Annotated in this window: 78 protein-coding genes and 1 CRISPR repeat array; of the genes, 49 read left to right on the top strand and 29 right to left on the bottom strand. The window is 58.2% G+C overall.

The annotated features are described in order from the left end of the window. The 6 genes from J122_RS24790 to J122_RS10875 all read left to right on the top strand — a co-directional run. A partial coding sequence (locus J122_RS24790; RefSeq protein ID WP_227510175.1) for an ATP-binding protein occupies positions 1-127 on the top strand: 127 nt, incomplete at its 5' end. A gap of 61 nt (positions 128-188) precedes the next feature. Next, positions 189-516: direct repeats of the CRISPR family, unit length 28 nt; unit sequence CTTCACTGCCGTACAGGCAGCTCAGAAA. 286 nt (positions 517-802) lie between these two features. Then, positions 803-2,554: a type VI secretion system PAAR protein gene (locus J122_RS21150; RefSeq protein WP_156471749.1), complete on the top strand. Its 1,752-nt coding sequence runs from the start codon at positions 803-805 to the stop codon at positions 2,552-2,554. Further along, positions 2,544-3,158 (top strand): DUF2931 family protein, encoded by a 615-nt coding sequence (locus J122_RS10890; RefSeq protein WP_197463842.1) that lies wholly within the window; start codon positions 2,544-2,546, stop codon positions 3,156-3,158. The genes J122_RS21150 and J122_RS10890 overlap by 11 nt, the downstream gene beginning before the upstream one ends. A gap of 2 nt (positions 3,159-3,160) precedes the next feature. Continuing rightward, positions 3,161-3,811: a DUF2931 family protein gene (locus J122_RS10885; RefSeq protein ID WP_082780561.1), complete on the top strand. Its 651-nt coding sequence runs from the start codon at positions 3,161-3,163 to the stop codon at positions 3,809-3,811. 311 nt (positions 3,812-4,122) lie between these two features. Continuing rightward, the gene (locus tag J122_RS10880; protein WP_061332327.1) at positions 4,123-4,461 is read left to right on the top strand and encodes a hypothetical protein; all 339 of its coding nucleotides are present in this window, start codon (positions 4,123-4,125) and stop codon (positions 4,459-4,461) included. Next, a complete protein-coding gene (locus J122_RS10875; protein ID WP_061332326.1) occupies positions 4,462-4,950 on the top strand; it encodes a hypothetical protein in 489 nt (162 codons plus the stop codon). It abuts the gene before it with no gap. A 51-nt stretch (positions 4,951-5,001) separates the two neighbouring features. Here J122_RS10875 and J122_RS10870 read toward each other — a convergent pair whose 3' ends face one another. From J122_RS10870 to J122_RS10860, 3 genes are read right to left on the bottom strand one after another with little or no spacing between them, the layout of a single operon-like run. After that, positions 5,002-6,660 carry an acetolactate synthase large subunit gene (locus J122_RS10870; protein WP_061332325.1) on the bottom strand — a complete coding sequence of 553 codons (1,659 nt, stop codon included), beginning with the start codon at positions 6,658-6,660 and terminating at the stop codon, positions 5,002-5,004. Continuing rightward, positions 6,657-7,844 (bottom strand): L-lactate dehydrogenase, encoded by a 1,188-nt coding sequence (locus J122_RS10865; RefSeq protein WP_061332324.1) that lies wholly within the window; start codon positions 7,842-7,844, stop codon positions 6,657-6,659. The genes J122_RS10870 and J122_RS10865 overlap by 4 nt, the downstream gene beginning before the upstream one ends. Before the next feature lie 4 nt (positions 7,845-7,848). After that, a complete protein-coding gene (locus J122_RS10860; protein WP_061332323.1) occupies positions 7,849-9,462 on the bottom strand; it encodes an FAD-binding dehydrogenase in 1,614 nt (537 codons plus the stop codon). 114 nt (positions 9,463-9,576) lie between these two features. Here J122_RS10860 and J122_RS10855 point away from each other — a divergent pair, with 114 nt between their 5' ends. Next, the gene (locus J122_RS10855) at positions 9,577-10,560 is read left to right on the top strand and encodes an AraC family transcriptional regulator (protein ID WP_227510172.1); all 984 of its coding nucleotides are present in this window, start codon (positions 9,577-9,579) and stop codon (positions 10,558-10,560) included. 2 nt (positions 10,561-10,562) lie between these two features. Here the strand turns inward: J122_RS10855 and J122_RS10850 are convergent, their stop codons facing one another. From J122_RS10850 to J122_RS10840, 3 genes are all read right to left on the bottom strand, one after another. Continuing rightward, the gene (locus J122_RS10850) at positions 10,563-11,948 is read right to left on the bottom strand and encodes a PhoH family protein (RefSeq protein WP_061332321.1); all 1,386 of its coding nucleotides are present in this window, start codon (positions 11,946-11,948) and stop codon (positions 10,563-10,565) included. A gap of 24 nt (positions 11,949-11,972) precedes the next feature. After that, positions 11,973-12,464 (bottom strand): HPP family protein, encoded by a 492-nt coding sequence (locus J122_RS10845; protein ID WP_058091756.1) that lies wholly within the window; start codon positions 12,462-12,464, stop codon positions 11,973-11,975. Positions 12,465-12,558: 94 nt separating this feature from the next. Further along, entirely contained in the window at positions 12,559-13,293 is a 735-nt protein-coding gene (locus tag J122_RS10840) for an START domain-containing protein (RefSeq protein WP_061332320.1), read from the bottom strand. A 137-nt stretch (positions 13,294-13,430) separates the two neighbouring features. Between J122_RS10840 and J122_RS10835 the strand changes: the two genes are divergently transcribed. Continuing rightward, positions 13,431-14,438, top strand: coding sequence for a DUF2804 domain-containing protein (locus J122_RS10835; protein ID WP_061332337.1), 1,008 nt, complete (start codon positions 13,431-13,433; stop codon positions 14,436-14,438). A 14-nt stretch (positions 14,439-14,452) separates the two neighbouring features. Here J122_RS10835 and minE read toward each other — a convergent pair whose 3' ends face one another. The 5 genes from minE to J122_RS10810 all read right to left on the bottom strand — a co-directional run bounded on the left by minE (position 14,453) and on the right by J122_RS10810 (position 17,013). Next, on the bottom strand, positions 14,453-14,704 hold the full coding sequence (minE, locus tag J122_RS10830) for a cell division topological specificity factor MinE (RefSeq protein ID WP_061332319.1): 252 nt from the start codon (positions 14,702-14,704) through the stop codon (positions 14,453-14,455). A 3-nt stretch (positions 14,705-14,707) separates the two neighbouring features. Continuing rightward, positions 14,708-15,520 (bottom strand): septum site-determining protein MinD, encoded by an 813-nt coding sequence (gene minD, locus J122_RS10825; RefSeq protein ID WP_061332318.1) that lies wholly within the window; start codon positions 15,518-15,520, stop codon positions 14,708-14,710. 64 nt (positions 15,521-15,584) lie between these two features. Further along, on the bottom strand, positions 15,585-16,349 hold the full coding sequence (gene minC / locus J122_RS10820) for a septum site-determining protein MinC (protein ID WP_061332317.1): 765 nt from the start codon (positions 16,347-16,349) through the stop codon (positions 15,585-15,587). A 23-nt stretch (positions 16,350-16,372) separates the two neighbouring features. Continuing rightward, the gene (locus tag J122_RS10815) at positions 16,373-16,735 is read right to left on the bottom strand and encodes a HopJ type III effector protein (RefSeq protein ID WP_061332316.1); all 363 of its coding nucleotides are present in this window, start codon (positions 16,733-16,735) and stop codon (positions 16,373-16,375) included. Then, the gene (locus J122_RS10810; RefSeq protein ID WP_058091762.1) at positions 16,735-17,013 is read right to left on the bottom strand and encodes a DUF1244 domain-containing protein; all 279 of its coding nucleotides are present in this window, start codon (positions 17,011-17,013) and stop codon (positions 16,735-16,737) included. Before J122_RS10810 ends, J122_RS10815 begins: the two co-directional genes overlap by 1 nt. 115 nt (positions 17,014-17,128) lie before the next feature. Between J122_RS10810 and dinB the strand changes: the two genes are divergently transcribed. Next, entirely contained in the window at positions 17,129-18,193 is a 1,065-nt protein-coding gene (dinB, locus tag J122_RS10805; protein ID WP_061332315.1) for a DNA polymerase IV, read from the top strand. 164 nt (positions 18,194-18,357) lie between these two features. Further along, complete coding sequence (locus J122_RS10800) at positions 18,358-19,770, top strand: pectin acetylesterase-family hydrolase (RefSeq protein ID WP_061332314.1); 1,413 nt, start codon at positions 18,358-18,360, stop codon at positions 19,768-19,770. Here J122_RS10800 and J122_RS10795 read toward each other — a convergent pair. Genes J122_RS10795 through J122_RS10785 form a run of 3 tightly spaced genes read right to left on the bottom strand, consistent with a single transcriptional unit; the run spans position 19,743 to position 22,252 of the window. After that, entirely contained in the window at positions 19,743-20,420 is a 678-nt protein-coding gene (locus J122_RS10795) for a hypothetical protein (RefSeq protein ID WP_061332313.1), read from the bottom strand. The two genes, J122_RS10800 and J122_RS10795, sit on opposite strands and share 28 nt — an antisense overlap. Positions 20,421-20,475: 55 nt before the next feature. Then, the gene (locus J122_RS10790) at positions 20,476-21,039 is read right to left on the bottom strand and encodes a phosphatase PAP2 family protein (RefSeq protein ID WP_061332312.1); all 564 of its coding nucleotides are present in this window, start codon (positions 21,037-21,039) and stop codon (positions 20,476-20,478) included. Then, positions 21,005-22,252, bottom strand: a complete 1,248-nt coding sequence (locus J122_RS10785) for a glycosyltransferase family 4 protein (protein ID WP_061332311.1) — start codon at positions 22,250-22,252, stop codon at positions 21,005-21,007. Before J122_RS10785 ends, J122_RS10790 begins: the two co-directional genes overlap by 35 nt. 86 nt (positions 22,253-22,338) lie before the next feature. Here J122_RS10785 and J122_RS10780 point away from each other — a divergent pair, with 86 nt between their 5' ends. The 4 genes from J122_RS10780 (at position 22,339) to J122_RS10765 (ending at position 26,769) form a co-directional block, all read left to right on the top strand. After that, positions 22,339-23,376, top strand: a complete 1,038-nt coding sequence (locus tag J122_RS10780) for an NADP(H)-dependent aldo-keto reductase (RefSeq protein WP_061332310.1) — start codon at positions 22,339-22,341, stop codon at positions 23,374-23,376. Between the two features lie 223 nt (positions 23,377-23,599). Next, positions 23,600-23,935, top strand: coding sequence for a hypothetical protein (locus J122_RS10775; RefSeq protein ID WP_061332309.1), 336 nt, complete (start codon positions 23,600-23,602; stop codon positions 23,933-23,935). 145 nt (positions 23,936-24,080) lie between these two features. Then, positions 24,081-26,306: an acetyl-CoA hydrolase/transferase C-terminal domain-containing protein gene (locus J122_RS10770; protein WP_061332308.1), complete on the top strand. Its 2,226-nt coding sequence runs from the start codon at positions 24,081-24,083 to the stop codon at positions 26,304-26,306. Continuing rightward, positions 26,293-26,769: an FKBP-type peptidyl-prolyl cis-trans isomerase gene (locus J122_RS10765; RefSeq protein ID WP_058091769.1), complete on the top strand. Its 477-nt coding sequence runs from the start codon at positions 26,293-26,295 to the stop codon at positions 26,767-26,769. The genes J122_RS10770 and J122_RS10765 overlap by 14 nt, the downstream gene beginning before the upstream one ends. On the opposite strand, the gene J122_RS10760 is transcribed toward J122_RS10765, so the two are convergent. Together J122_RS10760 and J122_RS10755 are read right to left on the bottom strand one after the other, a co-directional pair. Continuing rightward, complete coding sequence (locus tag J122_RS10760; RefSeq protein WP_061332307.1) at positions 26,729-27,544, bottom strand: lysophospholipid acyltransferase family protein; 816 nt, start codon at positions 27,542-27,544, stop codon at positions 26,729-26,731. The genes J122_RS10765 and J122_RS10760 overlap by 41 nt on opposite strands. Before the next feature lie 17 nt (positions 27,545-27,561). After that, a complete protein-coding gene (locus J122_RS10755; RefSeq protein WP_061332336.1) occupies positions 27,562-28,323 on the bottom strand; it encodes a GNAT family N-acetyltransferase in 762 nt (253 codons plus the stop codon). Between the two features lie 241 nt (positions 28,324-28,564). Here J122_RS10755 and J122_RS10750 point away from each other — a divergent pair, with 241 nt between their 5' ends. The 3 genes from J122_RS10750 (at position 28,565) to glpK (ending at position 32,672) form a co-directional block, all read left to right on the top strand. Continuing rightward, positions 28,565-29,299 (top strand): response regulator, encoded by a 735-nt coding sequence (locus J122_RS10750; protein WP_058091771.1) that lies wholly within the window; start codon positions 28,565-28,567, stop codon positions 29,297-29,299. Positions 29,300-29,357: 58 nt separating this feature from the next. Continuing rightward, a complete protein-coding gene (locus J122_RS10745; RefSeq protein WP_061332306.1) occupies positions 29,358-30,932 on the top strand; it encodes an ATP-binding protein in 1,575 nt (524 codons plus the stop codon). Between the two features lie 258 nt (positions 30,933-31,190). Further along, positions 31,191-32,672: a glycerol kinase GlpK gene (glpK, locus tag J122_RS10740; protein ID WP_061332305.1), complete on the top strand. Its 1,482-nt coding sequence runs from the start codon at positions 31,191-31,193 to the stop codon at positions 32,670-32,672. A gap of 9 nt (positions 32,673-32,681) precedes the next feature. On the opposite strand, the gene J122_RS10735 is transcribed toward glpK, so the two are convergent. Then, a complete protein-coding gene (locus tag J122_RS10735; RefSeq protein WP_061332304.1) occupies positions 32,682-33,755 on the bottom strand; it encodes an ABC transporter ATP-binding protein in 1,074 nt (357 codons plus the stop codon). 3 nt (positions 33,756-33,758) lie between these two features. Beyond that, positions 33,759-34,673 (bottom strand): ornithine carbamoyltransferase, encoded by a 915-nt coding sequence (gene argF / locus J122_RS10730; protein ID WP_061332303.1) that lies wholly within the window; start codon positions 34,671-34,673, stop codon positions 33,759-33,761. A gap of 210 nt (positions 34,674-34,883) precedes the next feature. On the opposite strand from argF, the gene grxD reads away from it, so the two are divergent. After that, entirely contained in the window at positions 34,884-35,210 is a 327-nt protein-coding gene (grxD, locus tag J122_RS10725) for a Grx4 family monothiol glutaredoxin (RefSeq protein ID WP_061332302.1), read from the top strand. A 6-nt stretch (positions 35,211-35,216) separates the two neighbouring features. Here the strand turns inward: grxD and J122_RS10720 are convergent, their stop codons facing one another. The 4 genes from J122_RS10720 to J122_RS10705 all read right to left on the bottom strand — a co-directional run bounded on the left by J122_RS10720 (position 35,217) and on the right by J122_RS10705 (position 40,539). Further along, positions 35,217-35,909 carry a TonB family protein gene (locus tag J122_RS10720; protein WP_197463840.1) on the bottom strand — a complete coding sequence of 231 codons (693 nt, stop codon included), beginning with the start codon at positions 35,907-35,909 and terminating at the stop codon, positions 35,217-35,219. A 71-nt stretch (positions 35,910-35,980) separates the two neighbouring features. Next, positions 35,981-38,194: a DUF1631 domain-containing protein gene (locus J122_RS10715; protein WP_061332300.1), complete on the bottom strand. Its 2,214-nt coding sequence runs from the start codon at positions 38,192-38,194 to the stop codon at positions 35,981-35,983. Positions 38,195-38,355: 161 nt separating this feature from the next. Continuing rightward, complete coding sequence (locus J122_RS10710; protein WP_061332299.1) at positions 38,356-39,657, bottom strand: HlyC/CorC family transporter; 1,302 nt, start codon at positions 39,655-39,657, stop codon at positions 38,356-38,358. Between the two features lie 75 nt (positions 39,658-39,732). Further along, complete coding sequence (locus J122_RS10705) at positions 39,733-40,539, bottom strand: inner membrane protein YpjD (RefSeq protein ID WP_061332298.1); 807 nt, start codon at positions 40,537-40,539, stop codon at positions 39,733-39,735. Positions 40,540-40,698: 159 nt separating this feature from the next. Between J122_RS10705 and ffh the strand changes: the two genes are divergently transcribed. The 13 genes from ffh (at position 40,699) to ung (ending at position 54,386) form a co-directional block, all read left to right on the top strand. Further along, positions 40,699-42,087 carry a signal recognition particle protein gene (gene ffh, locus J122_RS10700; RefSeq protein ID WP_061332297.1) on the top strand — a complete coding sequence of 463 codons (1,389 nt, stop codon included), beginning with the start codon at positions 40,699-40,701 and terminating at the stop codon, positions 42,085-42,087. A 165-nt stretch (positions 42,088-42,252) separates the two neighbouring features. Continuing rightward, on the top strand, positions 42,253-42,492 hold the full coding sequence (rpsP, locus tag J122_RS10695; protein ID WP_058091782.1) for a 30S ribosomal protein S16: 240 nt from the start codon (positions 42,253-42,255) through the stop codon (positions 42,490-42,492). Between the two features lie 29 nt (positions 42,493-42,521). After that, positions 42,522-43,049, top strand: a complete 528-nt coding sequence (rimM, locus tag J122_RS10690; protein ID WP_061332296.1) for a ribosome maturation factor RimM — start codon at positions 42,522-42,524, stop codon at positions 43,047-43,049. A 3-nt stretch (positions 43,050-43,052) separates the two neighbouring features. Beyond that, positions 43,053-43,811 carry a tRNA (guanosine(37)-N1)-methyltransferase TrmD gene (gene trmD, locus J122_RS10685; protein ID WP_061332295.1) on the top strand — a complete coding sequence of 253 codons (759 nt, stop codon included), beginning with the start codon at positions 43,053-43,055 and terminating at the stop codon, positions 43,809-43,811. Between the two features lie 25 nt (positions 43,812-43,836). Further along, the gene (gene rplS, locus J122_RS10680; protein WP_022988899.1) at positions 43,837-44,193 is read left to right on the top strand and encodes a 50S ribosomal protein L19; all 357 of its coding nucleotides are present in this window, start codon (positions 43,837-43,839) and stop codon (positions 44,191-44,193) included. Between the two features lie 98 nt (positions 44,194-44,291). After that, entirely contained in the window at positions 44,292-45,197 is a 906-nt protein-coding gene (xerD, locus tag J122_RS10675; RefSeq protein ID WP_061332294.1) for a site-specific tyrosine recombinase XerD, read from the top strand. Between the two features lie 90 nt (positions 45,198-45,287). Next, positions 45,288-46,022, top strand: coding sequence for a thioredoxin fold domain-containing protein (locus tag J122_RS10670; protein WP_061332293.1), 735 nt, complete (start codon positions 45,288-45,290; stop codon positions 46,020-46,022). Positions 46,023-46,165: 143 nt separating this feature from the next. Next, entirely contained in the window at positions 46,166-47,467 is a 1,302-nt protein-coding gene (locus J122_RS10665) for a homoserine dehydrogenase (protein WP_061332292.1), read from the top strand. An 11-nt stretch (positions 47,468-47,478) separates the two neighbouring features. Then, entirely contained in the window at positions 47,479-48,879 is a 1,401-nt protein-coding gene (gene thrC, locus J122_RS10660) for a threonine synthase (protein ID WP_061332291.1), read from the top strand. Between the two features lie 6 nt (positions 48,880-48,885). After that, positions 48,886-50,619, top strand: coding sequence for a single-stranded-DNA-specific exonuclease RecJ (gene recJ / locus J122_RS10655; protein WP_061332290.1), 1,734 nt, complete (start codon positions 48,886-48,888; stop codon positions 50,617-50,619). A 345-nt stretch (positions 50,620-50,964) separates the two neighbouring features. Next, a protein-coding gene (gene prfB / locus J122_RS10650) for a peptide chain release factor 2 (RefSeq protein WP_156471748.1) occupies positions 50,965-52,060 on the top strand; the annotation gives its coding sequence in 2 pieces (ribosomal slippage) (positions 50,965-51,036 and positions 51,038-52,060; 1,095 coding nt in all). A gap of 51 nt (positions 52,061-52,111) precedes the next feature. Continuing rightward, positions 52,112-53,647, top strand: a complete 1,536-nt coding sequence (gene lysS / locus J122_RS10645) for a lysine--tRNA ligase (protein WP_061332288.1) — start codon at positions 52,112-52,114, stop codon at positions 53,645-53,647. A 4-nt stretch (positions 53,648-53,651) separates the two neighbouring features. After that, on the top strand, positions 53,652-54,386 hold the full coding sequence (gene ung / locus J122_RS10640) for a uracil-DNA glycosylase (protein WP_061332287.1): 735 nt from the start codon (positions 53,652-53,654) through the stop codon (positions 54,384-54,386). Positions 54,387-54,554: 168 nt separating this feature from the next. Here the strand turns inward: ung and J122_RS10635 are convergent, their stop codons facing one another. The 5 genes from J122_RS10635 to nadB form a co-directional block, all read right to left on the bottom strand. Then, positions 54,555-55,388, bottom strand: coding sequence for an HDOD domain-containing protein (locus tag J122_RS10635; protein ID WP_058091731.1), 834 nt, complete (start codon positions 55,386-55,388; stop codon positions 54,555-54,557). Positions 55,389-55,490: 102 nt separating this feature from the next. Beyond that, complete coding sequence (locus J122_RS10630; protein WP_082780557.1) at positions 55,491-56,474, bottom strand: YgfZ/GcvT domain-containing protein; 984 nt, start codon at positions 56,472-56,474, stop codon at positions 55,491-55,493. Positions 56,475-56,502: 28 nt separating this feature from the next. Continuing rightward, a complete protein-coding gene (locus tag J122_RS10625; RefSeq protein WP_061332285.1) occupies positions 56,503-56,964 on the bottom strand; it encodes a hypothetical protein in 462 nt (153 codons plus the stop codon). Next, positions 56,948-57,220, bottom strand: a complete 273-nt coding sequence (locus J122_RS10620) for a succinate dehydrogenase assembly factor 2 (protein ID WP_061332284.1) — start codon at positions 57,218-57,220, stop codon at positions 56,948-56,950. Before J122_RS10620 ends, J122_RS10625 begins: the two co-directional genes overlap by 17 nt. Before the next feature lie 43 nt (positions 57,221-57,263). Beyond that, positions 57,264-58,871, bottom strand: a complete 1,608-nt coding sequence (gene nadB, locus J122_RS10615) for an L-aspartate oxidase (protein ID WP_178338774.1) — start codon at positions 58,869-58,871, stop codon at positions 57,264-57,266. 139 nt (positions 58,872-59,010) lie between these two features. Between nadB and rpoE the strand changes: the two genes are divergently transcribed. The 13 genes from rpoE to pdxJ all read left to right on the top strand — a co-directional run bounded on the left by rpoE (position 59,011) and on the right by pdxJ (position 72,401). Next, positions 59,011-59,700, top strand: a complete 690-nt coding sequence (gene rpoE, locus J122_RS10610; protein ID WP_061332282.1) for an RNA polymerase sigma factor RpoE — start codon at positions 59,011-59,013, stop codon at positions 59,698-59,700. A 15-nt stretch (positions 59,701-59,715) separates the two neighbouring features. After that, positions 59,716-60,279 (top strand): sigma-E factor negative regulatory protein, encoded by a 564-nt coding sequence (locus J122_RS10605; protein ID WP_061332281.1) that lies wholly within the window; start codon positions 59,716-59,718, stop codon positions 60,277-60,279. Positions 60,280-60,295: 16 nt separating this feature from the next. Next, positions 60,296-61,348: a MucB/RseB C-terminal domain-containing protein gene (locus J122_RS10600; RefSeq protein WP_156471747.1), complete on the top strand. Its 1,053-nt coding sequence runs from the start codon at positions 60,296-60,298 to the stop codon at positions 61,346-61,348. Then, the gene (locus J122_RS10595; protein WP_061332280.1) at positions 61,345-61,794 is read left to right on the top strand and encodes a SoxR reducing system RseC family protein; all 450 of its coding nucleotides are present in this window, start codon (positions 61,345-61,347) and stop codon (positions 61,792-61,794) included. Before J122_RS10600 ends, J122_RS10595 begins: the two co-directional genes overlap by 4 nt. 81 nt (positions 61,795-61,875) lie before the next feature. After that, complete coding sequence (locus J122_RS10590) at positions 61,876-63,354, top strand: DegQ family serine endoprotease (protein ID WP_061332279.1); 1,479 nt, start codon at positions 61,876-61,878, stop codon at positions 63,352-63,354. 116 nt (positions 63,355-63,470) lie between these two features. Next, positions 63,471-66,197 (top strand): EAL domain-containing protein, encoded by a 2,727-nt coding sequence (locus tag J122_RS10585; protein WP_061332278.1) that lies wholly within the window; start codon positions 63,471-63,473, stop codon positions 66,195-66,197. A gap of 103 nt (positions 66,198-66,300) precedes the next feature. Next, positions 66,301-68,103, top strand: coding sequence for a translation elongation factor 4 (lepA, locus tag J122_RS10580; RefSeq protein ID WP_061332334.1), 1,803 nt, complete (start codon positions 66,301-66,303; stop codon positions 68,101-68,103). A 15-nt stretch (positions 68,104-68,118) separates the two neighbouring features. Next, the gene (lepB, locus tag J122_RS10575; protein ID WP_061332277.1) at positions 68,119-68,907 is read left to right on the top strand and encodes a signal peptidase I; all 789 of its coding nucleotides are present in this window, start codon (positions 68,119-68,121) and stop codon (positions 68,905-68,907) included. A gap of 25 nt (positions 68,908-68,932) precedes the next feature. Beyond that, positions 68,933-69,319, top strand: a complete 387-nt coding sequence (locus tag J122_RS10570) for a DUF4845 domain-containing protein (RefSeq protein WP_061332333.1) — start codon at positions 68,933-68,935, stop codon at positions 69,317-69,319. Further along, positions 69,316-70,005, top strand: coding sequence for a ribonuclease III (rnc, locus tag J122_RS10565; protein WP_061332276.1), 690 nt, complete (start codon positions 69,316-69,318; stop codon positions 70,003-70,005). The genes J122_RS10570 and rnc overlap by 4 nt, the downstream gene beginning before the upstream one ends. Continuing rightward, positions 70,005-70,922 (top strand): GTPase Era, encoded by a 918-nt coding sequence (gene era, locus J122_RS10560; protein ID WP_061332275.1) that lies wholly within the window; start codon positions 70,005-70,007, stop codon positions 70,920-70,922. The genes rnc and era overlap by 1 nt, the downstream gene beginning before the upstream one ends. Before the next feature lie 7 nt (positions 70,923-70,929). Continuing rightward, entirely contained in the window at positions 70,930-71,670 is a 741-nt protein-coding gene (recO, locus tag J122_RS10555; protein WP_061332274.1) for a DNA repair protein RecO, read from the top strand. Further along, positions 71,667-72,401 (top strand): pyridoxine 5'-phosphate synthase, encoded by a 735-nt coding sequence (gene pdxJ, locus J122_RS10550; RefSeq protein WP_061332273.1) that lies wholly within the window; start codon positions 71,667-71,669, stop codon positions 72,399-72,401. The genes recO and pdxJ overlap by 4 nt, the downstream gene beginning before the upstream one ends. Before the next feature lie 7 nt (positions 72,402-72,408). Here pdxJ and J122_RS10545 read toward each other — a convergent pair whose 3' ends face one another. After that, positions 72,409-75,279 carry an ATP-binding protein gene (locus tag J122_RS10545; protein WP_061332272.1) on the bottom strand — a complete coding sequence of 957 codons (2,871 nt, stop codon included), beginning with the start codon at positions 75,277-75,279 and terminating at the stop codon, positions 72,409-72,411. A 226-nt stretch (positions 75,280-75,505) separates the two neighbouring features. Between J122_RS10545 and cysM the strand changes: the two genes are divergently transcribed. From cysM to J122_RS10520, 5 genes are all read left to right on the top strand, one after another. Then, positions 75,506-76,399 carry a cysteine synthase CysM gene (gene cysM / locus J122_RS10540; RefSeq protein WP_058091714.1) on the top strand — a complete coding sequence of 298 codons (894 nt, stop codon included), beginning with the start codon at positions 75,506-75,508 and terminating at the stop codon, positions 76,397-76,399. A gap of 41 nt (positions 76,400-76,440) precedes the next feature. Further along, complete coding sequence (rlmD, locus tag J122_RS10535) at positions 76,441-77,784, top strand: 23S rRNA (uracil(1939)-C(5))-methyltransferase RlmD (RefSeq protein ID WP_061332271.1); 1,344 nt, start codon at positions 76,441-76,443, stop codon at positions 77,782-77,784. A gap of 85 nt (positions 77,785-77,869) precedes the next feature. Continuing rightward, positions 77,870-80,107, top strand: coding sequence for a GTP diphosphokinase (relA, locus tag J122_RS10530; protein WP_061332332.1), 2,238 nt, complete (start codon positions 77,870-77,872; stop codon positions 80,105-80,107). Next, positions 80,104-80,943, top strand: coding sequence for a nucleoside triphosphate pyrophosphohydrolase (mazG, locus tag J122_RS10525; RefSeq protein ID WP_061332270.1), 840 nt, complete (start codon positions 80,104-80,106; stop codon positions 80,941-80,943). The genes relA and mazG overlap by 4 nt, the downstream gene beginning before the upstream one ends. A 148-nt stretch (positions 80,944-81,091) precedes the next feature. Then, positions 81,092-81,436: a hypothetical protein gene (locus tag J122_RS10520; RefSeq protein WP_061332269.1), complete on the top strand. Its 345-nt coding sequence runs from the start codon at positions 81,092-81,094 to the stop codon at positions 81,434-81,436. Between the two features lie 80 nt (positions 81,437-81,516). Here the strand turns inward: J122_RS10520 and J122_RS10515 are convergent, their stop codons facing one another. After that, positions 81,517-81,750: a hypothetical protein gene (locus J122_RS10515; RefSeq protein WP_061332268.1), complete on the bottom strand. Its 234-nt coding sequence runs from the start codon at positions 81,748-81,750 to the stop codon at positions 81,517-81,519. Positions 81,751-81,785 lie beyond the last annotated feature (35 nt).

Below are 81,785 nucleotides of genomic sequence, written 5' to 3'. Positions count from 1 at the left end.
CCCGGATAACATGATGACCGTAGCCGCCGTAGACCGCCTGATACACCACGCGACAATTATCGAATTAGAGGGGGAAAGCTACCGACGACAGCAACAGCTTAAGCAGGCTGGAAAGAGTAAAAAGTAAGACCACTCAACCGGCCATCATAGTTGTCGCGGACCGGACAAGATAGTTGACGCCAGACAATCTTCACTGCCGTACAGGCAGCTCAGAAATGCTGGGGGATACCGGAACCGGGAAAAGTCAGCTTCACTGCCGTACAGGCAGCTCAGAAAAGGCGCGTGCGGCGGTCGGGCGTGGCGCCGTCCTTCACTGCCGTACAGGCAGCTCAGAAATGAACGCGGCCCAGTCTTTCCGGCTCATACCTCTTCACTGCCGTACAGGCAGCTCAGAAAATCGGCCGCACGGCTATTCGCGGCATCTACGCCTTCACTGCCGTACAGGCAGCTCAGAAAAGGAATAGGGGAGTACCACGGGGACCCCGCAACTTCACTGCCGTACAGGCAGCTCAGAAACCCAGCGCCCCGCTGAAACCGGAAAGCCTGCACTTCACTGCCGTACTAAGCTCATCGTTCGTTGCTCGGGAAAGGCTTGAGCGCTGTGGTGCATGAGGAGTTGCCGCCATTGTGCTCAGTTTCCGATTGCGTAGATGCTTCCTTCAGGCCGAGCGGTGCTGATACACTCTAGTTTGCATATATACGGAACACATGCGATCTGAATAAAGCTGGCATAAGGGCAGGATTGCCCGTCAAGGAGCCCCGGGATTATTGGGGTATCAAGGAAGAGGCAAGGAGCAAAGCCATGAGCGGCAAGAAAGTTGTGCTGTTGGGGGATCTAGGTACCGACCATGAGGGTTTCCCGCCCACCCCGGTAATCAACGGTTCCCCGGATGTATTCATCGACGGCAAGCCCGTCGCTCGGGTAGGTGACCAACTTGCCCCGCACTCCAAACCCAAGCATTCCCCTCATCCGCGTACTATCGCTTCCGGTTCAAGCACGGTTTTCATTAACGGGTTACCCGTTGCCACAACCGGTGGTGCGATTTCCTGTGGTGGAGTCACCATTGGCAGTAGTAGCGTGGTGGTTGGCGATACCCATGCGCCATTGCCATTCTCTGGTGTTTCGGGGGCAAATTCTCACTCTGCGCCTTTGAGCTCAGACTCCAGTACAGCAAAAAACCATACAAACGGCATGCGGGCCTCTTCCGGCGCGCAGCTGCGCAGTAGCACGTCCAGCCACGATGGTGGAGGGGCTGGCTCAGCCGCAACCCCTTCTCAGGCCACCAAGGCTATTGACGAGTCTGGCAAAACCCTTCGCCTGGGGGTGTTTTTTGATGGCACTGGCAACCATCGGGGCAATGACCAGATCCTGGCGAACCGCGATGTGACGAATGTGGCGAAGTTGTATGACCTGTATCGTGACGATGGCCTTGGCAGCAACTATCGAAGAATCTACGTGAATGGACCAGGCACCATTGACGGCCAGCACACTCCGAATGGCTTTGAGGCCTCGGAGGACCTCATGGGCTTGGGTTTGGGCATTGGGCCCGAAGGTGGGCATGACAGAATTAGCTTTGCACTCGAACGGATGCGAAGAGATATCTTTGCCGGGGACTATGAAGAAGTAGTCTTTGATGTCTTCGGCTTCAGCCGGGGCGCGGCCTTGGCCCGGCATTTTGTCAATCTGATCAATGGACAACCGGAAACGGTCCTGCTGCCCCAGTTTAAGGGTGCCTCTTTGTTCTCCCCAATGGTTGGCGTTACACCCGTACCCGCTTTCCCGTCTGGTGTGAAGGTGCGGGTCAATTTTGTTGGCCTGTTTGACACTGTGGGTAGTTTTTACCTGCCCGGAGACAACGCCAACCTGGACTTTAACTTGAACCTTTCGCCCAGCAGTGCCGAACGGGTGGTGCACCTTACGGCCCATCATGAGATCCGCAAGAATTTCCCATTGAGCAGTATTATGAATGCCAGCGGTAATGGGCCATCACACTTTACGGAAATAGCCGTACCGGGTGCCCATTCCGATGTGGGCGGCGGTTATGAAAATCCGGACAAGGGTTTCGAGAATATTGAGAAGATCGTTCTGGGCATCCACTCGGGTCTTGCGGACGGCGGCCATACCCAGCGCACAGCGATTCCGCAGCTTGAGGCGAAGTACGCGCGCCCAGGCCGGACGGTGGTAGCAGTGCCCCAGCCAAACGGCGATATCCACGTGCAGGAGCGTAGGCATACTCGTAAGGAACTAGCTATCTATAACCTGCATAGGATGCATGATTTTGCCGTGATCGGCGGTGTTCCCGTTGATGACCTAAACCGGTCTAATCCTGATCACGCCTTGCCGGCCACTCTGCAATCGGCTATCGAATCCTGGCAGTCATCGGGAGGGTCACTGGAAGCTTCTCGGAAATATCTGGGTGGATTTATCCATACCTCCCATAGCATCTACAAATTTGGGCTAGACCCAGAGCCTACTGGTCAACGGTCGATCTTTCAGAACCGGCCAACCCAAGCCATAGTTCCGTCCAATAGAGGAGTAGCGAGTGCACAGTAAGACCATTGCAAGAGCCGCTTTTTCAATCCTGCTACTGATCATGGTAACAGCATGCTCATCGGAGGCCCGCAAGTACGACTTCGCCGTGTCCGTGGCGGGAGGCCCGAAAGGCTGGCCGGTTTGGGTTGAAGACATCACATTCGATGGAACGTGGAGCGCTCGTGGCGGGTCACTGCGTGGTGGTTATGACCATATCCCCCCGGGAGGGGGCGTCGTGGGGATAAGTCCTAAACCTGCCCCCAGAACCGTGCAGGCCCGCTGGTTTTCTTTCCGAACCCAAACGTTCTATGAGGTCACTTTCTCGCTACCCGATGACCTCGATGGCAATTTACGCCAGTGGTATCGGGACTACCCGCTTGATGACTACAACCATACTCTGATTGTTGGGTTTTCGGGTAAGGGAGAAGCACTCGCCTGGTGGGAGGCGTTCTGTAACACCTGTAATTACGACCGCAGCCACGACTTTCACATACCTCTGGCAGAAAACGTTGTCGCCGAAGTTGTTGAGGGTAATCCTGCGTGGTACGAGGACATAACCTATCAGCATGTCAGAGAAGGTACGATTCCATTACCGACTGGTATGGCTGATTCATCGCCCAAGTAGCAATGTTGAAAATTAAGATACTTCATGGCCGAGCGAACCAGTCAGTTAACGTGTGCCGGCGCGCTCATTCTGACGCTCTTCGAAGATCCGCATTAGTTATTCTATTATCGCTCTGGATGGCAGCCTGCTCATCGGAACCCCGAAAGTACGACTTTGCCGTGTCCGTGGCGGGAGGGCCTGAAGGATGGCCCGTGTGGGTTGAAGAAGTAATCGTTGATCAATCCTGGAGAGTGCCGGCTGGTGGAATTGAACACGGCTTTGATCAACATCCTCCAATGGGCGGTGTGGCCGTATTGGGTCCCAAGCCTGCACCCAGCAGCGTGCATGCCCGCTGGTTCTCCTACCGGACCCAGACATTCTATGACGTTACCGTATCGCTGCCAGAGGATCTTGATGACAAACTACGCAAATGGTATCGGGACTATCCGCTTGATGACTATAGCCATACTCTGATTGTTGGGTTTTCAGGTAAGGGAGAAGCGCTTGCCTGGTGGAAGGCTTTTTGCTCCACCTGCAATTACGATCGCAGCCACGATTTCCACACGCCGCTGATCGAGAACGTCCAGGCTGACGTGGTTGAAGGGGATCCGAGCGGCTACCGATTGCAAACTCAGGAGTTGGTTGATGAGGGAAGTATGCCGTCTCCGTGGTAGCCGTTCCATGGATAAGGAGACAGGAGTGGCGCATGCGTAAGGGCCCGGCTATTGGAGCGATCTTCTTCATCCTGCTACCAATCTTTGCTTCGATCTGTTCCTTGGAACCCCGCAAGTACGACTTCGCCGTGTCCATGGCGGGAGGCCCGAAAGGCTGGCCGGTTTGGGGCATGGCGTCGCGCCTCATACGTGCGTAGAAGCTGTACGTTATGCCCTCGCTACCTGTCGCAAATACACGGATGTACATGGAGCTGGATCGGGGATAGTCTCTTGAATGCAACAAATGGACGGTGTTACTCAAGGAGGAAAAAATGGAATGTCCTGATATTACTGGACTAAAGCTTGATTATGATGATTGGGAAACCATCGAGGATATTCGCAGAAGACAAAGGGCAGGGAATATGCTCGAAATTATAATGCCCGCAGGGGCGTTGGCAACGATATTTCTTGGAAATAATTCGGCACAAGCGACCTTCAATATCAGTGGCTTTGACTTCGTTCTTTTCACGAAAGCAATGTCTCAGGCAGGAGATATTGTAAGAAAATCAATAGAAAAGGAAGCTAGAATGCAATACTTGTCTCCTGGTAAGAGCTATGAGCAGCGTCAGTTCTGGAAGGCTATCTATAGCGGCTGCACAGGAGGTATATAAATGAAACGTGTAATGATTATCTGTCTTCTTTTCCCAGGGCTTATTTTGGCTGAAGGCCCTGATTTCGCCAGGAGAACTATTGACCTGAAATTACAGAAGTACGAGGAAAAATTGGTTGCATGCGAAAGGGTCGAGAGTAATAGATATTCACCGGGAGACGATGCATTAGATGTACTGAGAAGGTATGACGACGATGATGTGAGGCGCTTTCTCGTGTCTAAAAGCTCTATATCCCTCCATAACTGCACGATGCCTGAAATAGGTGATGCATCGTTCATCGTCGGAGCCATACTCGAGTCCCGTGATGTGAGTGAGGCTACTAAAACGTATGCCGCTGACAAGCAATTTCTACTTCACGTGTCATCTTGGGGCTTCTACGAACATTTAAACAACCTTCCTCCAGATATGTTGGCTGAACTGGCGAATTATCATTATTTTGACGAGCCTTTCGATGCACTAAAAATTTTGGATGAGTTGGGTGTTTTCTGATCCAAAGGGCGCAGCCATTCTCCAGTGGCTGCGCCCTTTCTAATTAGCCCCTCAGGGCGCAATTTTCTTCTTAAGCGCCTTGGTCAGTGGCCTTGGCAGGCTCGGCAGCGATTTCAGCAGCCAGGGCAGAACCTTTCTTTTCACGCCATTCAAAGATTCTGGCACCACCGCTTCGATCAGGTGTGGGCCGGGGTTGTGTTTGGCGTATTCCATGGCTTTGATCAGTTCTTCGGCGGTGGTCACCCGGGTGCCGTGCACCCCCATGCTCTGGGCCAGCAGCGCGTAATTGGTCACCGGGCCACTGATGTCGAGTTGAGACTTGGCCTTGGCCCCGGCTTCTTCTGCACCAACCCGTTCCAGCTCCACGTTCAGGATGGAGTAGGAGGCGTTGTTGAAGATAATGGTGGTCACGTTCAGGTTTTCCCGGGCCATGGTCCACAGGGCCTGGTTGGTGTACATGGCGGTGCCGTCACCGATCAGTGCGTAAACCTGGCGGTCGGGGCAGGCGATGGCCGCACCGACCGCGTTCGGCATGCCTTGCCCGATGGCACCGCCGGTGAGGGTGATCATGTCGTGCCTCGGCGAGCCGGCGGTCATGGCGTTGAGCATCAGGCCGGAGGTGATGGATTCGTCCACAATGACGCTGTTCTCGGGCATCAGTTCGCCCACCGCCCGACACACCTTTTCAGCGGTGAGTTTGCCTTTCGGCAGTCCGGGGCGGCCAGGCGCCTGCAGCTTTGGTTGAGCGCTGCTGGCACCGAGGGTATCGGCCAGCTTCTTGAGGCTGGCGGTGGCATCCTGTTCCGGCGTGCTCAGGGTGTGCGCTGTGCAGTTGTCCGGCACCAGGTAACTCTGTTTTCCCGGGTAGGCGAAGAAGGAGACCGGCGCCTTGGCGTCCACCAGAATCAGATGGTCGAACTCGGAGAGCTGCAGGGTAGCGAGTTCTGCCAGATAGGCAATCCGCTCCACCGGCGGCAGGCCGGCGCCCCGTTCAATGCGGGTCGGGAAGGTTTCAGCAAACAGGGTGACCCCGTTGTGGGCGGCAATGCGGGCTGCTTCCAGCAGGGCGGGCTCACGCAGCGCCCGGCCACCCAGCAGCAGAGCGGTTTTCTTGCCACTGCCAATGGCCTCGGCGGCGGCCTGAACGGCGTGGTCATCGGCCGCCGGTGCCTGCGGCTGTGTTGGTGCTGCACAAGGTTTGCCGCCTTCGCCCCAGGACACGTCCGCCGGCAGAATCAGCGTGGCTACCTGGCCCGGCAAACCCCGGGCCGCAGTGATGGCTTCGGCGGCGTCCTGGCAAAGGGCTTCGGTGCTTTGTGACGTGCGCACAAAATTGGGGGAGATGTTGCGGGCCACGGTTTCGATGTCAGACTGCAACTGGGCGTCGTATTTAACATGGTAGGTGGCATGGTCGCCAACAATGTTGACCACCGGCACCTTGCCTTTGCGGGCGTTGTGCAGATTGGCCAGGCCGTTGCCCAGGCCGCAGCCCAGGTGCAGCAAGGTGGCAGCGGGTTTGTCAGCCATCCGGGCGTAGCCGTCGGCGGCACCGGTAGCGACGCCTTCAAACAGGGCCAGTACCGCTCGCATCTTGGGTTCGCTGTCCAGGGCGGCGACAAAATGCATTTCGCTGGTGCCGGGGTTGGTAAAGCAGACTTCAATACCCGAATCCACCAGGGTTTTCATGAGTGCCTGAGCGCCGTTGGTCATTGTTGTTCTCCAGCTTGGGTCAATTTGTGTGTGTTTGGCAGATCCAGGTGGGCCGCGCTGATGTCAGCAATTCGGGTGACGCCGGTCAGGGTCATGGCCAGTTTCAGTTCCTGCTGCCAGGTGTTCAGGAGTCGGGTTAATCCGGCCTGGCCTTCCGCCGCCAGGGCCCAGGCCCAGGGGCGGCCAACCATCACGCCGTTAGCCCCCAGGGCGAGGGCGCGGAAAACGTCCACGCCGTTGCGGATGCCGCCATCCACCAGGATCTCGGTGTCTTTACCAACGGCGGCAACGATATCAGGGAGTTTGCTGGCGGTGGCGGCCACACCGTCGAGCTGGCGACCGCCGTGGTTGGAGACCACGATGCCATCGGCACCCACGTTGACGGCTGCTTTGGCATCGTCCACCTCCAGAATGCCTTTGAGGATCAGCTTGCCGGGCCAGCGTTCCCGCAGCCATTCGATGGCCTGCCAGGTAACGGAGGCATCAAACTGGGTATCCACCCACTGTTTGAACGAATCCAGATTGCTGGCCTCTGGCACTGCGTCGCTCAGGTTGCCGAAGGTCAGCGGTTTGCCTTTTATGGCCACTTGCCAAAGCCATCCCGGCCGCGACAGCAGTTGCTGTGCCTTGAGGGCGACGGAACGGGCACCGCTGCTGTCCAGACCGTTGCGGGTGTCCCGGTGTCTGGGGCCAGGTAGGGGCAGGTCGATGGTGAAAATCAGGGTCTGGCAGCCGGCATTCCAGGCTTTTTTCAGCAGAGTGTCCACGTACTCCCGGTCACGAATCATGTACAACTGGAACCAGAAGGGTGCATTGGCGGCGGCTTTCACTTCGTCCAGCGGGCAGATGCCAACGGTGGATAGGGTGAACGGTACCTCGGCGGCATTGGCTGCCCTTACCGCCTGGGCTTCTCCCCGCTGTGCCATCATGCCGGCCAGCCCCAGGGGCGCCAGGGCCACTGGCATGCTGCAGGATTGGCCGGCCAGCTGGGCGCGGGTGTCTACGTTGTCGACATCAATCAGAACACGCTGGCGCAGGGCGATATCCTGCCAACCGCTGACATTGGCCCGCAGGGTTTGCTCTTCGGTGGCACCGCCGTCCAGGTAGTCTGCCAGGAAACGGGGCAGTTTACGGCGGGCGAGGATCTGGTAATCGGCGGCAGTGGCCGGATAACTCAGGGGCATGGTGTCAGCCTCCGTTGGTGATGGAACGGGCGGCCGCCCGGGCAGTCAGAATGCAACCGGGCAGGAAGGTGCCTTCCAGTGATCGCTTGCCGTTGCTGCCGCCGCCACCAAAACCGGCCGCTTCACCCACACAGTACAGGCCTCGGATGGGCTGGCCGCTGGCATCCAGCACCCGGCTTTGCAGGTCGGTACGCAGGCCGCCCAGGCTCTTGCGGGTGGTCAGTTGCATGTGGATGGCGATGAAGGGGCCGGCCCCTGGCTTCTGCAGCGGCGCCGGTTTGCAGGTACGCAGCCGGTCCGGCCCCCATTGGCGGGCGTGGCGAATCATGCGGATTTGCGGATCGTTGTTCAGTTGGCTGCCTTTGCTGAAATTGGCATCGAAGGCATCGGCGGTGGCTTTCAGGGTGGCAGCGTCAATGTCCAGAGAGCAGGTCAGGGCATTCATTTTCTTCGCCAGCCCTTCCAGAGTGTCGTCCACCAGGAAGTGACGGCTTTCGTTCTGCATCTGATTCACCAGCGGTTTGTTACCCAGCAGCAGTTCTTTCAGGAACAGGGGGAATTGCTTGTCCCGGATGCGGGCGTTGTGTTCGGCACCGGAGATGGCAAATTCTTTCAGGGCGATACGCCGGTTCAGCAGGTGCCAGGTCCAGGGTTTTTCCTGTTCGGCCACGCGCTGGCAAAGCCAGTGGGTATCGAAGCCGGTCACCAGGGGCTCCGGCCCGATGCGCTCGCCCCGGTGGTTCAGCCAGAGCGCGGATTTACATGGAATGGTAGACAGGCCATGGCCCGGGAAATGCGGGTAGGGGTGGGGAAAGCCCGCCGCGTAGTTCCACATTTCGCCGGCGTGGGTAATGCGCGCGCCCAGGTGATCTTTGGCCCAGTGGTGCAGTTTGCCATCGGCAAACGGGTGGGCACCGTTAAGCATGGTGGCCGGTTGCGGGCGATGTTTGGGCCAATTGGCCCGGCATTCGGCGTGGCTGCCGTTGATGCCGCCCATGGCCAGCACCACACTGGTAGCCTCAAACCGGACCTCTTTGCCGGTTTCCTCGTTGATGGCAATGGCGCCGCAGACCTCACCTGCCTGATGGTCCAGCCCGGTGATCCGGTGGCGGTGATGAATGGTGAGGCGGCCGCTGGCATTTTCCTCATGCAGGGCGTTAACCATGCAGCGCACCAATTCCCGGGAGGTGCCCCAGGTAACATGGTAGCGGGGCACACTATTGCCATCGCCAAACCGGCCACGTTCTACCCAGTTCACCGCCGGCATGAATTTAATGCCCTCGTTGGCGAGCCAGTCGTGCACGTCGGAACGGGAGTGTTCAACGTAGTAGCGGGCCCATTGCATGGGCCATTCATCATTGGGGTCCAGTTCACCAAAGCGCAGCCAGTCCTGGAGGGCCAGTTCCGGCGAGTCGGCAATTCCCATACGCCGCTGCAGTGGGGTGTCGATCAGCGCCATGCCACCAAAGGCCCACAACGCGAGGCCGCCAAAGCGTTCGGGAGTGTCCCGGTCAACGATGGTAACAGTCTTGCCCGCCCGCAGGGCTTCGAGGGCGGTAACCATGCCCGCCAGGCCGCCGCCGGCAATCAGGATGTCTGAGCAATCAGGTTTTGCCATGGTGCATGTCCAAGCTGTGTTTTTGGTTTTGTTGTTACAGACCATATAACGCTATGATCGGATCTGAATTGACTTCAGAGGCCAGAATAATTGACTTTAGAAGCCACTGTTTCCATGGGATGGGTCAACACCGTGATCGATGCCGCTCGCCGTCTGGGGGTTGGCGACACTGTGTTGCTCGAAACTGCGGGCTTGCCAGCACAGGCACTGGCCTGGGAGCGCTGGCCCATCGATTTCATTACCCGGCTCTGGCACGCTGCCGAGCGCTGTACCCACGATCCCGGCTTTGGCCTGAAAGTGGGCACGGGCGTGCGCCCGGCCAGCATCGATGCCGTCAGTTTTGCCATGCAGAGTGCGGCGACGCTGCGCGAAGCCATTACCCTGGTGCAGAAATATCAGCGCCTGATCTCTGACGGTGGGCGCTTCCAGATGTTGCCCGGTAGTCGGGGTACCTGGATTGTCTACCATCCAAGGCAGGGCCGGCTGGCATTCAGTCCGCACCAGATTGAGGCCGTATTGTCGGCGGTGGTGAGCCTGACAGACTGGATAGCGGGATCGGCGGTGCGGCCGGTGCGGGTTCAGTTCAGTCAGGCCCGGTTGGGGCCGGTTCGCGGTTATCGGGAGGTGTTTGGCTGCCCGGTGGATTTTGAACAGGCATTCAGCGGTTTGCTGGTGAGTCATGAGATGCTGGACAAGCCTCTGCCACAGGCAGACCCGGCCCTGGCTCAGGTACACGAGCAATACAATGCCGGGCGCCTGGCCGCCCTGGAAAAGGGAGCGGTGTCGGCAGAGGATCTGCGGCAATGGCTGGTGGCACGTGTCGGGCCAACCTTGCCCCGTCGGGCAGAGGCAGCGGGAGCGTTGGGTATCAGTGAGCGGACGCTGGCGCGCAGGCTGGAGACTCAGGGTTACACGTTTAACAGCTTGCTGGATGAGGTGCGCCAGGAACTTGCCCTGGCGGCCGTGCGAGAATCCCGCCAGTCCCTGGCGGATATTGCACTATCGCTCGGCTTCGCCGAACCGAGTACCTTCTACCGGGCCTTCCACCGCTGGACGGGGATGCCCCCGGCGCGCTGGCGCAAGCTGGAGGCAGTTTAGGCTTACAGGTTGGCTTCGGCGAACTCCGCCAGCACCGACCTCGGTACACCTTGCAGGTGAATGTGGCCTCCGTGGCGGAAGCCCTTGAAGCGCTCGGTCATGTAGGTCAGGCCGGAGCTTAGCGGGCTGAGGTAAGGCGTATCAATCTGCGCCAGGTTGCCCAGGCAAATCACCTTGGAGCCGTTACCGGCACGGGTGATGATGGTTTTGATCTGGTGCGGGGTCAGGTTCTGGGACTCGTCAATTATGATGAGGCTGTGCTGGAAGCTGCGGCCGCGGATGTAGTTCATGGATTTGAAGTGCAGCGGCACTTTGCTGAGGATGTAGTCGACGCTGGCGGTCATGTTCTCATCGTCTTCGTGCAGGGCTTCCAGGTTGTCCACGATGGCGCCCAGCCAGGGCTCCATTTTCTCCGCCTCGGTGCCAGGCAAAAAGCCGATGTCTTCGTCCAGCCCCTGGGTGGACCGGGTGGCGATAATGCGCTTGTAAAGCTTGCTGGCCACGGTCATTTCAATGCAGGCAGCCAGGGCCAGGATGGTTTTGCCAGAGCCGGCGGAGCCGGTCAGGTTGACCAGGTGGATGTCCGGGTCCAGCAGCAGGTGCAGAGCCATGGCCTGGTAGATATCCCGTGGCACCAGCCCCCAGACTTCCTCGTTCATCAGGTCGTGTTGGTGCAGGTCTTTGATCACCAGCTGGTCGTCGGAGATGTCCACCACCTGGCCGACAAAACCGTGCTCATCAATCACGAACTCGTTGATGTTCAGTCTGGCCAGTTCGCCCTCACGTTTGAGCAGGTGTTCGGTGACCCCTTCACGCTGTACCGTTTCTACCTTGGCGATGTTATCCCAGAAGGAGTTCTGGAACTCCTTGTAGCCTTTGGGTAAAAGATCAATGTCATCTAGCAGCTGATCATTGTGGTAGTCCTGGGCCTCTACGCCAAAGCCCCGGGCTTTCAGGCGCATGTTGATGTCTTTGCTGACCAGGATGATGTCGCGGGATTTGTGCCGGGCCTGCAGGGCGGCCAGGGTATTGATGATCTTGTTGTCGTTCAGGTGTTCCGGCAGGGAATGATTGCCGATGCCCTCGGTGCTCATGATGATCGACAGGGTGCCCAAAGGCTCCGCCTTTTTGCCGCGAACAATCGGCACACCTTTTTCAATCACTTTCGGGCTGGCGTCGCCCAACAATTTGTCGATGTTGCGAATGGCCTGGCGGCAATCGGCGGCGACGGTCTGTTTGCCGGATTTGAGGCTGTCGAGTTCTTCGAGAACCGTCATCGGAATGATGACGTCGTGTTCTTCAAAATTCAGGAGGGCGTTCGGGTCGTGAATCAGGACGTTGGTGTCGAGGACGTACATTTTTCGGCGAGCTTGCGGTGCTCTTGGCATAGGTAGGGCTACCTCTCTGGTGGCTCAGTCGTTCTCGGCGCAGCGTTGCGTCAGTTCCTTCTGGGAAATCAGCTTCAGCATATCGTAAGTGGTTATGATACCGGTAATTTTTGAGTCCCTGGTGACAAAAATACGGTGCAGGTGTTCGCGCATCATGATATTGGCAATGTCTCGCACCGGGGTATCTTCGTCAACCGAAAGCACGATGGGTGTCATGATATCGCGCACTTCAACCGGCACTTTGCCCATCTCTTCAAAGATAACCATGCGTAGCCGACGGGCTTCTTCCTGTTCCTCGGGGGTCAGCTGCGGTTGATCACCGGTGCGGCTGGCGTTCCAGCGGAATTCGGTGATGTCTTTGAGGGTGGCGATGCCGATGATGTCGCCGTTGTCGTCTGTTACCGGGCTGCCGGTGATTTCGTTGTCCGTCAGAAAACGCGCCAGCCGGTCCATGGTCCAGTGGTGCGGTACGGCTTTAACGGTCGGGGTCATGATCTCATGGGCGAGAACGCTCATTGGTGGGCTTCTTCCATTTGCAGTCCTTTTGATGAAGCTTAGCCGTTCCTTGGCTGTCCGTCACCCCTGTCTCTGTGTCTTGATCAACCCTTGGTCACGGCTGGTCAGCGGGGACGACCGCCTGAAGATTGCCGTTCTCGCCCCATTCAAGTTGGTAGCCCTGATACTTGTCTTCTTTGGCCACGGCCTCCAGCGCTTGCAGGGACTTCACTGGAATGTCGACCAGCAGATTATTCACTAGCCAACCGGGGAGAGCTCCGTTGGGTTCCGTGTGCTGAACCCAGACCATACGGGTTTTGTCGCCGTCCGGGGTGAAACGGTAAAGGGTGTCTGAGCGATCAACCCGAACCCGGCTGTTGAATTCGGCCCGCATACCCGGCACGGCATTCAGGTCCATCACCACTTCGCCGGTGTCGCCGTTGCCCCGGGTGCGTATGCGCAACACGTAATCACGGTCAGTCACCGGCCAGGGCATATCGTTGACGGAGTAAGCATAGCGATCGTGGAAGTCGCCCTGGCCAAAGGCATAGGATTCGGTGCAGTTATGGACCCATTCCTTGCAGGATTCGGGATTGATCATCACTGCCATCAGGTTTTCCAGGGGAACGTCCAGATTGGCCACGGCCTTGAAGGCCTGAAACCCGGAATTGCTCTGGTCCATGGTGTAAATGCGAATGTTGTCGACTTCCTTGCGCAGGGTCCACTCCTGGGCATCCTCCGGCGGGAGTGAAGGGTGATCGCTGGCCAGGCCGGGCAGGGTCAGGAATATGAGGGTGCTTACCACACCCACCATAATGCCCTTGAAGCCATGGGCTCTGATTATTGTCATAAGCTACACTTCCTTGATGAAGGTGCGCTGAGTCTAACATGGTGCCGGTTTCTGCTTTTTGGCGGGAATATGGGATTGTGAACCAGGTAGCGTACTGGTGCGCCACAACTCATGAATGGCCTGATCTGACGATTATTATGACCCTGAAGAACCTGATTGATGCCAAGGGCAGAATAGCACCGGGTGTGATGGAGCAGCCGGTTGAGACCATCAACTATATGGATTATGACCTGCGTACGGTCATGGACCGGCCCCGGTCCCGATTGGCCCGGCGCTGGCGGTTCAATCAGTTCCAGTTTGTCAGCGCCATGGCACCGGGCTGGGTGTTCGGCATGGCGATCGTGGACCTGAAACTGGTGGGCAACGGTTTTTTCTATCTGTTTGATTTTGAAAGCGGTCAAATGTTTGAGCAGTCATTCATGCAGCCGCTGGCCAGGCACACTGATATTGAACCCTATCCTGAACATGGTCATGCCCGGTTCCGCAAAGGTGACGTGTCGCTGGCCATCGAACCGGCCACTGGCGGCCGTAACATCCGGGTGACGGCCCCGGGAAATATTCGGGTGGACCTGGAACTCCGAGACACTGACCAACCCCTCAGGCTGGTCTGCCCGGCAGGCTACAATGGCTGGGTTTTTACCCGCAAATCCGCCGGGGTCCCGGTTGAGGGGGAGGTGCGTTGGGGCCAGCAGGTATGGCGCTGTGATGAGCAAACCCGCGGCTCTATTGATTGGAGTTGTGGCTTCATGCGCCGGGAAACTGCCTGGAATTGGGCCTGTCTGGCCGGGGTAACCGAGCAGGGGGTGTCTGTGGGGCTTAATCTGGCGGCCGGTGTGAATGAAACCGGGATGACCGAGAACGCCCTGTGGCTGGATGGCCGGTGTGTGAAGCTGGGCGCCGCCCGCTTCGAATTTGACCGATATCGGCCGGGTGCCGATTGGCGGGTTACCACCGAGGATGGCCTGGTGGACCTGAGTTTTGTGCCTGCAGGCACGCGCAAGGAACGGCTGAACGCTGGCGTGCTTGCCTCCAATTTCCGGCAGTTTGTGGGCACCTTCCGGGGAACGGTCAGAGATGAGGCGGGCCAGTCAGTCCCCGTAGACGGGCTGCGGGGACTGATGGAAGACCACTATGCCCGCTGGTAAGGCGGGCGCAGCGATTACTTTTCCGGCAGGGTGACGTTCAGCTCCAGTACCGAGCAACTTTCGTTACGGTCCACGTCCACCTGAACCATATCGTCACTGATCTGGACATATTTGCGAATTACGTCCAACAGCTCCTTCTGGAGCTGTGGCAGGTAATCCGGCATGTCACGCTGGCCCCGTTCGTGGGCCACGATAATCTGCAACCGTTCTTTAGCAACGCTCGCAGTATTGGTCTTCTTGCTTCGGAAATAATCCAGAAAACTCATCCCTTAGCCCCCTTTGAACATCCGTGAGAAGAAACCTTTTTTCTGGGAGGTCATGAAGCGATGTTCGCGCTCCTCTCCCAGAAGCCGGGCAACGGCGTCGTCATAGGCCTGGCCGGCATCGCTCTGGTCTTCCAGAATCACTGGCAGGCCCTGGTTGGAGGCGTTCAGTACCACCTGGCTCTCCGGGATCACGCCTAACAGCGGTATCGCCAGAATTTCTTCGACATCGGTCACCGACAGCATCTCGCCACGCTCTACCCGGTCAGGGTTGTAGCGGGTCAGCAGCAGGTGTTCCTTGACCGGGTCCTGTCCCATCTCGGCGCGCCGCGACTTGCTCTGGAGGATGCCCAGGATTCGGTCGGAATCCCGTACAGAAGAGACTTCCGGGTTGGTGACTACAATGGCCTCATCGGCATAGTACAGAGCCATCAGAGCGCCGTGTTCGATCCCGGCCGGCGAGTCACACACGATGTAGTCGAAGGTTTCCGACAGCTCGTTGATGACCTTTTCCACACCGTCTTTGGTCAGTGCTTCTTTCTCACGGGTCTGGGAGGCGGGCAGAATAAACAGCGTGTCTACCCGCTTGTCTTTGATCAGCGCCTGGTTGAGTGTGGCTTCGCCCTGGATCACGTTGACGAAGTCATAGACCACGCGGCGCTCACAATTCATGATCAGATCGAGGTTGCGCAGGCCCACATCGAAGTCGATTACGACGGTCTTGTGGCCGCGCTTGGCAAGGCCGGTACTGATTGAGGCGCTGGTGGTGGTTTTGCCAACGCCGCCCTTTCCTGAGGTAACGACAATGATTCTAGCCAAGGTTCAGTTCCTGTTTCGCAGTGGATTCGTCATGTCTTCAACGTTGTTATTGGCTGTCACAACATCAGGCCTTGTCCAGTGGCGTCACCACCAGCAGGTCGTCCCTGAGCTGGATCTGCACAGCGCTTTTCCAGCCATTGTCCTGAAGATCTTCGGAGATTTTATAGTGTCCGGCGATGGACACAAGCTCTGCTTCAAGTGACTGGCAGAATACCCGGGCGGTTTCAGCCCCATGGATGCCTGCCAACGCCCGCCCCCTGAGTGGTCCGTACACGTGGATATTGCCTGCGGCGAGCACTTCGGCACCGGCCTGAACCGGGGCCAGGATGATCAGGTCCCCTTCCGGCGCATAGACCTGCTGGCCCGAGCGAACGGTTTGGCTGACGATCTTGGCCGCAGCCGGTTCGCTGGTGGGAACGTCAGCGGGGCTGGAGGTCTCGGCTTCCGGACTGGAGGCCTCATCAGGCTTTGTCCGGGCCGGTGCCTGTTCCCGCAGGCTGCTGCCAGGAAACAGGGCCAGTGAGGCTCCTCGAGCCAGGCGGCGCTGGTCGTCGTTGCCGGCACGAACGCCAATCACATGGATGTTATGGCGGCGGCAGGTACCGATCATCTTGAAGAAGTCCAGCTCACTGTCCAGCCCCTCGTATTTCTCCAGGCTGATCACCAGGGGGATATCTTTGAAAAATCCCGGAGCCTGGCTGATCTTGTCCCGGAGATTGGCTTCGAACTCGTCGTTGTCGAAGTAATAAAGTTCCAGGGCTGTCAGCGAAACAGAGGCACTTTTCAGCTGGAAACTCTGTTTTAGCCCGGAGGCGGCGGTATCGCTCATGAATCAGTGTCTTCCCTGGTGGCTTACTGGTTGGGTTCGTTGCGGGCTCGCAGTGGCTGCTGATCAAACCGGATGCCAGACCAGCCCGTGCTGATGAACTGGCGGATGTTTCCGTGACTGTCGCCCGCAGGGTCGCCCAGCACCTGTTGATAGTGTTGGGCGAACAGGTTCAGGGTGTCCGCCTCGCTCAGGTTGCAGTACTGGCCCAGTGCGAACACCCGGCAGGAACCGGCGTTTTCACCGGCATCGTTTCGCACCGGGCCATTGTTGAAGCCCGTGGGCTGAAACTCGAAATGCTGGTCGATCAGCGCCAGGGTGTCATCAAAATTGGCGTGGCCCGCGTCGAGGGAAGCCAGGTGGATGCGTACTGCCTCATTGACGTTCATTATTTGTGATCCTGCTTCGGACCAATCTGATATTTTTCTTTCCACTGCTCATAGGGCATGCCGTAGATTTCTTCCCGGGCGTCCGGATCGGATAGCTCAAAGCCTCTTTCCTGTGCTTCTGCCCGGTACCATTTGGACAGGCAGTTGCGGCAGAAGCCCGCCAGGTTCATCAGGTCAATGTTCTGCACGTCGGTATTCTGGCGTAAATGCTCCACCAGGCGCCTGAAAGCAGCGGCTTCGATCTCAGTGCGGTCAGACTCGGGTATGGGGTTGGTCATGGGGCCTCGCAGAAGACGTTCCGGTTTGGTGTTAGGGTTCCTGACATTCTCTGCATGTTAGCTTAAGATACAAGGCTGTATAAATGTACAGATTGTTTACGCGAGCCCACGGACCATGCCCCAGCGCAAGATCATTCATGTGGATTGCGACTGCTTCTATGCGGCGGTCGAGATGCGCGACGACCCAACGCTGAGGGACGTGCCCCTGGCGGTTGGCGGCGCCGAGGGCCGGGGCGTGGTGACCACCTGCAACTACCGGGCACGGGCCTTTGGTGTGCGCTCGGCCATGCCCGGCAGTGAAGCCCGCAGGCTGTGCCCGGGGTTGGTGACCGTGCCGCTGGACATGGCGCGATATCGGGCGGCGTCTCAGCAGGTAATGGCCATTCTCCGGGAAATGACCGATCTGGTGGAACCCCTGTCGCTGGATGAAGCCTTCCTGGATGTGTCGGACATAACGGATCACCGTGGCAGCGCCACCCTGATGGCCCGATACCTGCGGGAGAGGGTCCGCCAGGAGGTAGGTATTACCATCTCCGCCGGCGTGGCCCCGAACAAGTTCCTGGCCAAGATTGCCAGTGACTGGCGCAAGCCCGACGGCCTGTTTGTGATCACGCCGGAGCAGGTGCCGGAATTTGTCGAATCCCTGCCGGTGGAAAAACTGTTCGGTGTGGGCCAGGTGACCGCCGCCAAGCTGCATTCCATGGGCGTGAAAACCTGCGGTGACATGCAGTTGCTGGGGGTGGACACCCTGATTGAGAAATTCGGCAAGCAGGGCTACCGGTTGTTTGAAATGGCCGCAGGCCGGGATGAGCGGCCGGTAATCGTTTCGCGGGTGGCGAAATCGGTCAGCGTGGAGCGGACGTTTTCCCAGGATCTGCCGGATAAGACCGCCTGTGAAACCGTGATGCCCGCCCTGGTGGCGGATCTCAATCTGAGACTCGCCAGGAAGGGGCGGCAGAAACCCATCCACAAATTGTTTGTGAAGATTCGCTACAGTGATTTTTCAACCCATACCCTGGAGCGGGTACGGGAGTCGGTGGCCGAACCCGAGGTTGCCGATTACCAGCCCCTGCTGGATGAGCTGGTTACCCGGGCCGATCGCCCGGTCCGTTTGTTGGGGGTGGGCGTGCGTTTTCGCAACGATGAGGCACCGGTTACCCAGCTGAGGCTGTTCGACTGATCTTTTCCCAAGTGGCTATATCCCCGCCTTTTTTAGTGTAAATCGGTCTTGCGCTCTCTTTGACGTGACATTGTGTCATATCTAGTTTTAGGTTGACGATTTCCTGCTGTAATCGTTGCGGGCCAGGCCCGCCCATTAAAATAACAAGTGCAGGAGAGCAAAAAATGAACAAGCCTGACAGGTGGTCCCGGTGTCGCCATAGCGCGCTGGCCGGGTTGTTATTATTAGCCTTTGCCGCCCCCGCCGCTGCGGAACTTGGCGACTACGGGTTCTGGCGAACCCTCGGCAATCTGGTTGCGCCTCCCGGAGCGGATAATCCGGTTACCTCTGACCAACGCCAGGGAGAATACCCCCTGCTGGCAAATCCGCCTGGGTACAACGACGGCTTTTCGCCCGGTGCCTACTACCAGTGGCAGACGGTTCCACTGGCGCCGGAAACCGGGGCGGTATGTGGCAACGGTTCCGAATACAAGTTCTTTGTAAACCGGGTGCCCAACACCTCCAATACGGTGGTTTATTTTGAAGGCGGCGGTGCCTGCTGGGACTATGAAAGTTGCAGCGGTCAGACTGGCATTCGTGGTGCCCGGAACCCCGATGGCATACCGGACGACTACCTGTCGTTGTTGAACCCCGGCGCAAGCCTGGTCAGCCCGTTTGTGGTGCGCCTGCACCCCTGGAGCCGGGTGAAAACCCAGAACTGGAATATGGTCTACGTGCCTTACTGCACTGGCGACATCTACTCCGGTGACCGGGTAGCGGTGTACCAGGACCCGGAGGGTGAGGCTGAACCATTGGTCTGGCACCACAACGGGCTGCGTAATAGCCGGGCGGTGATTTCCTGGTTGAAAGACAATCTCCAGCGGCCCGGGCAGATGCTGACAACTGGCTGCAGCGCAGGTGGCATCGGTGGCTTGACAAACTATTATCCGGCCCGCCGGGACATGGCGCCCACCCGCAGTTTTCTGATCAACGACTCCGGGCCGGCATTCAGTGCGCCGGTAGGGGCAGATCCACAACAGTACCCCTCGGTCTTGCTGCAGGGTTTGATCCGGCAGGTGTGGGGGCTGGATCAGGACAATGGGCCTCTGGCCTATCTGAAGTCTGGTTTGCCCGGATTAAACCTGAATGACCTGGGGTCGCTGTATCCCGCCCTGGCCAGTGCATTACCTCAGGATCGCATGGGGCATACTCATTTCTGGCGCGATCTGAATTACTCATCCTACTCCTACGAACGTTTCTTCGATGACATCGAACAGGCGCCGGATCAGGCTACCAAGGAGGCCCTGCTTCACCAGAAATGGGCGCAGGATACCGAACGCCTGAAAAATACCCTGGCCGGGCTGGATAACTTTGGTTACTACCTGCCCATGTTCCGGGATGTGAATGAAAGCCACTGCACCTCAATCATCGAGTTCGCCAATTCGGATATTCAGGAACTGGGCCTGGAACTGGACCACTTCGTGAACAACGTGATGAACGGCAGCGGTTCGGTTATGCAGGCTTCAGAGACCGACACGGTGGCGGATTACAACAAACCGTTCAATCTGCTCTACTGGTCGCTGGACCAGTTGCTCTGAGGGTCTGGTTCGGGCTGGCCCATGGTCTCGATCCGCGCTTCTAGCAGGCGTTGACGCAGATACTGGTCTCGGGTCAGCCCTCCGGGTATTCGGTCCAGGGCCATGACCTCTTCAACAATCTCTTTCTCCCGGACCTTGTAGCGATCAAACTCGGGTTTAGGGGCCGACCGCCAGGCCTCAAGGCGCGCCTCAGACCGGGCCTGATAGCGTTCGATCAGTTCTGTGGCCGCCGCCTTGGCGGCCGCTTCGTCCTGCTCCAGCAGCTGTAGCAGGGCGAGCCTCACCATGAGCGCTTCTGGCGCGCTGACCTGGGTTTCCTGCTCGTAGCGGGCCAGCTGCTGTTCCAGTTGGTCGGCCCGGTTCTGTCGTTGCTGGGCGTCCAGTTCGGCTGCTTCCTGGAAAAAGCGTTGCAGCTCTTCCTCGAAATCGAGTCGTTGGGCGAACTGAATGACTCTGGGGTCTTCCAGCAATGCCTGTTGCTCGGGGGTCAGATCGATCGGTACTGGCGTGTCGGCAGGGGCGTGTGAAAGGGGATCATTGGGGGCACCGTCGTCGACCTGCCCTGGCGGTGTGTCGGCCGGTTCAGGCCAGAGTAACACCAGTGCTGCTGCGGTGGCCACGGCAATGATGAAGGGTTTTCCGTGCTTCATGACGGGCTCCGGCAATAAGGCTTCGGAACCAGTTTAGACCAGATTCTCAGGGACACTAAAGCGTGGCGAAGGTCGCTCCGAACATCAGTACTGACACCCAGCCCATGCCTGCGCCGATGACAGCCCCCGCGGCAACATCGCTCGGGTAGTGCAGGCCCAGAACCACCCGGGAGGCGGCTACCGATAGGGTGAAGGGCAGAACATACCAGGCGGCCACTGGCATGGCGACGAACAGCATGGCCTGGAAACAGGCTGCATGCAGGGTGTGCCCGGAAGGGAAGCTGTATCGATCCAGCGGTGGTGTGCCGCAATTGATGGCCGGAAACGAGATAAACGGGCGCTCCCGGATAAGTTTGTGTTTCAGGCCTTTGTAGGTGAGGGTGCAGGTGAGTCCGGTAAAGGCCATCAGCACCGCCAGCCCCAACCCCTGTTCCGGAGCCAGCAGCGGCAGGGCGAGGATCAGTGCATACCAGAACCAGCCGTCGCCAAGTCGGCTGACGACCCGGAAATAGCTCAGTACAGGCCGGAACCTGACCGCACGGTTGATGGCCTGGCACAGCGCATACTCGCGCTGGTCTGCCAGGTCAAAGAAGCGAGATGCCTTGTTTGTTGATGCCATGGTATCGGGCCTGTGCCGGTTGGTTGAGTACCAGGTGTTCAAATTGTTCAATCTGGCTGTTCCAGCTCAGATCCAGCGCATCCAGGCGGGCCTGGGCGCGAACCCGGCTCAGAAGGGTGGGTTGGTCAGCCAGTCGCAGTGCGTGGTTGATAAAGGCTTCGTCCTCCGACAGCTCTGCTTTCAGACCATTTTCTTCGTGGCGAAGGTGTTCAGCGGCCGCCGCGTCGTCAAAGGCGACCACTCCGAGCCCGCTGGCCATGGCTTCAAGGACCACGTTGCCAAAGGTGTCGGTTTTGCTTGGAAACAGGAACAGGTCGCCCGAAGCATAGTGCCTGGCCAGATCCTCTCCGCGCTGGGTGCCGCAGAAAATGTATTCCGGGTGGCGTTCCGCCAGTTGTTTGCGCATTGGGCCGTCTCCCACAAGAATGAAGCGGGCATTGGGATGGAGGCCCCGGATCCGTTCAAAACAGGCGACCGCCATGCGCAGGTTCTTCTCGGCGGCCAGTCGGCCCACGTAGAGTACTGCCCGGTCACTGTTGGTCAGCCCCCAGCGGGCGCGCAGGTCGTGGTCACGCTTGTGGGGAGTGAAGCGATGGCAGTCCACGCCGCGGCTCCACAGGCCAGTCGGGTGGATGCCCATGGCTTGCGTAACCGCTTGCATTTTGCGGGTTGGTACCAGAGTGATGGCGGTCCGGTTGTGGAACCAGCGGCCATAGGCGCAGAGTAATCGTTCCAGACCGCCGGCACCGTAGTAACGGGAGTAGCTATGGAAATTGGTGTGAAAGCCGGACGACACCGGGATGCCAAGATTTCGGGCGGCGGATACCGCCGCTACGCCCAGCGGTCCCTGGGTGGCAACGTAGATGGCGTCTGGTCGTTGGCTTTGCCAGAGTTTTTTCAGGGTGGCCGGGCGCGACACGCCAAACTGCAGATCGCTGTATCCGGGCAGGGGCAGGCCGGTGACCACCAGCTCACGGGTAAAGAGGCCGTCACCGGTGCTTTCAAACAACCCTTTCTGCTCATGGGCCTGCTTTGGCCTCACCACCGTGATCTTGTGCCCCCGTTGCATCAACCCCTGGCACAGGTGCTTCAAGGTGTTGGCCACGCCGTTGATTTCCGGCGGAAACGTCTCCGAAACAATGGTAATGTGTTGCGGGCGCCGGTCAGTCAGCTTGGGGTTGGTCACGGTGCGTCCTGAATATGTCGCTGTCATGCTTCTACTATGGAAATCCGGCATGACAGCCATGCGACAACTTTGTGACATTCCCTTTACGTCTTCTATGTGCACGAGGAGATCTCATGCAAACGCGAAAACTTGGACAAACCGACATCGATGTCAGTCTGATCTGCCTGGGAACCATGACCTGGGGGGAGCAGAACACCGAGCAGGAAGCGTTTGAACAACTGGAATACGCCATCGGGGCGGGTATCAACTTCATCGACGTGGCCGAGATGTACCCGGTGCCGCCACGGGCGGAAACTCAGGGCCTGACCGAGACCTATCTGGGCAACTGGCTTGCCCGAAGAGGGCGCCGGGAGGATCTGGTGATTGCCACCAAGGTGGCCGGACCGGGCAATGGTTTGAGTTATCTGCGCGGCGGCCCGAGACTGACCCGGGAGCATATTCGCGAAGCCTGTGAGAGCAGTCTGGCGCGCCTGCAAACCGATTACATCGACCTTTACCAGGTGCACTGGCCAGACCGCAGTGCAAATTTCTTCGGCAAGCTGGGGTATCAGCGTAACCCGGACGAAACCTCGACCCCCATCGAGGAAACTCTGGGCGCCCTCGATGAGCTGGTCAAAGAGGGCAAGGTGCGCCACATTGGCCTGTCCAACGAAACGCCGTGGGGGACCATGGAATACCTGCGCCTCGCTCGCGAGAAACAGTGGCCCAGGGTGGCTTCCATCCAGAACCCCTACAGCCTCCTGAATCGGTCTTTCGAGCTGGGCCTGGCGGAGTTTGCCCACCGGGAAAGCACCGGCTTGTTGGCCTATTCACCCCTTGCGTTCGGTATGCTGACAGGTAAGTATCTGGGCGGAAAATGGCCAGAAAAGGCCCGCTTGACGCTTTACGAACGCTTCAGCCGATACACTGGGGAGCGGGCTGCTGATGCAACCCGTGCCTACGTGGAGCTGGCCCATCACCATGGGCTGACCCCGGCGCAGTTGGCGCTGGCCTGGGTGAATAGCCGCGAGTTTGTGACCAGTAACATTATCGGTGCAACCACCATGGACCAGTTGAAGGAAAATGTCGGGTCTGCAGATATCCGGCTAAGCCCCGACCTGGTGGCGGCGGTGGAGGCTATTCATGATGAGTTTACCTACCCCTGTCCCTGAGTGGGGTAGCCCACGGTGAGGTTGCCCTGTTTCCGGTTTCTCGGGGCAGGGCGGTTACAGATTGCAATATAAGTGATCATTTGTTGACAAAAAAGTGACCAATTTGCGTCGGGCTGCTGGCGCATTTGTGTACAAAGTCACACCATTTTCAGGAACAATCATTAGACTTTGGTACTGAAGCGTTAATGTTCCGAAATCATTTTTCCGGGTGCGTGTTGTCATCATGATCATTCGTCTGTTTATCGCCCTGCTGGCCCTCAACTTCGTCGCGTTCGTAGTGCGCGCCGAAGCCGCTGAGCCTATTCTGGCCGATCGTATGATGGCTGAGCGTGATGACATGGTGTCGGCCGAGGAAATCTATGAGCTTCAGGAATGGATGTCTGGAGACTACGAAGACGACCACATGGATGCCTTTGCGGCTATTGGGTCGCGTTTGTTGAGTATCGGATTGAGTCGCCGCGCGCAGCACAAGATCTACGCATCTGACCCCGCGCAGCCTGACCATGGCATTGGTCTGTTGAACGAAGGTGCGGCCCTTAACCTGCGCTGGCGCTTCTGAACCACCTTCAAGGCCCCTGTTTTACCCGTATCTTCCCACGTTACTCCCACCAATCAGCCAATCTCATGACCTGACGCATTGTCAGCTTCATTCTGTCGTGTGATCATCGACCCCGTTGCGATTCTCAAACAGTGGAGAGCTGGTGATGGCAGAACAGAACGGAGTCTATTACGACGACGCGAATGCGTGCGTGGACCGGGTAATCGAACGGGTAGGCAAGCGCATTACGCTGGGGTTGCCTCTCGGTCTTGGTAAGCCAGTTCGCTTTGCGAATGCCCTTTACCAGCGCGCCAAGGATGATCCGGAAATCCAGCTGCATATAGTCACTGCGTTGTCGTTGCTGGCTCCCGAGGGCGCATCGTCGCTGGAGAAGCGTTTTCTGGGGCCTTTTACCAAGCGCCTTTATGGCAACATTCCTGAGCTGGACTACGCGCGAGACGTCAATCGGAACCGGTTGCCAGACAACGTGACTGTCTCGGAATTCTTCTTCAAGGCTGGCAGTTATCTCAACAATCAGAGCCAACAGCGCCACTACGTTTGCACCAACTATACCCACGCCGTCCGGGATCTGATGGCGCAGGGGGTCAATGTGCTGGGCCAGTTGATGTCGCCTGGTGAAGATCATGGTCAGCCAGGACACCTAAGCTTCAGTTGTAATCCGGATTTGACCCTGGACATCCTGCCGCTGCTTCGGGAACGGGAAGCCGCTGGCACTCCGGTGGCCATGGTGGCAGAGCTCAATCACCACCTGCCGTGGTTCGGGCATCACGCCGAGGTTGAAGCCAGCCAGTTTGACGTGATCCTGTCTCACCGGGCCTCCGACTATCCGTTATTCTCCGCGCCCCAGATGGCGGTGAGCCCGGCGGACCACCTGATCGGGTTTTACGCTAGCAGCTTGCTGAAGGATGGCGGCACCCTGCAGGTGGGGATCGGGTCTCTTGGCGCCGCCCTGGTGCACAGCGCCATCATCAGACACAAACATAATGACGCCTGGAAAGCCGTGTTCGACCACCTGCAGGTGCAGGATCAGTTTCCGGTGGTGCAGGAGTATGGTGGTACAGAACCTTTTGAACAGGGACTGTATGGGTGCAGCGAAATGATGGTGGACGGTTTTGTCTACCTGCTTCAGGAAGGTATTCTCAAGCGCGAAGTCTACAATCATCCGGAATTGCAGAACCTGATCAACCGGGGTGAACTGACCGAGACCCCGAGCCTGGAGGCCCTGGACGTTTTGCACAACGCAGGCCTGATTGCCTCACCATTGCGGGCGCGGGATGTGAACTGGCTGGTCCGGCACGGGGTGCTGCGCGACCATGTTGAGTTCAAGGGCGGAAGGATACGACTCAATGAGGAGGTGTCGGTTGAGGCAGATCTATCCAATGCCGACACCCGCAAGGCGCTCGAGGCATTGGCGCTGGGTGACAGGCTGGCTGGTGGGATTGCCATGCACGGTGGTTTCTACGTTGGCCCGGAGAAGTTCTATCAGGCCCTGAGAGAGCTTTCAGACGACCAGCGCGACAAGATCTGCATGACCAGCGTTAATTTTATCAACCACCTGTATGACCATCGCTTTGGTGATCAGAAGCTCAAGGTGGCACAGCGGGTCCATGGACGGTTTATCAATTCGGCGATGATGTACACCCTCAACGGTTCGGCGGTGTCGGACGGGCTGGCGGATGGCCGTGTGGTGAGTGGTGTTGGCGGCCAGTACAACTTTGTGGCCATGGCCCATGAGTTGCCGGGGGCTCGCTCCATCCTGGCCCTGAGGGCCACGCGGGTCTCCGGTGGTAAGACCGTCTCGAACATTGTATTCAACTATGCCCACTGCACCATCCCAAGACACCTGAGGGACATCGTGATTACCGAATACGGCATCGCGGACCTTCGCGGGCAGTCCGATGAACAAGTGTTCCTCAGACTGATCCGGATTGCCGACTCCCGATTCCAGGAGTCATTGCTGGCGCAGGCCAAGAAAGCGGGCAAGGTAAAAGCGGACTTCAAACTTCCAGCACACTGGCGCCAGAATACCCCTGAGAAAGTCGCCCGGGCCCTGAAGGCCGGGGGGGAAGGCGACTGGTTCCCGGCCTTCCCGTTTGGCAAGGATTTCACCGACGAGGAATTGAAGTTAGGGAAAGCCCTTAAGGGGCTGAAAGCCGCAACGGCTACTCCCCGTGGTAAACTGGCGACCATCTGGCAGGCCCTTAAGGCGGACGACGAAGAAGGGCGCTATGACGCCCTGCTTGATCGAATGGGTTTGAAAAAGCCGTCAGGATTCCGGGAAAAGCTGGACCGGAAGCTGGTAATCCATGGCCTGCAAAAACTCGAACCCGTAAAGAAACAGGAAACAAAACAAGCTGATGCAAGCCGATAAGCCGCAACTAAAGCCCGAAGTATTCACTGTCCATTACGTGCTCAAGAACCGTATAGGTGAGCTGGTGGATACCTCGGAAGGCAGTGAGCCACTGCATTTCCTGTACGGCACCCCGGAAATCATCGCGGGCATCCAGGAAGCGGTGAAAGACCGCCGGGTGGGCGATTGTCTCGAAGTCACGATCCCCCCTGAAATGGCCTACGGAGACTACCGCGAAGACCTGGTCCGCAAAGTGCCCCGCTCGCTTTTTGAAGGTGTGGAGAACCTGCAGGTTGGTATGAAGTTCCAGACCAACTCCGGCGACCAGGCCCAGGTGGTGCAGGTGGTGTCCATCGATGGCAACCTGGTGAAGGTAGATGCCAACCATCCGCTGGCTGGCTTTACCCTGTATTTTGACCTGGAGATCGTCGGTCGCAGAGAGGCTACGGAAGACGAGGTAGCCCAGGGGCGCCCGCTGTTCTGAGGCCGGTGGGCGTGGCCTCGAATTCGCCTGCGTGAATATGCTTCAAACCGGCACTGATCTGCTGATGGATTAAAGCGGTCAGGGCGTTACTCGATTCCGAGCGGGCCGGGTCTATGGCCGGGTGAATCACCACATCCACCTGGGTCGGCGGTTGCCTGAGCAGCCGGATCAGGTGGGTATGGAAACTGTCGTCACCGATGAACGGGGCGATCGGATCCGGACGATGTGCTCTGCGGTAACCGATGGTTATTGGCTGGATAGGTGTGTTGGCGTCGCGGGCGGCGGCCAGCAAAAAACCGTGGATCGGCAGCACTGCCAGTCCCGAGCTGGTGGTGCCTTCCGGAAACACCAGGACAGACTCGCCGGTATTCAGGCATCGGCTGATCTCCGATTTTATTCGCCTGGCCTGGCCGCTTCCGCGCTGGATGAACAAGGTGCCGGCTTGCCTTGCGAGCCAGCCGATAATTGGCCAGTTGCCCACCTCAGCCTTGGACAGGAACCTCAACGGCGTTATGCACCCCAATATGGGAATGTCAGACCAGCTTATGTGGTTGGCAACGTAGAGTGCGTGGGCTTCCGTGGGCTGGCCGTGCACCCGGATACGGAACCCGAGGCACTGGCAGGCCCGACGGAAGCAGAAAGCGGCCCAGGGTGAACGGTCGACAGGTTGTCGCCGGAACAGGTCGACCAGTTTCAGGGTGATGGCCAGGGCGCAGGTGCCTGCCAGAAACACCAGGAACCCGGTAAGCCGGATTAGTAATCGTATCCACCCCATCTGCTGCTCCTTTGCCTTCAGGCAGTGCGCCCCATGAAATGCCGGCTATACCTGGCGGTCAGTTTGCTGACTTCCAGAACCACCAGCAGGTCCGCGCAGCGGAAGTCCGGGTCCCAGCAGGGTTCTCCACAGACCCTTGCGCCAAGGCGCATGTAGGCGCGAATCAGGGCTGGCACGTCATCGCTGTGTTCGTGTTCGGCGCGGGTCAGGTGTGGCAGGGCCCGGAGTGGGGTTACCCGGAATGCAGGCGCGGCAAGGTATTCATTCTGCAGGTGCCGTGCTATCCGCCAGGCTTTCATGCCGCCATCGGCCATGCTGATACTGGCGCAGCCAATCAGATAGTCCACGTTCCGGCTATCCAGATATTCTGCCAGGGCTGCCCACAAAAGGGTGATGGTGCCGCCATTGCGGTAATCGGGATGAACGCAGGTCCTGCCCAGTTCCGCAAGGGTGCCCGGCAATTTACCCAGGTTGCTCAGATCGAACTCGCCTGATGAATAGAAGCCGCCAACCGAAGGCACGTCGCTCTGATGCAGGATGCGAGTGGTTGCAACCACTTCACCGGTGCCGGCATCGGTAACGATCAGGTGGTCGCAAAGGGCGTCGTAGGCATCGGCATCTATACCCGGCGTGGTGGCGCCCAGATCACTGCCATACTCCTCGGAGAAAACCCTGTAACGCAGTCGTTGGGCGGTTTCGATGAGTTGTGGGCACCGTGTCAGGGTGGTTTTCAGCTGGCGCCCACGGCGCGGCTGGGAACGGGCGATTTGTGCTGTCATGGCCTTGGCCTCTTGTTTCAATCACAAGCCAAGGCTATGAAGCTCCTGTGACAGTGAGGTGAACTGCCGGTGACGTCTGTATGACAATGGCCGGGATCTGCCACAAACCGGATTTGTGTCACAGGCTGTAACCCTATGACCGTTCCATGTATATTTCTGAATAGCATGTATAATTGCTGTAACGGTACGTTGCCTGTATTGTCGGGTGGACGACCCCAAAAACCGGAATAAAAAAACAGAGATGGATGGCGTGGAACAGACAAACGAGAGTTGGCGAATCCTGATCGTAGAGGACGATGAACGGCTTGCGGACCTTACCCGCGAGTACCTCGAAAACAACGGGCTGACAGTCTCCCTGGAAACTCACGGTGGAGCCGCAGTTGAACGAATCCGTAATGAGCAGCCAGATCTTGTTGTGCTGGATCTCATGTTGCCGGGCGAAGACGGCCTGTCGATCTGCCGTCGAGTCAGGCCCTTCTATTCTGGCCCCATCATCATGCTCACTGCCAGAACCGACGACCTGGATCAGGTGCTTGGTCTGGAAATGGGGGCTGATGATTACATCGGCAAGCCGGTGCAGCCAAGGGTTCTGCTGGCCCGAATCCGGGCCATGCTCCGGCGGATGGAAACCGCCCCTGCCGGTAATCCGGAAGAAGGTGGTGAGGAGCCTGTGCGCTTGCAGTTCAACGACCTGGTGGTTGATCGCTCCATGCGGGAGGCCTGGCTCAGTGAAGAAAGCATTGACCTGACCAGCGCAGAATTTGACCTGCTTTGGCTGCTGGCCAGTAATGCCGGTCGGGTGCTCAGCCGTGAAGAGATCTTTACCGCCTTGCGTGGTATCGAGTACGACGGCCAGGACCGCTCCATTGATGTTCGGGTGTCCCGTATCAGGCCGAAAATCGGAGATGATCCCATTCACCCTCGTCGAATAAAAACGGTGCGCAGTAAAGGCTACCTGTTCGTAAAAGAAGCCTGACCGTTATTCCGCGGCCTGCCCTCCCTGGTGGGCAGGCCGTGTTACCAGGGTAGGCCCAATGTCCCTGAAATTTTTCCTGACAGTCTATGCTCGCCTGGCCGGTGTCACCGCGCTGGTGATTCTGCTGTGTGTTCTTCTGTTCAACGGTATCAACTCCGTTCGTCATCAGTTCTGGCATGAACGTTTCGCGGACCCCTTGATGCGCTGGTTGGCGGCGACGCCCGCGCCCACAAGGCAGTATCACTGGATGCCGTCCCTGTTCGATCTGCGCTCTGGCCCGCCGGAACAGTTCGACCTGGACAAAGTGGCCATCGAGCGGCTGGGGTATGGGCAGGTGGTGGCGCAGCGTACCGATGTTGGGTTTCGTTATCTGGTTCGCTCTTTCGAGGGTGGCCTCGTCAGCCTGCGCCTTGAGCAACCATACCGGGAAATGGCCCAGGCAGTTGCCCTGGTGGTTCGATGGCATCTGGAAACGGTGAACCCTGAGCAGCGGGCCGATGTTGCCGTGCAACTGGCGGAGGCCCTGGGCGTGCGTGTTGAACCGGTACAGGACCTGCAGGCGCTGCCCAATCAGGACGTTATTGAAGACATCGCCAACACGGGGCTGGTGGTTTTCAATGAGCAGGGCACCCGAAACACCCAAGTGCTGCTGCGCCTTGAGGAAGGTGATCTGGTTGTTGTTCGCATGCCGTCACCGTTCAATCCCTGGGCCTGGCCAATGATTGTCCTGCTTGGCATCGTGGTGGGCTCGGTGCTGGCGGCCGCACTGTTCCTGGCCATGAGGTTTGTCGATGGCCATCTCAGGAAGGTGGAATCTGTGGCGGTGCGTATTGGCCGTGGCGAAATGGGCGCCCGGGTGGAGTCTGAGGATGGCACACTGGTGTCGCGGCTTGCCTGTTCGTTTAACAGTATGGCGGAGCACATACAGCGGCTGGTTCAGGTTCAGCGGGAAATGATCCACGCCGTTTCCCACGAATTGCGCACCCCGGTAGCCCGAATTCGCTTTGGTGTCCAGATGATCGAATCCGGAAGCAGCCCGGAAGTTCTCGAGAAGCAACTGGACGGTATCGATGGTGATATCCAGGAACTCGATGAGCTGATTGATGAAATACTGACCTACGCCCGCCTGGAGCAGGGTGGGCCGGTGTTCAGCTTGCGTGAGGACTCGGTAACCGACCTTGTTCGGCAAGTGGTTTCTGAACAGCAGATGATCCGCCCGGAGATCCGGATTGAGTGTCGTATAGATGAGGAATCCGAGCGTTGGGCCCTGTCGGATGTGGAGCCCAGGTACATCCACCGGGCTATCCAGAATCTGGTGGGTAATGCAGGCCGGTATGCTGCTGGCCGGGTGCTGGTGAACTGCCATCTTGACGAGGACAACTGCCGGGTTGACGTGGAAGACGACGGCCCGGGGATCCCCGAGCAGGACTGGGAGAAGGTGTTCACCGCCTTTGCCCGGCTGGATGACAGCCGCACCAGGACCTCGGGTGGCTATGGCCTGGGGTTGTCTATCGTACGGCGCATTCTTTACTGGCATGGCGGCCAGGCATTTGTCGGGCGCAGTGACGACCTTGGAGGCGCGCGATTCAGCCTGGTCTGGCCAAGGCGTAAGCCGGATGACGCCATTTTGTGAGCCAGTGCTCACGACCTCACCTGATGTAACAAAGCTCTACAGAATAACTACTGAATACGGCGGCTCCCGGAGTAAGAATAGACAGCGTAAGGGATGACTTTTGAGGTTGTAGTTCTTACGAACTTTCCTTGTTTCATTCGTCATTTGAGGGCCGGATTTATCCGGCCCTTTTTTTATGCAAAATTTCCCGCCAATGGTGGTTATTCACACTCGGAATGTTCTCGGGCTGGTAGACTCTCCTGAAAAAAGGAGATCTGAATGTCCCGCTATTTGCTTGCCATTGATCAGGGTACCACCAGCTCCCGGGCCATCGTTTTCGATGCCAGGGGTACGCAGGTGGCGGTCGCCCAACAGGAGTTTCACCAGTATTTTCCCCGAGACGGCTGGGTTGAACATGACGCCGTGGAGATATGGGACAGCACCCTGGCGGTGTGTCGCGAGGCTTTGGAAAAAGCCGGTGTCCAGGCGTCTGACCTGGCCGGCATCGGGATTACCAATCAACGGGAAACGACGGTTGTATGGGACCGTGAGACCGGCGAGCCGATCCACCATGCCATTGTCTGGCAGGATCGCCGTACCGCTTCGTTGTGCACCAAGCTCAAGTCGGATGGCCATGAGGCCCTGGTGGTTGAACGCACGGGCCTGCTGATTGATCCCTATTTTTCTGCCACCAAGGTTGCCTGGTTGCTGGACAATGTGGAGGGTGCCCGCAAGCGAGCTGAAGCCGGTGAGCTGGCGTTTGGTACCGTCGATACCTGGTTGTTGTGGAACCTGACCAATGGTCAGTCCCATTACACCGATGCCACCAACGCATCACGAACGGCCCTGTTCAATATCCATAACCAGGACTGGGACGATGACCTGCTGGCGCTTTTTCGGGTGCCCAAAGCGTTGTTGCCAGAAGTGCTCGACTGTGCCGATGAATATGGCGATACCCACGCGGATTGGCTTGGGGCACCGGTCAAGGTGGCGGGCATTGCCGGTGATCAGCATGCTGCGCTGATCGGCCAGGCCTGTTTTGAGCCTGGTATGGCCAAGAGCACCTACGGAACGGGCTGTTTTTTAATGCTTAATACCGGTGACCAAGCCCTGCGTTCGGAAAACCGGTTACTGACCACCATGGCTTACCGGCTAAACGGTAAACCATGCTATGCCATCGAAGGCAGTATTTTTGTTGCTGGCGCCGCCATGCAATGGCTCAGGGACGGTTTGCGCCTGATTACCCACGCCAGCGAGTCGGCAGGCCATGCCGAAACGGTGGGTGTGGATAACCCGGTTTATCTGGTGCCGGCGTTCACCGGGTTGGGGGCTCCCCACTGGGACCCGAATGCCAGGGGCGCCATCTTGGGACTTACTCGTGATACCGGTATTGCTGAGATTGTCACCGCTGGACTGCAGTCGGTGTGTTACCAGACCAAGGACCTGGTGAGGGCCATTCGCAACGATGGCGCGCGCCTGGAGTCGATCCGGGTAGATGGCGGCATGGCGGTAAACGACTGGGTAATGCAGTTTCTCTGTGACATTCTGAACGTGACTGTTGATCGGCCAAAGGTAACAGAAACCACCGCCCTGGGCGCGGCGTATCTGGCAGGACTACAGACCGGGGTGTTCGAAAGCCTGGAGCAGATTTCCGATATGTGGGAGTGCGAGCGGCAATTCCGGCCGGATATGAAGCCGGCGCTTCGGGAATCGCTGTATGCAGGCTGGCTGGATGCAGTCGAGCGGGTCTGCAACAACTGACCCGCACTCTCAACTGGTGCGTTCGAAGGCAATCAGGTGATCGGCTTCGACACGCACCGGCACGTGTTCGCCCATGTGGAAGTCCAGGTGGCTTCGGAACAGGGCCTCGAATTCGGTATCTTCTGAGCACCGGAACCGATACAGGGTTGAAGTGCCTGCGAAGGTTTTCTCCACCACTTTGGGTTTCAGGTCGGAGTGCTCATCGTAGACGATGTCGTCCGGGCGAATCAGAACGTCCAGTAACGTGCCCGGCTTCCATTTATAGGCCCGGTTGCCGTGGATAACGCCCAGTTCGGATTCAATGGTGTCCGGCCCCAGGGCGGTACCGGGAATGAAGCCGCCCTGGCCAACAAAGCTGGCTACGAAGCGGTTGGCGGGTTCGTGATACAGGTTGTAGGGTACGTCCCATTGCTGCAGGGTGCCGTCTTTGAGTACCGCCACCTGATCGCACATGGCAAACGCTTCCTGTTGGTCATGGGTGACCAGGATAGCGCTGATGCCGAGTGTTTTCAGGATATCCCGTACATCCAGGCTCAGCCGGCGACGAAGGTCGGTATCCAGGTTCGAGAACGGCTCATCGAGCAGAATAAGCGTTGGCTCTGGCGCCAATGCCCTGGCCAGGGCAACCCGCTGTTGCTGGCCGCCGGATAGCTCATGGGGGTAGTTGTTTGCCAGGTCCTGTAGGTGAACCAGGTTGAGCAGTTCCATAACTTTCTGGCGGCGTTCGGCCTTGTTCATGTTCCTCAGGCCAAACCCGACGTTATCGGCGATGGTCAGGTGCGGGAACAACGCGTAATCCTGAAACACCATGCCGATACGCCGCTTTTCGGGAGCCAGGGTGCGCCCGGGAAGGCTGATTGCCTGGGACTGGAGCTGGATTTCCCCGCTGTTTAAAGGCAAGAAACCGGCCAGGGCTCTGAGAATGGTGCTTTTGCCACAGCCACTGGGGCCGAGCAGGCACCCGATGTCGCCGTGGCTCAGGGCGAAGCTGACGTCTTTAACGACAGAGTCGCCGCCATAGCCGCAGGACAGGTTGTTGACTTCCAGCAGCCAGTCGGCCGGTGGCAGCAAAGATTCAGGCATGGATCAGTCCAGGCGATTGAGAATGAGGAACTCGAGTAGGGCCTTCTGGGCGTGCAGGCGGTTTTCCGCTTCATGCCACACCACTGAACCCGGGTGTTCCATCATGTCGGCGGAAATCTCCTCGCCACGGTGGGCAGGCAGGCAGTGCATGAACAGGGCATCCTTGGCGGCCACAGACATCAGTGCCGGGTTGATCTGGTAGTCCTGAAAGGCTTTCTCTCGGGCCTTTTGCTCGTCTTCCTGGCCCATGGAGGCCCAGACATCGGTGACCAACAGGTTGGCACCCTTTGCAGCGTCTTCCGGTGTGCGCACCACGGTTACGCGATCACTGTGGGCTTTCAGCAGGTTGCTGTCTGGTTCATACCCTTCCGGGCAAGCCACGTTCAGATGAAAATCGAACTGGGCCGCCGCGTTGATGTAGGAGTGGCACATATTGTTGCCATCACCAATCCAGGCAACGGTAGCTCCGCGGATGCTGCCGCGATGTTCACGATAGGTTTGCATATCCGCCAGCAGTTGGCACGGGTGGAATTCGTCGGTCAAGGCGTTGATCACCGGCTTGCTGGAAGCCGAGGCAAAGCGCTCAACGGTTTCGTGGGCAAAGGTCCGGATCATCACCGCATCCACCATGCTGGATATCACGATGGCAGAGTCCTCAATGGGCTCGCCCCGGCCAAGCTGGGTGTCCCGGGGTGACAGGAACATGGCGGTGCCACCGAGCTGGGTCATGCCCGCTTCAAAGGAAACCCGTGTGCGGGTGGACGACTTTTCAAAGATCATCGCCAATACCCGGTTTTTCAGGGAATCCCGGGTTTTACCCGCATGCCACTCTTTACGAAGCCTGGACGCATGATCAAGGAGCTGTTCCAGCTCACTGGTTGTCATGTCGTTCAGGGTCAGAAAATGTCTTGCCGCCATGAAAGGCCCCTGTTTCAAGGAAACTGCTGTACGGTTTGCATCTGAAAAGGGCATCAAGTCTAGCCCTTCACAACCCGTAAAACAACGCCGGGGGTGGGGTGGTTGCTCTGGGTCAAACACATCGGTTTGGTGGCTAATCGACCCGCCGTGTACAATAGCGGTTAAGTGCCGTGTAACGGTAAACCTGATTTCAACCAGAGGTATGAGTTCATGGATATCAATGAAACCATCAAGAGCCAGCTCGAAGAGAACCCGGTCATTCTTTACATGAAGGGCACTCCGCAGGCACCACAGTGCGGTTTCTCCGCCCGTACCGTTCAGGCTCTGATGGCGTGCGGTGAGCGGTTTGCGTTCGTGAACATTCTGGACAATCAGGAGCTGCGCGAAGCCCTCAAAGTTTATTCAAGCTGGCCGACTTACCCGCAGCTCTACATTGGTGGTGAGCTGGTGGGCGGTTGTGACATCGTTCTGGAAATGTCCGAGAGCGGTGAGCTGGCCAAGGCGGTTAAAGACGCGGTCAAGCAAGCCGAAGCCTGAGTTTTTTTAGCGGCGCTTCGGGGTGAACACCAGCTTTACCTCGAAGCGGTCCCGCTCTTCTCCTTTTGGCTCCGGATAGGGGCTGGCAGCGAGCGCTGCACGATACGCTGCATCATCAATCCCCTGAATGCCTGTCGACGCCACAACCCGTGCCCGGGTGAGGGCGCCATTGTCGAGAAGCCTGAGTTCCAGTTCCATGGTGAGTGTCTCCTGCAGGCCCGCAATCGCAGGCACCCGCTGCCGCTCCAATTGTTCTGCCAGATGGGTGGCCAGCAGAATCAGGTATGGGTCCTGCTCTGACGGCGACAGAGCTATCCGCTGAATCGCTTCCGGCTCATCTGTGGTGGTTGAGGTTGACGGTGTGGAGGCCGCCGATTCAGGGCTGGCAGGTTGCTGTTGTGAGCGGGGTCGGCTGGATTCGGTTCTGGCTGCTGGCTCTGGGCTGGGCTGTGCGGTTTGCGTCGAGCCAGGCTCGGCAACGGGTCGGTTTGCTGAGTCGGTCGTTATTTGCTCAGGGGCCTCAACGGTAAAATCCGGATGCCTCGGGAGTTGTGGTTCAGCGGCGTTGGGGCTGGATGCGGTGCTGGTTTCGGAGGCCGGGGACTGGAGGGTAAACACCAGGCGATGACTGAACTCCCGGGCTTCCCTCAGGGGTGAGGGAAACCCGGCCAGTAGCAAGGTGTGCACTGTCAGGGCCAAGGATATGGCCAGAACCAGCCGATAGGACGCCGGGATCGACGGAGGTCGAAGGCCTGGCTCTGACATCGCAATCAGGCGGTTTTGGTGCGCAGGTTGCCCACGACGGCATTCAAGGCACGGTCAATCAGGGCGCCCTGTTCCAGAAGCGTCAGGCGGCCCCGGCGCATTTCGTGGGCCAGTTCCACCCTGGTTTTCTCGATCACCTTCAGGCCCATGCGATTGACGAACACGAAACAATCGGCCTCTTCGATAACCGCAGACAGTTTACATCGGAAGCTGGTACCGTTGACCAGCTTGAACTCGACCCAGTTGCCGATCTCGATGTCATCCAGCTTCGCTACATACTCCGCAATGGCAGCATCTTCCAGTTCCTGCTGGCGCTCAACGGCGGTCTGATGCACGGTGGGCGCTTCTTCTTCGATCTCTTCAGGGCTGTCCTGGCGTGCCTCGATGGCCGCATTGGTGCGGAAGGCTTCCGCCAGTTGGTGCTTAAGCTGCCCCATCATCTGGTCCAGACGAGAAGCGTTGTAAGACACTTCCTCCAGCCCGGCCCGGAGTGTCTTGAGTAAGGCAGGGACAACCCGGACCCATTGATCTCGTTCTTCGTCTTCCTCGTGGGGATGCAGGCACCAGATCAGGTCGTCCACCACCCGGGCCGTCTCGTGCCAGCGGTGCTCGGTGTCGTCACGCAGGTAGGCGAGAAACATGACCCGGCTCCAGCCATTAATCAGAATATCGTGAACCGGCTCGGGCAGGCGGTATCGGGAGACTTTTTCTTTGATCAGCCGGTCGACCGCTTCCTGGGCCTTCTGGGACTTGATGCGGCCCCGTTCAGACTCCCGGGTACGTTGTTCCACCAGAGACGCCTTGCGGTTTTCGCGCTCCAGGAACTGTTCGAACTCCTGGTTCAGGGTTTCAAACAGGGCGACATCGCCGTCAAACTCGTTGAGAATTCGCTGCACGACGTTATGAATCTGGCCATAGAGCTTGTCTCTGGCTTTTTCATCACTGGAGCTCCAGCCAATACCGGCGCGGGCAAGGGAGTTGAGCAGTTTGCGGGCCGGGTGGGTAGCCTTGCTGAAAAAGCTTTTGTCCTTGATGACCACTTTCAATATCGGAATCTGCAGCCGGCTGATCAGTACCTGTACCGGAGCAGACAGGTTGTAGTCATCCAGTATGAACTCGAACAGCATGGAGACCAGGTTGATCAGGTCTTCGTCTACTTCATTCAGTGCTGGCTTGCGTCCATCCTGGCCTTCGGCTCTTGCCAGCAATTGCTGCACGATCTGCCGGAGATCCAGTTCCACCGGTTTGCCGGTGCTTAGATCTTCGCTGTCCTGAAGGTTGTCGTAGCTAGGCAGGGAATTGAGCATATCTGCCAGTTCAGGTCCTCCGACTACCCGCAGGGCCGGGTCCGCGCTACGTGGAGGCAGGCCTGAATTGGCCCTCTGCAGCGCCAGCATCTGGCGAATCTGATCAAACAGGGCGGTGTCTTCAGGTCTCTGCTCGTAAGCGGCAGCCTCACCGCCTCCGGTCTTGGGCGCTTCGCCCTGGGCTGGCTTGCCTGAGGCTTTTTGCTGTTGGCCAGCCTTGCCGTGGAATCGGAAGTTGGGGATGACGCCGGCCTGAATCAGTATTCGGTTGGCTTCATCCAGCAGCATGCCCAGGTTGGACACCACGTAGCGATCAAACTGCTTGAGAACGATCAGCCGCTCCCGAATCTGGATCTCCAGCGCCTGGATGGCCTCGGTGAACGCGCTGCACAGGTGTTCCGGTGCCATTGGGTTAACCGGCACCTCTTCAGTGGCGTCCGGGTACACTTCGGTGAATCTTGCCTGCAGCTGAATCAGGGGCCCCTGGAAGTGCGCCTTGGCCTTGGTGATCATGGCATTCAGGGCAACCTGTTCTTCCAGGTCATCATTGCCGACCAGAGACAGGGTGTCTGCACTTGCCTGCTGGGTGGCGTCCGGCGTTTGCAGCTGTCCGGCGTGGGGTGGGTTGGCAAAGAACTGGGCAACGGCGTTCTGGAAATGCCGTTCAACCCCTTTGCGCTTTATGCGGATTTCCCGCATCGCTTCAAAGTACCGGTTCTGCTCGTTGTTACTACGGGCATTATTCGCCAGTTCGAAGAGTGAATCATCGACAGCGTCAAAAGCCCCTTGCAGCAAATCTCCCAATCCCGCGACAACCGTGTCACGGATACGGGTTACCTCCGCAGGAACCGGCCGGGAGCTGGCTGCTTCCCGGTGTTCGCGGAGGTAATGTATGCCGGACTGCTTGTTCATGGCCGACTCCTGTTTACGCCTCAACCGGATACATGACCGAGCTTGCTCTTCTTCTATTCTAAATTATTGGTTAAATTTAGCGCATTTTTGGTCGGATTAACATGAATAAACGCTAACCTGGGACGTCATTCAAAAAGCCGGCCTTTTCGGCCGTGTTTGATTCATCGAGCCGGTCTCGGCTCAAGGGCCGGCCGGGAGCGTTTGCCGAGGCGTTTGGGGTGCACAATCGCCGCTTTCACCACGTTGTCCTTGATCTGTAGCACCTCCACCCGATGGCCACCCACTTTGAGGCAGACGTTGGTTTCCGGAATGTTTTCCAGGGTTTCGGTGATCAGGCCGTTCAGGGTTTTTGGTCCGTCGGTGGGCAGTTTCCAGCCCAGGGTCTTGTTGATGGATCTGACCGCTGTGCCGCCGTCGATGATATAGGTGCCGTTATCCTGTGGAATGATGTCTTGTGAAGTGGCGGAGTAATCGGTGGTGAACTCGCCCACAATTTCTTCAAGGATGTCTTCCAGTGTCGCCAGGCCCAGAACCTCTCCGTATTCATCCACCACGATGCCAAAGCGGCGCCGGCCCTTCTGGAAATTGAGAAGCTGGGTATTCAGGGGAGTGCTTTCCGGAATGAAATAGGGCTCCTGGCTTAGCTGCATCACCATAGCTTTGTTGATTTCCGGCTCTTGCAGCAGCTTTGCGGCGCTGCGCATATGAAGGATGCCCTGAATATTGTTGATATCGCCCTTGAATACAGGGAGCCGGGTGTGCTGACTGCTTCTAAGTTGGCGGACGATAGTGTCCGTGTCGTCGTCCAGGTCGATACCCGCTACTTCATTGCGGGGCACCATTATGTCGTTCACCGTGACTTTTTCCAGATCCAGTATGCTAACCAGCATATCTTTGTGTTTGGCGGGAATCAGCGCGCCGGCTTCATTGACGACAGTTCTGAGTTCCTCGCGGCTCAGGTGATCCTCCGTGGCCTGGGCTGAAGATACGCCGAGCACGCGCAAAATGCCGGTGGTGAACAGGTTGACGGACCACACCAGTGGGTAGAGGATCCTTAGTAACGGCCTGAGCACGAAGCTGGCAGGAAAAGCAATTTTCTCCGGGAACAGGGCGGCCAATGTTTTCGGGGTAACTTCGGCAAAGATCAGGATAACGATGGTGAGCAGAACGGTGGCTATCGCGATGCCGGCATCACCCCAGATCCGGATGGCGATCACTGTGGCGATGGCCGAGGCGAAGATGTTCACGAAATTGTTGCCGATCAGGATGACGCCAATCAGCTGGTCGGTCCTGTTCAGGAGTTTCTGCGCCCGGAGCGCACCTTTGTGGCCGGTTTTCGCCATGTGTTTCAGGCGGTACCGGTTGAGGGACATCATTCCCGTCTCTGAGCTGGAAAAGAAGCCTGAAAGGATAATCAGGCAGACAAGAAGAATGAACAGCGCCGTCAGCGATGTTTCGTTCAAAAGAAAAGCCCTTATATTGACGACAAGAGTGGAAAATAGGGTGAATTGGTTTGTGGTGTCAAGCGATTCAGGTGGTCAGCCGCCTCTCTGGAACAGCAGTTCCAGTACGAATTTGCTGCCGTAGAATGCCAGCATGAGCAAGGCGCACCCGGCCAGAGTCCAGCGGCTGGCCGTCATTCCCCGCCACCCTTTGGTGTACCGGCCTACCAGCAGGCCAATAAACACCATAAGCGAGAGCATGGAAAACAGCGTTTTGTGGGCCAGGTCCTGGGCGAACAGGTCTTCGATAAAGACTGCGCCAGTCACAATGGCCAGCACCAGCAGAACAACGCCCGCCCAGACCATTTCAAACAGCAGGGACTCCATGGTTTGCAGCGGTGGCAGGTTGCGGACCAGCAGGCTGTTGTAGTTGTGCTTGAGCTGCCGGTTCTGGAAATACAGCAGCACCGCCTGAATGGCGGCCAGGGTGAACAGGCTGTAGGCGGTCACTGATAGGGCGATGTGCGACAGCATGCCATAGCTCTGGTCTGGCACAAGGCGGGAGGGGGTGTGGGTGATCAGCGCCATGACAATCGTCAGTGCTGCGATAGGGTAGGCTCCGAGGAACAGGCTTGCGACCGGCTTGGTCAGGTTGAGCCCCAACAACAGAAACACGATCAGCCAGGATATGAGCACGGAACTTTTGAAGAAGCTCAAATCGAAGCCACCATCCATGTGCACGGTCTGGGCAATCAGCAGGCCATGGGCAATCAGTGCCAGGATGCCAATCAGGGTGGTGATGGCCAGATTACTCTGTACCCGCCCCCTGAAATGCAGCGCCTGCAGGGCGGTTCCAACGCTGTAAAGAAAGAGTGCGGTAACCGCGAGAATCAGCGTTCCCATGACATCCTTAGTGTGTTGCCTTGTAATGAAAGCGGGCACGGAGTTGTTCAGAGGCTCCGTAGTCTGGGTATAATGTCGCGATTATGCAACAGGAATCAAGCAGCCCGGGCTGGCTTCTTGATTTGTGTGAACAATTTCTCCGGGGTACGGAAGAGCAACATGTTTGAGAACCTCCAGGACCGGCTATCCGGTAGCTTGCGCAAGATCTCCGGCCAGGCACGCCTGACCGACGACAACATCAAAGACACGCTTCGCGAAGTTCGTATGGCGCTGCTGGAAGCGGACGTCGCGCTGCCGGTAGTCAAGGATTTCATCGAAGGTGTCCGGCAGCGCGCTATTGGTCAGGAAGTCCAGCGCAGCCTCACGCCGGGCCAGGTGTTTGTAAAGGTTGTCCAGCAGGAGCTGGAGCGTGTGATGGGCGAGGGCAATGAATCCCTCAACCTGTCTACCCGGCCGCCGGCGGTGATCATGATGGCTGGCTTGCAGGGGGCTGGTAAAACCACGACGGTCGCCAAGCTCTCCCGCTTCCTTAAAGAGCGTCAGAAAAAATCCGTGCTGGTGGTCAGTGCCGATATCTATCGGCCGGCGGCCATCCGGCAGCTGGAGACCCTGGCCGGTGAGGTGGGTGTCGAGTTTTTTCCCAGCACCACCGAGCAGGACCCAGTGGATATTGCGAACGGTGCCATAGAGGCGGCGCGGCGCAAGCATATTGATGTGGTCATTCTCGATACCGCCGGTCGCCTGCACGTAGACGAGCAGATGATGGGCGAGATCGGGCGGCTGCATAAGGCCGTGAGCCCGGTAGAAACCCTGTTCGTGGTTGATGCCATGACCGGTCAGGATGCCGCGAATACCGCCAAGGCGTTCAACGATGCCCTGCCGCTGACCGGTGTGGTACTGACCAAGACCGATGGCGATGCCCGGGGTGGTGCGGCGCTGTCCGTGCGCCATATAACTGGCAAGCCGATCAAGTTCCTGGGTGTTGGCGAGAAATCTGATGCTCTGGAGCCGTTTTATCCGGACCGTGTTGCTTCCCGCATTCTGGGTATGGGGGATGTGCTTTCCCTTATTGAGGAGGCCGAGCGCAAGCTGGATAAACAGAAGGCCGAGAAACTTACCAAAAAGATCAAGAAGGGTAAGGGGTTTGATCTGGAGGATTTTCGCGACCAGCTCCAGCAGATGAAGAACATGGGTGGCATTGGCGGCCTGCTGGACAAGTTGCCTGGCATGGGGCAGATGGCCCAGATGGCGCAGCAGCAGGTCAATGACAAGTCGGTTGGCCAGATGGAAGCCATCATCTGCTCCATGACGCCCAAGGAGCGCCGTTACCCGGATGTGATCAACAACTCCCGCAAACGCCGCATTGCCGCCGGCTCCGGCACCCAGATACAGGATGTGAATCGACTGCTGAAGCAGCACAAGCAGATGCAGAAGATGATGAAGAAATTTGGCAAGAAAGGCGGAATGGCCAACATGATGCGTGGTCTTGGTGGTATGATGCCGCCCGGCGGCGGTGGTGGTGGCATGCCCCCGTTCGGCCGTATGTAAAAAGCCTTACATATAAAATGGGGAAACCGAGCGTTTCCCTGTTTTCATTGGCGCTTTTTTGGCATAGAATAGCGCCCCTTTCGAGTATGGGTCTTCTCGTCAGCCGCCAGTCGGCATGGTGAGAATCGTACAAAGTTCGTACAACAGAACAGGATATTGGTCGAAATGGTAACAATCCGTTTGGCTCGTGGCGGCTCCAAGAAGCGCCCGTTCTACCATCTGACAGTCACTGACAGCCGTAACTCCCGTGACGGCCGTTTCATTGAGCGTGTTGGTTTCTTTAACCCGGTTGCCCGCGGCCAGGAAGAGCGTCTGCGTGTAAATCGTGAGCGCGTTGATTTCTGGCTGGGCCAGGGCGCCCAGGCAAGCGATCGCGTTGCCCAGCTGCTTAAAACTGCTGGTTAATTGCACGTAAAGACCGGGGTTTGACAGGCATGACACAGCATCCACAGGAAACTGTGATCGGCCAGATCACCTCGGTGTTCGGGGTCAAGGGTTGGCTTAAAGTCTTCTCTTATACTGATCCCCGGGAAGGGATGCTGGCTTATCGTGACTGGACCCTGGTCCTGGACGGTAAGCGTATCCCGGTAAAGCTTGAGGAGGGTCGCCGCCAAGGGCAGGGGATCGTCGTCAGGCTTAAAGGTGTTGATGATCGTGAGCTGGCCCGTACCTATGGCGGTGCCGAGATCCGGGTTCCAACCGAGCAGTTGCCGGAATTGCCTGAAGGGGAATTCTATTGGCACCAGCTGGAGGGGCTTGAAGTGTTCACGGTTGAGGGTGAGTGCCTGGGTAAGGTGCATCACCTGCTGGAAACAGGCTCCAACGATGTCCTGGTGGTGCGCGCAACGGCGAGCTCCATTGACCAGCGCGAACGGCTTATCCCCTATCTGCCTGATCAGGTGGTTCACGGGGTAGATCTGGACAACTCGCGCATGGTGGTCGACTGGGATCCGGAGTTCTGACGGGTGTGGATTGGCGCGGTCAGTCTGTTCCCGGAAATGTTTTCTGCGGTGACGGATTACGGTATTACCGGCAGGGCAGTTCGTGAAGGGTTACTGACCTTCAACTGCTGGAATCCCCGGGATTATACCCACGACCGACATCGCACGGTGGATGACCGGCCCTATGGCGGCGGCCCCGGAATGCTGATGAAAATTCAGCCTCTCAGGGATGCCATCCATGAGGCCAGGGCATCGGCACCCGGCAAGGCCTGTGTGGTCTACCTTTCGCCGCAAGGTGAAAGGCTGGATCAGTCGGTGGTGGAGTCTCTGGCCGCCGAACAGCAGCTGATTCTCGTTGCCGGTCGTTATGAAGGCGTAGATGAGCGCCTGATATCGGCGGAAGTCGACCGGGAAGTGTCTCTGGGGGATTTTGTCCTCTCAGGCGGCGAACTGGCGGCGATGGCTGTGATTGATGCGGTAACACGCCTCATCCCCGGAGCGCTGGGTCATGCGCAGTCAGCGGAGCAGGATTCCTTCGCTGACGGTTTGCTGGATTGTCCGCACTATACCCGGCCCGAGGTTTACGAAGGTCAGGCGGTGCCGGAAGTTCTTTTGGGCGGTCACCATGAACAGATCCGGCGTTGGCGATTGAAAGAATCGTTGAGGCGAACCCGGGAGCGACGCCCCGACCTGCTGGAAAAGCGGGTGCTTACGGAAGAAGAGCGTCAGCTTCTGGAAGAAATTTTTAACGAACCGGGTGTCTCTGAGTCATCAGGGCATTGAAAGATTGGGTATCAGGAGCATTACGATGAGCGGCAAGAACAACATCATCAGTCAACTTGAAGCAGAACAGATGACCAAGGAAATCCCTGCGTTCGCGCCGGGTGACACCGTGGTTGTTCAGGTTCGCGTAACTGAAGGTAACCGTGAGCGTCTGCAGGCGTTCGAAGGCGTGGTTATCGGCAAGCGCAACCGTGGCATGAACTCTTCCTTCACTGTTCGTAAGATCTCTTACGGCGTGGGCGTTGAGCGTACTTTCCAGACCTTCTCCAAGCTGATTGACAGCGTGAGCGTGAAGCGTCGCGGTGACGTGCGTCAGGCCAAGCTTTACTACCTGCGCGATCTGTCTGGCAAGGCAGCTCGTATCAAGGAAAAGCTTAACTGATTCAAGCTTCTGGCTGATCAGTAACAAAAAAAGCAGCCTCGAGGGGCTGCTTTTTTTATGCTGTAATGCCGACAGGCAGCCAGTGAAGAGGTGTCATCTTGCCCCGGCCAGACGATGAGCAGTTGATAACCCGGTTTTCCGATGCCATCTGGCTGGAAGATGGCCTGGGTGAGAAAACCCGTCAAGCCTATGCCAGTGATTTGTTCAGGCTGGCCGATTGGTTGCAGACCCAGCCAGGTAGCCCAGTACTCCGTGATGCCAGGCGCACCGATCTTCTGGCCTGGATGTCGAGAGGGCTTGCGGATGGCCTCAAAACCAGTACTGCAGCCCGGCGGTTGTCTGGCATTCGTCGTTTTTATCGCTTCCTGCTGCGTGAAGGCCTGATTGCCGAAGATCCCACCCTCAGAATCGACAGCCCGCGGTTGCCCCGGCGGCTGCCGGATACCCTGACTGAAGATGATGTGGATGCCTTGCTCACAGAGCCGGACCCGCAGGAGCCAATAGAGCTGCGCGACCGGGCCATGTTGGAAATTCTGTACGGTTGCGGACTGCGGGTATCTGAGCTGACCGGGTTGACGGTTGATCAGGTTAATCTGCGTCAAGGGGTTGTCCGCATCAGTGGTAAAGGCGGCAAAGAACGGCTAGTGCCCTTGGGTGAAGAAGCCGTGGACTGGTTGGTTCGCTACATGAAAGAGGCCCGCAACGAGTTGTTGAAGGGCAAAAGCAGTAACGCCCTGTTTCCCGGTAATCGGGCCGCGGCCATGACTCGCCAGACCTTCTGGCACCGAATCAAGCATTATTCAATTCGTGCAGGCATCCATAAGCCTATTTCTCCGCATACCCTGCGCCATGCCTTTGCCACGCATCTGCTTAATCACGGCGCTGATTTGCGGGTGGTGCAGATGCTGCTGGGGCATTCCGATCTTTCGACGACTCAGATCTACACCCATGTGGCGCGCCAGCGGCTTCAGGATTTGCACCAGGCACACCATCCCCGGGGCTAATCTGGTATGTTAGCCGGATGAACTTTTGCTGAGTGGCGGTGTCGCATCACAAGGTTTCGAAATTACAAACACAGAAGGTAAGTTAACCCTATGAATCTGAATATTGTGGCCGTTGTGGCGGGTCTGGTGATGTCGCTGACCTGGGTTTCCGGGGCGAGTGCTGCCGACGCCGAGGATCGAATTGCCAAGCGCCTGATGGATGCGGTTCCTGGTCTGAAAGTGACCTCGGTGCGGGAATCGGAGGCGGCTGGTCTTTACGAAGTGCAAAGCAACAATGGCGACACCATTTACACCACGGCCGACGGTGTATACCTGCTGACCGGAGATCTGTTGAAGATTACCGACAACGGTATAGCTAACGTGTCAGAGGCGTCGCGGGCCGGGCAGCGGCAAGAGCAGATGGCGGCGTTTGCCGGCAAGGGTGTGATTACCTACCCGGCGAAGGGTGAGCAGAAGGCGGTCATTGACGTGTTTACCGACATTGATTGCCCCTACTGCCGGAAAATGCACGATGAAGTGCCGCAGTTAAACGACTATGGCATCACCGTGAACTACTATGGTTTCCCTCGTTCCGGCCCTGGAACTCCCTCGTTCACAAAGTACGTGTCGGTCTGGTGCGCTGAGGATCAGCAGGAGGCGATGGACGCAGCCAAGGGTGGAAAGTCCGTGCCCGAGAAAAGCTGTGATAACCCGGTCGAGGAACAGTACCGCCTGGGTGGCCAGGTAGGGGTCACCGGTACGCCGGCCATTCTTCTCGAAGACGGTAACATGGTCCGGGGCTACGTACCTGCGCGAAACCTGGCCGAAGGTCTCGGGATTCTGTAATTTTCCCCGGAGCTGTCGCACAGCTCCGACGTTTATCGTGTTAACTGCAACGGATTCAGGGCTTATTCAGAGGGCCCCGAATCGGTATACTATTGCCCTTTGTTGCAATCCATCAGCACCCCATCGGGATCAGAGGTGAGAGCTTGAAAGACGTTAATGTCGGAATTTGCGGACTGGGAACCGTTGGCGGCGGTACATTCAATGTCCTGACTCGCAATGCCGCGATTATTGCGGGGCGTGCGGGCTGCAATATCCGGATTACCCGGGTGGCCAGTCGCCATAGCCGGGATGACCTGGAGCTTGGCAGCGTTCCTTTCAGCACCGACATCTTCGATGTGGTGAATGATCCTGACATTGACATAGTGGTTGAGCTGATTGGTGGCTATGATGCCGCCAAAGAGCTGGTACTGGCCGCGATTGCCCAGGGCAAGCATGTGGTTACCGCCAACAAGGCGCTGATTGCCGTGCACGGTAACGAGATTTTTGAGGCGGCCGAGAAAGCCGGCGTTGTTGTCGCCTACGAAGCCGGCGTTGCCGGTGGTATTCCGGTGATCAAGGCGGTGCGTGAAGGCCTGGCGGCCAACCGCATCGACACCATTGCCGGCATCATCAACGGCACAGGTAACTACATCCTGACCGAGATGCGCGCAGGTCGTGAATTTGGTGAAGTGCTTAAGGAAGCTCAGGCCCTGGGTTACGCAGAGGCAGACCCGACCTTCGATGTGGAAGGTATCGATGCAGCCCACAAGCTGACCATCCTTGCAGCGTCAGGTTTTGGCGTTCCGCTGCAGTTCGAGAAAGCCTACACCGAAGGCATTTCCGGCATTACGCCTTACGATATTTCCCATGCGGAGCTCCTCGGCTACCGGGTAAAGCACCTGGGTATTGCCCGTCGCCGTGATGACGGTATTGAATTGCGTGTCCACCCAACGCTGGTGCCGCAAAGTCACCTGATTGCCCAGGTGGATGGCGTGCTCAATGCGGTGCTGGTAGATGGCGATGCGGTAGGGCAGACCATGTACTACGGCCCTGGTGCCGGTGACGAGGCCACAGCATCTGCGGTGATCGCAGACATCGTTGACGTAGCCCGCGCGGTTGCCAGCAACAGTCAGCAGCGTGTTCCCTATCTGGGCTTCAGCCCGGAGGCTCTGGAAGACCTGTCGGTCCTGCCAATGGAAGATGTGCAGTCGGCTTACTACCTGCGTATTCAGGCCTTTGACCATCCGGGTGTGCTGGCCAAGATTGCCGCGATCCTGAGTGAGCATGGCATCAACATCGAGTCGATCATGCAGAAAGAGTCCGAATTCAAGGATGGCCGCATCCCGGTCATCATCCTGACCCACACGGTTCAGGAACGCCAGATGAACCTGGCCATCGAGGAAATGGAAGCCCTGGCCGACATCGATGGCAAGGTTGTCCGTATTCGCGCTGAAAACTTTAACTGACAGGTACGCACGTGAGATACATCAGTACACGGGGTGAAGCGCCCGCTCTGGGCTTTGAAGACGTTCTTCTGACTGGCCTGGCCACAGACGGCGGCCTGTATGTGCCGGAATCACTGCCGCACTTCAGTGTGGAAGAAATCCGCAGCTGGCGTGGGCTCCCTTATGCAGAGCTGGCTTACAAGGTGATGTACCCGTTTGTGGAAGACGCCATTCCGGCGGATGATTTTCGCAAGATGCTGGGCGAAACCTACAGCGTATTCAGTCACCAGGCGGTCGCGCCCCTGGTGCAGCTGGACACCAATGAGTGGGTGATGGAACTGTTCCGGGGCCCCACGCTGGCGTTCAAGGACTTTGCCCTGCAGCTGTTGGGTCGACTGCTGGATTACGTCCTCGAGAAGCGCAAGCAGCACGTGGTGATCATGGGTGCCACCTCCGGTGATACCGGCTCTGCCGCCATCGAAGGGTGCCGCCGTTGCGAGCATGTGGATATTTTTATCCTGCATCCGTACCAGCGAGTATCGGAAGTACAGCGCCGGCAGATGACTACGGTGCAGGGTGACAACATCCATAACATCGCGGTCAAGGGTAACTTCGATGACTGCCAGCGCATGGTCAAGGAAAGCTTCGGCAACCAGTCCTTCCTGGGCGGCAAAACCCAGCTGGCGGCGGTGAACTCCATCAACTGGGCGCGGATCATGGCCCAGATCGTTTACTACTTCCAGGCGTCCCTGGCGCTGGGTGGCCCGGACCGCAGCATGGCGTTCTCGGTGCCCACCGGTAACTTCGGTGACATCTTTGCCGGCTACCTGGCCAAGAAGATGGGCCTGCCCATCAGCCAGCTGGTGATTGCCACCAACCGCAACGATATCCTGCATCGCTTCATGAGCGGCAACAAGTATGAGCAGCACCAGCTGGAGCATACCCTGTCGCCAAGCATGGATATCATGGTTTCCAGCAACTTCGAACGCCTGCTGTTTGACCTGCATGGCCGTGATGGTGCTGCCGTGAAAGACCTGCTGGAGCGGGCAGCCAAGGGTCCGGTCAGCATCGAAGACTACCGCTGGAAGCACGCCCGCAAGCTGTTCGACAGCGACGCAGTGGACGACAAAACCACCTGCGACACCATTCGGGACATCTACGAGAAGAACGAATACCTGCTGGACCCGCACACTGCCATCGGCGTGCGCGCTGCCCGCAACTGCCGCCGCGACAGCACTGTGCCGATGATTACCCTGGGTACCGCCCACCCGGCCAAGTTCCCGGACGCCATCTCCGAGTCTGGCCTGGTTGTGAAGCCGCAACTGCCGGCCCACATGGCAGACCTGTTTGAGCGGGAAGAGCGCTACACCGTGCTGGATAACAACGTGTCCGAGGTGCAGGGCTTTATCGCCAAGCATTGGAAGAACGCCTGATCCGGCATGACTCCCAAAAAGATCCTGCGTCGCCCCCAGCCGTCTGAAGTGACGGGCTGGGGGCAAAACTTGCCGCCCATCCTTCGCCGTTTGTACGCCGCCCGCGGTGTGCAATCCGACGACCAGCTCCAGTACACCCTGAAACACCTGGCTTCACCCCTGCAGTTGCGTGGTATTGATCGCGCTGTTGAACTGCTGGCCGAGGCCATTGCCCAGAAACAGCGAGTGATGGTGCTGGGGGATTTCGATGCCGATGGCGCTACCAGCACTGCCGTCGCCATGCTCGGGCTGTCCATGCTCGGTGTTGTAGCCATTGATTTCCGGGTGCCCAGCCGCTTCTCCGATGGCTACGGCCTGACGCCGGGCATCATTCACCGGTTACAGGAAGAAGGCGACCTGCCTGATCTGATGGTGACCGTCGATAACGGTATTTCCGCCATCGAAGGTGTGCGTGCTGCCCGGGAACTGGGCATCAAGGTGGTCATCACCGATCACCACCTGGCCGGTGACGAACTGCCAGACGCTGACGCCATCGTTAACCCCAACCAGCCTGGTTGCCCATTCCTGAGCAAGAACGCCGCCGGTGTTGGCGTGATGTTCTACGTGCTCACCGCCCTGCGCAAATACCTGCGGGACAATAACCGGCTGCCAGACCCGGAACCCAACCTGGGCAGCCTGCTGGACCTGGTGGCCCTGGGCACTGTGGCAGACGTGGTGCCGCTGGACCACAACAACCGGATCTTCGTGGAGCAGGGCATCCGCCGTATCCGCAAGGGCGAAGCCCGACCCGGCATCCTGGCACTGCTGGAAGTCGCCGGCCGCGACTACACTGAAATCAGCGCCGCGGACCTGGGGTTTGTGGTGGGCCCACGCCTGAACGCCGCCGGCCGACTGGACGACATGAGCATCGGCATCGCCTGCCTGCTCGCCGACAGCCGCGACGAAGCCCTGCGCCTGGCCCGGGAACTGGACAACTTCAACCGCGAACGCCGCAGCATCGAAAAAGACATGAAAACCCAGGCCCAGGACCTGCTTGCCTCCATGTCCCTCGACATCGAAGGCCTGCCCTGGGGCCTGGCCCTGTTCGACCAGGACTGGCACCAGGGCGTGATCGGCATCCTGGCCGCCAGAATCCGCGAGCAGACCCACCGCCCCACCATCGCCTTCGCCCCCGATGACGACGGCGAACACCTGAAAGGCTCCGCCCGCTCTATCCCCGGCCTGCACATCCGCGACGCCCTGGCCGTGGTCGACGCGAAAAACCCGGGCCTGATGAAAAAATACGGCGGCCACGCCATGGCCGCCGGCATGACCATCGCCCGGGACGACCTGGAACGTTTCAGCAACGCCTTCGACCAGGCCGTGCGCGATACCCTGAAACCGGAAGACCTGGAAGCCGCCATCACCACCGACGGCCCTTTGGGCCCGGAAGAGTTGAAGCTCGACACCGCCTACCTGCTTAAAAGGGCCGGCCCCTGGGGCCAGCATTTTCCGGAGCCGGTGTTTGACGGCGAATTCCGAGTGGTGAGCCAGCGGATTGTGGGCGAGAACCACCTGAAGCTGGTGCTTCAGCCGTTTGAGGGCGGCGGCATTATTGATGGCATTGCGTTCAACACCGGCCCGGAAGTGCCGGACTTTACCCGGAGTGGGGCGCGGGTGGTTTACAAGCCGGATGCCAATACCTTTCGGGGGAGAACCAACCTTCAGTTGTTGGTGGATTATCTGGAGCCATTGGGCTGAACTCTCTTTGGAGATTGGCGCTAGAGAAGGGTGGGGTCTGACCCCGAGGGTCAGACCCCTTTGAATCCGTCGAGTGTGGGCGCCCCGAACGCATTATGGGCGCAGGGTGGCTGGTAGCCTTTCCGGGAGTATCGAAAACAGGGATGTTTTCGCTAAGCGTACATGGACGTATTTACAGCGTCTCCCGGAAAGGCTACCAGCCACCCTGTGCTTGCACTGATCTCGGAAAGCCCTACCTCGCACGGTGCTTACTCCAAGCCATGAATAGCTGATTTAACCCACAAATTCCGGTAGAATCCGCCCTCTGTTTTTATCGCCCCATTTTCCAAAGCGAGACAAGGTTTCATGGAAATTAATCCCATAGTGACGAAGATCAAAGAGCTTCGCGAGCGCACCGAAGCGCTGAGGGGGTATCTTTGACTACGATCAGCGAAGTGAACGACTGGTCGAAGTAGAACGAGAACTCGAACTCCCCACCGTATGGGACGATCCCGAGCGGGCCCAGAACCTGGGTAAAGAACGCTCCGATCTTGAACTGATCGTCAAAACCATCGACAACCTCACCAACGGCCTGAGCGATGCCGAGAGTCTGCTCGACATGGCCGTGGAAGAGGATGATGAAGGCACCGTCGACGAAATTCAGGCCGACCTGGAAAGCCTCGATGGCGAGCTGGAAAAACTTGAATTCCGCCGCATGTTCTCCGGTGAAATGGACGCCAACAACGCCTACCTGGACATCCAGGCCGGCTCCGGCGGTACCGAAGCCCAGGACTGGGCCAACATGCTGCTGCGCATGTACCTGCGCTGGGCCGAGCGCCGTGGTTTCAAGTCTGAAATCGTTGAACTGCAGGAAGGTGAAGTGGCCGGCATCAAGAGTGCCACCATTCACATCCAGGGCGACTACGCCTACGGCTGGCTGCGTACCGAAACCGGCGTACACCGCCTGGTGCGCAAATCCCCGTTCGATTCTGGCAACCGTCGCCACACCTCCTTCTCTTCCGTGTTTGTGTCACCGGAAGTGGACGACAGCTTCGAAATCGAAATCAACCCGGCGGATCTGCGGGTCGACGTGTACCGCGCCTCCGGTGCTGGTGGTCAGCACGTTAACCGGACCGAATCCGCGGTGCGACTGACCCACAACCCCACCGGCATTGTGGTGGCCTGTCAGGCCGGCCGAAGCCAGCACCAGAACAAAGACCAGGCCATGAAGCAGCTCAAGGCCAAGCTCTTTGAACTGGAAATGCAGAAGCGCAACGAAGAGAAACAGAAAGCCGAAGACTCCAAGTCTGACATCGGCTGGGGTAGCCAGATCCGCTCTTACGTGCTGGATGACAGCCGTATCAAGGACCTGCGCACCAAGGTGGAAACCAGCAACACCCAGTCGGTGTTGGATGGTGACATCGACAAGTTTATTGAAGCCAGTCTGAAGATGGCGCTGTAATCAGCGCCATTCACCCACACCCGGACAATCCCGACTTCTTAGTGAGCCAAAATGACTGAACACACCCAGAACGCTGCACAGCCCGAGGACAACAAGCTGATTGCCGAGCGCCGCGCCAAACTGGCAAACATGCGTGAGCAGGGCAATCCGTTCCCGAACGACTTCCGTCGCGATGCCACCGCTGCCGAGCTGCAGGAAAAATATGGTGACAAATCCAAGGAAGAGCTGGAGTCCCTGGGCATCAAGGTGGCCATTGCCGGCCGCATGATGCTCGACCGCAAGGCGTTCAAGGTGGTCCAGGACATGACCGGCCGCATCCAGATCTATGCCTCCAAGGATGTCCAGAAAGACACCAAGCACTGGGATATGGGCGACATCGTGGGCGTGCGCGGTACCCTGTCGAAGTCTGGCAAGGGCGATCTGTACGTCACCATGGAAGACTACGTGCTGCTGACCAAGTCTCTGCGCCCGCTGCCGGAGAAGCACAAGGGCCTGACCGACACCGAAGCCCGCTACCGTCACCGGTATGTGGACCTGATGGTGAACGAAGACAGCCGCCGCGTGTTCCACGCCCGGTCGAAGATCATCAACACCATGCGCCAGTACTTCACCGAGCGTGACTTCATGGAGGTGGAAACCCCCATGCTGCAGGTGATCCCCGGCGGCGCCACCGCCCGTCCGTTCGTGACCCATCACAACGCCCTGGGCATCGACATGTACCTGCGCATTGCCCCGGAGCTGTTCCTCAAGCGCCTGGTGGTTGGCGGCTTTGAGCGGGTGTTCGAGATAAACCGCAACTTCCGCAACGAAGGGCTGTCGACCCGGCACAACCCCGAGTTCACTATGGTCGAGTTCTACCAGGCCTACGCCGACTACCACGACCTGATGGACCTGACCGAAGACATGCTGCGCACCATCGCCCAGAAGGTGCTGGGTACCACCACGGTGATCAACACCCGGGTGCTGAAAGACGGTAGCGAAGAAACCATCGAATACGATTTCGGCAAGCCGTTCGAGCGCCTGACCGTGGTAGACGCCATCTTGCGCTACAATCCAGACATCACCCGCGAGCAACTGGCAGACGACGCACAGGCCCGTGCCGTGGCGAAGAACCTGGGTATCCACGTGAAGGACATCTGGGGCCTGGGCAAGGTGCAGATCGAGATCTTCGAGGCCACGGCCGAACATCGCCTGATGCAGCCCACCTTTATCACCGAGTACCCGAAAGAGATCTCTCCGCTGGCCCGTTGCAAAGACAGCGACCCGTTCGTCACCGAACGCTTCGAGTTCTTCGTCGGCGGCCGCGAAATCGCCAACGGCTTCTCCGAGCTCAACGACGCCGAAGACCAGGCCGAACGCTTCCAGGCCCAGGTGGCCGAGAAAGACGCCGGCGACGACGAAGCCATGTTTTACGACGACGACTACGTGATGGCGCTGGAATACGGCCTGCCGCCTACCGCCGGTGAGGGCATCGGTATCGACCGCCTGGCCATGCTGCTGACCAACTCGCCGTCCATCCGCGACGTGATCCTGTTCCCGGCCATGCGCCCGGAGCACAAAGCCGAACAGAAACCGGAAAGCGAGTAAGCCCATGCACCCTGCCGAGGCACTGGCTCAACAACTGAAGCCCGGCCGCGGCTGGGATGATTGGCTGGCGGACGAGTTCCGCCAGCCCTACATGCTGCAACTGGCCGAATTCCTGGCCGCCCAGGAACAGGCGGGCAAAGTACTGTTCCCGGAGCAGAGACACTGCTTCAACGCCCTGAACAGCACACCGCTGAACCAGGTCAAAGTCGTCATCCTCGGCCAGGACCCCTACCACGGCCCCGGCCAGGCCCACGGCCTCTGCTTCTCCGTCCGACCGGGCGTGCCTACACCGCCGTCGCTGGTGAACATCTTCAAAGAAATCGAAACCGACCTGGCCATCACCCCGCCAGACCACGGCTGCCTGCAACCCTGGGCAGAACAGGGCGTATTGCTCCTGAACGCGGTGCTCACCGTCGAACAGGGCAACGCCGGTGCGCACCAGAACAAGGGATGGGAAACCTTCACCGACAAAGTAATCGAAACCGTCAACCGGGAGCGGGAGGGCGTGGTGTTTCTGCTCTGGGGCAGCTACGCCAGGAAGAAAGGCCGGCACATTGACCGCAATCGTCATCTGGTTCTGGAAGGACCGCACCCGTCACCGCTGAGTGCTTATCGAGGGTTTTTCGGTTGTCAGCACTTCTCGCAAGCTAATGACTGGCTGCAGAAACAGGGAATAGCTCAAGTTGATTGGGCTCTGCCAGATAAAGTGCAGCTTATCCATAGATATGCGAAGAGCTGAAGGCTCTCTTGGAAGTAGTCTTTGCGGCGGGGTTGAGCTCACAAAACCTTGCGGAGCCAGGGATGGCGGAGCAGAGCGTACAGGGAAGTATTCACAGCGTGTTTTGGGAGCTCAACCCCGCCGTAAAGACGGGCGTCAAGCTCCTTGATTCTATGGGTGATGTGAAGCTTACTGAAGCAGCGCCATCGCCGCTTCCATCTGAGCGTTGAGATCCTCCTCCTCGCTCATGTCGATATTCGGATCCAACCCCAAACGCCCAAAGGCAGGAATGGTATTCCAGTCCATCTCCGTCCACGGGTGATCCGTACCCGCCACCAGTTGCAAATTCGCCACCATCACCAAATCGGCATAATCCGCCGCCGGCACCTCACGCTGGAAATTGGCATACTCCAGCGGCACATTCTGAAGATCACTCGGGAAATCCCACTTCTTCAGAATCAGCGCACCAATGCGCGGGTGCAGCTGATCAATCACATTATCCAGCATGATACTGCTGATCTGGATGTCCCGGTCCTCCACATAGCGCAGAATCGGCAGCACCCCAATCAGGTGAACAAGCCCTGCCAGCGTGGCCTGATCCGGTTTGAGCTTGGTGTAATGCTGGGCCAGAACGTGGCACACGCCGGCCACTTCAGTGCTGGTTTGCCAGGTGGCGCGCAGGCGCTTGTCGACCATGTCTGAGGTGGCCTGGAACATCTGCTCCATGGCCAGACCCATGGCCAGGTTGCTGGTGTAGGCCATGCCAAGGCGGCTGACCGCCATGTTCAGGTTTTCAATCGCGCGGCTACCCCGGAACAGCGGGCTGTTGCACACGCGGATAATCCGGGCAGAGAGGGCTGTGTCGTTACTGATGACCTTGACCAGGTCAGCGATTGCCGAGTCTTCGGACTCGGCGATGTCCCGAACCTGAAGCGCCACCTCCGGCAGGGTTGGCAGCACCAGTTTGTCATTCTCAATGGCGTCGGTCAGGTCAGCCTTGATGGTATCTACAATGTTGGCCATGGTCAGTAACGTTCCGCTTGTCTGGGTGCGCTGCTCGCGCGCACGGGGTAAACCGGTATGTGGTTTAATTTATAGCAAATTTTTCCGGTTTTTCCTGTCAACTTATGTATCTGCCTGCGTTGCGGGCTGTTGCTCGGGCACCGGGTAAGGCAGCGGTTGCATAGTCACGGTCACCGTGTTCATGCCTTCCAGGGCCAGGGTGCCTTGCTGAGCGTCGTGCCGGATAACCGCCAGCATCTCACCCGCCTGTTCAGACGTGAGCTCTGCGTTAACTACCTCGCCAACGCTCTTGCCCTCGCACAGCAGCCTGGTGCCGGGTTCCGGCGCAGTGTCGGAACCCTCAAAACGCAAGCGGAACAAGCTCTTCTTGAGCTGCCCCAGAAAGTGCATTCTGGCGATTACTTCCTGGCCGGTGTAGCAGCCCTTCTTGAAATGAACGCCTTGCAGGTGTTGCAGGTTGAGCATCTGCGGAACATAGGCCTCCCGGGTCTGGGCCGTTAGCCAGGGCACGCCGGCGGAAATGCTGGCAGCGTTCCAGTGTGCCATGGGCAACTCGGGCAGTTCCTCCGGCAGCGGTTGATCTCCCTCGAGCTGCCACCATTCGTAGCGGGCCGTCTGGTCACTGGTATCCTCGATTCGAATCAGGATTCCGGAACCGGTGGCCAGCGTCTGCCCCGGCCGGGAAAGCGATTCGGCTGCGTCGCCGCAGGCAGTGATGGCGGCTGGTTTACCGGTCAGGCCAAGGATTCGGGCGGAAGGCAGCACGTCCATGCTGGTCCCACGAAACAGCATCAGGTACTTGCGGAGGTGGCTCAGGGTGTCATCCGCCAGCTCGGCATCCAGATCCATCAACAGGTCCTGGCCATGCCGTACCATGCGGGTCACGCAGTAAGCTCGTCCCTTGGGTGTGCAGGCGGTTGCCCGCAAAGACTGGGTCTGTGTCACCTCATCCACATGCTGGGAAAACTGGCCCTGGACAAACTTGTCGGCACCGGGGCCGCTGATGCGTACCACCCGTCTGTTGGTGAGCTGGGTGTACCCGGCGTCAGACGAATAGTGTGGCCGAGGGTTTTCCGTGGGGTTCATCGTGATCTCCATGTTGGGTCAGCGGAGTTCAGTGTGCGTTACGAGTATGGCCGATTCTCAGCCATACCCGCAGGCGTCGGAACTCAGGCTCGGGAGCATTGGCTTGGAATGGCCCGATCTTGCCGGTAATCATTACCATGATGCTACCTGATCTGGAGTCTTGGGGGTGGAGTTTCAAGATCAGGCAGGACGCACCCAGGGTACTTGAGGCGCAGACCCGAACGGGTGTCTCGTGGCCATCGCCGAACTGGCAGGTTATGCCGCCGCTGTCGGTGCGCAGGGCCTTAACGGCCCTGGGGCTGCGTAACAGGCCATAGCGCCGGAAGTTTCGCCAGGCGAAAGCGATAGTGACCGGCCCTACCATCAGTAACCAGAGGCTGGTTTCCAGTGCCGCACCAATGGCAAAAGCGCTGAGCAGTATCCAGGGTGCACTGGCCAGCAGGCCCGTGATGCCGGAGGGGGATAGAGTCAGATCAATCCGGCTGGACACGGTTCAGGATGATGTCAACGATGCGCTGAAGATCCGGGTCTTCCGGCCGGCTGCGTTGCATGAACCATTCGAACATATCGGTGTCTTCGCAGCTCAGCAGTTTCTTGTATCGGGCCTGGTCGTCCGGCTCGAGATCCCGGTACGCTTCCTCCAGGAAGGGCAGCAGCAGAACATCCAGTTCCAGCATGCCCCGGCGGCTGTGCCACCACAGGCGGTGAAATTCGGTATGGTCGTTGGACGCATTGGTGTCTGACATAGTCGGTTGCCTTGAAAAAGAGTGGAGTCTCCCTGTCAGCCCGTCAGGGAGACAGCGTGCGATAAGTGGTGGGTACCAGAACCGTGTCTTGCGGATCGTTCAGCAGGCCCGGGTAGTCCAGTGTGTAATGCAGGCCGCGGCTTTCCTTTCGCTGCAGGGCCGAGCAGATGATCAGATCGGAAACCGTCACCAGGTTACGCAGCTCGATCAGGTCATTGGTAACCCGGTAATTGCTGTAGAACTCGCCGATTTCCCTGGACAGCAGATCCACCCGGTGCTTGGCCCGCTGCAGACGTTTGGTGGTGCGCACAATGCCCACGTAGTCCCACATGAAATGACGTAATTCGTCCCAGTTGTGGGAAATCACAACGTCTTCATCGGAGTCCCGTACCTGGCTTTCATCCCAGTCTGGTGCGACGGGCGGCTCCGGTATGTCGGATTCCCGCCGGGCAATGTCGGCGGCAGCGGCGCGTCCGTACACCAGGCATTCCAGCAGGGAGTTGCTGGCCATGCGGTTGGCACCATGCAGGCCGGTGAAGGCAGCTTCGCCCACCACATACAGCTGGTTGATGTCGGTGCGAGCCCGTTCGTCGCTGACAATACCGCCGCAGGTGTAATGGGCGGCCGGCACCACCGGAATGGGCTCCCTGGTGATGTCGATGCCAAACTCCCGACACTTTTCGTAAATGGTGGGGAAGTGGTGCTTGATGAAATCCGCCGGTTTGTGGCTGATGTCCAGGTACAGATGGTCCGCACCCAGGCGTTTCATTTCATGGTCGATGGCCCGGGCGACGATATCCCGGGGCGCCAGTTCGGCACGTTTGTCGAACCGGTCCATGAATCGGCTACCGTCTGGCAGTTTCAGCACGCCGCCTTCGCCACGAACCGCTTCGGTAATCAGAAACGATTTGGCATGTGGATGGTACAGGCAGGTGGGGTGAAACTGGTTGAATTCCATGTTGGCCACCCGGCACCCGGCCCGCCAGGCCATGGCGATGCCGTCGCCGGATGCACCGTCCGGATTGGTGGTGTATCGGTAGGCCTTGGAGGCGCCGCCGGTGGCAATCACGGTAAACCGGGCGCGGAACAGTTCTACGTGGTTGTCTTCCAGGTTCAGTATGTAAGCGCCTACGCATCGGTTGCCTGGCAGGGCGAGTTTGCGGTTGGTGATCAGGTCTACTGCTACCCGGCCCGCTTTAAGATCAATATTGGGGCGAGCCTGGGCCTGGCTGGCGAGTGTGGTCGACACCGCATGGCCGGTGGCGTCGGCGGCATGGATGATGCGCCGGTGGCTGTGGCCACCTTCCCGGGTCAGGTGGTAGTCTTCGCTGTCGTCCTGGCGGGTAAACTTTACGCCCGAATCAATCAGCCACTGGATGCTCTCTTTGCTGTGCTCCACGGTAAAGCGCACGGCATCTTCATGGCACAGGCCGCCGCCGGCGTTGAGGGTATCCAGGATATGGTTTTCAACGGAGTCGGCATCATCAATCACCGCAGCAATGCCGCCCTGGGCCCAGAGTGTGGCGCCGGAACTGATGTCTGCCTTGCTGACCACGCACACGCTGAGGTGCTCCGGCAGATTGAGCGCTACGGTCAGGCCGGCAGCGCCGCTGCCGATAATGAGAACGTCGTATTCGAAGGACTGTGGCATTGAGTCGTTATCGCGGGCCATAATGTGGACGTGTATTGAACTAAACTTTACGCTTGCTGTCTATTTGGCCTGATGGATAAGCCGCCCGCCGGTTGCTGTCCAGGACCATGGGTTCATGATCGAACGCCGGAAGAGCCGAATGACACAAGCAGCAAATCTTATCAAGGCCACTCCGTTGGCCACCAAGACAGGACATTCTGTTACGTCGTCCATGACTCCTGATAACGACTGGAAACCGGGTGAGCAGACCGACAGTCAGACGGATCTGCAGTTGGTGCGCAAGGTTCGCAATGGCGATCGTGCGGCCTTTGATCTGCTTGTGGTCAAGTATCAGTCGCGGGTGGCCTCCATCATCAGTCGATACGTCTACGACAGCCAGGAAGTAATGGACCTGACCCAGGAAACCTTTGTCAAAGCGTTCCGGGCGGTCGAGCGGTTTCGTGGCGACAGCGCGTTCTACACCTGGCTGTACCGGATTGCCGTTAACACCGCCAAGAACTATCTGGAAGCCCGTGGTCGCCGGCCGCAGGGCTCGGCGGACTCAGCGGATGCAGAGAACTTTGACGATGGTGGTCGGCTGCGGGATGTCGCTTCTCCAGAGCGGCTGTTGCAGCGGGAGCAGCTGCAAAAAGCACTGTCGGAAGCAATAGCAGGCCTGCCTGAGGAACTTCGTTCCGCTTTTCTGCTCAGGGAATATGATGGCCTGAGTTATGAGGATATCGCCCGGATTCTGGAATGCCCGATCGGAACCGTTCGGTCGCGGATATTCAGGGCCCGGGATGCAGTGGACCGGCACTTGGGTCCCTTGCTCAATCATTCAGTGACGTAAATGAGGTTGCATCCGATGGATGAGCGTCTCAGAGAAACCCTGTCCGCGATGATGGACGACGAAGCAGATGAACTATCGGTTCGTCGCCTGTTGTCTCATGGTAATCAGGATGAGGTCAGAAACCAGTGGCAACGCTGGCAACAGGTTCGTGACCTCATGCATGAAAGTCATGGCCCTGAAGAGAGCGTCGATGTGGCGGTGGCTGTACGTGAGGCCCTCGATGGTCATGTACGCCCTGAACCTTCAAGGCTCAAGACTCAGGTTGCCGCAGGCTCCTACTGGCGATGGCCGGTGGCGGCGATGGTCGTTATGGCTCTGGTCATCGGATTTGGCGCCGGCGCCGGATGGGATGGGCAAACCCAGGAGCCGGTGGCTGCGGTGGCAGTGACTGAGCTGTCTGATGAGGATGCACTGGCTTTGTCTGCCAGGGTAGAGGAAGTTGCCTTGCAGCGCCTGGACGAAGAACAGCTTAAACAGATGCGCCAGTTTATGCTCGAACACGCGCAGCATAACAGCGTTGGCGCAGGCCGGGGTTCTGTTGGTTATGCCCGGCTGGTGAGTGCCAGCAGTGGCTACTGACGTTGGGGAACGGCCGATGACGTGGGTGGTGAGCAGCCTGGTGTCCCTGGGCCGAAGCGTGTTCGCCGGTGTGCTTGCCGGAATGTTGATCATGCTGCCTGTTCACGGAGCCAATGCTGAGACGAGCAACGAACCTGCTTCTGCGGATCCCGCTGATGCGATGTCGTGGCTGGAGCGCCTGGGACCGGCTTTGAACATGACCTCTTACCGGGGTGTCTTCGTCTATGCCCGTGGGGATCAGGTCCATTCCATGAAGATTGCCCATCGTTTTCGGGATGGCCAGGTGGAAGAGCGACTGGTCATGCAGGATGGCGGCAGTGGCGAGATTGTCCGTAAAGGCATGAATGTGGTTTGTGTGCTCCCTGACCGTGGTCGGGTGAGCCTTAACGAAGTTATTCCTTCTGGCCCGTTTGCCGAGGCGTTCACCAGTCAGCTGATGCCGTTTGGGCAATGGTATCGCTCAGAGCTTGCGGGTGAAGATCGCATCGCCGGTTATGACGTGGTGACCATTGCGTTAACCGCCCGTGATGACGAGCGATACAGCCATCGGCTGTGGATGGAGAAAGACACCGGCTTGCTGGTCAAGAGCCAGGTGCGCGATGGTGATGGGGAAGTGCTGGAGCACTTTCAGTTTACCAGTCTCGAAATTACCGATGAGATCGCCGACGAGGAGCTGGAAATACAGACCCAGGGGCGCGAAATAACCCGCACGCTGGCGACCAGAGACCCTCAGCAATCGGTGGTCGGCCGCATGAGCGGCTGGACTCTCAACTGGCGGCCGGAGGGCTTCGCACCAGCGGCCGCGCCGCGGTCTGGCAAGGGCAAAGCCGTCGCTTTCTCGGATGGCCTGGCAGCGTTTTCGGTGTTTGTCGAACCGGTTGGCCAGTTGAAAATGCCGACAGGGGCCTCGCGGGTGGGGGCAACCACCATATACATGCGCGAGATCCTGGTCGCCGACAGACCGTTCCTGGTTGCCGTTGTGGGCGAGATTCCCCCGCGTACTGCCCGGAAAGTGGCAGATGCCGTTGAAATAGATGACGCCCTGGCCCTGGAGTTATCAGGCCTGTGATCACCGAGACTGGCAAAGTGGTGGCCCTGAGTGGCGACAGCGTCTGGGTGCAAACCATCCGTGTCAGTGCCTGTCAGAGCTGCTCCGCCAGGGCCGGTTGCGGCCAGAGGGCGTTGGCCAAGGTATCCGGAGGGCGAGCAAATCAGGTTCTGGTGGCGAATACCGTGGGTGCCAGGGTTGGGGATGAGGTGGTGATCGGTATCGATGAACAGTCACTCCTTGCGGCATCCCTGGCTGTGTACGGTGCTCCGCTGCTGATGATGGTGCTGGCCAGTATCGCCGGTTATCGATGGTTGGGTGGTACTGACGCTGCGGCCATCTTGGGCGCTCTTGCAGGGCTGGGGGCAGGATTCTGGTGGGTACGTCGATGGCAGCGTCGGAGTGGTGATAAATACCAGCCGCGGCTGATCAGGGTGAACAGCACTCATTCCGTGACATGTCTGTGAACCCTACCGTTTTGTAAGTTGAAAAACGGGTTTCCGGCCCCAGAATTACGACGTGATTACAAGCAGAACACGGGGGTCCACATGCCGAGATCAAACACAGAGGTTGCCCGTCTTGCTCCAGTCCGGAGCGCAGGACACTACTGGGCGGCCCTACTGATGCTTTCCGTCATGGTTTCAGTTTTCTGGAGCCAGTCCCTCGCCGCGCGCGGCTTGCCGGACTTTACCGAACTGGTTGAAGAGAACTCCAGCGCGGTAGTGAATATCAGCACCACAAGTGAGCCGCGTAATCAGGGCTCCCGTTTCCAGGGATCGCCGTTCGATGAAAGGCAGCTTGAGCAGTTGCCGCCGTTCCTTCAGGAATTTTTTCGTGGCCCGCAATCACCATTCGGCGGCTCGCCCCGTTCGCAGCAGCCCCAGCGTTCCATGGGCTCTGGCTTCATTGTGTCAACAGACGGTTATGTACTCACCAACAACCATGTAGTGGAAGGTGCTGACGAGGTCATAGTGCGGTTGAACGACCGCCGTGAGTTTCAGGCCACGATTGTTGGCACCGACCCCCGTTCAGACATGGCCGTGCTGAAGATCGAGAACGGTGAGGATCTGCCCGTGGTCAAGGTGGGGCGTTCACGTGACCTCAAGGTTGGCGAATGGGTGTTTGCTATCGGCTCTCCGTTCGGTTTTGACTACACGGTTACGGCAGGCATTGTCAGCGCCCTTGGCCGTTCATTGCCCTCCGAAAACTACGTGCCATTCATCCAGACAGACGTGGCAATCAACCCCGGCAACTCCGGTGGGCCACTGTTCAATCTTGATGGTGAGGTAGTGGGTATCAACTCCCAGATCTATACCCGCTCTGGCGGTTTTATGGGGGTTTCTTTCGCCATTCCCATTGACGATGCGATGAACGTATTCAACCAGATCCGGGACAAGGGCAGCGTTGCGCGGGGCTGGCTTGGTGTGTTGATTCAGGAAGTAAACCGGGACCTGGCGGAATCTTTTGGCCTGAAACGCCCGAGGGGCGCGCTGATTGCTGAAGTCATGCAGGGGTCGCCGGCTGAGAAGGGAGGCCTGGAATCCGGAGATATCGTGCTGGAATACAACAGCGAGCCGGTTCAGTTGTCATCAGACCTGCCGCCGCTGGTGGGCCGGACGCCGGTGGGCGAATCGGCTCGGCTGACGGTACTGCGGGGTGGTCGGGAAATTGAGCTGGATGTGACCATCGGCCGCTTGCCGGAAGATGGCGATGACAGCTCAGACCCCGTGGTTGGTGAAAACAATGCGCCGTCACAGGACCCGCTGGGCCTGGCGGTTGAATCCCTGACGCCGGAGCAAGCCAGTGCTGCCGGTGTTCAAGGTGGCGTGCTGGTGACTCGGGTAGGTCAGGGGCCCGCAGCGGAAGCTGGGATCCGTTCCCGAGACATCATCACCGAGATCAATCGCGAACAGGTACGCTCAGTGGAGGATTTCCGGAATGCCACCCGGAAGCTGCCGTCAAACCGGGCGGTTTCGGTCAGAATCGTCCGCCAGGGCCGTGCCATCTATCTGGTGATGAAGCCCTGACACCCTAGAAAACAGGCGTTTCGCAAGCCCCCGGTGTCTTTGACGACAGGCCCGGGGGCTTTTGCTATAATCGCCCGAACTGATAATAAATGGGGTCATGGAACGGACCGAAAACGATGATAACCAGCAAGGAACTTCCCCTCCGACAGCTTCTGCAATTACGCCATGCTTGGATTGCCTGGCTTGTGTTCTTTGTTGCCGTAGCCGCCACCCTGCTTCTATGGCAGGTGTCAATCCGCCTTGTGGAAGACCGCACCGAGGCCCACTTTCGAACCCAGTCCCTGCAGTTGAAAAGCGCCATCGAAGAACGGTTACTCAATTATGAGCAGGTGCTGGCAGGCAGTTCCGGTTTGTTCTCGGTCGCCGGGGAAGTCACCAGGGAGCAGTGGCGGGAGTATGTCGAGAAAGTCGATATCGACCGTTACTACCCGGGTATTCAGGGTATCGGGTATGTGCAACGGATTGGTGTTCGGGACATGGCAGATCACATCGCTTCGGTGCGGGCCGAAGGTGTCTACAATTATCTGGTCAAGCCGCTCGGCACAGGCCCGTTTTATTACCCCATGGTGTACCTGGAACCGGGCACAGATCGCAACGGCAGGGCGCTGGGTTATGATGCCTTCAGTGATCCCATCCACCGGGTAGCAATGGAAAAGGCCCGGGACGATGCTGTGCCAACCGTGACGGGGAAGGTGGTTCTGGTTCAGGAATCGTTGGCGGAAGACCAGGCCGGCTTTCTGATGTACTACCCGGTATATCAGGGCGGAGAAATCCCGGACATTCGCGCAGAACGGCGAATGATGCTGTCTGGTTATGTGTTCAGTGCCTTCCGGATGAATAACCTGATTGATGGCATTGTTGGCCTTATCTCTCCCTTTCTTGACGTGCGGATCTACGACAGCGGTGTGGTGGCCCGGGACACCCTGATGTATGGCTCCAACCTGGGGTCGCTGGATAACGAATTCAGCTTTGAAATGAGCCAGACTATCTCCCACGGCGGCCGGGACTGGCTGTTGCAGACCCGTTCAACACCTGCCTTCGACTTTCTGGCGGCAGACCCTCGCCCACCGATTGTGCTGGGGTCCGGGTTGGCCATCAGTGCTTTGTTATGCCTGTTTGTGCTGGCGCTGATTCGTTCCCGGCTGATCGCCCAGATCAGCGCTGGCCGTTACCGGGCCATTACCGAAGGAGCTGCCAACGTCACGCTGGTGATGGATCGCCGTGGTGAGCCGCTTTATGCCAGCCCGTCCAGTCGGGACATCCTGGGCTTCGACCCCGACAAGGTCCATTCCATGCAGTTGGAAGCCCAGGTGCATCCGGACGACCTGCCCCTGCTGCAGCGCGGTTTTGAGGAATCCATGCGTGCGCCGGGCAAACAGATGCCGGTCGTGCGGGCTCGTATCCGGGATTCTGAGGGCCAGTGGCGTGACATGGAAGGCACCTACACCGCCATGTTGTCTGTGCCTGGTGTTAACGGCGTGGTGCTGAGCCTGCGGGACCTGACCCAGCTCAAGGCTGCCCAATCCGAGTTGCATCGACTGGCGTTCTACGATCCGCTCACCGGGCTGGCAAACCGTCAGTTGTTCCGGGACCGTCTGAACCACGTGGTACGCCGGAGTCGCCGCAGTGGTGAACCCGCGGCCCTGATGTTCCTGGATCTCGATGGTTTCAAGCGCATTAACGACACCCTGGGGCACGACGCCGGGGATGAGCTGCTGAAACAGGTGGCGCTGTGGCTGGAAGGCTGTGTGCGTGAGGAAGACTCAGTGGCCCGCCTGGGAGGCGACGAATTTGTGGTGCTGTTGTCCCAGATCAGCGGGCCGGACGCCGCCGGCAAGGTGGCAGAGTCCATACTCCGCCGCCTGTGCCAGCGAATACGCCTGAACGACCACGAAGTAGGCATTACCGTGAGTATCGGCATCACCATGATTCCGCATGATAGCGAGGATGCCGGTACTCTGATGAAGTATGCCGATCTGGCCATGTACCGGGCCAAGGAGCTGGGTCGCAATACCTATCAGTTCTTCACTCCTGCCATGAATATCAAGGCCGCCCGGCGCCTGTTGCAGCAGGAAGAGCTGGCCACGGCCCTGGATGGCGACCGGTTTGTTCTGCATTACCAGCCAAAGATTGATCTCGTCAGCCAGCGGGTGATTGGCGTTGAAGCTTTCCTGCGTTGGCACCACCCGGAAAAGGGACTGGTTTCGGCGCAGCAGTTTATCAACCTGGCGGAAGAGACCGGCCTGATTGTCCGGCTGGGCGAGCTGGCCCTGCGGCAAGCGTGTATTCAGGTGCAGGCCCTGGAACGGGCCGGCTTCGAATCCCTGAAGATGGCAGTGAACCTGTCGGTGCGACAGCTGACCGATTCCGGTTTCCTGGACATGATTCGTCAGGTCATTACGGAAACCGGCGTGTCGCCGGAGCGTCTGGAGCTGGAGATGCCGGCAGAGTTGTTGAACGAAGACCCTCGCATGCTGCGTGAACTGCTGGTGTCGCTGAATGATCTCGGGGTTTGCCTGATCCTGGATGACTTCGGGACCGGTTCATGCTCGCTGGTCGCGTTACAGCAGCTCCCGCTGGACGTCATCAAGATTGATCATCGGTTTATCCGGGACATTCCCTATAACGTCAGTGCTACCGATGTGGCGTCTGCCGTGATCGCGCTGGCGAAGAAACTGCACCTGACCGTGGTAGCCGAGGGCGTGGAAACCCTGCAGCAGCTGAGTTTCCTGAAATCCGCCGGGTGCGCCCAGTGTCAGGGTAATCTGTTCAGCTACCCGCTGGACGAAGACGCGTTGATCGGGTTCCTGATCCGGCAGTACGAGAAGCCGCTTATTTCCTGATCATGGCAATAGCGGCCGGTAACCGGTAAAATCACGCCGTTCCCGGACCCGGTAGCGGCCATTCCGGGCTCAACCCTACGTCTTATATGAGTAATCATTGTCTGTGACTGAACTGAGCCGAATCCGTAACTTTTCCATTATTGCCCACATTGACCACGGTAAATCCACACTGGCGGATCGTTTTATCCAGATATGCGGTGGCCTGACCGACCGCGAAATGGCCGAACAGGTGCTTGACTCCATGGATCTGGAGCGGGAACGGGGTATTACCATCAAGGCCCAGAGCGTAACGCTCAACTACACCGCCAAAGATGGTGAAACCTACAAGCTGAATTTCATCGACACCCCTGGCCACGTGGATTTTTCCTATGAGGTATCCCGGTCCCTCTACGCCTGTGAGGGTGCGCTTCTGGTGGTAGATGCCGGCCAGGGTGTGGAAGCCCAGTCGGTGGCCAATTGCTATACCGCCATTGAGCAGGGCCTTGAAGTGGTGCCTGTTCTGAACAAGATGGACCTGCCCCAGGCAGAGCCGGAACGGGTGGCGGCGGAAATTGAGGACATCATCGGCATCGAAGCCGCCGATGCGGTGCGCTGCAGTGCCAAAAGCGGCCTGGGCGTGGAAGATGTACTTGAGGATCTGATCCGGAAGATTCCGCCACCGAAGGGTGACCGCAGTGCGCCTCTGCAGGCGCTGATCATTGATTCCTGGTTCGATAACTATCTGGGCGTGGTATCCCTGGTTCGGGTGACCGAGGGCGTTCTGCGCAAAGGCGACAAGATTGTCATCAAATCCACCAAGAAAGCGTGGAATGCCGACAAGGTGGGTATCTTTAATCCGAAACCCACCGACACTGATGTTCTGGAAGCCGGTGACGTAGGCTTTGTGGTGGCGGGTATCAAGGATATTCACGGTGCACCGGTGGGCGACACCATCGTGCATCAGAAGTTCGCCGACGAAACTCCGATGTTGCCGGGCTTCAAGAAGGTTCAGCCACAGGTTTATGCGGGCCTGTTCCCGGTCAGCGCTGACGATTATGACGACTTCCGGGATGCCCTGGAAAAGCTGACGCTGAACGACGCCTCCCTGTTTTTTGAGCCAGAGAATTCTGACGCCCTTGGTTTCGGGTTCCGCTGTGGTTTCCTGGGCATGCTGCACATGGAAATTATCCAGGAGCGGCTGGAGCGTGAGTACGATATCGATCTGATTACCACGGCGCCCACGGTAATCTATGAAGTCATTACCAAGCAGGGTGAGACCCTGTCGGTGGACAACCCCTCGCGGCTACCGGATATTGGCTCCATCGAGGAAATGCGTGAGCCCATCGTGGAGGCGAATATCCTGGTGCCTCAGGAACACCTGGGTAACGTTATTGCCCTGTGTGAAGAGAAGCGGGGTGTTCAGAAGAACATGCACTTCATGTCCACCCAGGTTCAGCTCACCTACGAGTTGCCGATGGCGGAAGTGGTGATGGATTTCTTCGATCGGATCAAGTCTGCCAGCCGTGGTTTTGCCTCGCTGGATTACCACTTCGTGCGGTTCCAGCAGGCCAATCTGGTTCGCCTGGACGTGTTGATTAACGGTGAGCGGGTCGACGCCCTGGCATTGATCGTTCATCGGGATCTGGCGCACCGTAAGGGGCGCCAGCTGATCGAGAAGATGAAAGAGCTGATTCCCAGGCAGATGTTTGATATCGCCATCCAGGCGGCGATCGGAACCCAGGTGGTGTCACGGGTTACGGTCAAGGCATTGCGCAAGAACGTTACCGCCAAGTGTTACGGTGGTGACGTCAGCCGGAAGAAGAAACTGCTTCAGAAGCAGAAAGAAGGTAAAAAACGTATGAAGCAGCTGGGCAATGTCGAGGTGCCTCAGGAAGCGTTTCTTGCTGTATTGAAAGTGGATAACTAAAACTAAGGCTCCCGGATGGATATTGATTTTCCGCTGGTACTGGTGGTTCTGACCTTCGCGACTGGATTGATCTGGCTGGCGGATAAAGTGTTTTTCAGCAAACGGCGGCAGGCAGCTGGTCCGGACGTTGGCGGTGCCGCGTCCGATGAAACTGCCGAGACCAGTGAACCCTGGTTGGTCGACCTGAGCCGATCGTTCTTCCCGGTACTGGCCATCGTTCTGGTGCTTCGTTCGTTTCTGGTAGAACCCTTTCAGATTCCCTCCGGTTCGATGCTGCCGACCCTCGAAGTTGGTGATTTTATCCTGGTAAACAAGTACGCCTACGGGCTTCGGTTGCCAGTGGCCGGCACCAAGGTGGTGTCGATGGGTGATCCCGAGCGTGGTGATGTCATGGTGTTCCGTTATCCGGAGGATGGCGCCACCAATTACATCAAACGAGTGATTGGTTTGCCGGGTGACCGGGTGCGCTATCGCGATAAACAGCTGTTTATCAATGATGAACCAGTGGCCAGGGAGTTTGTGGCCCGTCTTCCGCCAATGGAGCGCTGGCGTGAGGAAGTGGGCGGCGTTGAGCACGATGTGTATCTGACCCTGGGCCGGGTTGCAGGCAACGGGGAAGGTGAATGGCTGGTGCCTGATGGCCACTACTTTGTCATGGGGGACAACCGGGACAACAGTAACGACAGCCGGTTCTGGGGCACTGTGCCTGATGAGCTTGTGGTCGGGAAGGCCTTCGCCATCTGGATGCACTGGAAATCGCTGACAAGTCTGCCATCTTTTGATCGAGTGGGTAGCATTGACTAACCCCGTTGTGCCGGAGACAAACATGATGAAAAAGAATAATCCCGTCGGATTGCAGCAGCAGGGCGGCAGCGCTCTAACCATGCTGATTGTGGCGATGTTTTTTGGCAGCCTGCTGGCCCTGGGGCTGAAAATCGGCCCTGCCTACCTGGACGATTTCACCATTCAGGAGGCACTGGAAGGTCTCGATGGCACCGAGGGGTTGTCGCGCATGGGGCCGGCTGAGGTGCGTAGCCTGATTAACCGGCGCCTGAGCGTCAATAACGTCAGGGGCTTCGACGCCAAGCAGATCAGCGTTGAGAAAAATGGTGAGTTCGTGGTCATTAAGGTGGACTACGAGGTTCGCAATCATCTATTCGGAAACGTGGACACCATCGTTCATTTCCAGCACGAGTATGAGTTAAAGGGACAGTGAGTTCACAACCAGATCTGGATCAGTTGCAGCGTCGTATCGGATACACCTTCAAGGAACCCGAGCGGTTGCTGCTGGCCCTGACCCACAGAAGTTACGGGAACCAGAATAATGAACGCCTGGAGTTCCTTGGGGATTCCATCGTTAATATGGTGATTGCAGAGCACTTGTACCTGCACTTCGAGAAAGCCCGGGAGGGCCAGTTGAGCCGGCTCCGGGCGCGGATGGTCAAAGGCGTGACCCTCGCCGAGATCGGTCGCGAATTCCAGTTGGGCCAGTATCTCCGGCTGGGCTCTGGTGAGCTCAAGAGTGGTGGCTACCGGCGCGAGTCGATTCTGGCGGATGCGGTGGAGTCCATCATCGGTGCTATTTACCTGGACAGCGATTTTCATACCTGCCGTGAGCAGGTGCTGCGCTGGTTCGAGCATCGCCTGGCCAATCTGGACATTCAGGACACCCAGAAAGATCCGAAAACCCGGTTGCAGGAATACCTGCAATCCCGGCAGTTCCCGCTGCCTCGTTACGAAGTGATCTCCGTCGACGGTGAAGCCCATGAGCAGACGTTCCACGTCTCCTGTGCCTTACCGTCACTGGATCGAAAGACCAGCGGCACCGGTAGCAGTCGGAGAATTGCTGAACAGCAGGCTGCCCGCAATGCCCTAAAGCAACTGGGCGTGGAGAACTCCTGATGAATGATATTACCCGCCCGGAAGATCCGGACAGCCGTTGTGGTTTTGTCGCCATTGTTGGCCGGCCGAACGTGGGAAAATCCACGCTTCTGAACCATATCCTGGGCCAGAAACTGAGTATTACCTCCCGCAAACCCCAGACCACCCGACATCAGGTGCTGGGTATCAAGACAGACGGACCGGTGCAGGCCATCTATGTGGATACCCCCGGTATGCACGAAGACGAGCCCCGCGCGCTGAACCGTTACATGAACAAAGCGGCGTCGTCTGCCCTGATCGACGTGGACGTGGTGGTGTTCGTGGTGGACCAGCTGGCGTGGACCACTGCCGATGACATGGTGCTGGAGAAATTGTCGCGGTTGAAATGCCCGGTTATCCTTGCAGTTAACAAGGTGGACAAGGTTGAGAACCGGGACAAACTGCTGCCGCACCTTGAGGCACTGTCCAAAAAACGGGAATTTGCCGAAATTATCCCTTTGTCTGCGTTGAAAGAAACCAACCTCCAGCCACTGGAGGAAGCTGTGGGACGTTTTCTGCCCCAGAGTGTGCACTTCTACCCGGACGATCAGATTACGGATCGCAGCGAGCGCTTTATGGCGTCGGAGATGGTGCGGGAGAAAATTACCCGCCAACTCGGGGCTGAATTGCCTTATTCCGTGGCAGTAGAGATCGAAGAGTTCAAGCACGAGGGGAAAACCCTGCATATCTCGGCCCTGATTCTGGTGGAACGGGAAGGCCAGAAGAAAATCATTATCGGTGACAAGGGCGAGCGCCTGCGCCGCATTGGCCAGGAAGCCCGAGTGGATATGGAACGCATGTTTGGCACCAAGGTCATGTTACGTTTGTGGGTGAAGGTAAAGCGCGGCTGGGCCGACAGCGACCGGGCATTGAAAAGCCTTGGCATGAGCGATTTCTGAGGTCGCTATGAAGGGAGCGGTGCAGCAGGAGCCCGCTTATGTGATTCACCGGCGCCCCTGGCGGGAAACCGCCTTGCTGGTGGATCTGTTTACTCTGAATCACGGCCGAATGAGTCTGGTGGCGCGCGGCGCCAACAGTGCCAAAAGCCCCCTCAAGGCCCAGTTGCAGCCGTTCCAGCCGTTAATGGTGGACTGGACCGGAAAAAGCGATCTGAAAACACTGGTGCAGCTTGAGGTTCGGTCGGCGCCGCTGCTTTCGCAAACCCGTGCCCTGTACAGCGGCCTCTACATCAATGAACTGCTTCAGCGCATTCTGCCAGTGGCAGACCCTCATCCCACCCTGTTTGCCAGTTACATAGAAAGCCTGCAGGCTCTCGCGGCACTGGCGGCCAAAACCGATGTAGAGCCAATATTGCGGCACTTTGAACGGGCGTTTGCCGGGGCCCTCGGGTATGACTTCGCCTGGGATGAAGCCACTGATACCGGCTTGCCAGTGGTGGCCGGTGGTTACTACGGTTATGATCCGGTGCAGGGCATTGTGTCTGCCGCTGCCACCGGGGTTCGATTGCAGCAGATTCCGGGCGAAGCTTTGCTGGCCCTGGCCGACGGCGACTTTACCGGTGAGTTACCGCGCAGGACTGCCAAGCGGGTCATGCGTGTTCTGGTGGACTATCTGTTGCAGGGTAAACCATTACACAGCCGCAATCTGTTCAGCCATTCCGTTTCATCATCAGGGAGAACCCCATGAATTCCAGAGTGTTGCTCGGTGTGAATATTGACCACGTGGCCACATTGCGCCAGGCTCGCGGCACCCGCTATCCGGACCCGGTTCAGGCGGCACTGGTGGCCGAGGAAGCGGGGGCCGATGGTATTACCATTCACCCCCGGGAAGACCGCCGGCACATCCAGGATCGAGATGTACTGCTGCTGCGAGAAGTCCTGCAAACCAAGATGAACCTGGAAATGGCGGTAACCGATGCCATGCTGGCCTTTGCCGAACAGGTTCGGCCGGAGTGTGTCTGCCTGGTGCCGGAGAAGCGCGAAGAATTGACCACCGAGGGTGGGCTGGATGTCGACGGTCAGGAAGAGCGTGTGGCCAAGGCCTGCGACCGGCTGGCAAAGATCGGGGCCGAAGTATCACTGTTCATTGACCCGGATCCGGTGCAGATAGACGCCGCTGTGCGCTGTGGTGCGCCGGTTGTCGAGCTGCACACCGGCGAATACGCCGAAGCGCAGGACCCGGCTGTTCGGGAAAAAGCGTTCAAACAGCTGGCCGATGCCGTGGCCTATGCCCGAAAGAAAGGGTTGATTGTGAACGCTGGCCACGGCCTGCATTATCACAACACCGAGCGGGTGGCGGCGATTCCGGGCATTAACGAGTTGAACATCGGCCATGCCATTGTTGCCAGGGCAGTGTTCACTGGTCTGAAAGAGGCGGTTCGGGAGATGCGCGCCATTCTTGAGCGCGCCCGCCCCTAAGCTGGCCTCAGGTGGTCTCCGGTTGGCGCTGCTGCTCTCTGAACAGCTGCTGCCAGTCGGTTTGTTCACTCCAGATCTGCAGTCGGTCCATGGCTGCCAATAGCTGGTCCTTCTGTAACTCCATATCCGGGGCCTGGCACTTCAGTGCGGTTTCAAAACGGTTGGCGGCGGTTCTCAGCTCCGGTACGCCGCAGTAACGGGTTGCGCCGTGGAGCTTGTGTACGCATTCAAGCAGCTCGTCGGTGTCATTGTTGTTCCAGAGTTCGGTTACACGCTCGATGTCGGTGTGCAGTTGTTCCAGCAACATGCTGAACAGTTCTTCCGCCAGGTCGGCCTTGCCAGCGGCCAGTTGAATGCTTTCATCTACACTGACGCAATCCTGCTGCATGCGACGGTTTGATGGCCGCAGGGTGCGGCGGGTATCCCGGACTTCCGAGATTTTGAAACTGTCGTTGCTGCTCTTGCAGTCATAACCCGTGTATTCGCGAATCAACTGGACCAGCTGAGTGCTGCTGATCGGTTTTGGCATGTAACCGTCGAAGCCCTGCTGGGTCAGTCTTTCCTGTTCATCGGCCAGGGCATGGGCGGTCAGGGCGATGATCGGGGTATGGTGAGAGCCGGTATCCAGATCCCGGATTCGTGCCGTGGTTTCCACACCATCCATGCCCGGCATTTGCAGGTCCATGAACACCAGGTCAAAGGGCTTCTGCCGGGCCTTGGTCAGCGCCTCGAATCCGCTTGAGGCGCCCTCTGCTTCAAGCCGGCAGTCCTGCAGCAGGGTCATCACCAGTTTCAGGTTGGCGTCATTGTCGTCCACGGCCAGTACACGCGGAACTCTCGAAGGGCCGCTGCTTCTCAGTGGCAGGGACACTTCTCCTGCTCCCCGGTTGCTGGCCTGGATGCCGTGGATCAACAGCAACAGTTCGTCGTAGAAGGCATCCCGGCACACCGGTTTGGTAAGGTGTCCGCTGGACAGCCCGGACAGCGGCGTGTCGTGGGTTTCCAGGGTGGGGGTCAGCAGCAGTGTCCGGCAGTCCCGCTCCACTTCTAGCGAACGCACCATGTTGCAGTACTGGCTGGAGTTCAGCAGGTGGCGGGTAATGCCGATAATGGCGGCGGCGTAGCCTTCCTGCTTCCGTTGGGCTTCCTCCACGTGTTCCACCAGGGCGGCTGGCGAGGACACCCGTTGTACCGCCACGCCCCAGTCCCGTAACAGGTGTTCGACCGCGAGCCCGGTGGTTTTCTGCTGTTCGAGGTAGATTATCCGCTCGCCGCGCAGGGCGTCTTTTGGCGCGCTGGTGTCGGCAGCGGCAGACAGTTCCGGGGTGAGGGTAAACCAGAAGGTAGAGCCTTTGCCGAGTTCGCTTTCCAGGCCAATTTTGCCGCCCATCTCTTCCACCAGCCGCTTGGAAATGGCCAGTCCCAGCCCGGTGCCGCCATACTGCCTGGCGGTTGAGGCGTCAGCCTGGCTGAAGGCGTTAAACAACGATTGTTGCTGGGCCCGGGACAGGCCCACGCCGGAGTCCGTGATGCTCAGGCGCAGGGTTACCCGATTGCTGTCGGGTGTTTCGTCTTCCAGGCTGGCCCGCAGCACCACTTCACCGGTCTGGGTGAATTTGATGGCGTTATTGACCAGGTTGGTGATGACCTGCTTCACCCGCAGCGGGTCACCCATGACGTTGTCCGGTACATCGTTATAGACCAGTGGCACCAGGTCCAGGTTCTTGGCATGGGCTGCCGGTGCCAGCATCACCATCACCTCTTCCACGATATCCCTTAGCTGGAACGGTACCCGGTCAAGAATCAGCTTTCCGGCCTCGATCTTGGAAAAATCCAGGATGTCGTTAATGATCGTCAGCAGAATCTCGGACGATTTCCGGATGGTGTTCAGGTGGTCCCGTTGCTGGCGGGGCAGGGGGCTTTTCAGCAGCAATTCGGTAAAGCCGATGATGCCATTCAGGGGCGTGCGGATTTCGTGGGACATATTGGCCAGGAATTCGGACTTGATCCGGCTGGCTTCCAGGGCTTCCTTGCGGGCGAAATCCAGTTCGATATTCTGAATTTCAATGGTTTCCAGGGTTTCCCGGAGGTCCTCTGTGGCCTGGTCGATGTTCTGCTGCATTTCCGCCTGGGCCTTGCTGAGCTCGGAGGCCATGTCATTCAGGCCGGATTCCAGTTGCTCGAATTCGGGGCCGGCACTGGTGTACACCCGGGTATCCAGCTTACCTTCCTTGAGCCGGGCTACGGCTTCATTGAGCTGGAACACCGGATCGGTGAAGGCACGGCTCAGACGCAGGGCAATGGCCATGCTGAGCAGTACCCCGCCAATCACCAGTAGCAGGGAAATCAGTAGCGCCTTGTAGGTTTCCTTTTCGGTGCGGACATGGGACATCTCCACCGCAACCCAGCCCAGGGGTTCCTGTAACCGGGTGGCCGACTGCCGGACATCCGGGTCGAGCATGGTCTCGATCATCAGGTCCTGCAGATAAACCGGAGTGACAAACCGGGTGCTGCTGTCCCGGGTAATCTTTACCGCCAGGTCCGGCTTCAGGGAGGATTCGTCGATGGCATCGGCGCCGCCCGGACCGGTGTGGAGCAAGCGGCGGCCGTCTGGCGAGAAGAAGGTGATCGAGCGAACGTCCTGCTCTTCCAGCAGGGCGTTGGACAAGCTGCTCAGCAGGCTGCGGTTGGCGGTGAACAGGCCATACTCGGAGCCGGCAGCAAGCTGGCGGGACAGGGATTCACCCCGATCCCTCAACAGGTTCTCGATGTTGTTGACCCAGCTGTAGGTGAAAAACAGCCCCAGTAACAAAGTGGTCAACAAGGTGGGAACCAGCGTTACCACCAATACTTTTTTGCGAATGCCCCAGCGCCGCATAGATATGTTCCTGCTAGTTTCCTGAGCCTGGCCGGGCCGATCTTACCCGGAACCGGCACTTCCCTGTGTTATGAGCATAGTTGATCTGATTCCCGAAAACTGTGGTAAAGGTTCCGGGAACAAACAGTTATAGCCGCGGGTCATGGATATAGCGACAAGCTGTATTGGGACAATGCGGCCATAAAGCGTATGATTCGAACCCAAAAGTGTATCACAGGGTTTCGCTATGATTTTCCCGACCATTGAAGATTATGTAGGGCATACCCCTCTGGTTCGATTGCAGCGTCTGCCGGGGGAAACCTCCAATGTCATTCTGGCCAAGCTGGAAGGCAATAACCCGGCCGGGTCGGTGAAGGACCGGCCTGCCATCAGCATGATTCAGGAAGCCGAACGCCGTGGAGAAATTAAGCCAGGCGATACCCTGATTGAAGCGACGTCCGGTAACACTGGCATCGCCCTGGCGATGGCTGCGGCAATCAAAGGTTACCGGATGGTTCTTATCATGCCGGCGCACATGAGTGAGGAGCGCCGCGCTTCCATGCGGGCATACGGAGCGGAGATCGTGACCGTCAGCAAGGAAGAGGGCATGGAAGGGGCACGGGACCTGGCTGCGCGGATGGAATCTGAAGGCAAGGGCAAGGTGCTGGACCAGTTCAGCAACCCGGATAACCCACTGGCCCATTACCGCACCACCGGCCCGGAAATCTGGGAGCAGACCCAGGGCAAGGTGACTCACTTTGTCAGCTCCATGGGGACCACCGGGACCATTATGGGCGTGTCCCGTTATCTGAAAGAGCGAAATCCCGATATTCAGATTATTGGGTTGCAGCCGGAAGATGGTGCATCCATCCCCGGTATCCGCCGCTGGCCCGAGGCCTATTTGCCGTCGATTTACGACGCTGCCCGGGTAGACCAGGTTCTGGACATTGGCCAGAAAGAAGCAGAAGACACCATGAGGGCGCTGGCCGCCAAAGAAGGCATTTTCTGTGGCGTGTCGTCCGGTGGCTCCATTGCCGCTGCCCTCAAATTGTCCCGTGAGGTTGAAAACGCGGTGATCGTGGCCATTATCTGTGACCGCGGAGACCGATACCTGTCTACCGGTGTTTTTCCCGGCGCCTGAACCGGTCATCCAAGCCGGCTACACAAGAGAGATTAACCCCTATGAGTAAGCGTCGCCGCAAGGTTCTGCCCCAGGAACCGGTGCGTTGTGAAATTGAGACCCTTGGCCACGACGGCCGGGGCATTGCCCGGGCCGAAGGTAAAGTCCAGTTTGTGGACGGCGCTCTGCCGGGTGAAACGGTGATGGCAAAGATGGTCAGCACCCGCAGCAAGTTTGATGAACTGCGTACCCTGGAGGTTCTGGAAGCGGCTCCAGACCGCCAGCAACCGCCCTGTGATTTTGCTGACCTTTGTGGTGGCTGCAGCCTCCAGCACATGAGCGCCGATGCTCAGATTCGGTTCAAGGAAGACACGCTGAGGGAGCATTTTGCCCATTTTGGAGGCATCGAACCCCAGGAGTGGGTTGAACCCATGCGCTCACCCGCTACCCTTGGCTATCGTCGCAAAGCCCGCCTGGGCGTGCGCTATGTGAAGGCCCGGGAGTCGGTGCTGGTAGGATTCCGGGAAAAGCGTAACAGTTTCCTGACGGATATTGACCGTTGTGTAGTGCTGGACCCGCGCATTGGTGATCGCATCAAGCCCCTGCGGGAACTGCTGCATGGCATGGTGGCTTTCGACCGGATTGCCCAGGTAGAAGTGGCCTGTGGTGATGATGTGGCGGCCATGGTGTTCCGTAATATGGACGAACTGGTTCCCGAAGATCGGGAAAAACTGATTGCCTTTGGTCAGGCCCATGACTTGCATATCTATCTGCAGCCCAAGGGCCCGGATACGGTGCACCGCATCTGGCCGGAATCGTCCGGTCGTGATGGTGAGCGCCTGAGCTACAGCCTGGACGAGTTTGATCTGACCATGAAGTACCATCCGATGGACTTCACACAGGTCAATGCCGGTATCAATCAGAATATGGTTCATCGAGCCGTGGAGTGGCTGGATGTTCAGCCCGGCGAGCGGGTATTGGATCTGTTCTGTGGCCTGGGTAACTTTACCCTGCCGTTGGCCCGCAAAGGTGGCCAGGTGGTTGGCGTCGAAGGCGATGATGCCATGGTTGTGCGTGGCCGCGAGAACGCACAGCTCAATGGTCTGGATAATGTGGAGTTCTTCGGAGCCGATCTGCACGGTGACTTTACCGGGCAAAGCTGGGCCAAAGAGGGTTTCGACAAGATTCTGATTGACCCGCCCCGGTCCGGCGCGGAAGACATCTGCAAGTACCTCACGGCGTTCGGGGCCAGCAGAATTGTCTATGTTTCGTGTAATCCGGCCACTCTGGCAAGAGATGCCGGCGTCATGGTGCGCAACGGTTATCGCCTGGTGCGCGCAGGTGTGATGGATATGTTCCCCCACACCACCCATGTCGAATCCATTGCTCTTTTTGAGCGTGAATGACTCTGACTGATCAGTCGACAGTCAGATGCCGGGTCGCCAGGATCGCGACCCGGGTAACCGGAAAATCAGCGGGTATGCCTCTGCTATGGTAAAAGTTCGGGAAGATTATTCGGTCACTGGTGATGGCGAAATCGACATTGATCGTTGTGTTCGCCACATCGCTGAACAGACGCACCTGGATAATCCGGAGCAGCTCCGGCAGGCCTGTGAAAAAGCGGCCAGCATTGCCATGCAGGCATTCAGAGAGGATCGCCTCTGGGCGCCGGGCTCCAGCAGTTTCCGTACTGGTCTGGAAATGGCACAGGTGCTGGCCGAACTGCATCTTGACCAGGCCAGTCTGGTGGCTGCGGTGTTGTACCGGGCCGTGCGTGAAGAGCGGGTACCCCTGGAAGAGATCCGCAAGGAATTCGGTGACGAAGTCGCCGGGCTGATCAATGGTGTGCAGCAGATGGCAGCCATTTCGTCGGTGCACCACCCGCTCAAGGGCAATGTGCTGGGCCAGAGTGAAGGGCAACTCGACAATGTCCGGAAAATGCTGGTTACCATGATTGACGACGTCCGGGTTGCGTTGATCAAACTGGCCGAGCGGACCTGTGCGATTCGGGCCGTCAAGGATGCGCCGGAAGAGAAGCGCATGCGGGTGGCCAGGGAAGTCTTCGATATCTACGCGCCCCTGGCACACCGGTTGGGTATTGGTCACATCAAATGGGAGCTGGAAGACCTGTCTTTCCGGTACCTGCACAGCTCAGCGTACAAGAAGATCGCCAAGCTGCTGGATGAGAAGCGGCTGGACCGTGAAGGCTATATCCGGCGAGTAATCGAGACCCTGCAAACCGAACTTCAGGCCTCCGGTATCAAGGGTGAACTCTCCGGCCGGGCCAAGCATATCTACAGTATCTGGCGCAAAATGCGCCGCAAGGGTATCGACTTTTCCCAGGTCTATGATGTCCGTGCGGTGCGCATCCTGGTGCCGGAAGTGCGGGACTGCTATGCCGCTCTGGGCATTGTTCACACCTTGTGGCGGCATATTCCCAACGAGTTTGACGACTACATCGCCAACCCCAAGGAGAACGGCTACCAGTCGCTCCATACCGCGGTGATCGGCCCCGAAGGCAAGGTGATGGAAGTGCAGATCCGCACCCATGCCATGCACGAGGAAGCTGAGTTAGGTGTTTGTGCCCATTGGTTGTACAAGGGCACCGACAAGAACAACAAGTCGACCGGTTACGACGCCAAGATCAACTGGCTGCGGCAGGTGCTGGAGTGGCAGGAAGAGTTGGGCGACTTGTCTGGTTTGGCTGACCACCTGAAGTCAGACGTCGCCTCGGACCGGGTTTATGTCTTCACCCCCGAGGGCCACGTGGTCGATCTGCCCCAGGGTGCCACACCGGTGGATTTCGCTTATCGGGTACACACCGAAATCGGTCACGCCTGCCGGGGTGCCCGGGTGAACAGCCGGATCGTCCCTCTGACCTATCCGCTGAAAACCGGCGACCAAGTATTTATACTCACCTCCAACAACCCGGCGCCGAGCCGGGACTGGCTGAACCCAAGCCTGGGCTATATCCAGACATCCCGGGCCAGGGCAAAGGTTACCCACTGGTTCAAGCAACAGAATCGTGACCGTAATATCACAGACGGCCACGCAATCCTGGAAGACGAATTCAAGCGTTTGTCGCTGTACGATGTTGATCTGGGGGATTTGGCCAAAAAGGTGAATTACCACTCGCCAGACGATATGTTCGCCGCCATTGGGGCCGGCGATTTGCGGCCTGCGCACGTGGTGAACGTGGCGCAGCAGATGCTGGAGCCGAAGTCTGAACAGCTCGACCTGAAGCTGACCACTGCCCGCAAGAAGGATTATGACACCGAGTCAGACATCCAGATTCTCGGTGTGGGCAAACTCAAGACCCAGGTGGCCAAGTGCTGCAAACCGCTACCGGGTGATGCGATTGGCGGATATATCACGGTTGGGCGCGGTGTCACCGTGCACCGACAGGACTGCCTGACCTTCCTCAGCCTGAGGGAATTCGAGCCCAACCGGATCATCGAGGTGAACTGGGGTGGCAAGCCGGCCTCTGTGTACCCTGTCGATATCGAAATCGAAGCTTACGATCGCTCGGGGCTGTTGCGGGATATAACCCATGTGTTGTCGTCGTCCCGCAGTGACGTGCTGGCCCTGAATACCTTGACCAACAAGGATGAGAACATCGCTACCATGAGGGTGACGGTGGAAATCTCCAGCCTGGAACAGTTGGCGCGGTTGCTGGCCCAGATTCGCAACCTGCCGAACATCATCGACGTAAGGCGAAAGCGCGGATGAGCTATTCCATTGATGACCTGAAAAACCTGATGGCCCGGCTCCGGGAGCCAGACACGGGCTGCCCCTGGGACACCCGGCAGACGTTCGCCAGCATCGTGCCCCACACGATAGAAGAAGCCTACGAAGTGGCCGATGCCATTGAACAGGCGGATTACCCGCATCTGAAGGATGAGTTGGGAGACCTGCTGTTCCAGGTGATCTTCTACGCTCAGATGGGGCGTGAGGAAGGGCATTTCGATTTCGATAGCATCGTTGATCACCTGGTCCGCAAACTGATTCGCCGGCATCCCCATGTCTTCCCGGAAGGCACTCTGGAAAGCCGCATTGACCCGAGCAACCGTCCCAGCGAAGCCTGGATCAAGGAGAGCTGGGAGCGTATCAAGGCGGAGGAGCGGGCCGAGAAACCTGTTGTTGAGTCTTCGGTCAGCCGCCTGGATGGCATTGCACGAACCCTGCCGGCCATGGCCCGTGCCGAAAAATTGCAGCGCCGGGCTTCGCGCCATGGCTTTGACTGGCCTGACGTTGGCCCGGTCTTCGACAAGCTTCACGAGGAGATCGATGAGCTGAAAGACGCATGGCAGGCCGCCCAGAATGGTAGTGGCGACCAGGATGCGGTCGAGGATGAACTGGGTGATCTGCTGTTCGTGTGCGTGAATTTGGCACGATTCATGAAAGTGGATCCTGAGCAGGCCCTGAACCGAACGAACCGCAAATTCGACGCACGTTTTCGGGCGATCGAAGCGGTGCTGGAAAGTGAGGGGCGTGATCTGGATGAGGAGTCCCTTGAAGCGCTGGATGCCATATGGCAGAAGGTCAAGGGGGTTGAAAACCGTTAACGGTCAGTGCCTCGGAACAGTAGCCGATAAGTACAATCCGTTACCAATTTTCAGTCACTGAAATGTCATTCTTCGTCTACACTTCTAGTACGGCTTGCACCATATCGGTGCGCTGTACCGTCAGATAAGATGCAGGGGTGAAGGCACCATGAAAATCAAAGATCTGGTCAAGCATTGGGACAAGCACGGTCGTGGTCGGCTCACTCGTGATGCCGCGTACCTATCGTTGTCTGACCAGCATCACGAGCTGTTGCAGAAAGTGGCAGCGATGTATCCGATGAAATCCTCTCAAGACCTGATGCGTGATCTGATCTCCGCTGCGCTTGATGAGCTGGAAACCAGCTTTCCCTACGTTCAGGGCGACAAAGTGGTTGCTTATGATGAGGATGGTTTTGAGATCTACGAAGACCAGGGGCTGACTCCGCGGTTTGTAGCCCTGAGCCAGAAGCATATCAAGCGGATCAAAGCCCGTCAGCTTGAATCGGTGGCCTGACGCCAGTACCGATTCAGCTCACCACCGGGTTTCCATCAACCCAGGCGCCGTGCGCTTGGGTTGATGTCTGCTCATCTATATTACTTTCCCTTGTCTGCCAGGCGATCCTTCAGCGGCCCCTGAGTAATCAGGTCGTCCAGGGCAGCGGCAATCATGTCATTGAGAATCTCGCTTTCGCTGCGATCTGGATAGAGTTCCGCCAGCGCGGCTACCCGGGCGGCGTCTTCAAGGGGCAGGCGCAGATTGTATTCGTGTGTACGTTCCGTCGTCTGTTTTTCCTGTTCCCAGTGCTGGGGCAAATCGGTCACTTTCATGGTGGCTCCTTGGGGCGAGGGGATTGAATCGCCAA

The organism is Marinobacter excellens LAMA 842 (assembly GCF_001574445.1).
Taxonomy (GTDB): Bacteria; Pseudomonadota; Gammaproteobacteria; order Pseudomonadales; family Oleiphilaceae; genus Marinobacter; species Marinobacter shengliensis.
Note: the sequence above shows the minus strand (reverse complement) of the source record. Positions and strands in the feature narration are given on the sequence as shown.

Excerpts from the sequence above, each read along its gene's own strand:
- J122_RS10760 (WP_061332307.1), bottom strand. The coding sequence starts at position 27,544 with ATGGGGTGGATACGATTACTAATCCGGCTTACCGGGTTCCTGGTGTTT.
- J122_RS10515 (WP_061332268.1), bottom strand. The coding sequence starts at position 81,750 with ATGAAAGTGACCGATTTGCCCCAGCACTGGGAACAGGAAAAACAGACG.
- ung (WP_061332287.1), top strand. The coding sequence starts at position 53,652 with ATGCACCCTGCCGAGGCACTGGCTCAACAACTGAAGCCCGGCCGCGGC.
- J122_RS10705 (WP_061332298.1), bottom strand. The coding sequence starts at position 40,539 with ATGGGAACGCTGATTCTCGCGGTTACCGCACTCTTTCTTTACAGCGTT.
- rpsP (WP_058091782.1), top strand. The coding sequence starts at position 42,253 with ATGGTAACAATCCGTTTGGCTCGTGGCGGCTCCAAGAAGCGCCCGTTC.
- J122_RS10735 (WP_061332304.1), bottom strand. The coding sequence starts at position 33,755 with ATGCCTGAATCTTTGCTGCCACCGGCCGACTGGCTGCTGGAAGTCAAC.
- J122_RS10715 (WP_061332300.1), bottom strand. The coding sequence starts at position 38,194 with ATGAACAAGCAGTCCGGCATACATTACCTCCGCGAACACCGGGAAGCA.
- rpoE (WP_061332282.1), top strand. The coding sequence starts at position 59,011 with ATGACACAAGCAGCAAATCTTATCAAGGCCACTCCGTTGGCCACCAAG.
- J122_RS10880 (WP_061332327.1), top strand. The coding sequence starts at position 4,123 with ATGGAATGTCCTGATATTACTGGACTAAAGCTTGATTATGATGATTGG.
- J122_RS10775 (WP_061332309.1), top strand. The coding sequence starts at position 23,600 with ATGATCATTCGTCTGTTTATCGCCCTGCTGGCCCTCAACTTCGTCGCG.
- J122_RS10670 (WP_061332293.1), top strand. The coding sequence starts at position 45,288 with ATGAATCTGAATATTGTGGCCGTTGTGGCGGGTCTGGTGATGTCGCTG.
- pdxJ (WP_061332273.1), top strand. The coding sequence starts at position 71,667 with ATGAATTCCAGAGTGTTGCTCGGTGTGAATATTGACCACGTGGCCACA.
- ffh (WP_061332297.1), top strand. The coding sequence starts at position 40,699 with ATGTTTGAGAACCTCCAGGACCGGCTATCCGGTAGCTTGCGCAAGATC.
- J122_RS10590 (WP_061332279.1), top strand. The coding sequence starts at position 61,876 with ATGCCGAGATCAAACACAGAGGTTGCCCGTCTTGCTCCAGTCCGGAGC.
- argF (WP_061332303.1), bottom strand. The coding sequence starts at position 34,673 with ATGGCGGCAAGACATTTTCTGACCCTGAACGACATGACAACCAGTGAG.
- lepB (WP_061332277.1), top strand. The coding sequence starts at position 68,119 with ATGGATATTGATTTTCCGCTGGTACTGGTGGTTCTGACCTTCGCGACT.
- J122_RS10790 (WP_061332312.1), bottom strand. The coding sequence starts at position 21,039 with ATGGCATCAACAAACAAGGCATCTCGCTTCTTTGACCTGGCAGACCAG.
- J122_RS10875 (WP_061332326.1), top strand. The coding sequence starts at position 4,462 with ATGAAACGTGTAATGATTATCTGTCTTCTTTTCCCAGGGCTTATTTTG.
- J122_RS10585 (WP_061332278.1), top strand. The coding sequence starts at position 63,471 with ATGATAACCAGCAAGGAACTTCCCCTCCGACAGCTTCTGCAATTACGC.
- J122_RS10840 (WP_061332320.1), bottom strand. The coding sequence starts at position 13,293 with ATGACAATAATCAGAGCCCATGGCTTCAAGGGCATTATGGTGGGTGTG.
- J122_RS10545 (WP_061332272.1), bottom strand. The coding sequence starts at position 75,279 with ATGCGGCGCTGGGGCATTCGCAAAAAAGTATTGGTGGTAACGCTGGTT.
- relA (WP_061332332.1), top strand. The coding sequence starts at position 77,870 with ATGGTAAAAGTTCGGGAAGATTATTCGGTCACTGGTGATGGCGAAATC.
- J122_RS10850 (WP_061332321.1), bottom strand. The coding sequence starts at position 11,948 with ATGCCAAGAGCACCGCAAGCTCGCCGAAAAATGTACGTCCTCGACACC.
- J122_RS10815 (WP_061332316.1), bottom strand. The coding sequence starts at position 16,735 with ATGAACGTCAATGAGGCAGTACGCATCCACCTGGCTTCCCTCGACGCG.
- J122_RS10745 (WP_061332306.1), top strand. The coding sequence starts at position 29,358 with ATGTCCCTGAAATTTTTCCTGACAGTCTATGCTCGCCTGGCCGGTGTC.
- J122_RS10620 (WP_061332284.1), bottom strand. The coding sequence starts at position 57,220 with ATGTCAGACACCAATGCGTCCAACGACCATACCGAATTTCACCGCCTG.
- J122_RS10835 (WP_061332337.1), top strand. The coding sequence starts at position 13,431 with ATGACCCTGAAGAACCTGATTGATGCCAAGGGCAGAATAGCACCGGGT.
- J122_RS10855 (WP_227510172.1), top strand. The coding sequence starts at position 9,577 with ATGGGATGGGTCAACACCGTGATCGATGCCGCTCGCCGTCTGGGGGTT.
- J122_RS10845 (WP_058091756.1), bottom strand. The coding sequence starts at position 12,464 with ATGAGCGTTCTCGCCCATGAGATCATGACCCCGACCGTTAAAGCCGTA.
- J122_RS10780 (WP_061332310.1), top strand. The coding sequence starts at position 22,339 with ATGCAAACGCGAAAACTTGGACAAACCGACATCGATGTCAGTCTGATC.
- J122_RS21150 (WP_156471749.1), top strand. The coding sequence starts at position 803 with ATGAGCGGCAAGAAAGTTGTGCTGTTGGGGGATCTAGGTACCGACCAT.
- J122_RS10795 (WP_061332313.1), bottom strand. The coding sequence starts at position 20,420 with ATGAAGCACGGAAAACCCTTCATCATTGCCGTGGCCACCGCAGCAGCA.
- grxD (WP_061332302.1), top strand. The coding sequence starts at position 34,884 with ATGGATATCAATGAAACCATCAAGAGCCAGCTCGAAGAGAACCCGGTC.
- rplS (WP_022988899.1), top strand. The coding sequence starts at position 43,837 with ATGAGCGGCAAGAACAACATCATCAGTCAACTTGAAGCAGAACAGATG.
- J122_RS10635 (WP_058091731.1), bottom strand. The coding sequence starts at position 55,388 with ATGGCCAACATTGTAGATACCATCAAGGCTGACCTGACCGACGCCATT.
- J122_RS10870 (WP_061332325.1), bottom strand. The coding sequence starts at position 6,660 with ATGACCAACGGCGCTCAGGCACTCATGAAAACCCTGGTGGATTCGGGT.
- J122_RS10785 (WP_061332311.1), bottom strand. The coding sequence starts at position 22,252 with ATGACAGCGACATATTCAGGACGCACCGTGACCAACCCCAAGCTGACT.
- J122_RS10605 (WP_061332281.1), top strand. The coding sequence starts at position 59,716 with ATGGATGAGCGTCTCAGAGAAACCCTGTCCGCGATGATGGACGACGAA.
- J122_RS10865 (WP_061332324.1), bottom strand. The coding sequence starts at position 7,844 with ATGCCCCTGAGTTATCCGGCCACTGCCGCCGATTACCAGATCCTCGCC.
- nadB (WP_178338774.1), bottom strand. The coding sequence starts at position 58,871 with ATGCCACAGTCCTTCGAATACGACGTTCTCATTATCGGCAGCGGCGCT.
- J122_RS10885 (WP_082780561.1), top strand. The coding sequence starts at position 3,161 with ATGTTGAAAATTAAGATACTTCATGGCCGAGCGAACCAGTCAGTTAAC.
- glpK (WP_061332305.1), top strand. The coding sequence starts at position 31,191 with ATGTCCCGCTATTTGCTTGCCATTGATCAGGGTACCACCAGCTCCCGG.
- J122_RS10765 (WP_058091769.1), top strand. The coding sequence starts at position 26,293 with ATGCAAGCCGATAAGCCGCAACTAAAGCCCGAAGTATTCACTGTCCAT.
- J122_RS10570 (WP_061332333.1), top strand. The coding sequence starts at position 68,933 with ATGAAAAAGAATAATCCCGTCGGATTGCAGCAGCAGGGCGGCAGCGCT.
- J122_RS10800 (WP_061332314.1), top strand. The coding sequence starts at position 18,358 with ATGAACAAGCCTGACAGGTGGTCCCGGTGTCGCCATAGCGCGCTGGCC.
- cysM (WP_058091714.1), top strand. The coding sequence starts at position 75,506 with ATGATTTTCCCGACCATTGAAGATTATGTAGGGCATACCCCTCTGGTT.
- rimM (WP_061332296.1), top strand. The coding sequence starts at position 42,522 with ATGACACAGCATCCACAGGAAACTGTGATCGGCCAGATCACCTCGGTG.
- era (WP_061332275.1), top strand. The coding sequence starts at position 70,005 with ATGAATGATATTACCCGCCCGGAAGATCCGGACAGCCGTTGTGGTTTT.
- J122_RS10770 (WP_061332308.1), top strand. The coding sequence starts at position 24,081 with ATGGCAGAACAGAACGGAGTCTATTACGACGACGCGAATGCGTGCGTG.
- J122_RS10750 (WP_058091771.1), top strand. The coding sequence starts at position 28,565 with ATGGATGGCGTGGAACAGACAAACGAGAGTTGGCGAATCCTGATCGTA.
- lysS (WP_061332288.1), top strand. The coding sequence starts at position 52,112 with ATGACTGAACACACCCAGAACGCTGCACAGCCCGAGGACAACAAGCTG.
- J122_RS10520 (WP_061332269.1), top strand. The coding sequence starts at position 81,092 with ATGAAAATCAAAGATCTGGTCAAGCATTGGGACAAGCACGGTCGTGGT.
- J122_RS10810 (WP_058091762.1), bottom strand. The coding sequence starts at position 17,013 with ATGACCAACCCCATACCCGAGTCTGACCGCACTGAGATCGAAGCCGCT.
- recO (WP_061332274.1), top strand. The coding sequence starts at position 70,930 with ATGAAGGGAGCGGTGCAGCAGGAGCCCGCTTATGTGATTCACCGGCGC.
- J122_RS10600 (WP_156471747.1), top strand. The coding sequence starts at position 60,296 with ATGACGTGGGTGGTGAGCAGCCTGGTGTCCCTGGGCCGAAGCGTGTTC.
- dinB (WP_061332315.1), top strand. The coding sequence starts at position 17,129 with ATGCCCCAGCGCAAGATCATTCATGTGGATTGCGACTGCTTCTATGCG.
- J122_RS10755 (WP_061332336.1), bottom strand. The coding sequence starts at position 28,323 with ATGACAGCACAAATCGCCCGTTCCCAGCCGCGCCGTGGGCGCCAGCTG.
- J122_RS10630 (WP_082780557.1), bottom strand. The coding sequence starts at position 56,474 with ATGAACCCCACGGAAAACCCTCGGCCACACTATTCGTCTGACGCCGGG.
- J122_RS10860 (WP_061332323.1), bottom strand. The coding sequence starts at position 9,462 with ATGGCAAAACCTGATTGCTCAGACATCCTGATTGCCGGCGGCGGCCTG.
- recJ (WP_061332290.1), top strand. The coding sequence starts at position 48,886 with ATGACTCCCAAAAAGATCCTGCGTCGCCCCCAGCCGTCTGAAGTGACG.
- minE (WP_061332319.1), bottom strand. The coding sequence starts at position 14,704 with ATGAGTTTTCTGGATTATTTCCGAAGCAAGAAGACCAATACTGCGAGC.
- mazG (WP_061332270.1), top strand. The coding sequence starts at position 80,104 with ATGAGCTATTCCATTGATGACCTGAAAAACCTGATGGCCCGGCTCCGG.
- rlmD (WP_061332271.1), top strand. The coding sequence starts at position 76,441 with ATGAGTAAGCGTCGCCGCAAGGTTCTGCCCCAGGAACCGGTGCGTTGT.
- minC (WP_061332317.1), bottom strand. The coding sequence starts at position 16,349 with ATGAGCGATACCGCCGCCTCCGGGCTAAAACAGAGTTTCCAGCTGAAA.